Annotated in this window: 96 protein-coding genes, 2 tRNA genes, 5 pseudogenes and 1 riboswitch (2 of these 104 running past the window's edge); of the genes and pseudogenes, 63 read left to right on the top strand and 40 right to left on the bottom strand. The window is 72.6% G+C overall.

Features of this window, described 5'->3' with window-relative positions:
• Positions 1–587 (top strand): annotated as a pseudogene (locus ACH4U7_RS27595) (ABC transporter ATP-binding protein); its annotated part reaches 174 nt to the left of the window's first position; the annotation flags it as partial.
• Positions 575–790 (top strand): annotated as a pseudogene (locus tag ACH4U7_RS27590) (response regulator transcription factor); the annotation flags it as partial. The pseudogenes ACH4U7_RS27595 and ACH4U7_RS27590, both read left to right, overlap by 13 nt.
• Before the next feature lie 118 nt (positions 791–908).
• Here ACH4U7_RS27590 and ACH4U7_RS27585 read toward each other — a convergent pair.
• Positions 909–1,748 (bottom strand): tetratricopeptide repeat protein, encoded by an 840-nt coding sequence (locus ACH4U7_RS27585; RefSeq protein WP_398530503.1) that lies wholly within the window; start codon positions 1,746–1,748, stop codon positions 909–911.
• A 17-nt stretch (positions 1,749–1,765) separates the two neighbouring features.
• On the bottom strand, positions 1,766–2,791 hold the full coding sequence (locus tag ACH4U7_RS27580) for a GNAT family N-acetyltransferase (RefSeq protein WP_398530502.1): 1,026 nt from the start codon (positions 2,789–2,791) through the stop codon (positions 1,766–1,768).
• 113 nt (positions 2,792–2,904) lie between these two features.
• Between ACH4U7_RS27580 and fdxA the strand changes: the two genes are divergently transcribed.
• Together fdxA and dapC are read left to right on the top strand one after the other, a co-directional pair.
• Positions 2,905–3,231 (top strand): ferredoxin, encoded by a 327-nt coding sequence (gene fdxA, locus ACH4U7_RS27575; protein ID WP_014054705.1) that lies wholly within the window; start codon positions 2,905–2,907, stop codon positions 3,229–3,231.
• Positions 3,232–3,346: 115 nt separating this feature from the next.
• A complete protein-coding gene (dapC, locus tag ACH4U7_RS27570; RefSeq protein ID WP_398530501.1) occupies positions 3,347–4,459 on the top strand; it encodes a succinyldiaminopimelate transaminase in 1,113 nt (370 codons plus the stop codon).
• Positions 4,460–4,769: 310 nt separating this feature from the next.
• Here the strand turns inward: dapC and ACH4U7_RS27565 are convergent, their stop codons facing one another.
• Positions 4,770–5,477 carry a hypothetical protein gene (locus ACH4U7_RS27565; protein ID WP_398530500.1) on the bottom strand — a complete coding sequence of 236 codons (708 nt, stop codon included), beginning with the start codon at positions 5,475–5,477 and terminating at the stop codon, positions 4,770–4,772.
• 202 nt (positions 5,478–5,679) lie between these two features.
• Positions 5,680–6,585, bottom strand: coding sequence for a hypothetical protein (locus tag ACH4U7_RS27560; protein ID WP_398530499.1), 906 nt, complete (start codon positions 6,583–6,585; stop codon positions 5,680–5,682).
• A gap of 162 nt (positions 6,586–6,747) precedes the next feature.
• Here ACH4U7_RS27560 and dapE point away from each other — a divergent pair, with 162 nt between their 5' ends.
• Together dapE and ACH4U7_RS27550 are read left to right on the top strand one after the other, a co-directional pair.
• On the top strand, positions 6,748–7,842 hold the full coding sequence (gene dapE / locus ACH4U7_RS27555) for a succinyl-diaminopimelate desuccinylase (protein WP_398530498.1): 1,095 nt from the start codon (positions 6,748–6,750) through the stop codon (positions 7,840–7,842).
• Between the two features lie 123 nt (positions 7,843–7,965).
• Positions 7,966–8,715 (top strand): TIGR00730 family Rossman fold protein, encoded by a 750-nt coding sequence (locus ACH4U7_RS27550; RefSeq protein WP_398530497.1) that lies wholly within the window; start codon positions 7,966–7,968, stop codon positions 8,713–8,715.
• A 67-nt stretch (positions 8,716–8,782) separates the two neighbouring features.
• Here ACH4U7_RS27550 and folP read toward each other — a convergent pair whose 3' ends face one another.
• The gene (gene folP / locus ACH4U7_RS27545; RefSeq protein WP_385620529.1) at positions 8,783–9,643 is read right to left on the bottom strand and encodes a dihydropteroate synthase; all 861 of its coding nucleotides are present in this window, start codon (positions 9,641–9,643) and stop codon (positions 8,783–8,785) included.
• Between the two features lie 119 nt (positions 9,644–9,762).
• Between folP and ACH4U7_RS27540 the strand changes: the two genes are divergently transcribed.
• Together ACH4U7_RS27540 and ACH4U7_RS27535 are read left to right on the top strand one after the other, a co-directional pair.
• The gene (locus ACH4U7_RS27540) at positions 9,763–10,305 is read left to right on the top strand and encodes a cell division protein DivIVA (RefSeq protein WP_398530496.1); all 543 of its coding nucleotides are present in this window, start codon (positions 9,763–9,765) and stop codon (positions 10,303–10,305) included.
• Between the two features lie 189 nt (positions 10,306–10,494).
• Complete coding sequence (locus ACH4U7_RS27535) at positions 10,495–11,091, top strand: DNA-3-methyladenine glycosylase I (protein ID WP_398530495.1); 597 nt, start codon at positions 10,495–10,497, stop codon at positions 11,089–11,091.
• 67 nt (positions 11,092–11,158) lie between these two features.
• On the opposite strand, the gene ACH4U7_RS27530 is transcribed toward ACH4U7_RS27535, so the two are convergent.
• Positions 11,159–11,962: an enoyl-CoA hydratase-related protein gene (locus ACH4U7_RS27530; RefSeq protein WP_398530494.1), complete on the bottom strand. Its 804-nt coding sequence runs from the start codon at positions 11,960–11,962 to the stop codon at positions 11,159–11,161.
• 369 nt (positions 11,963–12,331) lie between these two features.
• On the opposite strand from ACH4U7_RS27530, the gene ACH4U7_RS27525 reads away from it, so the two are divergent.
• On the top strand, positions 12,332–12,499 hold the full coding sequence (locus tag ACH4U7_RS27525; RefSeq protein WP_003966491.1) for a DUF3117 domain-containing protein: 168 nt from the start codon (positions 12,332–12,334) through the stop codon (positions 12,497–12,499).
• A gap of 126 nt (positions 12,500–12,625) precedes the next feature.
• Here ACH4U7_RS27525 and ACH4U7_RS27520 read toward each other — a convergent pair whose 3' ends face one another.
• The gene (locus ACH4U7_RS27520; protein ID WP_089504983.1) at positions 12,626–13,291 is read right to left on the bottom strand and encodes an O-methyltransferase; all 666 of its coding nucleotides are present in this window, start codon (positions 13,289–13,291) and stop codon (positions 12,626–12,628) included.
• A gap of 131 nt (positions 13,292–13,422) precedes the next feature.
• Here ACH4U7_RS27520 and sigE point away from each other — a divergent pair, with 131 nt between their 5' ends.
• From sigE to ACH4U7_RS27495, 5 genes are all read left to right on the top strand, one after another.
• Positions 13,423–14,205, top strand: coding sequence for an RNA polymerase sigma factor SigE (gene sigE, locus ACH4U7_RS27515; RefSeq protein ID WP_078610905.1), 783 nt, complete (start codon positions 13,423–13,425; stop codon positions 14,203–14,205).
• Positions 14,202–15,101, top strand: coding sequence for an anti-sigma factor family protein (locus ACH4U7_RS27510; RefSeq protein ID WP_398530493.1), 900 nt, complete (start codon positions 14,202–14,204; stop codon positions 15,099–15,101). Before sigE ends, ACH4U7_RS27510 begins: the two co-directional genes overlap by 4 nt.
• Positions 15,102–15,400: 299 nt before the next feature.
• Positions 15,401–17,389, top strand: coding sequence for a trypsin-like peptidase domain-containing protein (locus ACH4U7_RS27505; RefSeq protein ID WP_398530492.1), 1,989 nt, complete (start codon positions 15,401–15,403; stop codon positions 17,387–17,389).
• Positions 17,390–17,583: 194 nt separating this feature from the next.
• Entirely contained in the window at positions 17,584–18,066 is a 483-nt protein-coding gene (locus ACH4U7_RS27500) for a sec-independent translocase (RefSeq protein WP_385620544.1), read from the top strand.
• A 117-nt stretch (positions 18,067–18,183) separates the two neighbouring features.
• A complete protein-coding gene (locus ACH4U7_RS27495) occupies positions 18,184–18,873 on the top strand; it encodes a hypothetical protein (RefSeq protein WP_398530491.1) in 690 nt (229 codons plus the stop codon).
• Positions 18,874–19,038: 165 nt separating this feature from the next.
• Here ACH4U7_RS27495 and ACH4U7_RS27490 read toward each other — a convergent pair whose 3' ends face one another.
• The 3 genes from ACH4U7_RS27490 to ACH4U7_RS27480 are packed head-to-tail and all read right to left on the bottom strand — an operon-like array spanning position 19,039 to position 22,106.
• Positions 19,039–20,193, bottom strand: coding sequence for an Mrp/NBP35 family ATP-binding protein (locus ACH4U7_RS27490; protein ID WP_398530490.1), 1,155 nt, complete (start codon positions 20,191–20,193; stop codon positions 19,039–19,041).
• A 43-nt stretch (positions 20,194–20,236) separates the two neighbouring features.
• A complete protein-coding gene (locus tag ACH4U7_RS27485; RefSeq protein WP_398530489.1) occupies positions 20,237–20,773 on the bottom strand; it encodes a DUF1003 domain-containing protein in 537 nt (178 codons plus the stop codon).
• Positions 20,763–22,106 (bottom strand): magnesium transporter MgtE N-terminal domain-containing protein, encoded by a 1,344-nt coding sequence (locus ACH4U7_RS27480; protein ID WP_398530488.1) that lies wholly within the window; start codon positions 22,104–22,106, stop codon positions 20,763–20,765. The genes ACH4U7_RS27485 and ACH4U7_RS27480 overlap by 11 nt, the downstream gene beginning before the upstream one ends.
• A 208-nt stretch (positions 22,107–22,314) precedes the next feature.
• Between ACH4U7_RS27480 and ACH4U7_RS27475 the strand changes: the two genes are divergently transcribed.
• Positions 22,315–23,079, top strand: coding sequence for a hypothetical protein (locus ACH4U7_RS27475; RefSeq protein ID WP_398530487.1), 765 nt, complete (start codon positions 22,315–22,317; stop codon positions 23,077–23,079).
• A 143-nt stretch (positions 23,080–23,222) separates the two neighbouring features.
• Here the strand turns inward: ACH4U7_RS27475 and ACH4U7_RS27470 are convergent, their stop codons facing one another.
• Positions 23,223–23,765 carry a hypothetical protein gene (locus ACH4U7_RS27470; protein WP_398530486.1) on the bottom strand — a complete coding sequence of 181 codons (543 nt, stop codon included), beginning with the start codon at positions 23,763–23,765 and terminating at the stop codon, positions 23,223–23,225.
• Positions 23,766–23,867: 102 nt separating this feature from the next.
• Here ACH4U7_RS27470 and ACH4U7_RS27465 point away from each other — a divergent pair, with 102 nt between their 5' ends.
• A complete protein-coding gene (locus ACH4U7_RS27465; RefSeq protein ID WP_398530485.1) occupies positions 23,868–24,842 on the top strand; it encodes a DMT family transporter in 975 nt (324 codons plus the stop codon).
• A gap of 6 nt (positions 24,843–24,848) precedes the next feature.
• On the opposite strand, the gene corA is transcribed toward ACH4U7_RS27465, so the two are convergent.
• Positions 24,849–25,949, bottom strand: coding sequence for a magnesium/cobalt transporter CorA (gene corA / locus ACH4U7_RS27460; RefSeq protein ID WP_398530484.1), 1,101 nt, complete (start codon positions 25,947–25,949; stop codon positions 24,849–24,851).
• A 453-nt stretch (positions 25,950–26,402) separates the two neighbouring features.
• Between corA and ACH4U7_RS27455 the strand changes: the two genes are divergently transcribed.
• The 3 genes from ACH4U7_RS27455 (at position 26,403) to ACH4U7_RS27445 (ending at position 28,749) form a co-directional block, all read left to right on the top strand.
• Positions 26,403–27,023 (top strand): suppressor of fused domain protein, encoded by a 621-nt coding sequence (locus tag ACH4U7_RS27455; RefSeq protein WP_398530483.1) that lies wholly within the window; start codon positions 26,403–26,405, stop codon positions 27,021–27,023.
• A 93-nt stretch (positions 27,024–27,116) separates the two neighbouring features.
• The gene (locus tag ACH4U7_RS27450; protein WP_043486859.1) at positions 27,117–27,755 is read left to right on the top strand and encodes a DUF6758 family protein; all 639 of its coding nucleotides are present in this window, start codon (positions 27,117–27,119) and stop codon (positions 27,753–27,755) included.
• 70 nt (positions 27,756–27,825) lie between these two features.
• Complete coding sequence (locus ACH4U7_RS27445; RefSeq protein ID WP_398530482.1) at positions 27,826–28,749, top strand: PHP domain-containing protein; 924 nt, start codon at positions 27,826–27,828, stop codon at positions 28,747–28,749.
• Positions 28,750–28,847: 98 nt separating this feature from the next.
• Here ACH4U7_RS27445 and ACH4U7_RS27440 read toward each other — a convergent pair whose 3' ends face one another.
• Positions 28,848–29,000: a hypothetical protein gene (locus ACH4U7_RS27440; RefSeq protein ID WP_014176661.1), complete on the bottom strand. Its 153-nt coding sequence runs from the start codon at positions 28,998–29,000 to the stop codon at positions 28,848–28,850.
• Positions 29,001–29,208: 208 nt separating this feature from the next.
• On the opposite strand from ACH4U7_RS27440, the gene ACH4U7_RS27435 reads away from it, so the two are divergent.
• Positions 29,209–30,141 (top strand): NYN domain-containing protein, encoded by a 933-nt coding sequence (locus ACH4U7_RS27435; protein ID WP_014176660.1) that lies wholly within the window; start codon positions 29,209–29,211, stop codon positions 30,139–30,141.
• 11 nt (positions 30,142–30,152) lie between these two features.
• Here the strand turns inward: ACH4U7_RS27435 and ACH4U7_RS27430 are convergent, their stop codons facing one another.
• Entirely contained in the window at positions 30,153–31,061 is a 909-nt protein-coding gene (locus ACH4U7_RS27430; RefSeq protein ID WP_398530481.1) for an alpha/beta fold hydrolase, read from the bottom strand.
• 665 nt (positions 31,062–31,726) lie between these two features.
• A complete protein-coding gene (locus ACH4U7_RS27425; protein ID WP_398530480.1) occupies positions 31,727–33,490 on the bottom strand; it encodes a DEAD/DEAH box helicase in 1,764 nt (587 codons plus the stop codon).
• A 454-nt stretch (positions 33,491–33,944) separates the two neighbouring features.
• Between ACH4U7_RS27425 and ACH4U7_RS27420 the strand changes: the two genes are divergently transcribed.
• Entirely contained in the window at positions 33,945–34,724 is a 780-nt protein-coding gene (locus ACH4U7_RS27420) for a ferritin-like fold-containing protein (RefSeq protein ID WP_398530479.1), read from the top strand.
• A 119-nt stretch (positions 34,725–34,843) separates the two neighbouring features.
• On the opposite strand, the gene ACH4U7_RS27415 is transcribed toward ACH4U7_RS27420, so the two are convergent.
• From ACH4U7_RS27415 to ACH4U7_RS27400, 4 genes are all read right to left on the bottom strand, one after another.
• Positions 34,844–35,110 (bottom strand): hypothetical protein, encoded by a 267-nt coding sequence (locus tag ACH4U7_RS27415; protein WP_398530478.1) that lies wholly within the window; start codon positions 35,108–35,110, stop codon positions 34,844–34,846.
• 244 nt (positions 35,111–35,354) lie between these two features.
• Positions 35,355–35,582, bottom strand: coding sequence for a DUF3107 domain-containing protein (locus ACH4U7_RS27410; RefSeq protein ID WP_014176655.1), 228 nt, complete (start codon positions 35,580–35,582; stop codon positions 35,355–35,357).
• Positions 35,583–35,756: 174 nt separating this feature from the next.
• The gene (locus ACH4U7_RS27405) at positions 35,757–36,398 is read right to left on the bottom strand and encodes a TetR/AcrR family transcriptional regulator (protein WP_398530477.1); all 642 of its coding nucleotides are present in this window, start codon (positions 36,396–36,398) and stop codon (positions 35,757–35,759) included.
• A 144-nt stretch (positions 36,399–36,542) separates the two neighbouring features.
• The gene (locus ACH4U7_RS27400; RefSeq protein ID WP_398530476.1) at positions 36,543–36,767 is read right to left on the bottom strand and encodes a hypothetical protein; all 225 of its coding nucleotides are present in this window, start codon (positions 36,765–36,767) and stop codon (positions 36,543–36,545) included.
• A 176-nt stretch (positions 36,768–36,943) separates the two neighbouring features.
• Here ACH4U7_RS27400 and ACH4U7_RS27395 point away from each other — a divergent pair, with 176 nt between their 5' ends.
• The 7 genes and pseudogenes from ACH4U7_RS27395 to moeZ all read left to right on the top strand — a co-directional run bounded on the left by ACH4U7_RS27395 (position 36,944) and on the right by moeZ (position 46,091).
• A complete protein-coding gene (locus tag ACH4U7_RS27395; protein WP_398530475.1) occupies positions 36,944–38,011 on the top strand; it encodes an alpha/beta fold hydrolase in 1,068 nt (355 codons plus the stop codon).
• Between the two features lie 616 nt (positions 38,012–38,627).
• Positions 38,628–39,647, top strand: coding sequence for a DUF3152 domain-containing protein (locus ACH4U7_RS27390; protein WP_398530474.1), 1,020 nt, complete (start codon positions 38,628–38,630; stop codon positions 39,645–39,647).
• Positions 39,648–39,849: 202 nt separating this feature from the next.
• The gene (locus ACH4U7_RS27385; RefSeq protein ID WP_398530473.1) at positions 39,850–41,733 is read left to right on the top strand and encodes a DUF3492 domain-containing protein; all 1,884 of its coding nucleotides are present in this window, start codon (positions 39,850–39,852) and stop codon (positions 41,731–41,733) included.
• Positions 41,734–42,554: 821 nt separating this feature from the next.
• A complete protein-coding gene (locus ACH4U7_RS27380; protein WP_398530472.1) occupies positions 42,555–43,715 on the top strand; it encodes a hypothetical protein in 1,161 nt (386 codons plus the stop codon).
• A gap of 45 nt (positions 43,716–43,760) precedes the next feature.
• Positions 43,761–44,525 (top strand): annotated as a pseudogene (locus tag ACH4U7_RS27375) (NAD-dependent epimerase/dehydratase family protein); the annotation flags it as partial.
• Between the two features lie 78 nt (positions 44,526–44,603).
• Positions 44,604–44,744 (top strand): annotated as a pseudogene (locus tag ACH4U7_RS27370) (reductase); the annotation flags it as partial.
• Positions 44,745–44,912: 168 nt separating this feature from the next.
• Positions 44,913–46,091: an adenylyltransferase/sulfurtransferase MoeZ gene (gene moeZ, locus ACH4U7_RS27365; protein WP_089504958.1), complete on the top strand. Its 1,179-nt coding sequence runs from the start codon at positions 44,913–44,915 to the stop codon at positions 46,089–46,091.
• Between the two features lie 83 nt (positions 46,092–46,174).
• Here the strand turns inward: moeZ and ACH4U7_RS27360 are convergent, their stop codons facing one another.
• The 3 genes from ACH4U7_RS27360 to ACH4U7_RS27350 all read right to left on the bottom strand — a co-directional run bounded on the left by ACH4U7_RS27360 (position 46,175) and on the right by ACH4U7_RS27350 (position 52,354).
• Entirely contained in the window at positions 46,175–47,770 is a 1,596-nt protein-coding gene (locus ACH4U7_RS27360; RefSeq protein ID WP_398530471.1) for an alpha/beta hydrolase, read from the bottom strand.
• Positions 47,771–47,884: 114 nt separating this feature from the next.
• Positions 47,885–49,429, bottom strand: coding sequence for an alpha/beta hydrolase (locus tag ACH4U7_RS27355; RefSeq protein WP_398530470.1), 1,545 nt, complete (start codon positions 49,427–49,429; stop codon positions 47,885–47,887).
• A gap of 48 nt (positions 49,430–49,477) precedes the next feature.
• Positions 49,478–52,354, bottom strand: a complete 2,877-nt coding sequence (locus ACH4U7_RS27350; protein ID WP_398530469.1) for a YbhN family protein — start codon at positions 52,352–52,354, stop codon at positions 49,478–49,480.
• A gap of 185 nt (positions 52,355–52,539) precedes the next feature.
• Between ACH4U7_RS27350 and ACH4U7_RS27345 the strand changes: the two genes are divergently transcribed.
• The 5 genes from ACH4U7_RS27345 (at position 52,540) to nudC (ending at position 63,193) form a co-directional block, all read left to right on the top strand.
• On the top strand, positions 52,540–52,959 hold the full coding sequence (locus ACH4U7_RS27345; protein ID WP_398530468.1) for an MGMT family protein: 420 nt from the start codon (positions 52,540–52,542) through the stop codon (positions 52,957–52,959).
• A gap of 156 nt (positions 52,960–53,115) precedes the next feature.
• Positions 53,116–57,006 carry a UvrD-helicase domain-containing protein gene (locus tag ACH4U7_RS27340; protein ID WP_398530467.1) on the top strand — a complete coding sequence of 1,297 codons (3,891 nt, stop codon included), beginning with the start codon at positions 53,116–53,118 and terminating at the stop codon, positions 57,004–57,006.
• Positions 57,007–57,116: 110 nt separating this feature from the next.
• Positions 57,117–60,728 carry a UvrD-helicase domain-containing protein gene (locus tag ACH4U7_RS27335; RefSeq protein ID WP_398530466.1) on the top strand — a complete coding sequence of 1,204 codons (3,612 nt, stop codon included), beginning with the start codon at positions 57,117–57,119 and terminating at the stop codon, positions 60,726–60,728.
• A gap of 76 nt (positions 60,729–60,804) precedes the next feature.
• Positions 60,805–62,208 carry a dipeptidase gene (locus tag ACH4U7_RS27330; protein WP_398530465.1) on the top strand — a complete coding sequence of 468 codons (1,404 nt, stop codon included), beginning with the start codon at positions 60,805–60,807 and terminating at the stop codon, positions 62,206–62,208.
• Positions 62,209–62,257: 49 nt separating this feature from the next.
• Positions 62,258–63,193, top strand: a complete 936-nt coding sequence (gene nudC / locus ACH4U7_RS27325) for an NAD(+) diphosphatase (protein ID WP_398530464.1) — start codon at positions 62,258–62,260, stop codon at positions 63,191–63,193.
• A 39-nt stretch (positions 63,194–63,232) separates the two neighbouring features.
• Here the strand turns inward: nudC and ACH4U7_RS27320 are convergent, their stop codons facing one another.
• A complete protein-coding gene (locus ACH4U7_RS27320; RefSeq protein ID WP_385620619.1) occupies positions 63,233–63,475 on the bottom strand; it encodes a mycoredoxin in 243 nt (80 codons plus the stop codon).
• A gap of 213 nt (positions 63,476–63,688) precedes the next feature.
• On the opposite strand from ACH4U7_RS27320, the gene ACH4U7_RS27315 reads away from it, so the two are divergent.
• The 4 genes from ACH4U7_RS27315 to ACH4U7_RS27300 all read left to right on the top strand — a co-directional run bounded on the left by ACH4U7_RS27315 (position 63,689) and on the right by ACH4U7_RS27300 (position 67,178).
• Positions 63,689–65,980 (top strand): ATP-dependent DNA helicase UvrD2, encoded by a 2,292-nt coding sequence (locus ACH4U7_RS27315; RefSeq protein WP_398530463.1) that lies wholly within the window; start codon positions 63,689–63,691, stop codon positions 65,978–65,980.
• A 141-nt stretch (positions 65,981–66,121) separates the two neighbouring features.
• A complete protein-coding gene (locus tag ACH4U7_RS27310) occupies positions 66,122–66,391 on the top strand; it encodes a hypothetical protein (protein WP_385620625.1) in 270 nt (89 codons plus the stop codon).
• Positions 66,392–66,507: 116 nt separating this feature from the next.
• Positions 66,508–66,870 carry a WhiB family transcriptional regulator gene (locus ACH4U7_RS27305; protein WP_043486847.1) on the top strand — a complete coding sequence of 121 codons (363 nt, stop codon included), beginning with the start codon at positions 66,508–66,510 and terminating at the stop codon, positions 66,868–66,870.
• The gene (locus tag ACH4U7_RS27300) at positions 66,867–67,178 is read left to right on the top strand and encodes a hypothetical protein (RefSeq protein WP_398530462.1); all 312 of its coding nucleotides are present in this window, start codon (positions 66,867–66,869) and stop codon (positions 67,176–67,178) included. The genes ACH4U7_RS27305 and ACH4U7_RS27300 overlap by 4 nt, the downstream gene beginning before the upstream one ends.
• Positions 67,179–67,351: 173 nt before the next feature.
• On the opposite strand, the gene ACH4U7_RS27295 is transcribed toward ACH4U7_RS27300, so the two are convergent.
• Positions 67,352–68,875: an ABC1 kinase family protein gene (locus ACH4U7_RS27295; protein ID WP_398530461.1), complete on the bottom strand. Its 1,524-nt coding sequence runs from the start codon at positions 68,873–68,875 to the stop codon at positions 67,352–67,354.
• 76 nt (positions 68,876–68,951) lie between these two features.
• A complete protein-coding gene (locus ACH4U7_RS27290; RefSeq protein WP_398530460.1) occupies positions 68,952–70,082 on the bottom strand; it encodes a TOMM precursor leader peptide-binding protein in 1,131 nt (376 codons plus the stop codon).
• Between the two features lie 353 nt (positions 70,083–70,435).
• Between ACH4U7_RS27290 and ACH4U7_RS27285 the strand changes: the two genes are divergently transcribed.
• The 4 genes from ACH4U7_RS27285 to ACH4U7_RS27270 all read left to right on the top strand — a co-directional run bounded on the left by ACH4U7_RS27285 (position 70,436) and on the right by ACH4U7_RS27270 (position 74,397).
• Positions 70,436–71,059: a M48 family metallopeptidase gene (locus ACH4U7_RS27285; protein WP_398530459.1), complete on the top strand. Its 624-nt coding sequence runs from the start codon at positions 70,436–70,438 to the stop codon at positions 71,057–71,059.
• A 107-nt stretch (positions 71,060–71,166) separates the two neighbouring features.
• Positions 71,167–72,927, top strand: a complete 1,761-nt coding sequence (locus tag ACH4U7_RS27280) for a TerD family protein (RefSeq protein ID WP_398530458.1) — start codon at positions 71,167–71,169, stop codon at positions 72,925–72,927.
• 10 nt (positions 72,928–72,937) lie between these two features.
• On the top strand, positions 72,938–73,621 hold the full coding sequence (locus tag ACH4U7_RS27275; RefSeq protein WP_089504942.1) for an AIM24 family protein: 684 nt from the start codon (positions 72,938–72,940) through the stop codon (positions 73,619–73,621).
• Between the two features lie 17 nt (positions 73,622–73,638).
• On the top strand, positions 73,639–74,397 hold the full coding sequence (locus ACH4U7_RS27270; RefSeq protein WP_398530457.1) for an AIM24 family protein: 759 nt from the start codon (positions 73,639–73,641) through the stop codon (positions 74,395–74,397).
• Between the two features lie 70 nt (positions 74,398–74,467).
• Here the strand turns inward: ACH4U7_RS27270 and ACH4U7_RS27265 are convergent, their stop codons facing one another.
• A complete protein-coding gene (locus tag ACH4U7_RS27265; protein WP_398530456.1) occupies positions 74,468–74,995 on the bottom strand; it encodes an NUDIX hydrolase in 528 nt (175 codons plus the stop codon).
• Entirely contained in the window at positions 74,992–76,440 is a 1,449-nt protein-coding gene (locus ACH4U7_RS27260) for a zinc-dependent metalloprotease (RefSeq protein WP_398530455.1), read from the bottom strand. Before ACH4U7_RS27260 ends, ACH4U7_RS27265 begins: the two co-directional genes overlap by 4 nt.
• A 190-nt stretch (positions 76,441–76,630) precedes the next feature.
• On the opposite strand from ACH4U7_RS27260, the gene ACH4U7_RS27255 reads away from it, so the two are divergent.
• The 4 genes from ACH4U7_RS27255 to ACH4U7_RS27240 all read left to right on the top strand — a co-directional run bounded on the left by ACH4U7_RS27255 (position 76,631) and on the right by ACH4U7_RS27240 (position 79,844).
• Positions 76,631–77,740: an SDR family oxidoreductase gene (locus ACH4U7_RS27255; RefSeq protein WP_398530454.1), complete on the top strand. Its 1,110-nt coding sequence runs from the start codon at positions 76,631–76,633 to the stop codon at positions 77,738–77,740.
• Positions 77,741–77,803: 63 nt separating this feature from the next.
• Complete coding sequence (locus tag ACH4U7_RS27250; RefSeq protein ID WP_385624695.1) at positions 77,804–78,262, top strand: molybdenum cofactor biosynthesis protein MoaE; 459 nt, start codon at positions 77,804–77,806, stop codon at positions 78,260–78,262.
• A gap of 257 nt (positions 78,263–78,519) precedes the next feature.
• Positions 78,520–78,690 (top strand): hypothetical protein, encoded by a 171-nt coding sequence (locus ACH4U7_RS27245; RefSeq protein WP_014176619.1) that lies wholly within the window; start codon positions 78,520–78,522, stop codon positions 78,688–78,690.
• Positions 78,691–78,755: 65 nt separating this feature from the next.
• Positions 78,756–79,844, top strand: coding sequence for a PDZ domain-containing protein (locus ACH4U7_RS27240; protein ID WP_398530453.1), 1,089 nt, complete (start codon positions 78,756–78,758; stop codon positions 79,842–79,844).
• Positions 79,845–80,050: 206 nt separating this feature from the next.
• Here ACH4U7_RS27240 and ACH4U7_RS27235 read toward each other — a convergent pair whose 3' ends face one another.
• Positions 80,051–80,617 carry a PPA1309 family protein gene (locus tag ACH4U7_RS27235; RefSeq protein WP_398530452.1) on the bottom strand — a complete coding sequence of 189 codons (567 nt, stop codon included), beginning with the start codon at positions 80,615–80,617 and terminating at the stop codon, positions 80,051–80,053.
• Between the two features lie 133 nt (positions 80,618–80,750).
• On the opposite strand from ACH4U7_RS27235, the gene ACH4U7_RS27230 reads away from it, so the two are divergent.
• The 4 genes from ACH4U7_RS27230 to ACH4U7_RS27215 all read left to right on the top strand — a co-directional run bounded on the left by ACH4U7_RS27230 (position 80,751) and on the right by ACH4U7_RS27215 (position 86,131).
• Positions 80,751–83,753, top strand: a complete 3,003-nt coding sequence (locus ACH4U7_RS27230; protein ID WP_398530665.1) for a UPF0182 family protein — start codon at positions 80,751–80,753, stop codon at positions 83,751–83,753.
• 75 nt (positions 83,754–83,828) lie between these two features.
• Positions 83,829–83,902: transfer RNA gene (locus tag ACH4U7_RS27225), tRNA-Met, on the top strand.
• 183 nt (positions 83,903–84,085) lie between these two features.
• The gene (locus ACH4U7_RS27220) at positions 84,086–85,891 is read left to right on the top strand and encodes a tetratricopeptide repeat protein (RefSeq protein WP_398530451.1); all 1,806 of its coding nucleotides are present in this window, start codon (positions 84,086–84,088) and stop codon (positions 85,889–85,891) included.
• 163 nt (positions 85,892–86,054) lie between these two features.
• Positions 86,055–86,131, top strand: a tRNA-Met gene (locus ACH4U7_RS27215).
• Positions 86,132–86,212: 81 nt separating this feature from the next.
• Here the strand turns inward: ACH4U7_RS27215 and ACH4U7_RS27210 are convergent.
• A complete protein-coding gene (locus ACH4U7_RS27210; RefSeq protein ID WP_398530450.1) occupies positions 86,213–86,629 on the bottom strand; it encodes a Fur family transcriptional regulator in 417 nt (138 codons plus the stop codon).
• 200 nt (positions 86,630–86,829) lie between these two features.
• Here ACH4U7_RS27210 and ACH4U7_RS27205 point away from each other — a divergent pair.
• Positions 86,830–87,972, top strand: a pseudogene (locus ACH4U7_RS27205) (catalase); the annotation flags it as partial.
• A 146-nt stretch (positions 87,973–88,118) separates the two neighbouring features.
• Here ACH4U7_RS27205 and ACH4U7_RS27200 read toward each other — a convergent pair.
• Both ACH4U7_RS27200 and hisN read right to left on the bottom strand, forming a co-directional pair.
• Complete coding sequence (locus ACH4U7_RS27200; protein ID WP_398530664.1) at positions 88,119–88,520, bottom strand: cyclic nucleotide-binding/CBS domain-containing protein; 402 nt, start codon at positions 88,518–88,520, stop codon at positions 88,119–88,121.
• A 297-nt stretch (positions 88,521–88,817) separates the two neighbouring features.
• Positions 88,818–89,612, bottom strand: coding sequence for a histidinol-phosphatase (gene hisN, locus ACH4U7_RS27195; RefSeq protein WP_398530449.1), 795 nt, complete (start codon positions 89,610–89,612; stop codon positions 88,818–88,820).
• A 156-nt stretch (positions 89,613–89,768) separates the two neighbouring features.
• On the opposite strand from hisN, the gene ACH4U7_RS27190 reads away from it, so the two are divergent.
• Complete coding sequence (locus ACH4U7_RS27190) at positions 89,769–90,371, top strand: TetR/AcrR family transcriptional regulator (protein ID WP_398530448.1); 603 nt, start codon at positions 89,769–89,771, stop codon at positions 90,369–90,371.
• Between the two features lie 25 nt (positions 90,372–90,396).
• On the opposite strand, the gene ACH4U7_RS27185 is transcribed toward ACH4U7_RS27190, so the two are convergent.
• The 4 genes from ACH4U7_RS27185 to ACH4U7_RS27170 all read right to left on the bottom strand — a co-directional run bounded on the left by ACH4U7_RS27185 (position 90,397) and on the right by ACH4U7_RS27170 (position 94,225).
• On the bottom strand, positions 90,397–90,720 hold the full coding sequence (locus ACH4U7_RS27185) for a DMT family transporter (protein WP_398530447.1): 324 nt from the start codon (positions 90,718–90,720) through the stop codon (positions 90,397–90,399).
• A gap of 264 nt (positions 90,721–90,984) precedes the next feature.
• Positions 90,985–91,992, bottom strand: a complete 1,008-nt coding sequence (gene rsgA / locus ACH4U7_RS27180) for a ribosome small subunit-dependent GTPase A (RefSeq protein ID WP_398530446.1) — start codon at positions 91,990–91,992, stop codon at positions 90,985–90,987.
• A 12-nt stretch (positions 91,993–92,004) separates the two neighbouring features.
• Complete coding sequence (gene aroA, locus ACH4U7_RS27175; protein WP_398530445.1) at positions 92,005–93,390, bottom strand: 3-phosphoshikimate 1-carboxyvinyltransferase; 1,386 nt, start codon at positions 93,388–93,390, stop codon at positions 92,005–92,007.
• Between the two features lie 121 nt (positions 93,391–93,511).
• Entirely contained in the window at positions 93,512–94,225 is a 714-nt protein-coding gene (locus tag ACH4U7_RS27170) for a M50 family metallopeptidase (RefSeq protein ID WP_398530444.1), read from the bottom strand.
• 119 nt (positions 94,226–94,344) lie between these two features.
• Between ACH4U7_RS27170 and ACH4U7_RS27165 the strand changes: the two genes are divergently transcribed.
• From ACH4U7_RS27165 to def, 8 genes are all read left to right on the top strand, one after another.
• The gene (locus tag ACH4U7_RS27165) at positions 94,345–95,178 is read left to right on the top strand and encodes an SOS response-associated peptidase (RefSeq protein WP_398530443.1); all 834 of its coding nucleotides are present in this window, start codon (positions 94,345–94,347) and stop codon (positions 95,176–95,178) included.
• 148 nt (positions 95,179–95,326) lie between these two features.
• Positions 95,327–95,950: an alpha/beta family hydrolase gene (locus ACH4U7_RS27160; protein WP_398530663.1), complete on the top strand. Its 624-nt coding sequence runs from the start codon at positions 95,327–95,329 to the stop codon at positions 95,948–95,950.
• Between the two features lie 307 nt (positions 95,951–96,257).
• Positions 96,258–96,947 (top strand): sigma-70 family RNA polymerase sigma factor, encoded by a 690-nt coding sequence (locus tag ACH4U7_RS27155; protein WP_218830768.1) that lies wholly within the window; start codon positions 96,258–96,260, stop codon positions 96,945–96,947.
• The gene (rsrA, locus tag ACH4U7_RS27150; protein WP_089504922.1) at positions 96,944–97,261 is read left to right on the top strand and encodes a mycothiol system anti-sigma-R factor; all 318 of its coding nucleotides are present in this window, start codon (positions 96,944–96,946) and stop codon (positions 97,259–97,261) included. Before ACH4U7_RS27155 ends, rsrA begins: the two co-directional genes overlap by 4 nt.
• Before the next feature lie 166 nt (positions 97,262–97,427).
• Positions 97,428–98,948, top strand: a complete 1,521-nt coding sequence (locus ACH4U7_RS27145; RefSeq protein WP_398530442.1) for an HD-GYP domain-containing protein — start codon at positions 97,428–97,430, stop codon at positions 98,946–98,948.
• 323 nt (positions 98,949–99,271) lie between these two features.
• Positions 99,272–100,693: an HD-GYP domain-containing protein gene (locus ACH4U7_RS27140; RefSeq protein ID WP_398530441.1), complete on the top strand. Its 1,422-nt coding sequence runs from the start codon at positions 99,272–99,274 to the stop codon at positions 100,691–100,693.
• A gap of 233 nt (positions 100,694–100,926) precedes the next feature.
• On the top strand, positions 100,927–101,913 hold the full coding sequence (locus tag ACH4U7_RS27135) for a tetratricopeptide repeat domain-containing protein (protein WP_043486837.1): 987 nt from the start codon (positions 100,927–100,929) through the stop codon (positions 101,911–101,913).
• A gap of 75 nt (positions 101,914–101,988) precedes the next feature.
• Positions 101,989–102,618 (top strand): peptide deformylase, encoded by a 630-nt coding sequence (gene def, locus ACH4U7_RS27130; RefSeq protein ID WP_089504921.1) that lies wholly within the window; start codon positions 101,989–101,991, stop codon positions 102,616–102,618.
• 87 nt (positions 102,619–102,705) lie between these two features.
• On the opposite strand, the gene ACH4U7_RS27125 is transcribed toward def, so the two are convergent.
• The 4 genes from ACH4U7_RS27125 to ACH4U7_RS27110 all read right to left on the bottom strand — a co-directional run bounded on the left by ACH4U7_RS27125 (position 102,706) and on the right by ACH4U7_RS27110 (position 109,336).
• Positions 102,706–103,662, bottom strand: a complete 957-nt coding sequence (locus tag ACH4U7_RS27125) for a ribonucleotide-diphosphate reductase subunit beta (protein WP_398530662.1) — start codon at positions 103,660–103,662, stop codon at positions 102,706–102,708.
• 62 nt (positions 103,663–103,724) lie between these two features.
• Positions 103,725–106,142, bottom strand: a complete 2,418-nt coding sequence (locus ACH4U7_RS27120; RefSeq protein WP_398530440.1) for a ribonucleoside-diphosphate reductase subunit alpha — start codon at positions 106,140–106,142, stop codon at positions 103,725–103,727.
• A 124-nt stretch (positions 106,143–106,266) separates the two neighbouring features.
• A riboswitch (cobalamin riboswitch) is annotated at positions 106,267–106,397 on the bottom strand.
• Positions 106,398–106,704: 307 nt separating this feature from the next.
• A complete protein-coding gene (locus tag ACH4U7_RS27115; RefSeq protein WP_398530439.1) occupies positions 106,705–108,183 on the bottom strand; it encodes an FGGY family carbohydrate kinase in 1,479 nt (492 codons plus the stop codon).
• Between the two features lie 121 nt (positions 108,184–108,304).
• Positions 108,305–109,336 (bottom strand): 2-hydroxyacid dehydrogenase, encoded by a 1,032-nt coding sequence (locus ACH4U7_RS27110; RefSeq protein WP_398530438.1) that lies wholly within the window; start codon positions 109,334–109,336, stop codon positions 108,305–108,307.
• Positions 109,337–109,446: 110 nt separating this feature from the next.
• Here ACH4U7_RS27110 and ACH4U7_RS27105 point away from each other — a divergent pair, with 110 nt between their 5' ends.
• The 3 genes from ACH4U7_RS27105 (at position 109,447) to ACH4U7_RS27095 (ending at position 112,521) form a co-directional block, all read left to right on the top strand.
• Positions 109,447–110,076 carry a histidine phosphatase family protein gene (locus ACH4U7_RS27105; RefSeq protein ID WP_398530437.1) on the top strand — a complete coding sequence of 210 codons (630 nt, stop codon included), beginning with the start codon at positions 109,447–109,449 and terminating at the stop codon, positions 110,074–110,076.
• Positions 110,073–110,927 (top strand): DeoR/GlpR family DNA-binding transcription regulator, encoded by an 855-nt coding sequence (locus tag ACH4U7_RS27100; protein ID WP_398530436.1) that lies wholly within the window; start codon positions 110,073–110,075, stop codon positions 110,925–110,927. Before ACH4U7_RS27105 ends, ACH4U7_RS27100 begins: the two co-directional genes overlap by 4 nt.
• A gap of 115 nt (positions 110,928–111,042) precedes the next feature.
• Positions 111,043–112,521: an FGGY-family carbohydrate kinase gene (locus ACH4U7_RS27095; RefSeq protein ID WP_398530435.1), complete on the top strand. Its 1,479-nt coding sequence runs from the start codon at positions 111,043–111,045 to the stop codon at positions 112,519–112,521.
• Positions 112,522–112,541: 20 nt separating this feature from the next.
• Here ACH4U7_RS27095 and ACH4U7_RS27090 read toward each other — a convergent pair whose 3' ends face one another.
• Positions 112,542–113,111, bottom strand: a complete 570-nt coding sequence (locus tag ACH4U7_RS27090; protein ID WP_398530434.1) for a hypothetical protein — start codon at positions 113,109–113,111, stop codon at positions 112,542–112,544.
• 190 nt (positions 113,112–113,301) lie between these two features.
• Here ACH4U7_RS27090 and ACH4U7_RS27085 point away from each other — a divergent pair, with 190 nt between their 5' ends.
• On the top strand, positions 113,302–113,480 hold the 5' portion of the coding sequence (locus ACH4U7_RS27085) for an alginate lyase family protein (protein ID WP_398530433.1). The gene runs 1,057 nt beyond the window's last position; 179 of the gene's 1,236 nt are visible here — the first part of the coding sequence; its start codon is at positions 113,302–113,304; its stop codon lies off the right edge, out of view.

Here is a 113,480-nt window from a genome sequence, read left to right as displayed (position 1 = left end):
GGATCTTCGGCACCACCCCACGCCAGGCCATCGAGGGCGGCCGGGTGGGCGCGATGCTCCAGAGCGGCGGGCTGATGGAGGAGGTCACGGTCCAGGAGCTGGTGCGGCTCGCCTGCGATCCGCACCCCCGGGCCCATCCGGTGCGGCAGGTGCTGGAGGAGGCAGGCATCACGGACATCGCCGACCGGAAGGTGAACAAGCTCTCCGGTGGCCAGGAGCAGCGGGTGCGCTTCGCGCTGGCCACCGCGGGCGCCTCCGACCTGATCGTGCTGGACGAGCCGACCACCGGCATGGACGTCTCGTCCCGGCAGACCTTCTGGGCCGCGATGCGGTCACAGGCGCGGCAGGGCCGCACCATCCTCTTCGCCACCCACTACCTCGAAGAGGCCGACGCGATAGCCGACCGCGTGATCGTGCTGCACCGCGGGCGGGTGCTCGCCGACGGTGCGTCCGCGGAGATCAAGGCGATGGCCGGGGCGCGGCGGATCTCCTTCGAGCTCGACGAGCCGGCCGATGAGGCGGCGCTGCGCGCACTGCCGGGCCTGACCGGGATCGAGAGATCGGGGCGTACGGTGCGGCCGCGCTCGTGGACGGGGTGTGCCCGCTGACCGAGCGGGAGCGGGAGGTGCTGCGGTCCTCGGCGGACGGCTCGACCAACGCGGAGCTGGCGCGCAGGCTGAACCTCTCGCAGGGCACGGTCCGCAACTACCTGTCCACGGCCATCCAGAAGACCGCCGCCCGCAACCGCGCCGACGCGGTGCGGATCGCCCGCGAGAAGGGGTGGCTCTGACCGCTGCCGAAGGCCGTCCCGCCGCCCGCGGCGGCGAAGGGCCCGGCCGACCCGGTGCAGTGGCCGTTCCGGTTCGCGGCCGTCCCGGTGCGTTGGCTGACCTGGCGCGGTGCGCTGCTCAGTTCAGCCTCGCCCGGGCGGCCCGCGCCCGGCGCCGTACGGCCTCCGCCGCGTTCGGCTCCATGGCGGCCACGACCTCCGCGTACTCCTCCATCTCCTTGGCGCCGGCCACGAAGTCCCCACGCTCCACAAGCAGTTTGGCCCGCTCGTAGCGGAGCCGGGCCGGGTGGCTGGGCAGCAGCAGGGACAGCTCGACCGCCCACAGCTGGACATCCGTGCGCTCGGGACGGGCGGCGGCCCAGGCGCGGATGTTGTTCAGGATCCGCAGCACGATCTCCAGCGGAGTGGCCGGGGCCGCCACCGTCGCGGCCGACGGGACCCCCAGCGCCCCCGCCACCAGCAGCGCCGCGTCCTCGTCGGACAGCACCCGCCCGCCGTCGAAGGGATCCGCCAGCACATGACGCCCGTACGGATCGCCGAAGCCGACCACGAAGTGGCCCGGCAGCGCCACCCCGTACACCGGTGCGCCCGCCCGCCGCGCCACCTCCAGCCACACCACGGACAGCAGGATCGGCAGTCCGCGCCGCCGCCGCAGCACCTCGTGCAGCAGCGAGGACTCCAGCCGCCGGTAGTCGGCCGCGGAGCCGCGGAAGTCGAGGCGGTCCCCGAGCAGACCGGCCAGCGCCGCGGCCCAGTCGCCGGGCCCGCCGGGGGAGTAGGGCACCAGACCCGCCAGCCGGTCGAGTTCGATCTGTACGGCGTCGATTCCGTCGTCGTCCAGCTCCGGGTCGGCCTCCTGGGCCACCAGCAGGCACAGCAGCGCCAGATCGGGGCGCTCCTCGCGGGCCGCCTCTGCGAAGCGCCGGCGCCGGGCCGGGGTGTCGTCTCTGCGTGGCATAGGTGCCTCGTACCCGATCAGCGGTGGTTCTCGTGGGGTGCGCGCCAGTGGTGGTAGCTGTGGTGTGTGCTGAAGCCCATGCCCTCGTAGAGCGCTCGGGCACCGTCATTGTCCGCCTCGACCTGCAGATACGCAGCCGAGGCGCCCTCGTCCAGGGCCTTGCGGGCGAGCGCCGTCATCACGGCGGTGGCCAGGCCCTGCCGGCGCAGCAGCGGATCGGTCTCCACGGCCGTGAACCCGGCCCAGCGGCCGTCCACCACGCACCGTCCGATCGCGGCCGGGACGCCTGAGGCGTCGTCTGCTGTCGTTATGGTCGCGAACCACACCGACGGGCCGCCCCGGAGCACCCGCAGCACCTCGGGGGAGGGCTCGCCGGAGGAGAAGCGCTGATAGCGGGCCAGCCAGGCATCGTCGATATCGCGGGAGAGGGTGACCCGGGAGACATCGGCGTCCTTGTCCGCGATGGGGGCGAGGGCGGCGATCCGTATGTCCACGGAGACCTCCCGGACCCAGCCGTGCGCCGCGAGCTCCGCGGCCAGCAGCTCCTGTGTCCCCTCGGCGCCGGTGCTGGCCTGGATATAGGCGGGCAGCCCGCGCTCGGCGTACCAGGCGGTCACCCGCCGCAGCGCGTCCTCGACCGGTACGCCCGGATCGCCGAGCGGCAGCGCGGAGTTGGCGCGCCGGGTGAAGCCGCCCGCCGCGCGCAGCTCCCACTCCCCGAGCCGTACGCTCTCCACCGGCGGCCAGGCGCGGGCGGCGGCCCGGTCCAGTTCGGCCGCGGTCGCCGCCGGCCCGCGGCGGCGAGCCGGAGCCGCGGGCACGACCTTGCCCGCCACCAGCGAGGATTCCGCGATGCGGACCTCCTCTCCCGTGCGCCGAGTGACGTACAGCACACCGTGTGTCCACGATGTGAGCACGCCGACCACGTCCGTGAACCGCGCGCCGCTGTCGCCACCCTCGATCGTCAGCCTGACGGACACGCGTCTACCCACGTCAGACGGGGTAATCCGGACCTCAAGTCGTCCGCCAGTGGTGAAATCCACAGCTCTGCTCGCCCCTCACGTGCGTCTGGTGCCCAAGAACGGAGATACTAGGTGCGGGCATCGACGACGCCGCGCTCCCGCGCGATAGCAGCCCTAAGAGGAGGAACGACAGCGTGACCTACGTCATCGCGCAGCCTTGTGTCGACCTGAAAGACAAGGCGTGCATCGAGGAGTGCCCCGTCGACTGCATCTACGAGGGCCAGCGGTCCTTGTACATCCACCCGGACGAGTGCGTCGACTGTGGGGCCTGTGAGCCGGTCTGCCCGGTCGAGGCGATCTTCTACGAGGACGACACTCCCGAGGAGTGGAAGGACTACTACAAGGCCAACGTCGAGTTCTTCGACGAGCTGGGCTCGCCCGGTGGCGCGAGCAAGCTGGGCCTGATCGAGCGTGACCACCCCTTCATCGCCGCCCTGCCCCCGCAGGAGCACGACGAGTGACCTCGCGGCGCGCGGGCGCGTTCTAGAAGACGCCCCAGCACCGCGCAGCCCTCGGTCCCGCATGCCACCACGGCCTGCGGGGCCGGGCTGTTTTTCCCAAGAAAGCGAGCCAGTTGTGCCACCCGTCTCCGCCCGTCTCCCCGTCTTCCCCTGGGACCGGCTCGAACCGTACAAGGCGACCGCCGCGGCGCATCCGGACGGCATCGTCGACCTGTCGGTGGGCACCCCCGTCGACCCGGTCCCCGAGCTGATCCGCACGGCGCTGACCGGCGCCGCCGACAGCCCCGGCTATCCCACCGTATGGGGCACCGCCGCGCTGCGGGACGCGCTGACCGGCTGGGTGGAGCGGCGGCTGGGCGCGACGGGCGTGGACCACACCCAGGTGCTGCCAGTGGTCGGCTCCAAGGAGCTGGTGGCGTCGCTGCCCACCCAGCTCGGCATCGGCCCCGGCGACCGGGTCGCCTTCCCGCGTCTTGCCTACCCGACGTACGAGGTGGGCGCGCGGCTGGCGGGTGCGGAGCCCGTGCCGTACGACGAGCCTACGGAGCTCGACCCCGCGGGGCTGAAGCTGCTGTGGCTCAACTCCCCGTCCAACCCGACCGGCCGGGTGCTGGACAAGGACGAGCTGCGGACCGCGGTGGCCTGGGCGCGCGCGCACGGCGTGCTGCTGGCCAGCGACGAGTGCTACCTGGAGCTCGGCTGGGACGCCGACCCGGTGTCCGTACTGCACCCCGAGGTCTCCGGCGGCAGCTTCGAGGGCCTGGTGGCGGTGCACTCGCTCTCCAAGCGCTCCAATCTGGCGGGCTACCGCGCGGCGTTCCTCGCCGGTGACGCGGCGGTGCTCGGCGAGCTGCTGCAGCTCCGCAAGCACGGCGGGATGATGGTGCCCGCGCCCGTCCAGGCCGCCACCGTCGCCGCGCTGGGCGACGACGCGCACGTGGCCGAGCAGCGCGAGCGCTACGCCCGCCGCCGCGCCGAGCTGCGCGAGGCGCTCGAAGGGTGCGGCTTCCGTATCGAGCACAGCGAGGCGTCGCTGTACCTGTGGGCGACGCGGGACGAGCCGTGCTGGGACACCGTCGGCGCGCTCGCCGAACTGGGCATCCTGGTGGCGCCGGGCGACTTCTACGGCGTGGCGGGGGAGCGGAACGTACGGGTCGCGTTCACCGCCACCGACGAGCGGGTCGCGGCGGCGGTCCAGCGGCTGGGCGGCGGTCTGCCCAGCCGCTGAGCGCGCGGCTACACGGCCATACGGACAGGTGACGGGCCCGGGGAGCGGATGCTCCCCGGGCCCGGGTGTATCGCGCGTGGGCCCGCGAGTGAGCCGAAGGGGCGCGGCCGCCCGCGCCGGAGGCGCTGATGTCACGGTGAAAGGGAGAGCGCGCGGAGGCCCCGAGGCTGCGATCGCCACGCGGCGGAGCCGCATATCGATGGCAGCCGGCTACCGCCGCGTGGTCGACCGTCGACAGGGGCTATAGCGCCCTCCGGGGCACCTCCCAGCGGTAGCTGGGGGAGAGCCGAGCCCTCAAAAAAGGGGGCCCTCAGCCGCCGAGGATCGGCAGGCCCTTGACCGGCAGGCCGTCGGTCAGGGAGCTGGTGGGCAGCGTGCTCGGGGCGGCCGGGATGGCCTGGGCGGGCTCGCTCGCCGCGGCCTTTCCGGCGGCGGCCTTGCCGACCTTCCTGGCCTTGCCGGCCTTGCCGGTGACAGCCTTGCCGACCTTGCTGGCGACGGCCTTGCCGCGGCTCGGGGCGGCGTGGCGGCCCTTGCCACCCTTGGCCTTGGTCTCGGTCATGGACTTGTCGGCCACCGCCTTGCCGTGGTCGCCCTTGTCGGCCTTCGCCGCCCCCACCTTTCCGGTCACCTTTCCGGTCTTGCCGGCGACCGACTTCGCCCCGGAGGCCGCCTTGCCGGAGGCCGCCCTGGCCTCGGAGGTGGCCTTGCCCGCAGCGGCCTTGTCCGCGGGCCGGGCGACCGGAGCGGTCTGCTCCGGGCCCCGGAGGGCACGCGTGACGGTCCCGCCGGCCTTGCCGCCGACCTCGCCCGCCGCGCTTCCGACGTGCTGCGAGGCGGCGTCCGCGAGGCCGCCGACCGCTGCGGTGTCGAGCGCGCTCAGCCCACCCAGCTTGGGGGCCTGCGTCAGGGACAGGTCCGCTGCACTCGCGGCGCCGGCGGCACCGACCACGGGAGCGGCGCCCGCTGCGACCAGCAGCGCGGTCCGGGCGATCCGACGCGTGAGGGGGAGGGACATGATGCTCCTTTGACGGAGGGACATTTGGCGTGGATGTCCGGCAGCCGGACGCAGTGAATACCGCGTGAGAAGCGGGAAGGTTGCGGTGCGTCAAGGTAAAGAATTGGCAATGCGTCGCATAATCCGTTTCGGATGTGAGCGAGCATCTATAAATGTCACCGGACCCGCTCTGACCCGCCGTCACCAGCGGTGATCTGCCGCGTTATCGGGCGATGGCGATACGAACTTCCGGTCCGGAGTCCTCGTCGGTGGTATGCCAGCCGGCCCGCAAATTCCCTGCGGTCCATACATGGTTGCCATAAGAAACGCGTTCGATGCGCAACTCGTCCGAGTGGGCCACCGCCCAATAGGCCAATTCCCAGCCGTTGCGCTCCGCCCCGCCGCGGGCCCGGGTCGCCCCGGTCGACACCCGCACCATATGCGCGGTCGCGGCGCGCCCGCCGCCCTGCCCGGCCGGCCGTACCGCCGCCGCCACCTCGGTGCCGAACTCCCGCTTCAACTCCGCCCGGACCCGCGCCGGGTCGCCCGGAACCCCGTCGTCCGGCGGGCCGGGGCAGGAGAAGGCGGCCGCCGAACGCCCCGTCAGCGCACCGGTCAACACCACGGCCTCGGTTTCGTGCTTCGCGTACGCCTGCGGGTAACCGCTGTACTGCACCCGCTGGGCGGCCACCGTGAGCGGGAGCCGCGAGTAGCCGGGGACCTTCACCAGGTGGTCGTAGAACCGCCCCGTGGCGTAGACCGGATCCTGGATCTGCCGCGCGGTGCCCCAGCCCTGCGAGGGCCGTTGCTGGAAGAGCCCCAGTGAATCCCGGTCGCCGTGGCGGATGTTGCGCAGCCCCGACTCCTGAAGCGCGGTGGCCAGCGCGATGGTGACGGCCCGCTCCGGCAGCCCCCGGGAGGCGGCCACCGCCTCGATCGTGGCCGCGTTCACCGCCTGTTCGGGGGTGAGCGCCAGATACTCGCCCTCCGCCCGTACGAAGCAGCGGGGCGGGCCCCAGCCGCCGGTCGCGATGTGTACCGCCACATATCCGACGAGGGCCAGCAGTACGGCGCAGGCGATCGCGGCGCGTGTCCGACGGGCGCGGCTGGCGAGGACGGGCAGGGGCACGGCGCACACGTTACTTGAGGGCCGCCCGGCCCGGACCGACATGTGTCAAGAGGCACGTCACCGGCCCGGGAGGCCCCGCCGCCACCGCCCTGCCCGGCCGCCGTGGCCACCGCACCGCCACTGCCCGGCCGCCGTCGGCGAGGACGGGCTAGGGTCGGTTCCATGGCACATCCCGCACTTGATCTGTCCCTGGACGCCGCCCGGCTCACCGCCCAGCTCGTCGACTTCCCCTCGGTCAGCGGCGACGAGAAGGCGCTCGCCGACGCCGTCGAGGAGGCGCTGCGCGCCCTGCCGCATCTGACCGTCGACCGCGACGGGGACGCCGTCGTGGCCCGGACGAACCTGGGGCGGGCGGAACGGGTGGTGCTCGCGGGGCACATCGACACCGTGCCGATCGCCGACAACGTCCCGTCCCGGCTTACTGGTGACATCAGTGGCTCCGCCACGGGTCAAGGCGTGCTGTGGGGCTGCGGCACCTCCGATATGAAGTCCGGCGTGGCCGTACAGCTGCGCGTCGCCCAGGCCGTGCCCGCCCCCAACCGCGATCTGACCTTCGTCTTCTACGACCACGAAGAGGTCGCCCTGGAGCTCAACGGGCTGCGCCGGCTCGCCGAGCGGCACCCCGAGTGGCTGGCCGCCGACTTCGCGGTGCTGCTGGAGCCCACCGACGGCAAGGTCGAGGCCGGCTGCCAGGGCACCCTGCGGGTGCGGGTCACCACCAGCGGCAAGCGCGCCCACTCCGCGCGCAGCTGGCTCGGCGAGAACGCCATCCACAAGGCCGCGCCCGTCCTCGACCGGCTGGTCGGCTACCAGCCGCGCCGCGTGGACATCGATGGGCTCACGTACCGTGAAGGGCTCAACGCGGTGCGTATCGAGGGTGGCCACGCGGGCAACGTCATCCCGGACTTCTGCGCCGTGACCGTCAACTACCGGTTCGCCCCCGACCGCTCCGAGGCCGAGGCGCTCGCGCATGTGCGAGAGCTCTTCGACGGGTTCGAGGTGGAGGCCACGGACAGCGCGCCCGGCGCGCTGCCGGGCCTGTCCCACCCGGCCGCGGCCGCCTTCGTCGAGTCGATCGGCACGGAGCCGGCCCCCAAGGACGCCTGGACGGACGTCGCCTTCTTCTCTGCGCTCGGCGTGCCCGCGATCAACTACGGCCCCGGCGATCCGCTCCTCGCACACACCCGCGAGGAGCATGTGAACACCGCGGCGGTGCTGGAGGCCGAGCAGCGGCTGCGGGCCTGGCTGACCGCCTGACCGCCCTTTTAGCGCCCTTTTGAGGGCTCGGTTCGGACTTGGCTGACGCGCCGAATCCAGGGGCCTACGCTGAACGACAGATCTGCGGCTGATCGGAGGCAGATCGTGGCGAAGGGAGCACACATGGGCAACGCCGAGGACGAGCGGACGCTGCAGGAGCAGCGCGAGGGCCCGGTCGTGCGCCGACGCCAGCAGGTGCGGCCCGGCACGACCGACCAGCGGCTGCTGGACAGCCAGGGAGCGACCCACTGGGTGCACGAGGACCCGTTCCGGGTGCTGCGCATCCAGTCGGAGTTCGTCGAGGGCTTCGGCGCGCTCGCCGACCTCGGCCGCGCGGTCAGCGTCTTCGGGTCCGCCCGTACGCCGGAGGGGTCGCCCGAGTACGAGGCGGGGGTGCGGATCGGGCGGGCCCTCGCGGAGGCGGGGTTCGCGGTGATCACGGGCGGCGGCCCGGGGGCGATGGAGGCGGCGAACAAGGGCGCGTGCGAGGCGGGCGGGGTCTCCGTCGGGCTCGGCATCGAGCTGCCGTACGAGCAGGGCCTCAACCCGTACGTCGACATCGGCGTGAACTTCCGCTACTTCTTCGTCCGCAAGACGATGTTCGTGAAGTACGCGCAGGGGTTCGTGGTGCTGCCCGGCGGGGTCGGCACCCTGGACGAGTTCTTCGAGGCGCTGACCCTCGTGCAGACCAAGAAGGTGACCCGCTTCCCGATCGTCCTCTACGGCAGCGCCTACTGGCAGGGCCTGGTGGCCTGGGTGAAGGACACGCTCGTCGCGCAGGGCAAGGCGAGCCCGATGGACCTGGAGCTGTTCCGCCTCACCGACGACGTGGACGAGGTGGTCGAGCTGATGACGAAGGAGTCCGGCGGCTGACCCACCGGCCGATCCGCCGGGTCACCCGTCGGACGGCCCGTCGCCCGTCGCCCGTCGCCCGTCGCCGTCAGGCCACGCCGCGCCGGGCGACCGCCGGGGGCCGGTGACCGGCGATGGAGGACACCATGTCCAGCACCTGGCGGGTCTCGGCCACCTCGTGCACCCGGTAGACCCGCGCGCCGAGCCAGGCCGAGATCGCGGTTGTCGCGAGGGTGCCCAGCAGCCGCTCCTTGACCGGCCGGTCCAGCGTCTCGCCCACGAAGTCCTTGTTGGACAGCGAGACCAGCACGGGCCAGCCGGTCTCCGCCAGCTCGCCGAGCCGCCGGGTGGCCTCCAGCGAGTGCCGGGTGTTCTTGCCGAAGTCGTGGCCCGGGTCGATCAGGATCGACTCGCGCTCCACGCCCAGCTCGACGGCGCGCCGCGCGAGCTCCAGTGTGACCCGCAGGATGTCGGCCACCACATCGTCGTACGCGACCCGGTGCGGCCTGGTGCGCGGCTGGGCGCCGCCCGCGTGGGTGCACACCAGACCGGCGCCGTACCGGGCGGCGACCTCGGCCAGCTTGGGGTCGACCCCGCCCCATGCGTCGTTGAGCAGATCCGCGCCCGCCTCGCAGACCGCCTCCCCGACCTCATGGCGCCAGGTGTCCACGCTGATCACCACGTCCGGGTGGCGTCGGCGCACCTCGGCCACGAAGCCCACCGTGCGGCGCACCTCCTCGGCGGCGCTCACCTCGTCGCCGGGACCGGCCTTCACCCCGCCGATGTCGACGATGGCGGCGCCCTCCGCCACCGCCTGTTCGACACGGTCCAGGGCGGGCCCGTCGTGGAAGGTGGCCCCCCGGTCGTAGAAGGAGTCCGGCGTCCGGTTCACGATCGCCATGATCACTTGTTCGTTCTCGCCGAACTCACGCCGTCCGAGCCGTAGCATCCGCACTTCCTCTCGCTTCCTCCCCAGAGGGGCTGCGAGCGACGATAACTGTCGGTGGGGCATGGCACGATCGAGGCAGACTGGTAGGACGTACGCGCGCACCCGGGGAGACGATCGTCGTGTTTTGGTTCTTGCTGATCGCGCTGGTCGTGGTGGTCGGCGCGGTCACGGTCGCGGTCGTCGGAGGTGGCGACGGCGGCGCGCTGGCCGAGGCGCCCCCCGACCGGCTCGATGACGCGCTGCCCGCCGACCGGCCGCTGGGCCGTGCCGATGTGGAGGCCCTGCGCATCCCGATGACCGTGCGGGGCTATCGCATGGCCGATGTCGACGATGTGCTGGGCCGGCTCGGCGCCGAGCTCGCCGAGCGCGACGCCCGGATCGCCGAGCTGGAGACGGCCCTGGCCGGGGCGCAGGCGTCGGCCCACGGCGGGCCCGGGCTGCTGCAGCAGCCCGGCGGTCTCCCGCCGCACGACATCGCTCCACCAGGTCTCCCGCCGCACGACGTCGCGGCGCCCGGTCTCCCGCGCGACCTGCCGCCGCCCGGGCTGCCTGCTCACGACCTGCCTGCCCACGGCCTGTCCCCGCACTCGTACGACCCGCCCCCGCAGCATCCGCCCGCGCCGGACGTCCCGCCGCGCGGGCCGGAAGGGGACGGCGCATGAGCGAGCGAGCAGTGACGAGGGAAGCTCGCGCGTTGGAGCGCGCCGGGACTGAGCGGGAGGGACCGGTATGAGCGTGTCTTGGGGTGCTGTGCGGGCTGGACTGAGGAGCCGCGCAGCGACGGAGGAGCGAGCGGTGACGAGGGAAGCTCGCGCGTTGGAGCGCGCCGGGACTGAGCGGGAGGGAGGTGCATGAGCGCCGGGGAAGTGGTGCTGGGGCCGGACGGGCTGCTGCGCTGCCCATGGGGCGGGCTGGAGACCGAGAACATGGCCGACTACCGCGTGTACCACGACACCGAGTGGGGACGCCCGGTCCATGGCGACGACGCCCTGTTCGAGCGGATCTCCCTGGAGGCGTTCCAGTCCGGTCTGTCCTGGCTGACGATCCTGCGCCGCCGCGAGGGCTTCCGTGCCGCGTTCGCCGGGTTCAAGATCGCGGCGGTCGCGGAGTTCACGGAAGCGGATGAGCAGCGGCTGCTTGGCGACTCCCGCATCATCCGCAACCGGGCCAAGATCTCGGCCGTCGTGTCGAACGCGCGGGTGGCCGCCGAGCTGGCGCCGGGCGAGCTGGACAAGCTGATCTGGTCCCACGCTCCGAACGCGGTCGGCCGCGCGGCGCCGCGGACCTTCGAGGACATCGCCCCGATCACCCCGGAGTCGACGGCGCTGTCCCGCGACCTCAAGAAGCGCGGCTTCCGTTTTGTCGGACCGACCACGGCCTATGCCCTGATGCAGGCGTGCGGCCTGGTCAACGACCACCTGGCCGACTGCCATGTCCGGGGTGCCTGAGTTCGTTCCGGGCTCGGTTCTCCCTCAGCGGTAGCCGGGGGAGAGCCGAGCCCTCGGGAGAGGAACCTCACCGGCCGGTGAAGGTGGGTTTCTCCTTCTTGACGAACGCGTCCACCGCGGCCAGGTGGTCCTCCGAGGCGCCCGCGCGCCGCTGGAGCTCCTCCTCCTTGGCCAGCGCCTCGGTCAGGCCGTGCCCGGCCGCGTAGGCGAGGGATTCTTTGATCGCCGCATAGGCCGCGGTCGGGCCCTCCGCCAGTTGCCTGGCCACCGCCGCCGCCTCGGCGGCCAGCTCCGCGGCCGGGACGACCTTGTTCGCGATGCCCAGGTCGTAGGCGTCTTGAGCGCTGATCGAGCGCGGGAAGAGCAGAAGGTCGCCGGCGCGGCCGTGGCCGATCAGCCGCTGCAGGGTCCAGGAGACGCCGGAGTCGGCGGTGAGGGCGACCCCGGCGAAAGAGGTGTTGAACGAGGCGGTGTCGGCGACGAGGCGGTAGTCGGCGGCGAACGCGAAGCCCGCGCCCGCGCCCGCCGCGACCCCGTTGACCGCGGCGACGACCGGCTTCGGCATTCCGGCGATCGCGGTCACGATCGGGTTGTAGTGCAGCCCGACGGTGCTCATGGTCGAGCCCTCGCCCTTCCCCGCCCGGTCGGCCGCCAGCAGCTCGATGTGCTCCTTGAGGTCCTGGCCCACGCAGAAGGCGCGGCCGGTGCCGATGAGCAGCACGGCCCGTACGGCCGGGTCCCCGGCGGCCTGTTGCAGGGCGTCGCGCAGGGCGACCTTGGTGGCGATGTTGAGCGCGTTCATGGCGTCGGGACGATTGAGGGTGATCGTCGCGACTCCGTCGGTCAGCTCGTAGAGCACGGTGTCGGCCATGGTGGGTCCTCCGGTGCGGCTGGGGCGCGGCTCGGGTGGCGCCGCATCGGCGGCCCGGTCCGGGCCCCGGCACGGCGGTCAGCGCTCAGCATGCCGAAAGATCGGCGAGACCGACATGTGACCTGCGTCAAAGAATCCGGTGCTTCGTGAACCGCCGCCGGGACGCGCCCCGGGCATCGGCGCCCGTACGGTATCGCGACCCCTCCCCGAATTGGGTGGTTTTGGGCGAGCGCGTTGTGCAGGGGTTGCCGACTGATGTTGGTCATCGGGTCGTGCCATGCGGGATAATGACAAGGAAGCAACGTGTTCGATGCCGGTGACACCTGGGTTGTCGGCTGCGATGAGCTGGTTTCAGGAAGGGGAACGAGCATGGCGGCCATGAAGCCGCGGACGGGCGACGGCCCGCTCGAGGTGACCAAGGAGGGGCGGGGCATCGTCATGCGCGTTCCGCTCGAAGGCGGCGGTCGGCTCGTCGTCGAGCTGACACCGGACGAGGCCGACGCGCTCGGCGACGCCCTGAAGAAGGTTGTCGGCTGAAGCCATCGGTCCCACCACCACCCGTGTGCCGCCCCGGCGGCCGGTATGGACATATACCGGCCGCCGGGGCGGTGCTTTGATACGAGGCCCCGACTGGTCTCTGCCTGTCCCCGCGTCCAGCCGCGGCTAGCCGCGCTTGACCGCGCAGAGCAGCCCGTCGCCCACGGGCAGCAGGGACGACTGGAGCACGGTGGACTCCCGTACGGTGCGCAGCAACTCGCGCAGGCGCAGCACTTCGGCCGGCTGCACCGCGGAGTCCACGGTCCGCCCGTTCGCGAAGACGCCCTCGAAGCAGACCAGTCCGCCGGGCCGCAGCAGGCGCAACGATTCACCGAGGTAGTCAAGGCACTCGGAGCGGTCGCCGTCGCAGAACACCAGGTCGTAGCCGCCATCAGCGAGCCGCGGCAGCACGTCCAGCGCCCGCCCGGGGATGAAGCGCGCCCGGTTCCCGGTGAAGCCGGCGGCGCGGAACGCCTGCCGGGCGAACTGCTGCATCTCCGGTTCGGAGTCCACGGTGGTCAGCACGCCGTCCGGCCGCATGCCGTTCAGCAGGTGGATGCCCGAGACCCCGGTCCCGGTGCCGATCTCGGCGACGGCCTTGGCGTCCGCGGCGGCGGCGAGCAGGCGCAGCGCCGCGCCCGTGCCGGACGACACCGAGCGCATCCCCGCCTCCCGGGCCCGGTCACGGGCCCAGCGCAGGGCTGCGTCCTCGGCGACGAACGCATCGGCGAACGCCCAGCTCGTCTGCCGGTTGGCGGTAATGGCCCTCTCCTGTCCCCGTAGTTGACGCAAGCGTGACTGTAGCCGCTGCGCCGGGGAACCCGCAGATGGGACCGGGCGTTGGAAGGGGAGGGGGGGAGCATATGGATCACGAACAAATGCAGGTCAAAAATGCTTATCCGGAGCTAACGGGCGAGGTGGATATGGTAGGGGCTCTACTGGACACCACCAGAGCCGACAGGGGAGGTGCGGCTGCGGCCGGTGACCGGAGAGTGCTGAGGCGCTTTCGCAGGTCAGCGGGCGAGCCGAAATCCGTGACCGACATTGCTGACCGTCCTCGTTCCGTCGATACCGCTACGACCGCGACCTTCGCCACCGACGCGGACGCTCCGGCGTGGACACCTCCTACCTGGGAGGAGATCGTCAGCACGCACAGTGCACGGGTCTACCGCCTCGCGTATCGCCTCACCGGCAATCAGCACGACGCCGAGGATCTGACCCAAGAGGTCTTCGTCCGGGTCTTCCGCTCGCTGTCCACCTACAGCCCCGGGACCTTCGAGGGGTGGCTGCACCGCATCACCACCAACCTCTTCCTCGACATGGTCCGCCGCCGCCAGCGCATCCGCTTCGACGCGCTCGGTGAGGACGCGGCCGAGCGGCTGCCCAGCCGTGAGCCTTCTCCCCAGCAGCATTTCAACGACACGCACTTCGACGCCGATGTGCAGCAGGCCCTCGACACCCTCGCGCCGGAGTTCCGCGCGGCCGTCGTGCTCTGCGATATCGAGGGGCTGTCGTACGAGGAGATCGCCGCGACCCTCGGTGTGAAGCTCGGCACGGTGCGCAGCCGGATCCACCGTGGTCGCTCGCATCTGCGCAAGGCCCTCAAGCACCGCTCGCCCGAGGCCCGGGCCGAGCAGCGCACGGTGACGGCGGTGCCCCGCCCCGCCACCGCGCCCCGGTTGAGCGGGGAGGTCGGAATCGCGTGACCCGGTCAGGCGGTCAGTCCCCCGCCGAGCAGCATCTCGGCGACCGCCTTGCAGCTCTGGTCGATGGCGAGCTGGGGCACGACGCGCGTGAGCGTGTGCTCGCACACCTCGCGACGTGCTGCAAGTGCAAGGCGGAGGCCGACGCTCAGCGGCGGCTGAAGAATGTATTCGCGCAGACGGCGCCTCCCGCTCCCTCGGAGGGCTTTCTCGCGCGGCTCCAGGGCCTGCCGGGCCTGTCGGCGGATGAGGCCGACGGCGGCGGTGGCGACAGCTCGCCGTTCGGCGGCTCAAGCGTCTTCGGCGTCCCGGACACCCGGGGCGTTCGTGGCGTGCACGAGGCGCGGGAGCAGGCGTTTGCGTTTTTGCCCACAAGCCGGGCGGTGAGCCCGGCCGCCTCGTCCGCCGCCGTCCCGCGTGAGCGCGGGTTCCGGATCCATGAGGTCGGTCGCCCCGCCCCGCGCCGGCGGTTCGCCTTCGCGGCCGCGGGAGCGGTGTCGCTGGCCGCTTTCGCGCTCGGCGCCGCCCTTCCGCTGGACGCGGCGGTCGACTCGCCCGGGAGCCAGGCGGAGGGCTCGGACAGTGCGGTGAGCCCGGTCGGCGTGAGTTCCGCGGTCGCGGAGACCGAGACCATGGGGTTGCGTGAGCGCACCCGCCGTGAGGTGGGGCTGCTGGATGTGGCCGCTCCGGTGGACACGACCTCCCCGAGCACGACGCACTCCCGGACCCTCAGCGAGGCCTCCGGCGGCGTCCCGGACCCGTTGATCCAGCCCATCCTGGCGGCCACCCGGCTGCTGCGCGCCGCCGCGGCCACGCCCGCGCCGACCCAGATGGCGGACCCCTCCCAGCCGGCGACGCGGACCCCGCCGTACCACGGATTCAGCGCGCCCCCGAAGTAAGCCCTGTCTCCCCGATCTCTGTGACGGTGACATCAGCGGCTGACGCCGCGGGGGCCGTGGCGTCAGGTGGCGCGTGCCAGGCGTTGCGGACCCACAGAGCTCGGGGAGACAGGGCCGGGGGGCCGCTGGGCGGCGCGCCCCGGCCCGTGCGGCGGGTGCCGGGCGGCTCGTGGCGTACGCGCTGCGCGGGCGTCGGTGGACCTGATTGAATCGGCTACTGGGCAGCGCCACCCGGTGGCGGTGGCGGCTGTCCCGAGGCGGCGCAGTCCGCGCCGTGTCGCGGGAAACCTGGGGAGATCATGGACGAGGGTAAGGCCACCGGGCCCAAGCCGAAGTGGTGGAGCCGCCCGGTCACACGACCCGGTCGCCGTTCTTCATCCGAGGCCGATGCGCAGCCCGCGGGAGACACCACGGCCGGGGATTCGACGGCGGCGTCGGGCGCGGCCGACGGCGGCGTCGGGCACGCGCCGGGCACAGCTGACGGAGCGTCGGCCGCCGCGGCGGTGGGCGATACGGGGGCGGTTGACTCGGTGCCGGGCGAGGCGATGGCCGCCGGGGCCGAGTCCGGACCGGCGCCCATGGCCCAAGCCCCCATCGACAACCCTGTCGGTGACGGTGTGTCGGACCAGCCGCCGTCACCCGCGGCCGGTGGCCACAGCGGCGAGGGTGAGGGTGGCGGGGACGGAGCCGCGGCGGGAGCCGAGTCCGGTGCGGAAGGCGGGCAGACCGCCCATCCGCTGCACGCCCCCGACCCGTACAGCACACCGCCCTACGGCGGTCCCGGCCCCTGGGCGCCCGCCCCTCCCGTGCAGCGGCCCATGCCGACCCCGGCCCATGGCACCACCCTTCCGCCCGGCATCCACCCCGGCGCGACCCCCGCGCACGGCACCCAGGTGCCGCCCGCGGCGGCCCAGGCCGTGCCGCCACCCGGGATGACCCCGGCCCAGGGCACCCAGATGCCCCCGGCCGCGATGGCCCCGGCCGGGATGACCCCGGCCCACGGCACCCAGCTCCCGCCGGGCACCCAGCTCCCACCGGGCGCGCAGGGGGACCCGGCCGCCGCCACCGCCCAGCTGCCGCAGCAGTCGGGGCAGCCCCTGCAGTCCCAGCCGGGGCAGGCCGCGCAGTGGCAGCACTACGACCCGTGGACCTCGGCGCCGGACGTGCCGCGGAAGCCCTCGCGCCGCCGCGGGCTGGTCGGGGCCGTGCTGATCGCGCTGATCGCGGGCTGCCTCGGCGGCGGCATCGGCGCGTATCTGGAGCATGAGCGGACCACCGAGGACGGCGCGGTGCACCTCCCGCAGGCGTCGGCCGACCAGGGTGCCGTCGACCCGGACAGCGTCTCGGGCATCGCCGCGCGGGCGCTGCCGGGCGTGGTGACCATCCATGTCAGCGGCGGCACGGAGCAGGCCACCGGCACCGGCTTCGTGCTCGACGAGCAGGGCCATATCCTCACCAACAACCATGTCGTGGAGCCCGCCGGTTCGGGCGGCGCCATATCGGTGACGTTCAGCGGCGGCGAGGTGGCGGACGCCAAGGTGATCGGCCGGGACAGCGGCTACGACCTGGCGGTCATCAAGGTCGACGGTGTCTCAGGACTGCATCCGCTGGCCCTCGGCAACTCCGACTCCGTGCGCGTCGGCGACCCCGTCGTGGCGATCGGCGCCCCGTACGACCTGGCGGGCACCGTGACCTCCGGGATCATCAGCGCCAAGGAGCGCCCCATCACCGCGGGCGGTGAGCAGGGGGACGGCAGCGATGTCAGCTATGTCGACGCGCTCCAGACCGACGCCCCGATAAACCCGGGCAACTCCGGCGGCCCGCTGGTGGATTCCAAGGCGCGGGTCATCGGCATCAACAGCGCGATCCGCGCGGCCGACGACGGTTCGGGGCTCGGCGGCAGCCAAGGCGGCAGCATCGGCCTGGGCTTCGCGATCCCGATCAACCAGGGCAAGCGGGTCGCCGAGGAGCTGATCAACACCGGCAAGGCCACCCACCCTGTGATTGGTGTCACGCTCGACATGGAGTACGCGGGGGACGGCGCGCGGGTGCACACCCGGGGCGCCGACGGCCCGCCGGTCAACCCAGGCGGCCCGGGGGACAAGGCCGGGATCAAGGCCGGCGACATCGTCACGGAGGTGGACGGCGTACGGGTGCACAGCGGCCAGGAGTTGATCGTCAAGATCCGCAGCCACCGCCCTGGCGACCGGCTCCGGCTGACGCTGCGCCGGGACGGTCGGGACCGGACGGTGGAGCTGACGCTCGGTTCGGCCAGCGGCAGCGGCTGACACGCCCGGCTGGTGACGCCGGGGGCACCTCCCAGCTAGCTGGGAGGAGGGTGATGTCAGGGGGCACCTCCCAGCGGTAGCTGGGGGAGGGTGACGTCCGATGTTGGTCCGGGCGTCTCCCGCCCTGCCCCTGCCGACAGGTACCGTGTTCAGTGGCCTGGACCGTGGCCACAGACGTCCCTAGGAGCTGCAAGGTGTTCTTCGACATAGGACCCCTCGAGCTGATCGCGCTCGTCATCCTTGCGGTGCTCGTCTTCGGCCCGGAGAAGCTTCCGAAGGTCATCCAGGATGTGTCGCGGTTCATACGCAAGGTGAGGGAGTTCTCCGACAACGCCAAGGAGGACATCCGCTCCGAGCTGGGCCCGGAGTTCAAGGACTTCGAGTTCGAGGACCTGAACCCGAAGAATTTCGTCCGCAAGCATGTGCTCGACTCGGACGACATGGGCCTCAAGGAGATCCGTAACGGCTTCGACCTCCGCAAGGAGATGGCCGAGGTCGCGGACGCGGTGAACGGCCGGGAGAGTGACGCCGCACACGGCTCTTCCGGTTCTTCCCCGACCTCGAAGTCCGGCGGCGGGTCCGGCTCCGACAGCGGCTCCAGCACCCCTGACCTGCTGCGCAAGCGCGAAGAGCCGGGGCGCGAGGAGCGTCCGCCTTTCGACTCCGACGCCACTTGATCCCCCCGTATGCCCGGCCTGGTTGACCCGTATGGCTATCCTCCCTTTGTCCGGGGTGAGGTCGCCTGAGGGGGGCGGGCCGCCCACGACGCAGGGCAACGAGGAGGCTCCGCGCAGATGGAGACGACGAGTCGGCTAGGGGAGCAAGGGGTGGCTGATACAGCGGGCGCGTCCGCCGAGGAGGCCGCGTCGGCCGCTCAAGGGATCCCCGCCGACGCTCGGCGGAGGGTCGACGGCTATCTGATGGCCGCCTTCCCGTGGTACGGCCTTGACGAGGCGTTCACGGGGCGGCGCCGGCTGATGCAGGTGGGCGCGGCCGCGGACGGCACGGTCGAGCACGGCTCCACCGGGCACGGCGACGAGCCGTCGCTGCGCGCCGAGACCGAGCCGGACCAGCAGCGCTTCGCGGTCGTGGTGACCGTGGCCAGCCGCCCGGTGCGGGACAGCGCGGACGGTACGGGCGTGCTGGAGGCCACCTCGGTCTCCTCGGCGGCCTGGCTGGCCGGGTCCGGCCTGCTGTCGTCGACCTGGCCGACGCGTATGGAGCGCGCGCTGCGCCAGGACTGGCTGGACCAGCAGACCGCGATCGCCTGGGAGCTCGCGGACGACCTCGACGGCCCGGGCTGGTCGCAGCTGTCGCTGCCGGTGGACGGGGTGCCGACCGACTTCCACTACCGCGAGTCCGAGTACGGCTGGGTGCTGGCCGGATCGGCCCGCGAGGGCGTGCACATCGGCGCGTACGGGCGCGGGATGAGCGCGTACGGGCTGGGCTTCGCGGTGATCAAGGACATCACCGCGTACGAGTAGCCGACCACCGCGTACGAAGAGCCGAGAGCGGGCAGCCGGCCGAGAGCAGGCAGCTGCCGAGGCAGAACAGCCGGACAGCAGGCAGTACGAAAAGACCGGGCGGCCCCCCTGAGGAGGCCGCCCGCAGCTCTTCTTGCCCGCTCGCTGAGCCCGCTTAAGGCTCGCTCAGAACTTGTTGCGCGGAGTGATGCCCAGCGACATACCCGCCAGCCCGCGCTGCCGCCCCCCGAGCTTGCCTGCGATGGCCCGCAGCGCGCTGCCCGCCGGGGAGTCGGGGTCGGTCAGCACGACCGGCTTCCCCTCGTCGCCGCCCTCGCGCAGCCGCACATCGATCGGGATGGCGCCGAGCACCGGCACCGTGGCACCGGTGGCCCGGGTCAGGCCGTCGGCGACCGTCTGGCCGCCGCCCGTGCCGAAGACGTCGACCATCTCGTCGCAGTGCGGACAGGGCAGTCCGGACATGTTCTCGACCACGCCGACGATCTTCTGATGGGTCTGGACCGCGATCGAGCCCGCCCGCTCGGCGACCTCGGCGGCGGCCTGTTGCGGCGTGGTGACGACCAGGATCTCGGCGTTGGGCACGAGCTGGGCCACGGAGATCGCGATATCGCCGGTGCCCGGCGGCAGGTCGAGCAGCAGTACGTCCAGGTCGCCCCAGTAGACATCGGCGAGGAACTGCTGGAGCGCGCGGTGCAGCATCGGCCCGCGCCACACCACCGGGGCGTTGCCCGGGGTGAACATGCCGATCGAGATGACCTTCACGCCGTTGGCCGACGGCGGCATGATCATGTTCTCCACCTGGGTGGGGCTGCCGTCGGCGCCCAGCATGCGCGGCACCGAGTGGCCGTAGATGTCCGCGTCCACGACGCCGACCTTCAGACCGTCGGCGGCCATCGCCGCGGCCAGGTTGACCGTCACCGACGACTTGCCGACGCCGCCCTTGCCGGACGCCACCGCGTACACCCGGGTCAGCGAGCCCGGCTTGGCGAAGGGCACCTCGCGCTCGGCCTGGCCGCCGCGCAGCGAGGTGGCCAGCTCGCGCCGCTGCTCGTCGCTCATCACATCCAGCTCGACGGTGACGCCCGCCACGCCCGCGACCTTGGACACCGCGTCCTGCACCCGAGCGGTGATCGTCTCGCGCATGGGACAGCCGGCGACCGTGAGGTAGACCGCCACCGCGACCGTGCCGTCCGCCGCGATCTCGACGGATTTGACCATGCCGAGATCCGTGATCGGCTTGTGGATCTCCGGGTCGTTGACCGTCGCGAGCGCGGCGCGCACCGCGTCCTCGGTCGGTGTGGGGGCAGTGTCGGTAGCCATAGGGAGATGGTACGGCGCACCGGGTACCGGGCGGTAAGGGCGGTCAGCGGTCGCGTTCGTCACGCGGGGCCGGGGACGGGGCGGGGGACGGGGCGGCGCGCCCCTTGGCCCCCTCCCGCTCCACCTCCCTGATCAGATCCTGGAACTCGGAGCGGATCCAGTCGCGGGTCGCCACCTCGCCCATGCCCATCCGCAGCGCGGCGATCTCCCGGGCCAGGAACTCGGTGTCGGCGATGGAGCGCTCGTCCCGGGCGCGGTCCTGCTCCAGGGTGACCCGGTCGCGGTCGGCCTGCCGGTACTGGGAGAGCAGGATCAGCGGGGCCGAGTAGGAGGCCTGCAGCGAGAGCATCAGCGTCAGGAAGATGAACGGGAAGGAGTCGAACCGCAGCCGCACCGGTGCCAGGATGTTCCAGCCGAGCCATACGGCGACGAAGACCGTCATCCAGACGATGAAGCGGCCGGTGCCCAGGAAGCGGGCGATCCGCTCCGACGCCTTGCCGAACGCCTCCGGGTCCCACCGCGGCAGCCGGACGCGGCGGCGCTCCCTGGGCCGGTCGAGCCGGGCTCCCTCACCGGCCATCGGGCACCTCCGGCCAGCCGCCACGGACCGCGGGCCGGCTTCCGGGGACCGTCGGCGGGCCTCCGGAGACCGTGGGCGCGGCCATGCCGTACAGCTCCCGCTCCCGCCAGTCGGGCGGCAGCAGGTGGTCGAGCACATCGTCGACGGTCACCGCGCCGAGCAGCGAACCGCTCTCGTCCACGACCGGCGCCGTGACCAGGTTGTACGTGGCCAGATAGCTGGTCACACCGGGCAGCAGGGCCTCGGGCCGCAGCGGCTGGAGATCGGTGTCGACGACCGAGGCGACGAGCGTGTACGGCGGCTCGCGCAGCAGCCGCTGGAAGTGCACCAGGCCCAGATAGCGGCCGGTCGGTGTCTCGTCCGGCGGCCGGCACACATACACCTGCGCGGCGAGCGCGGGGGTCAGATCTTGGTTGCGTACGCGCGCGAGGGCGTCCGCGACCGTCGCGTCGGGGCGCAGCACGATCGGGTCGGGCGTCATCAGCCCGCCCGCCGAGCCCTCCTCGTACGACATCAGCCGCCGCATGTCCGCCGCGTCCCGCGGTCGCATCAGGGCCAGCAGCCGCTCCTTGTCCTCCTCGGGGAGCTCGGAGAGCAGATCGGCCGCGTCGTCCGGGTCCATCGCCTCCAGGACGTCGGCCGCGCGCTCCTCCTGGAGCTTGCCGAGGATTTCGACCTGGTCGTCGTCCGGCAGCTCCTCCAGGACGTCGGCGAGCCGTTCGTCGTCCAGTGCCGCGGCCACTTCGCCGCGGCGCTTCGCCGAGAGGTGGTGCAGCACATTGGCGAGGTCGGCGGGGCGCAGCTGCTCGAAGGTGGCCAGCAGGTTCTCCGCGCCCTGCCCGTGCTCCTCGAGGGAGAAGCCGGTGACCGCGGACCAGTCGACGGTCAGCGTCTCCCCGCGCCGCCGCAGCGCGCCCGACCTGCCGCGCCGTACGAAGACCTTGTCGATCTGCCAGTCCCGGCGCGCGGGCAGCTGTGCCATGGCCACGTCGAGGACCGTGACCTCCTCGCCCGTCTCCACCATCCGTACGGTGCGGTCCAGCAGCTCGCCGAGCACCAGGGTCTCGGTCGGGCGCTGCTCGAAGCGCCGCATGTTGACCACGCCCGTGGTGATGACCTGGCCGGACTCGACGCTGGTCACCCGGGTCATGGGCAGGAAGATCCGGCGGCGGGTGACCACTTCGACCACCAGACCCAGGAGGCGCGGCGGCCGGCCGCCCAGGCGCAGCATGGCCACCAGATCGCGGACCCGGCCCACCTGATCGCCGTTGGGGTCGAAGACGGGAACACCCGCGAGGTGCGAGACGAACACCCTGGGGGCGCCTGCGGGCATGTCATGCGCCTCCCTGTGTCATGGGCTCTGTCATCGGCTCTTCCGCCGATGCAAATATCAGCTTCATTGGCGTATGTGGTCGTATACGGCTATCGGTTTGAATGCCGGGTTCAGGCTAGCGCGCCCGGCCCTGCCCTGCCGCCGGGGCGGCACCCCTGGACGGCACCGGTACGCTGCCCCTGCATCGGCTTCAGGAGGCAGAGCAGACGTGCGCACCCGGAACCCAGCTGTCGTGGCGGCGATGTGCGCGGGGTTGGCCGCAGCGCTCGCCGGATGTGGCGGCGACGGCGGCGGCGAGGACCCCGACGCGGGCACCAACGGCGTGGGCAAGCTCCCCGCCGCGAAGATCGAGGCCAGAGCCCAGAAGGCCGCCGGGGACGCCGAGGCGGTACGTCTGTCCGGCGAGCTCGTCACCAAGGGGCGCACCTACAAGGTCGACATGCGGCTCAAGGGGGACGGCGGCACCGGCCAGGTCTCCACCGAGGGCAGCACCTTTCAGCTGCTGCGCGTCGGCAAGGACCTCTACCTCAAGGCTGACGCGGGCTTTTGGGCGCACAAGAGCGAGAGCGGCGAGGGCGGCGGCAGCGGACAGAGCGCGGGCGACGCCGCCGCCGCGAAAAAGCTCGACGACAAGTACGTGAAGATCCCGGCCGGCGACCCCTCGTACAAACAGCTCAGCGGGCTGACGGACAAGACCCTGCTGCTCGACGGGCTGCTCGGCCTGCACGGAAAGATCTCCACGGGCGACCGCGGCAAGGTCGACGGCGTACGGACCATCCGGATCCGCGGCGGCGAGGGCAGCGGCGGGGCGCTCGACGTGTCCTTGGAGGGCACGCCGTATCCGCTGCGGCTGGAGCGGGCGGGCCGCGCGGGCGTGATCCGGCTCGCCGACTGGGACAAGGACTTCACGCTGGCCGCGCCCGACAAGGGCGATGTCGTGGACTACGGACAGCAGATCCCCAGCGGTACGTAACGCCCCAGCGGTACCCCCAAGCGGTGCGTAACGCCCCAGCGGTACCCCCAAGCGGTGCGTAACGCCTCAGCGGTGCGTAACGCCTCAGCGGTGCGGTACCGCTGAGGCGTTAACGCAGCGAGATCCCCAGCGGTGCGTACCGCTCAGCGGCCCTTGCGTGCGCGGCCCCGGCGGGCGAGCAGCTTGGGGAGCCCGGCGGGCATCGGGCGGCGGGTGGTGGCCGGGCTCGGCGGCGGGGGCGCGGCCAGGGAGCCGGACGGCAGCTCCTCGACCGGGGCCGACGTCGGCTCCAGGCGCAGCACCCGGCACTCACGGGCCCAGCGCTCGGCGATCCGCTCGGAGTCCGGGGCGTTCAACCGCTTGCCCTTCAGCTCGTCGACGGCGGCCGTCCACGCCTCGCCGCCGGGCGCGAGTTCGGCCACCCGGGCGGGCCAGGTGACGAGCCGTCCGCCCTTGTCCTTGCTGCGCACGGTGACGGTGGCGGCGCCGCCGTCCGCCAGGCCGAGGTCGCTCAGGGGCTGCTCCCCGGGGCCGTCCCCGACCAGACAGACCGCACCCTCGTGCCATACGTGCCACAGCGCGCGGTCGCCGACGGCCTGGGCGTCGGCCGTGCCACGGACCCAGACGAGGGCGGACTTCTTGGCCGCTTCCTCGATGAGGGCGCGGTCCAACGGGGTCTGCGTCATGCGGACAGCCTATGGCCAGGTGGGGCGACCGCCGTACGGACGGCCGTCCCACCAGATGGGCGGACAGTTCCGAAGGGTCCTGATGCCTCCTACCCTGAGGCCGTGTCCAATGCCAGTTCCAGCCGCTCCGGGACCTCCGCCGGTGTCGGTCCGGCCGGTCCGGCCGGACCTCTGGCCCCTGTCCCGCAGGCCCCCGCCGGTCACCCCGCCGTCACCCTCGATGTGGCGCTGCTGGCGCTCGCCGTCGCCTCGGTCTCGTTCTCCGCGCCCCTGGTCGCCGCGACGGCGGCCCCGGCCCTGGCCGTCGCGTTCTGGCGCAACGCCATGGCCGTCGGCGCGCTCACCCCCTTCGCGCTGCTGCGCCACCGGCGGGAGCTGCGCGGGATGGGGCGCGGCGGGGTGATGCTGTCCGTCGGGTCGGGGGCGCTGCTCGCGCTGCACTTCGGGGCGTGGCTGCCCAGCCTGCATATGACCTCCGTCGCCTCGTCGACCGCGCTCGTCACCACGACCCCGATCTGGACCGCGCTGCTGCTGCGGCTGCGCGGGCAGCGCCCGTCCGGCCTGGTCTGGGCGGGCATGTCGGTCGCCCTCCTCGGCGTGGTGCTGCTGACCGGCGTCGATCTGTCGCTGTCCACGCGCGCGCTCGCGGGTGATGCGCTCGCGCTGGTGGGCGGTATCGCGGGCGCGGGGTATGTGGTGCTCGGCGCCGAGGTGCGGCGGACGGTGAGCACGACGGCGTACACCTATGTCTGCTACGGCACCACCAGCGTGCTTCTGCTGATCACCTGCCTGGCCTCCGGTACGGCCCTGGGCGGCTACAGCGGCGCGACCTGGCTGAAGCTGGCCGCGCTGACGGTCACCGCGCAGCTGCTGGGCCATTCGCTCATCAACCGCGTGGTCAAGGGCCTGGGGCCGTCCATCACCTCGACCTCGCTGCTGCTCGAGACGCCGGGCGCGGCCCTGATCGCCGCCCTCTGGCTGGGCCAGACGCCGCATGCGGTCGCCTACCCGGCGCTCGGGGTGATCCTCGTCGGTCTGGCGCTGGTGGTGCTGGCGGACCGCAGGAAGCCGAGCTGAAGGCTGTCAGAGCCAGCCGTTGCGCTTGAAGCCGCGGTGGATCACAAAGCAGATCGAGACCGTGACGACGAGCACCGCCGGGTAGCCGAACTTCCAGCGCAGCTCCGGCATGTAGTCGAAGTTCATACCGTAGATCCCGGCGATCATCGTGGGCACGGCGAAGATCGCTGCCCAGGACGTGATCTTGCGCATGTCCTCGTTCTGGGCCACGGTGGCCTGCGCCAGATTGGCCTGGAGGATCGAGTTGAGCAGGTCGTCGAAGGCCAGCACCTGCTCATTGACCCGCGCCAGGTGGTCCGCGACGTCCCGGAAGTACTTCTGGATGTCCGGGTCCACCACCCGCATCGGCCGCTCGCTCAGCAGCTGCATCGGCCGCAGCAGCGGCGAGACGGCCCGCTTGAACTCCAGCACCTCGCGCTTGAGCTGGTAGATCCGCCCCGCGTCGCCGCCCCGCCGGGAGCTGGCCGCCGAGAAGACGTCGATCTCGACCTCGTCGATATCGTCCTGGACCGCGTCGGCGACCGCGAGATAGCCGTCCACGACCTGGTCGGCGATCGCGTGCAGCACCGCCGAGGGGCCCTTGGCCAGCAGCTCGGGGTCCTCCTGGAGACGGTGGCGCAGCGCGCGCAGCGAGCCCTGGCCGCCGTGCCGGACGGTCACGATGAAGTTCCGGCCGGTGAAGCACATGACCTCGCCGGTCTCGACGACCTCGCTGGTGGCGGTGAGCTCCGCGTGCTCGACGTAGTGGATCGTCTTGAAGACGGTGAACAGGGAGTCGTCGTACCGCTCCAGCTTCGGCCGCTGGTGCGCCTGGACCGCGTCCTCCACGGCCAGCGGGTGGAGTCCGAACTCCTGTGCGATTCCGGCGAACTCGCGCTCGGTCGGCTCGTGCAGCCCGATCCAGGCGAAGCCGCCCTCGGCGCGCACCTGCTTCATGGCCTCTGTCGGGCTGCAGTGGTCGCTGACCCGACGCCCGTCGCGGTAGACGGCGCAGTCGATCACCGCGCTGGAGACGGAGGGGTCGCGGGTGGTGTCGTAGTTGCTGGTGGCGCGGGTGCGGCGCAGGGCGGGGCGGACGGCTGCGCGCAGGTCACGGATCATCGACATGACGGGCTCCTTCACGGGCAGGCCGTCAGCGACGGGCGCGCGGCGCAGCGCGGCCCGGAAGGTGGACGTACGGGCTTCGGTGGCCGTACGTCCGCAAAGCGGGCGGCACTCCGTGCGATGGCGCTGACGGAAGTTCGCGGTAGAAAAGAGACAAAGCGTTACGAAGGCGCTCTACCGTCAAGTGCCCTGGATGCGAATCGACTTCACGTGTTTCACCGCGGAGCGGTGGGGTACGGAAGGTTTCAGATCAAGAACAGCCGCATACCGAGGGGAAGGGGACGGGAGAACTGTCGGTACTGCACGGTCGACTAGGATCCACCGCAGCCCCACCTCCTCCAGTCGGTCCCCCTTGAGGGATGACGTATAACTCCCTGGGCAGGCGCCAAGGCTACCAGCCGTCTGAACCGATAAGTCGCCGCTTTGCCTGTTCGATACGCGATCTATGCTCGCCGCATGTCAGACGTTCTTCAGCTGGTCGAGGCCCGATTGCGGACGGCGCTGGGCGAGCCTGACGCCCGCGCCGCCGTGACCTTCGTCGGTACGGACCGCATCGAGGTGCTGCGCTTCCGCGACGCGGACGTCGTGCGTTACGCCACACTCGGCATGGCCGACCGGCCGATGACCGACCCGACCGCCGTCAGCACCAGTGCGGCGCGCAACCCGCTGCGCGGCCCGCGCGCCGAGCTGGTGCTGACGGTGCGGATCGGCGGCGCGGGCGTGGGCCCCGGGCTGCCCGTACTCGACGAGGTGCTGCGCCCGCTCGCCGTCCTCGCCGCGTCCCCCCAGGTGGAGGGCCTGGTGGTGGCGCCGGGCGCCTCGCTGGACCTGGGCGGGCCGCTGTGGCCGGGCGCGCCCTTCACCTCCGTATTGGTGGCCGAACCGGGCGGGCTGGTCGAGGACTTGGAGCTCGCCCAGCCAAGGGACCCGGTCCGGTTTCTGCCGCTGCTGCCCATGACCGGGAACGAGGCGGCGTGGAAGCGGGTGCACGGCGCGGGCGCGCTGCAGGACCGCTGGCTCAGGCACGGCACGGATCTGCGGGACCCGAGCCGCTCCGGGGTGCCGCTGGCGAGCTGAGATGAGGGGGGCGGCTCGTGTGCCGGCCCGAGTCGCATCCGGACGGGTGATCGTCCTTGACGTGGCGACGCCCGGGGAGGACCGTGGGGCCCTATGAGGGGCGAACCCAGTTGCCCGAAGTGCGGTGGCCGGGTGCGGGCGCCCGGTCTCTTCGCAGACTCCTGGCAGTGCGGGGTGCACGGCACGGTGCATCCGCTTCAGCCGGTCGTCCCGCCGAGCGTCGAAGCACTCGTGGTCGTCACCAACCGTGCCCGTGTGCCCGTGTGGATGCCGTGGCCGCTTCCGGTCGGCTGGCTGTTCACCGGCGTCGCATGCGCGGGCGACGACCGCAGCGGCGGCCGGGCCACCGCCGTGGCCTGCTCAGGACCCGGACCGCTGGGCGGGCCCGGGGAGCTGCTGCTGGTCGCCGAGGAGCTGGGGGTCGGGCTCGGTGCGCGATACGCCGGGATCCGCGGCCCCGACCCGGGGCCCGGTATGCGGGTCGACCGGGCGCCGCAGGTCAAGGTGTTGGCCGCCGGGCGGCCCACCCCGCTGTGGCTGGTCGAGGGCACACCGGACGACCGCGCGGTGTTCGCGGGGGAGGCGTGCGGGCTGTGGCTGTGGGCGATCGTCTGGCCCGAGCAGACCGGTCTGATGATGTACGACGAGATGGTGCTCACCGATCTGCGGGACGCCGGGGCCGAGGTGGACCTGGTGCCGTGCGGGGCGCTGTCGCCGCGCATCCTGGGCTGATCATCTCGGTGGCGGCCGGTTATTCTGAAGCGTCCCCTCCGTTCCACCGCCGCAGCTGGGAGCCCGCGTCGTGCGCATCGATCTGCACACCCACTCCACTGCGTCCGACGGTACGGACACCCCCGCCGAGCTGGTGCGCAACGCCGCCGCGGCCGGGCTGGACGTCGTCGCGCTCACCGACCACGACACCGTCGGCGGGTACGAGGAGGCGAAGCGGGAGCTGCGCGGCGGTTCATCGGGGCTGACCCTGGTGACCGGCGCCGAGCTGTCGTGCCGGCTGATGGTCCCGCCGTCGCCGGGCGCCTCAGGTACTGCCTCAGGTACGTCGGAAGACGGCGCGGCGGGCGTGAGCCTGCACATGTTGGCGTATCTCTTCGACCCGGTCGAGCCGGAGCTGGCGCGCGAGCGCGAGCTCGTCCGCGACGACCGGGTGCCGCGCGCCCGCGCGATGGTCGACAAGCTGCGGGAGCTGGGCGTGCCGATCACCTGGGAGCAGGTGGCCCGGATCGCCGGCGACGGGGCCGTGGGGCGGCCGCATGTGGCGACCGCGCTGGTCGAGCTGGGCGTCGTCGACAGCGTCTCGGACGCCTTCACTCCGCAGTGGCTCGCCAATGGCGGCCGGGCCTACGTCGAGAAGCACGAGCTCGACCCGTTCGAGGCGATCCGCCTGGTCAAGGCGGCCGGCGGGGTGACCGTCTTCGCGCATCCGCTGGCCCTCAAGCGCGGGCTGTGCGTGCCCGAGAGCGCGATCGCGGAGCTCGCCGCCGCGGGTCTTGACGGGATCGAGGTGGACCATATGGACCACGACGAGCCCACGCGCAAGCGGCTGCGCGGACTCGCCGCCGAGCTCGGCCTGCTCACCACGGGCTCCAGCGACTACCACGGCAGCCGTAAGACCTGTCGTCTCGGCGAGTACACGACGGATCCCGAGATCTACGGAGAGATCGTCCGCCGGGCGACCGGGGCGTCCCCGGTGCCGGGCGGGGCCGGCTGAGCGGTCCGGCCGGACGCACAAGCGCCCCCGTGCGACGAGGCACAGGGGCGCCGGAAGCTCCGTACTGCGAGCTACTGCTGCGTACTACAAACGGGGCGTTACCGGGCTGAGCTTTCGGCGGGGCGGATGTAGATGCGCTGACCGATTGCGGCGGCCTGCTGCACGATCCGGTTGACGGAGGCGGCGTCTACAACGGTGCTGTCCACGGCGGTCCCGTCGACATCGTCGAGGCGCATGATCTCGAAGCGCATGGCTTCTCCCTTCGTCTGATCCTCCTGAGGAGAACTGTGGTGTGAGACGGATGCGCGCGGCGCCAGTGCCGCGAGCTTCCGTACGGTTCAACAGAGGGTGCCATGGAAAACATTCCCTACGCTAAAGAAAATTTTCGGGAGCCTAATTACCGTCTCGTACCAGGTCCGGTTGTGTCCTGAGCGCGTCGGCCCGGAGAATGAAGCGCGTATGAGTGACGTCACGCCTCCGGGCCAACCAGACCTCGCCTCGGTCGTCGCAGGCATCGAGCGCACCAATGAGCTGCTGCAGCGTGTGCTCGCAGAGGTCGCGACCACGCCCTCCACCCACGCGATATTCGTGGACGCCGGCTATGTCTACGCGGCCGCCGGCCGACTGGTCGCAGGAACCGAGGACCGCAGAACCTTCGAGCTCGACGCCGAGGGGCTCATCGAGGCGTTCATCGACAAGGCCCGCACGATCTTCCCGGACAGCAGGCTGCTGCGCGTCTACTGGTACGACGGCGCCCGGCGCCGTATTCACACCTCCGAGCAGCAGAGCATCGCCGAGCTGCCCGACGTCAAGGTCCGGCTCGGCAACCTCAACGCGAACAACCAGCAGAAGGGCGTCGACTCCCTCATCCGCTCCGACCTCGAATCCCTCGCCCGGCACCGCGCCATCGGCGACGCGGTGCTGATCGGCGGGGACGAGGATCTGGTCTCCGCGGTCGAGGCGGCGCAGGGGTACGGCGCGCGGGTGCACCTCTGGGGCATCGAGGCCGTCGAGGGGCGCAATCAGGCCGAGCCGCTGCTGTGGGAGGTCGACAGCCAGCGCACCTTCGACCTCGACTTCTGCAAGCCGTACGTCACCCGCCGTCCGGCGGGCTTCGAACCGTACGGAGCCGAACCGGGCCCGGGCGCGCCCGCCCCCAGCCGCGACGACGTCCGCTTCGTCGGGGCACAGATCGCCGCGCGATGGCTCTCCTCGCGCGGCCGGGAATCACTCGCCGAGCTGCTGCCCGGCCACCCCTACCTGCCGGGCTCGGTCGACCAGGAGCTGCTGATCGACGCGGAGGCCCTGCTGCGCCTGTCGCTGCGTACCCATGCCGATCTGCGGCGCGCGCTGCGGGACGGCTTCTGGGAGCACCTACAGGCCCAGTACTGACGCGTCTGCTGTCAGCTGTCGCCGTCGACACCGCGCCAGAAGCCGATCAGGGCCTCGGCGGTGGGGAGCGGCCGCTCCGCGTTGGGGGAGTGCCCCGCGCCCTGGATCACGGTGCGGTGGGCGCCGAGGCGTTCGGCCATCTCGTCCATCAGCGGCACCGGCCAGGCGTAGTCCACGATCCCGGACAGCACATGCTTGGGCAGCGCCACCCCGGCCAGCTCCGCGACCCGGTCCGGCTCGCTGTTCAGCTGCCGCCCGGTGGCGATCAGCTGCTCGGGAACGGTGCCCAGCCAGCGCTGGTGGAGGAAGTCCTCGACGCCCGGCGGCGTGGTCTCCTCGGGCGCCTCCGGCGGGTCGAGTTCGCGCATCGCCTGCCAGACGGTCTCCATATCGGTCACGGCCAGCGCGTCGATCAGCAGCTTGGTGCGGGCCTGCTGCGATTCGGAGATGGCGGCCGGGCCGGAGCACATCAGCGTCAGCGAGGCGAAGGCGTCCGGGGCCATCAAGACGGCGGTCCGTACGACCAGCCCGCCGAGCGAATGCCCGAGCACATGCAGCGGCGTGGAGCCCTCGGCGGTGGCGGCGTCGGCGGTGGTGCCGGCGTCGGCGTCCAGCGCGGCCGTCTGCGCCAGGACGTCCCGGGCCAGCTCCTGCTGCGCGTACGCCGCCTCGTCCCGCGGCCCGCCGGTCTCGTGCTGCCCCCGCCCATCGACCGCGACCACCCGGAACCCGGCGCGGGCCAGCGGCTCCAGCAGCGCGATGAAGTCCTCCTTGCTCCCGGTGAACCCGGGCACCAGCAGCACCGTCCCCCGCACCGCCCCCTCAGGGCGCGCGTCATGTACGGCGAACTCTCCGCGGGCGGTACGAAGACGGTGCGCACGGGCGCACCCGGGCAGCGTGATGAACGGCGGCCTGCTCATGCGCCGAGGCTAGCGCGCACACGGAAAATCCCGGCTAACCCGCCATGACGTGTGCCGCCACGTCCCCGCTTCTCCTGCGTCTTAGCGTGCGCGGGCCGCCACCGGGGGCCGCTCCTGGCGGGCCGTGGCCCGTGGCCCGCGGGGCGGGACTCGTATCCGGCAGACGGTGTCCGGCGGGCGCTTTCGGGACGCCGCGCCCGCCGCGGGCGCGGCGTCGGTGGCGGGTCGGCTTCGGCCGGTGGCCGTCGGGGGCCGGGCCGGTGTCTGGGGCCTGCCCTCCGGAGGGTCCGCATTTGCGCACGGTCAGGCCGCCACGTGGGTGACGCTGCGATTGGCCGCTGCCTCCGGCGGCCGGCCGTGGCTGGTGGCGGGTGCCGCACGCCGTCCCGTCGCCGCCGCCCGGGTCGGCGCTGCCGTTCGGCTCGCCACGCGTCGGCGCCGTACCACCCCCAGGCGCGGTGGTGTCGGTGCCGCGTGCGGTGTCGCTTCCGGCGGGTCCGCGGTCTCCGGACGCGGGACGCGTCCCGGACAGCGCGATCGGAGGACGGCCGGGGAAATCGGCCGGTGCGGCCGGACGACTGTTGCCCCGGCTGGGGGCTTCGGGGACGCCGAAGGGCCCGGTCCGGGGGAGCGGATCGGGCCCTTCGGCGGTGGGGCGGGTGGCGTCAGCTTGCCTCTGTGGCCTCGGCCTTTGACGCTGCCGAGCGGGTGCGGCGACGGCGGCGGACCGGCTTGGCCTCGCCGTCCCCGGCCTCGGCCGGTGCCGTCTCGGCCTGCGGTGCCGGTGCCGTTGCTGCCGTCGCTTCCGCGGCCTTGGCGGTTGCCGCGCCGCGGGTGCGGCGGCGGCGCGGCTTGGCCGGGGCCTCGGCGGCATCGGGGGTCGCCTCGGGCTGTGCGGGGTCGGTCACGGCCGTGGTCGGGCCCTCGGCCGTGGTGACCGCCGCCTCGGCGTCGGAGCCGCTGTCGGCTGCCTTGGCCGTGACCCCCGCGCGGGTGCGCCGACGGCGGCGGGGCTGCCTCGGCTCGGCGGTGGCCTCCGGGGCCTCGGCTGTGGCCTCCGCGGTGTCCACGGCCGCCTCGGCCGCCTGCGTCGAGTCGTCGGTCACCCCGTCGACCACGACGCCGCCGCGCAGCCGGCGCCGCTGGCGCGGCGTGCGGGTGCGGGCCGGGCGCTCCTCGGCAGGCGCCGCCGCCGAGGGACGGCGGCCGCCGCGCGCGGACCGGGCGCCGCGGGCGCCGGTCTCGCCGAGGTCTTCGATCTCCTCGGCGTCCAGGCCCGCCCGGGTGCGCTCGGCGCGCGGCAGGACACCGGTGGTGCCCTCCGGGATGTTCAGCAGCTCGTACAGGTGGTCGGAGGTGGAGTAGGTCTCCTCCGGCTCGTTGAATGGCAGGTCCAGCGCCTTGTTGATCAGCTGCCAGCGCGGGATGTCGTCCCAGTCGACGAGGGTGACGGCGGTGCCCGACGCGCCCGCGCGGCCGGTGCGGCCGATGCGGTGCAGATACGTCTTCTCGTCCTCGGGGGACTGGTAGTTGATCACATGCGTGACGCCCTCGACGTCGATGCCGCGCGCGGCGACGTCGGTGGCCACCAGCACATCGACCTTGCCGTTGCGGAAGGCGCGCAGCGCCTGCTCGCGCGCTCCCTGGCCGAGGTCTCCGTGCACCGCGCCGGAGGCGAAGCCACGGTGGGCGAGCTGGTCGGCGATGTCGGCGGCGGTCCGCTTCGTACGGCAGAAGATCATCGCGAGGCCGCGGCCCTCGGCCTGCAGCACCCGCGCCACGACCTCCGGCTTGTCCAGGGAGTGGGCCCGGAAGACATGCTGAGTGATGTTCGCGACGGTCGCGCCCTCGTCGTCCGGCGCGGTGGCGCGGATGTGGGTGGGCTGCGACATATAGCGCCGGGCCAGTGAGATGACCTGGCCCGGCATGGTCGCCGAGAAGAGCATCGTCTGGCGCTTGGCGGGCAGCATCTGGATGATCTTCTCGACGTCGGGCAGGAAGCCCAGGTCGAGCATTTCATCGGCCTCGTCGAGGACGAGGGTCTTGACGGAGGAGAGCCGCAGCTTCTTCTGGCCCGCCAGGTCGAGCAGCCGGCCGGGGGTGCCGACGATCACGTCGACGCCCTTCTTCAGGGCCTCGACCTGCGGTTCGTACGCACGGCCGCCGTAGATCGACACAACGCGCACGGCGCGGACCTTGCCGGCGGTGAGCAGGTCGTTGGTGACCTGCTGGCAGAGCTCGCGGGTGGGGACGACCACGAGCGCCTGCGGGGCGTCGGTCAGCAGCTCGGGCTTGGCCCGCCCCGCCTCGACGTCCGCGGGGACGGTGACGCGCTCCAGCAGCGGGAGGCCGAAGCCCAGCGTCTTGCCGGTGCCGGTCTTGGCCTGTCCGATGACGTCGGAGCCCGAGAGGGCCACGGGGAGCGTCATCTCTTGGATGGGGAACGGGGACGTGATGCCGACGGCCTCAAGGGCCTCGGCCGTCTCGGGGAGGATCCCGAGGTCTCGGAAAGTGGTCAGGATGCTTGCCTCTTCTGTGAGACGCGGCGTGAGGCGGCGAAGGGGTCGCACGGCGCCCCGAGTACAACCGGCCTTGGGGTGGCCGGTCCGGCGCGGGACCACTGCCCTCGCTCGAGCGCTCATACCGCGAGCGGGTCCCTCCTGCCGTGCGCACGATTACATGCGCGCCGCGCGGAGGGCGGTCGGTTTGGAGCCGATCGGGCCACCGACCGGGCATCCGTATGCGTGGAACGACCCGCCGATACTCGACGGGCGCCTCTAGCACTGTACCCCGAGACCGCGCATCTGTGACCGGGATGCCGGATGCGCCCCGTTGCCGGTCCCGGCTGACCAGGGCCTTCCACGGGGCGCTGGGCGGGCTATTGTGCGCAACATGGAGACGTCTGACACACCGGAGAACGCCCCCGCCGACGGGGAGCGCACCGAGGGACACGCCGACGGGGAGCGCACCGGGATCGCCGCCCAGGACTGGGCGCGGGCGGCCGCCCACCCGCAGTACCGCGCGGCCGTGGTGGACCTGCTCGGCGCCCTCGCCTACGGCGAGCTGGCCGCCTTCGAGCGCCTGGCCGAGGACGCCAAGCTGGCGCCCACGCTGGAGGACAAGGCGGAGCTGGCGAAGATGGCGTCCGCCGAGTTCCACCACTTCCAGCAGCTCAGAGACCGGCTGGCGGAGGTGGGCGAGCAGCCGACGGCGGCCATGGAGCCGTTCGCGGCGGCGCTGGACGGCTTCCACCGCCAGACCGCGCCGTCGGACTGGCTGGAGGGTCTGGTCAAGGCGTACGTCGGCGACTCGATCGCCAGCGACTTCTACCGCGAGGTGGCGGCCCGGCTGGACTCGGACACCCGCGGGCTGGTGCTGAGCGTGCTCGACGACACCGGCCACGCCTCGTTCGCGGTGGAGAAGGTACGGGCGGCCATCGAGGCGGACCCGCGGGTCGGCGGGCGGCTGGCGCTGTGGGCGCGGCGGCTGATGGGCGAGGCGCTGTCGCAGGCGCAGCGCGTGGTCGCGGAGCGGGACGCGCTGTCCACGATGCTGGTGGGCGGGGTCGCGGACGGCTTCGACCTGGCGGAGGTCGGCCGGATGTTCTCCCGGATCACCGAGGCGCACACCAAGCGGATGGCGGCGCTGGGCCTGGCGTCCTGAGCCCGGCGCTCTGAGCCTGGTGCTCTGAGCCGTCGGACGGCGCGGTAGCGCGCGGCCCGCGCCCCTGGAGGGGTGCGGGCCGCGGTGCGTATGGGGGGTGGCTCTCAGACAGGTGGCTCTCAGGCCGTGGCGGAGCGGCGGAGCCTGCGGGCCGGGCGGACCAGCAGCGACAGCAGCGCCACCGAGAAGCCGAGCGCGGCGATCAGCACCGTCAGGGTATGTCCCGGGCCCAGCACGGCGTGGGTGAGCAGGGAGCCGAGAAGCGCGGCGCCGGGGCCGGTGGACAGCAGCAGCCGTCGGGAATGGAACCTTCGAGGCTGCCAGCGGCCCGCCCCGTATGCGATGGCGAGACCGATCAGTACGGAGCCGAGCGCTTCCAAGATCATGGTGCGTCCTCCCGTGCGTGCATCGGGACCGGGCCCTCGTGGTACAGCGGTGCCGAGCCCCGGTCGCAGCCGTCCTACCCCCGGCCGGCGGCGGGCAACCCTGCCCGGCCGACCGAACCTGAAGACGGCCTTCCGCACGGGCGCGAAAGCCTTCCGCGAAGCCATCCGTGCGGGCGCGAAAAGGGGCGGGGCCCGGTGAGGGTTCTCACCGGGCCCCGCCGCGTTCCGTTGGCGCGGACGCTGCTCAGAGCGCGCTGAAGCCGACCTTGCGGGCGGCCGGCTCGCCGATCTCGACGTATGCGAGCCGGTCGGACGGGACCAGGACCTTGCGGCCGTGGTCGTCCACCAGGGTCAGCAGCTGCGCCTTGCCGGCGAGCGCGTCGGCCACGGCGCGCTCGACTTCCTCGGCAGACTGTCCGCTCTCCAAAACGATCTCGCGGGGCGCGTGCTGCACGCCGATCTTGACCTCCACGGCTTTGTCCCTCCGACGGTCAGTTGGGGTGCGCGGCCAGCCGCGCCGTACGCAGCACACATTAGCCCGGTGCGGAGACCGGACGGGCCGTACGGGCGCACGCCCGCAGCGAACACGCGGTCGCCGGGGGCGCGGCGGACACCCGCACACCGCCCCGGCCGCCGCGCGCGGCTCTCAGTTGCCGCCGTCGGCGCCGTGCAGCGGGAAGCCCGCGATGCCCCGCCAGGCGAGCGAGGTGAGCAGCTGCACGGCCGTATCGCGCGGCACCTGACTCTCGCTGGAGAGCCAGTAGCGCGCGACGACCTGCGAGACCCCGCCGAGGCCGACCGCCAGCAGCATCGACTCGTCCTTCGGCAGGCCGGTGTCCTCGGCGATCACCTCGCTGATCGCCTCGGCGCACTGCAGCGAGACCCGGTCCACGCGCTCGCGCACGGCCGGCTCGTTGGTCAGGTCCGATTCGAACACCAGCCGGAAGGCGCCGCCCTCGTTCTCGACGTACGCGAAGTAGGCGTCCATGGTGGCGGCGACGCGCTGCTTGTTCTCGGTCGTCGACGCCAGCGCGGTGCGCACCGCGTGCAGCAGCGCCTCGCAGTGCTGGTCCAGCAGGGCCAGATAGAGGTCGAGCTTGCCGGGGAAGTGCTGGTAGAGCACCGGCTTGCTGACCCCGGCGCGCTCGGCGATATCGTCCATGGCCGCCGCGTGATAGCCCTGTGCCACGAAGACCTCCTGGGCCGCCCCCAGGAGCTGATTCCGTCGGGCTCGGCGCGGCAGGCGCGTGCCCCGCGGGCGCGCCTCGGTCTGCTCGATGGCTGTCACGCCGCCTCCCAATGAGTGTTCTGTACACGGTGTCCACCGCGCCCGCCATCGTACTTTTGGGTAACAGGGCGGCGCGCGGTCCGTACGGAGAATTTCACGGGCCGCACTCCGTGGAAAGTCGATAAAGCTGACAAATGTCGCAGTTCACGAGTAGTCGTCCTCGTCCACTTCGACGATCCGGGCCTGCTCCATGCGGTCCGCCTCGTTCGCCTCCGACATTGCGTCCGCGCTCACGGGCTCGTCCCGGGTCGGCAGGAGGTCGTGGTGCTGCTCCGCGGCGTCCACTTCCGGTGCTTCGACGTCCTCCACGGCGAATTCGGCGGCGTCGTCTTCCTCGAAGGTCTCGGGGTCGCTGGGGTCGACGGACATTTCTCCCCTTCCTCAGGCGTTCTCAGGCGCCCGGGTCCGGGCGTTTCTCCCGCCCGCCCCGGCCCGGAGTGATCGTCCCTGTATTTACGAGCCTAGGAGAGCTCACTTTCGGACGCTACGCGGCCTGTGAGGGCGAACACAGGGCTCCGAGTGTGATCGTCTCGTAACATTGCCGCATGTCTTCGACCGAGCAGCCGGTTCCCCGCATCGTCTCCGCGGTCCCGCCCGCCCGGCCCGTGCGCGTCGGAGCGGGGGAGCGGCTGCGTACGGTGCGCCTCTCCGGTCTCACCCTCACCGTACGGTCCCGCCCGCCGGTCCGGGACGGTCTGCCGCCCGCGCTTTATGTGCACGGGCTCGGCGGCTCCTCGCAGAACTGGTCCCTCCTGATGGAGCCGCTTGCCGAGCGAGTGGACGGAGAGGCCCTTGACCTGCCCGGCTTTGGTGACTCCCCGCCGCCGGACGACGGCGACTACTCGATACCGGGCCACGCCCGTGCCGTGATCCGCTATCTCGACGCGAGCGGGCGCGGACCCGTGCACCTGGTCGGCAATTCGCTGGGCGGCGCGGTCTCCACCCGCGTCGCCGCGCTGCGGCCGGACCTGGTGCGCACCCTCACTCTCGTCTCGCCCGCGCTGCCCGAGCTGCCCCCGCAAATGACAGCGGTTCCCACCGGCCTGCTCGCGATCCCCGGCGTCACCCGGCTGTTCACCCGGCTGACCCGGGACTGGGACGCGGAGCGGCGCACCCGCGAGGCGATGGCGCTCACCTATGGCAACCCGTCGCAGGTCAGCCCGGAGAACTTCGCGCTGGCGGTGCAGGAGTTCGAGCGGAAGCTCGCCCTCCCGTACTTCTGGGACGCGCTGACGCGCTCGGCGCGTGGCCTCGTCGATTCGTACACGCTCGGCGGCCAGCACTCGATGTGGCGGCAGGCCGAGCGGGTGCTGGCGCCGACGCTGCTGGTGTACGGGATGCGTGACCAGCTGGTGTCCTACCGAATGGCGCGGCGGGCCGGTGCGGCCTTCCGCGACTCGCGGCTGTTGACGCTGGTGGACGCGGGGCACGTGGCGATGATGGAGTATCCCGAGGCAGTGGCGCAGGGGATGCGTGAACTGCTCGACGACGTGACAGGCCGAGAAGGCAGAGCAGGCCGGGAGGGCCGGGAGGACGGCGGCCGCCGGGGCGACCCGGGGATGCGGACCGCCCCGGTACCCGGCACGGACGGGAGCGGTGCGGCGCGTGGGTAAACACAGCGCACGTGGCAGCCAGAGCCAGGAGGACCGCGACCGCCGGTCCGGGCAGGCGGGCCCAGGCTCCGCCCCCGGCGGCGGCCGTGGCCCCGGTGCCGGTCCCGGCTTTGTGGAGTACACGCCCTCCGGTCCGGCCGGAGGCCCGGGCACCGGCCGCAGGCGGCGGATGGTGCCGGGACCGGGGCCTGGGGCTGGCTCTGAGCCTGGTGTGGATCCTGGTGTGACGCCGCCGCAGGGTGTGCCGCCGATGCGTCCGCAGGGGCCCGGTGTGCCGCGGGCCAGGGGCGGGCACCCGGAGCACCGTGAGCCGGGCGGCGGTTGGGGCGCCGTGGGCGGTCCGGGCGCGCCGGGCGGTCGTATGGTCCCGGGCGGGCCCGGGGGGCCTGGTGGTCCGGCGGGTCCCGGCGGTTTCGGCGGACCGGGACGGCCTGGCGGCCAGCCGCGTCCCGGAGGTCAGGCCGGTTTTGGCGGTCCTGGCGGTCCGATGCGGCGCGGCGGTTTGAGCGGTGTGCCCGGCGGCCCTGGTGGTCCCGGTGGTCCGGGCGGTATGCCTGGCGGGGCGCGGGCAGCGCGGACCGCCGGCCCTGCGCCGGGCGCGACGGTGGGCGGCCTGATGCCAGGCCCGCGCAAGGAGTACGTCGACGCGTTCGACACCTCCGAAGCCCTCGACTGCGACGGCGAGGACGTCTTCGCCGCGGGCGCCCCGGGGGCGCCGCGCCGAGCCGGGGCAGACGGCGCCGATGGCACGGACGCCGACGCCGACGACGCTGAGGGCGAGCCTCAAGAGGCGGACGGCGCGGCCAAGGGCGGCAAAGGGCGGACGTTCACCGGTGTCGCCGCCGCGGCCGTGACCACCGTGCTGGCGGTCGTGGTCGCCGGGCAGGTGGCCAACGGGCCGCAGGACGGCGGCAACAGCGCGCGCGCCCAAGGCGGCTCGGAGCGCACCGAAGCCGCGGGCGACGACGACGGGAACGGCGACGGGAACGGCGAGCGGGCGGCGCGGTCCGCCCCGACCACCCCGGCCCCGAAGGCCACTTCGTACGCCGCGCTGATGACGCAGAAGTTCCCGCTGGACCCGAAGCTGAGCGGATCCGGGGCGTTCACGACGGTCCCCGGGCAGGACAAGGGGACCGGCCGGGGCCGGGTGTGGCGCTATCGCGTGGACGTGGAGAAGGGCCTGCCGCTGGACGGCGAACTGTTCGCGCAGGCCGTGCACAAGACGCTGAACGACGAACGCAGTTGGGGCCACGGCGGGACCAGCTCCTTCGACCGGGTCTCCTCCGGCCGGGCCGACTTCGTGATCACGCTGGCCAGCCCCGGCACCACCGCGAAGTGGTGTCTGAAATCCGGTCTGGACACCACCCAGGACAACGTCTCCTGCGACTCCGCCTCCACCGAGCGCGTCATGATCAACGCCTATCGGTGGGCGCAGGGCGCGAAGACCTTCGGCGACGACAAGATGCATGCCTACCGGCAGATGCTCATCAACCACGAGGTGGGCCACCGGCTCGGGCACAACCACGAGATCTGCTCCCGGCAGGGCGCGCTGGCGCCGGTGATGATGCAGCAGACCAAGTTCCTGACGACCGACGGGGCGACCTGTCGGCCGAACGCCTGGCCGTATCCCAGGTGACGGGCGGCCGCGGGTAGCCGGCGGCCGTACCCGCGTACGGAGCCCCACAACGCCTGAGGTCCGGGAAGGTCACGGGCGTTCACCCCTTCCGGTGGTGCGACGGACAACCGTCCGTCGCACCACCACCCTGCCCGCATAACGTGCTCCCGCTGCCGGACGGCGGCGCGACGGCTTGCCGACATGGGAGATCGGGGGTGCGCTCATGCGCGTGGGACTGCTCACGGAGGGTGGGTATCCGTACGCGGATGGTGAGGCGCGGCTGTGGTGCGACCGGCTGGTGCGGGGGCTGGCCCAGCACGAGTTCGAGGTCTACGCCCTCAGCCGGAGCGCCCGCCAGACGGCGGGGGGCTTCATGGAGCTGCCCGGCGCGGTGCGGCGGATCCGTACCGCACCGCTGTGGGGGGAGGCGGCGCGGGCGCCGCGCCGGGACCGGGGGAGGTACGGGCGGCGCGAGCGGCGGCGGTTCGCGGAGTGCTTCGGGGAGCTGGCGGCGGCGATCAGCGCGCCGGGCGGCCCCGGGAGCCCCGGCGCGCCCGCTGCCGCCGGGCCGGCCGGAACCGCGGGGGCCGCCGGGGCCGCCGGATCGCAGGCGGACCGTTTCGCCAGCGGCCTGTACGGGCTCGCCGAGCTGGCCCGGGAGCACGGCGGGCTGCCCGCCGCGCTGCGCTCCGAGACGGCCGTACGCGCCCTGGAGCGGGCCTGCCACACGCCCGGTGCGCTTCAGGGCGCGCACCGGGCGCGGGTGGCCGATCTGCTGACCGTGACCGGCGCGCTGGAGCGCGCGCTGCGCCCGCTGTCGCTCGACTGGTACGGCGACGGCGAGGGAGTCGGCGAGGGCCCTGGCGGCGAGGGCTCCTCCGGCGAGCCGGGCCTGTCCGGCGTGGACCTGTGCCATGCCTCCTCCGCGGGCCCGGCCGCCCTCCCGGGGCTGCTGGCCCGGCGTTTCTTCGGCACGCCCCTCCTGATCACCGAGTACGGCGTACGGCTGCGCGAGTACTACCTGGCGAGCGCGGCGGGTCCGGGCGGCGCGGTGCTCTCCGCCCCGGTGCGGACGCTGCTCGCCTCGTTCCAGGGCCGGCTGACCGCCGAGGCGTACGCCCGCGCGGCGCTGACCACCCCCGGCAACACCCATGCCCGTCGCTGGCAGGAGCGCTGCGGCGCCGACCCGGAGCGGCTGCGCACCGTCTACCCCGGCATGGACGCGAGCCGCTTCGCGGAGGTCGGCGAGCGCGGCGCGGGCGCGGGCGACGGTGCCGGGGCGCGGGGCGACGACGGCTGGACGCTGGTGTGGCTGGGGCGTCTCGAACCCGCCAAGGACGTCGTGGCCCTGCTGCACGCCTTCGCCCAGGTGCGGCGTGCGGTGCCGCGCGCGCGGCTGCGCCTCGTCGAGACCGGGCGCCCCGCCTCCGCCCCCGCCGCCGACAGCTACCCGGCCCACTGCCGCGCCCTCGCCGCCCACCTCTTCCCGGCCGAGGCCGCTGACAACCCGGTCTCCTTCGAACGCCTCGGCGACCCCGGGCTGCCGTCGGCGGCTGACGCGTACGCGGCGGGGAGCGTGGTGGTGCTGTCCAGCGTGGTCGAGGGCTTCCCGGTCGGGCTGGTGGAGGCGATGTTCTGCGGGCGCGCCACGGTGTCGACGGACGTCGGCGCCGTGTGCGAAGTCATCGGCGGCACGGGCCTGGTGGTCCCGCCGCGCAACCCGCGCGCGCTCGCGGACGCGTGCCTCGAACTCCTCGCCGACCCCGAGCGCCGCGAGCGCCTGGGCGCCGCGGCGCGCGCCCGCGCGCTGGAGCTCTTCACGGCCGAACAGAACGTGGCGGCGTTCCGCGGCATCTATCTGGAGCTCATGTCGCACTGCCCGGTGCGCCGCGGGGAGTACGGCCCGGACGGCGAACCGGTGCCCTTCGCCCGCCCGGCGGAGGCCCACATCCCCGGCCGCTGGGCGGGCGGCGACGGCCCGGCCCCCTCACCCGCCACCCACACCCCCACCTGGGCCACGGCGCGGCCCGGCCCTGAACCCGAACACGAACCGGAACCCCTGGCCGTGGGCCCGTACGCCCCCCAGCCGGAAGAGGCGCGCCCATGACCCGCCGCCCGGGCGCCGCGGGCCCGGAGGACGGTGACGACGCTGGGGCGGCTTCCGGCTCTGCCGGGTCTTCCGGAGGTGGGGTTGGCGACGGTGCACCGTCTGGCGCAGGCGAGCCGGGGGCCGCAGAGCCACCCGGAGGGCGGTCTGCGCGCCCTGCCTTTCTGGGGGGCGCCTTCCGGCCGTCCATCACCGACACCGACGGCGCGCCGCCCCCTGGCGGGCAGCGGGCGGTCGGCGAAATGCCCGCTGGGGGACCCGGCGCGCGGCGGGGGCGTTGGGCGGACGCCCCGCGGACTCCGCGAAGCCCTGGCGGTTGGGACACGCAGTCACGCGCGCTCGTGAGCGGGGCGCCCCAGCCGGAGGCGGGCGGGGCGCCGTGTGAAGGACTTGGGAGCGGCGGTCCCGCGTCGTCGGCCGGGCCGCAGGCGGCTGCCGCCTCCGGCTCCGTTCCGGCCGCCGGCCCGATCCCCAGCCCCAGCCCCAGCTGCGGCTCTGGCTCCGGCCAGCGCCCTCGGCGCGTCGATGACGCCCGACACGCCGAGGGCCGCGGCGACGGGATACCGGGCGGGGGCGAGGTCGCTGGTGGGGGCGGCGGGAGCGGACGCCTCCCGTCGTCGGCCGCACCGGAGGCGGCCGCAGCCTCCGGCGATGGCGCTCGGCCCGTCGGCAGCCGCGGCAAGGGAACGCCCTGCGGGGGCGAGGTCGCTGGTCGGGGTGGCGGGGGCGGGCGCTCTCCGTTGGCGGGGGCGCAGGAGGGGCCCGACGCCGCCGGCGCGGGACCCGTGGGGCGGGGGTCGGCCGATCCCGTGCGGGGGTTGATGCGGCGTCATCGCGAGCTGTGTGCGGGCGCCGTCGATCCGCTGGAGATCGCCGCCGGTCTCGAGGCTCATGGCGTGACGGACCGCACCGCCGCCCGGTTTCGGCATCGTGATGTCTTCTCGCTCGCCGAGGAGCTGTACGCGCGCGTCCCCCGCGACGACGAGGGCCCGGGCGCCCCGGCGGCCCCGCCGCCGCGGGGGCGGGTCGGCGGGCGGCTGGCTGTGGGGGCGCTGCATCTGGTGCCCGGGGCGCTGGGGGTGGCGACCGTCGTCGGGCTGGCCAGGGCGCGGGGCGGGGCGGTGGGGGAGCGGGTGGCTGCCGGGGTGGGTGGGGGCGCGTTGGTGATGGCCGCGTTGTGGCTGTGCCTGGCGCGCGGGCCGCTGAAGGTGCGGGGCGGCGGGTTGGCCGGGCGGCTGGCCGGGGTGCTGCGCGTCGGCTGGCTCATCGCGTACGCCCTGTGCGGCGACTGGCTGCTCCATGGGCTGCGGACCGGCGCGTGGCGGCCTTACGACGTCGCGCCCGCCGCCGAGGCTGCCGTAGTTCTCGCCCTCGCCGTCGCGCCCGCCGCGTGGTGCGCGCGCTGGTTCGCCCGGCGGGCGCGCCGGAGGCTGGTGGGCAGCCGTGGGCTCGCGGAGTTCGCGGCGGGGGTGCGGCCGCTGCTCGCGGGCACGGTGGCCCTGTTCCTCTGCGCCCTGTCACCCCTGGTGCTCGCGGTCCAGCTCGCCGTCCGGTTCGCGTTGCCGCTGCCCGGTCGCCCGCCCGGGGCCGTTCCGGCAGCCGTCGCGTCCGATGTGGTGGCCGTGTGCGTCCTGCTGTTCGTCGCCCGGCTGCTCGCCGTCCACGGCTTCCGCCGGGCCGCCGCCACCGGCACCGCCGCGGCCTGCGCGGCCGAGGCGGCGGTGCTGGGCGGGGCCGTGGTCGGCCGGCTGCCGGGCGGCGGGGCGTTCGCCGAGGCGGCGGCCAGGGCCTCGGCCGTCTGCGGACCTGCCGGCCTCCCGGCCGCGGTCTGCGGCGTCACGGCCCTCGCCCTGCTGGCGTACGCGTTCGCCGCGCTCTCCCGCGCCTCGGCCCACACCCCGGCCACCCCAGGCACCCCAGGCACCCCAGGTACCCCAGGCGCCCGTATCTCACCGCTTTCCATCACCACTAGGAGCACATGACATGAGCGACGACATGACCGACCCACAGCCCCTGGAGCGTGACCGATGAGAGTCCTGCTGCTCGGCTCCGGGGGATATCTCGGCCGCTACGTCGCCGAACACCTGCTCGCCGACCCCGCCGTCCAGCTCACCGCGCTCGGCCGCGGCGACGACGCCGATGTGCGGTTCGACCTGTCCACCGGCAGCCCCGGCGCGCTGACCCGCTTTCTGAACGCCGTCCACCCCGGAGTGGTGATCAACTGCGCGGGCGCGACCCGTGGCGGGGCGCGCGAGCTGACCCGGCACAACACCGTGGCCGTGGCGACGATCTGCGAGTCGCTGCGGCGCAGCGGCTGCGGCGCCAGGCTGGTCCAGGTCGGCTGTTCCTCGGAGTACGGGCCGTCCCAGCCCGGCTCGTCGACGGCGGAGGACGCGGTGCCGCGCCCCGGCGGTCCGTACGGGGTGAGCAAGCTGGCCGCGACCGAGCTGGTGCTGGGGTCGGGCCTGGACGCGGTGGTGCTGCGGGTCTTCTCGCCGGTCGGGCCCGGCACCCCGGCCGGGTCGCCGCTGGGCCGGCTGGCCGAGGCGATGCGCCGGGCCATGCAGGCCGGGGACGGTGAGCTGAAGTTGAGCGGCCTCGGGGTGCAGCGCGACTTCGTGGACGTACGGGACGTGGCGCGGGCGGTGCACGCGGCCTCGCTCTCGGCCGCGCAGGGGGTCGTCAACATCGGCAGCGGTCGGGCCGTCCGGCTGCGCGACGCGGCGGCCGTGCTCGCCCGGGTGGCGGGCTACGGCGGCACGCTGCACGAGATCGACGGCCCGCCGGGGCGCGGGCCGCTGCACCACGCCGCCCCGGGCGGCCTGGGTGGTCCGGCCGGGGCCCAGATCGAGCATGTGGGCGGCGGGGCGGGCTATCCGTACCCGGACGGCTGCGGCAGCTGGCAGCAGGCGGATGTGCGCACCGCGCGCGACCGGCTCGGCTGGCGCTCCAGGATCGTGCTGGAGGAGTCCCTGGCCGATATCTGGATGGAGGCGGCGTGCCGGATCTGAGGGCCGTCGGGAAGGCCGGGCCGACGGTCGGTGTGACGGTCGGCGGCGGGGTTGCCCGGGTGATGGGACGGATCCGTCTCGCGGACCGGACCACCCGTCTCGGAATGAGATGGGCCATGGCAGTGTTACCAGAAGAACAACCCTGCTCCCACCCACTACGGAGTCCCCGTGTCGCTGCCACCCCTGGTCGAGCCGGCCGCCGAGCTCACCGTCGACGAGGTCCGCAGGTACTCACGCCATCTGATCATCCCTGATGTGGGGATGGACGGGCAGAAGCGGCTGAAGAACGCCAAGGTGCTGTGTGTGGGCGCGGGCGGTCTCGGCTCGCCCGCGCTCATGTACCTCGCCGCGGCCGGTGTCGGCACCCTCGGCATCGTGGAGTTCGACGAGGTAGACGAGTCCAACCTGCAGCGCCAGATCATCCACAGCCAGGCGGACATCGGCCGCTCCAAGGCGGAGTCCGCGCGCGACTCGGTGCTCGGCATCAACCCGTATGTGAACGTTGTGCTGCACGAGGAGCGCCTCGAGGCCGACAACGTCATGGAGATCTTCTCCCAGTACGACCTGATCGTGGACGGCACGGACAACTTCGCCACCCGCTATCTGGTCAACGACGCGTGCGTGCTGCTGAACAAGCCGTACGTATGGGGGTCGATCTACCGCTTCGACGGCCAGGCGTCGGTCTTCTGGTCCGAGCACGGTCCCTGCTACCGCTGCCTGTACCCGGAGCCCCCGCCGCCCGGCATGGTCCCCTCCTGCGCCGAGGGAGGCGTGCTCGGCGTGCTGTGCGCCTCCATCGGCTCGATCCAGGTCACCGAGGCCATCAAGGTGCTCACCGGCACCGGTGAGCCGCTGGTCGGCCGTCTGATGATCTACGACGCCCTGGAGATGACCTACCGCCAGGTCAAGGTCCGCAAGGACCCCGACTGCGCGGTCTGCGGTGAGAACCCCACCGTCACCGAGCTGATCGACTACGAGGCCTTCTGCGGCGTCGTGTCGGAGGAGGCCCAGGAGGCGGCGGCCGGTTCGACGATCACTCCCAAGCAGCTCAAGGAGTGGATCGACGACGGTGAGAACATCGACATCATCGACGTCCGCGAGCCGAACGAGTACGAGATCGTCTCGATCCCCGGCGCCCGGCTGATCCCGAAGAACGAGTTCCTGATGGGCAACGCCCTGCAGGACCTTCCGCAGGACAAGAAGATCGTCTTGCATTGCAAGACGGGTGTCCGATCGGCGGAAGTCCTGGCCGTCCTGAAGTCCGCGGGCTTCTCCGACGCGGTCCATGTGGGCGGCGGCGTCATCGGCTGGGTCCACCAGATCGAGCCCGAGAAGCCCGTCTACTGACGCGGCCGTAAGAGGCGCCGTAGAGACGCCGAAGGGCCCCGCACCGAGGATCGGTGCGGGGCCCTTCGTGCGCGGGAAAAGGGTTATGAGCAGACCTTGCCGTCCGCCGGCACCTTCCCGTTCAGCAGGTAGTCGTCCACGACCGCCGTCGTGCACTTGCTGCCGCCGTTGTACGCGCCGTGGCCCTCACCCTTGTTGGTGAGCTCCACGCCGACGCCCTCGCCAAGACCCTTGGCCATCTTCCGCGCGCCCTCGTACGGCGTGGCCGGATCACCGGTGTTGCCGACGACCAGGATCGGCGCCGAGCCCGGGGCGCTGACCTCGGGGTGGTCGGTCTTGCCGGCCACCGGCCAGTCCATGCACGAGAGCATGCCCCAGGCCAGGAACTCGCCGAAGACCGGGGACGCCTTGCGGTACTCGGGCAGCTTCGCCTTCACATCGGCGACCGTGTAGCGCTGCTTGTCGTCCACGCAGTTGATCGCGACGTTGGCGGGCCCGATGTTGCTGTAGTGGCCGTTCTCGTCGCGGCCGGCCATGGAGTCCGCCATCAGGAGCAGTATGTTGCCCTGCTTGGCTTGCAGGGCCTCGGTCAGCCCCATCGTCAGGTACTGCCAGCTGTCCTTGCTGTACAGCGCGGCGGCGATGCCGCCCACGGCCTGGTCCTGGGTGAGCTCGCGGCCGCTCCTGGTGGGCAGCGGGTTCTTGTCGAGCCGCTTCAGCAGCGAGACGATCGTCTGCTCGGCCTTGTCGGGGTCGCTGCCGAGCGGGCAGGTCAGACCCTTGGTGGCGCAGTCCTTGAGGTAGTTGTCCAGGGCGAGCTGGAAGCCCTTCGCCTGGCCGAAGTTGCCCCGCTCGGGGTCCTCGGTCGGGTCGACGACGGCGTCGAAGACGGCGCGCCCCACGTTCTTGGGGTAGAGGTGGGCGTAGACGCCGCCCAGTTCGGTGCCGTACGAGATGCCGAAGTAGTGCAGCTTCTTGTCGCCGAGCACCTCCCGCATCAGGTCCATGTCGCGGGCGGCGCTGACGGTGTCCACGTGGGGGAGCACCTTGGCGGAGTTCTTCTGGCACGCGGCGACGTACTTCTTCTGGTCCGCCGTCGCCGCCGCGAGCTCGGTGGCGTCGTCCGGCGAGCCGTCCACGGCGTCGGACGCGTCGGCTTCCTTGTCGCTCAGGCACTTCACGGCCGCGCTCTCGCCGACCCCGCGCGGGTCGAAGCTGACCAGGTCGTAGCGGGCACGCAGCCGCTGGTAGTCCTTGCCGAAGCCGGGGAGGGTGGAGACGCCGGAGCCGCCGGGGCCGCCGAAGTTGAAGATGAGCGAGCCGATCCGCTTGTTCGGGTTGGTGGCTTCGGAACGGATCAGGGCGAGGTCGATCGTCTCGCCATCCGGTTTGGCGTAGTCCAGCGGAACGCGCATGGTCGAGCACTGCCATTCGCCGCCCGGGGCCTCGCCGGCGCCCTGGAGGGTGGTGGGCGCCGGGCAGGACTTCCAGCTGAGCTTCTGTTCGGTGAGAGAGCTGGGCAGGCCGGAGGCCGACGGCGCCTCTGACGCCTTGTCCTTGCCGCCCTTGCCCTTGTTGGAGCCGCCGTCGTCGTTGCAACCCGCGACGGCGGTGAGCGCGACCACGACGGCCGCGGAGACCAGTGCCCTGGCCCGTATGGTGCGTATGGAACTCGACATAGCCGAGGATCCTATGAGCACGGTATGACCTGGAAGGTTCAGGTCCCTTCTCAGTTCGGTCACAGATTACGGAACGTAAGGGTGCCTGCTCAACGCAGGCCCCACTGGACGCGTCTAGCCGCAGACCTTTCCGCTCGGCGGCACCTTGCCCCGCAGCAGATAGTCGTTGACCGTACGGCGCACACAGGCGTTGCCGCTGTCGTACGCGCCGTGCCCCTCGCCCCGGTACGTCAGCTCCACGCCGACGCCGGGGCCCAGCTCCTCCACCATCTTCCGGGCGCCCGCGTACGGGGTGGCCGGGTCACCGGTGTTGCCGACGACCAGGATCGGCGCGGCGCCCGGGGCGCTGACGTCCGGGGTGCGCCAGGCGCCGTGCACCGGCCAGCCGGTGCACTGGGTGAGGCTCCAGGCCAGGTACGGGCCGAAGACCGGGGACGCCTCGCGGAACTCGGGCAGCTTCGCCTTGATGTCGTCGACCGTGTAGCGCTGTTTGAAGTCGGCGCAGGAGACAGCGGTGAGGGAGGACTGCAGGGTGCTGTAGTTGCCGTCCGGGTTGCGGCCGTTCATGGCGTCGCCGAGGGCCAGCAGGATTTTGCCGTCGCCCTTTTGGACGTCCGCGATGCCCTGGGTGAGGTACTGCCAGAAGTCCTGCGAGTAGAGGGATTGCGCGATGCCCCCGTTGGCCAGGGACTCGGTCAGATTGCGGTTGCCGATGCCGGGCACCGGGCGCCGGTCGAGCCTCTTCTGCAGCGCGCGGATCTCCGTCTGTGTGGGGCAGCTGTAGCCGTTGCCAGTGGCGTCGCACGCCTTCATGTAGTCGTTGAGCGCCAGCTGAAAGCCCTTCGCCTGGCCGAGGGAGCCCTGCGCGGGGTCCTGTGCCGGGTCGACGACGCCGTCGAAGAGCGCGCGCCCCACCTTCTTGGGGAACAGGTGGGCGTAGACGCCGCCCAGTTCGGTGCCGTAGGAGACGCCGAAGTAGTGGAGCTTGTCGTCGCCCAGGACGCTGCGCATGAGATCCATGTCACGGGCGGCGTTGGCGGTGCCGACATACGGAAGCACTTTCCCGGAGTTCTTCTCACAGGCGGCGGCGTACCGCTTGACGCGGCTTACAAGGGACTTCACTTCCGCGGAGTCGTCCGGGGTCGAGTCGGCCGCGTAGAAGGCGTCGAGCTGCCTGTTCCCCAGGCATCTCACCCCGCTGCTGCGGCCGACCCCGCGCGGATCGAAGCTGACCAGGTCATAGCGGGTGCGCAGCTCCTTGTAGCCGCTCGCGAGGGCGGGCAGGGTGGAGACGCCGGAGCCGCCGGGGCCGCCGAAGTTGAAGATGAGCGAGCCGATCCGCTTGTTCGGCTGGGTGGCCTTGGCACGGATCAGGGCGATGCCGATGGTGTCCCCGTGCGGCTTGCCGTAGTCCAGCGGGACGTGGAGCGTCGCGCACTCCCACTGCTTGCCGGGGGCCTTGGTCGCCCCGTCCTCGCTGTCGTCGGGGGCGGGGCAGGTGGACCACTTCAGCTTCTGGTGAGCCGAGGTGTCCGGCCGTCCGCCACCGCTTCCCCCGCAGCCGACGGCGGCGGTCAGCAGCAGGGCGACGGCGGCCGACGCACCGGCGCGTACGGATCGGGACACGGCGGCTCTCCGGGAGTGGGGGCGTGCCGCCATCCTCGGGCCTGCGCGGGCCCGGCGCGCGCTGTGCGGGCGTACGGGTGACTACAGGGCCTCTTTGCGGGTGAGGTGGGTGAAGGCCAGCCAGCCCGGCAGCACCGGCAGCCAGAAGACCATCAGCCGGAACAGCAGCACCGCGGGCGCGGCCGTCTCGTACGGCAGCCCGGCCAGCGTCAGACCCGCGATCAGCGCCGCCTCGACGGCTCCGACGCCGCCCGGGGTGGGCGCGGCCGACCCCAGGGCGTTGCCCGCGAGGAAGACCACGGCGATGCTCGCGTAGCTCATGTCGCCGCCGAACGCCCGGATCGAGGCATCGAGGCACAGCACGTTGGCCGCCGTCAGCAGCAGCATCCCGCCGATGCCGGTGAGCAGCTTCTTGGGCCGCTGCAGCACGTCCAGCATCCGCGGGACGACGCCCGCGAACAGGGACCGCACCCGCGTGGACACGAACTTCCGCAGCACCGGGATCGCGGCCACCACGAGCGCGAGCACCGCGGCCGTCAGCAGCCCGGCGATCACCGTGCGGGACGGCGAGAGGGTCGGGGTGCGCTCGGTCCCGGTGATATAGCCGAAGGTCAGCAGCAGCAGGATATGGCTGGCGAGGCCGAACAGCTGGGACGCGCCGACGCTGGCCACCGCCAGCCCGGGGCGCACCCCCTGGCGCTGCAGGAAGCGGGCGTTGAGCGCGACCCCGCCGACCGCGGCGGGCGCCACCAGCTTCACGAACGACGCGGCGACCTGCGCCAGCACGGTGCGCCCGAACGGCACCTTCTCCGGTACGAACCCCAGCAGGCTCAGCGCCGCCGCGACGTACGTCAGCGCCGAGAACAGCAGCGCGGCCACCACCCAGATCCAGTTGGCCTCGCCGACCACCGTGCCCAGCTGGATGTGGGTGAACTGGGACAGCAGGAAGTACGCGGCGAAGGCGCCCGCGCAGAAGCTGACCAGCGTGCGCGGCTTGATGCGCTCCAGCCGCACCGGCTCTATCGGCGCCTGCGGCCTGATCAGCAGCACCTGCTGACGGATCTGGGAGAGCAGGTCCTCCTCCCGGGCCCCCTCCAAAGCCTCGTCGATCGCCCGCTTCTCCGCCTGTTTCTCGGCCTTGAGCACCTTGCGGTCGACCGCGGCCGCAGCCGCTGTCGGCCGATGCCTGGACTTCTCCGCGGTCTCGTCCGCGGCCTCGGCCCGCTCCGCCGCCTCCCCGGCTTCCTCGGCCTCTTTGGCGGCCTTGGCCTCCCGGGCTTCCTTGGCGGCGCGCGAGGCCTCCAGGACGGCTTCCCGCTGCCGCTGCGCGCGCTCGCGCGCCAGCTGGCGCAGCGTCGCGCGGGTGCTGCGGTTGAGGGCGAGCGGCTGGAGCAGCGGGAGGCTGTCGGCGACCGCGTCGGGGCCGAGGACCCGGGCCGCGGCGGCGACGGACCGCTCCGCGCCGACCCGCAGCCCGAGCGTGGTGAGCAGCTGCGCCACATCCATCCGCAGCACCACGTCGCCGGCCGCGATCTCACCGCCGCGCAGATCGGTCAGCACGACCTTGCCGGAGCGGTCCACCAGCAGCGCGTCGCCGTCGAGGCGGCGGTGGGCGATACGCCGGGACTGCAGCGCCTGGACCTGCTGCCAGGCCTCGGCCAGCAGCTCGTCGGTGATCGCCTCGTCGGGCAGCGCGTTGAGCGGGCGGCCGCCGAGGTGTTCGTAGACCAGCATCACGGCGTCCGGGCCGAGCTCGGAGGTGGCGATCAGCTTCGGCGCGTTGGCGCCGGCCGCGATGGCCGCGTACGACAGCAGCGCCTCCTGTTCGAGGGCCTGGCGCAGCGACTGGAGGCTGCGCGGCGGGGTGATGGTGCGCAGCGTCAGCCGCTGCCAGACGCGGTAGAAGAACCCCTGGGCCTGCTGTTCGCGGTCCACGACGGTGACGTCCAGGGGCGGGCCGTCCTCGAGCGTGACCAGATAGCGGCGGCCGCGGTCGTTGTGGTTCCCGTGCTCGCCGTCCGCGGAGTCCTCGTACCGCAGCGCGCTGACCGGAGCGAAACCGACGCGGCGCAGCCCGGCGAGCAGATGCTGTCCGGTGGGCCGTACGTTCGGCGAGCCGACGGCGTACAGCGTGCCGTAGGCCACGGTCCAGCCGATCAGCACGGTGATGATGATCGAGAACGGTGTGGTGTAGCCGCCCACCAGCACCGCGAAGGCGTCGAGCAGCAGCACGAACCACATGGCCACCCGCCAGCGCGGGCGGCGGGCCATGCCGACGGCCGTCATATAGGCGATGACGGGCGCCAGATAGCCGTGTACGGGGTCGCTGAAGGTGCCGCCGGGCGCCGGCTGGGTGAGCGCCTCCCGGATCGATTCGGGGGCGCCACGGGCCACCCACAGGTCGGTGGCCAGGGACACGCCATGGGCGAGGACGGCGGCCAGCACGCCGTCGGCGATCCGCAGCCCGTCGCGTTTGATCAGCCGCTCGATGGCGAACGCCATCGGGAGCAGCAGCACCGCGACGCTGGCCGCCAGGCCCGCGAAGTCGATCAGCAGCGTCGGCGCCTGGTCGGCGCCTTGGCCGATGTCCTTCTCCAGACCGGCGGTGGTGCCGTGCGCGAAGGCCGCGATGGCCAGCACGGTGCCGATGCCCAGGATGCCGAGCAGCAGCCGCAGCAGGTCGAAGGGGCGGTGGACGCGGGCGGGGAGCAGCGGCTCGTCGCCGGAGACGCGGTCGACGTGCGGATGGGGGTCGTCGCAGTCGGGTGAAGCGGGAGAAGCGGGAGAACCGGAAGAACCGGAAGAAGCGGGGGAATCCGGGGTGGCGGGGGACGGATCCGGGGTGACGGCGGACGGCTCCGGCTCTTTGGCGCGGGGCAGCGCCTTGGGGGCGCGGGCCTCCCCTTCAGGAGGCTGCGCACCCTGCTGCTCGGCCGTCTCTTCTTGATCTCGTATCACCAGTCACCGCCCGGAAGATGGTGGCATGCCCGGGCTGGGGAGGTGGGCATCAGGGTGCATTTCGGGGGCGTGAAATTGGGATCGTACGTCGTGTATGGGCTCGGTGCACCCTTGGTGAGGGGATCGGGGGAGGGCCCTGTGGAGGGCCGGCGGGGCTGTCGGTGGGATGCGGCAGGATGTGCCGGATGAGCCGGATTCCCGATCACAGCGGTGAGCGCGCCGAGGGCGAGCGGACGGGGGCCGCGCATGAGCTGCCCGAGTACGCGGAGCGAGTGCTGGAGGTCGCCGAGCTGATTCCGCCCGGCCGGGTGATGACGTATGGCGATGTTGCCGAATGGCTGGGCGAGGGCGGCCCGCGGCAGGTGGGCCGCGTCATGGCGCTCTACGGGGGTGCCGTGCCCTGGTGGCGCGTGGTGCGCGCGGACGGCGTGCTGCTGTCCGGCCATGAGCTGCGGGCGCTGGACCACTACCGGGAGGAGGGCACGCCGCTGCGCGAGGCGGCGCGCTCGGCCGAGGGCCATTTGCCGCGGCTCGACCTGGCCCGGGCCCGCTGGGACGGCGAAGACGGCGGTGAGGGCGAGGCCGGTGGGGCCGGTGGGGACTGACGAGGGGCGGCACGCCCGCCGGTTCCCCGGCCGGCCGGAGCCATGCCTGAGCGCCGCGGCGCGCCCGCGGCCGTATCCACAGCCATTCGGGTGACGCCCGGCGTCACATGAGAGGCTGTGCCGCACCCAGCACACCCACCAGGACCGGCGATCCACGTGAGCTCCTCCTCCTCGTCCCTTCCGCGCCAGCGGCAGGCTCGACAGCCGTCCTCGCGGCAGCCGTCCCCGGGTACGTACCGGCTGGTCCGCACCCGGCCGGACCCGGTGGCTCCGCCTGCCCTGGACGCACGGCAGCGCGCCGTGGTCGACCACCCGGGCGGGCCGCTGCTGGTGCTCGCGGGTCCGGGCACGGGTAAGACGACGACACTCGTGGAGGCGGTGACCCAGCGGGTGCGGGGCGGTGCGGACCCCGAGCGGATCCTCGTGCTCACCTTCAGCCGCAAGGCGGCGGTCGAGCTGCGCGATCGGATGGCGGCGCGCCTGGGGGGCGCCCGCGGCCCGCAGGCCACGACCTTCCACTCATTCTGTTATGCCCTGGTCCGCGCACACCAGGACATGGACATTTTCGCCGATCCGGTGCGTTTGCTGTCGGGCCCCGAGCAGGACGTCGTCGTCCGTGACCTGCTGGCCGGGCAGACGGAGCTGGAGCGCGAGGGGCGCGCCGCGGTCCGCTGGCCGGACGAGCTGCGCGCCTGCCTGACCACCCGCGGCTTCGCCGACGAGGTGCGCGCGGTGCTCGCGCGCAGCCGGGAGCTGGGGCTCGACCCCCGCGCGCTGGGAGACTTCGCGGCGCGCCAGGGCCGGCCGGACTGGCGCGCGGCGGCGGCCTTCCTCGCGGAGTACCTGGACGTGCTGGACGCCCAGGGGGTGCTGGACTACGCGGAGCTGGTGCACCGGGCGGTGCTGCTCGCCGAGCAGTCCGACACGGCGGCGGAGCTGGCGGCGCGCTATGACGCCGTCTTCGTCGACGAGTACCAGGACACGGACGTGGCCCAGCTGCGGCTGCTGCGGGCGCTGGCGGGCGGCGGCAGGACACTGGTCGCCTTCGGCGACCCGGACCAGTCGATCTACGCCTTCCGCGGCGCCGACGTGGGCGGCATCCTCGAATTCCCGTACAGCTTCCCGCGCCGGGACGGCAGACCGGCGCCCGTCCAGGTCCTGACCACCTCCCGCCGCTCCGGCGCCGCGCTCCTCGCGGCCACCCGCCTGCTCACCCACCGGATGCCGCTCACCCGCCTCCCGGCGGACGCGGTGCGCGCCCACCGGGAGCTGTCGGCCGTCCGCGGCGGTGGGCGCGTCGAGGCGTACACCTACCCGACGGCGGGCTCCGAGCTCGACAACATCGCCGACATCCTGCGCCGCGCCCACCTGGAGGACGGCGTTCCATGGCGTGAGATGGCCGTGCTGGTGCGCGCGGGAGGCCGTTCGCTCCCCGGCGTGCGCCGCGCGCTGACCTCGGCGGGCGTGCCCGTGGAGGTCGACGGCGACGACATCCCCCTGCGCCATGAGCCCGCTGTGGCCCCCCTCCTGACCGCCCTGCGCGCCGCCGCGACGGCCGCGCTGCGAGACCCCACGGGCCGGGCCGCGCCCACGGCGGCCCCCGGCCAGGCGCCCGCCGAGCCCGCAGGGCTCGCCGAGGCGCCGGGCGCGGCTTCCCCGGCCCCGGGCGAGGCGCCGGCCGCCGCCTCCGCCGACGCCGCCCCGGCAGAAGCCGTGGGCGGGCGTGGCGAGGCCGCCGGTGCGGCCGGGGCCGCTGGACCCGCGCCTGCCGGGGAGGCCGGGTCCGGCACTGGCGCGGACGCGCGGCCCGCCGATGGGGGCCCGCGCGCTGGCGGCTTCGCGCCTGGCGACGCCGCGGTGGTTGACCTCGCCTCCTCGGAGGCCGCCCCGGCAGAAGCCGCAGGAGGCGTGCGCGCAGCCGTCGAGGGCGTGTCCGAGTCCGGCCCGTCGCCCGAGCCGACGGCTCGCGGTCGGGCGCCCGGCGAGCCCGCCGAGCCCGCCGAGCCCGCCGTGGCGCCGGGCGCGGCTTCCCTCGGCGAGGCCGAGGCCGCCGACGCGGGCGCGCCGCCGGTTGGGGAGCCGGGGGGCGAGCCCGCCGGGCCCGGCGCCGACGCGGGCGCGTCGCCGGTTGGGGGGCCGGGGGGGCGCCCAGGGGCCAACGCCGCCGGGCTCGACGTTGAGACCGCGCTGACGCTGCTCGCCTCGCCCCTCGGGGGCATGGACACTGCTGATCTGCGGCGGTTGGGGCGGGCGCTGCGGGAGGAGGAGCGGGCGGCGGGGCGGGCCGTGCCGCGCCCCTCCGACGTACTGCTCGCCGAAGCGCTCGCCGAGCCCGAGCGCCTGGTCGCGCACGACCCGGCGTACGCGCGCGGCGCGCAGCGCCTCGGCCTGCTGCTGCGCAAGGCGCGCGAACTGCTCGCGGGCGGCGGCACGGCGGAGCAGGCGCTGTGGGAGCTGTGGGATGGCACGTCCTGGCCGCAGCGGCTGGAGCGGGCCGCCCACCGCGGCGGGGCCGCCGGGCGTAACGCGGATCGCGACCTGGACGCGGTGTGCGCGCTGTTCGAGACCGCCGCGCGCGCGGAGGAGCGCGTGGGCGGCCGGGGGGCGCTCAACTTTCTCGACGAGATCGACGCGCAGGACATCGCGGCCGACACCCTCTCGCGCCGCATGGTCAGCCCCGACGCCGTACGGCTGATGACCGCGCACCGCTCCAAGGGGCTCGAGTGGCGGCTCGTCGTGGTGGCGGGGGTGCAGGAGGGGCTGTGGCCCGATCTGCGGCGCCGTGGCTCGCTGCTGGAGGCGGACCGGATCGGCCGGGACGGGCTGGCCGAGCCGCTGTCCCCGGGGGCGTTGCTGGCCGAGGAGCGGCGGCTGTTCTACGTCGCGGTGACGCGGGCCGAGGAGCGGCTTGTGGTCACCGCCGTCAAGGCCGCCGCGGACGACGGGGACCAGCCCTCCCGCTTCCTGGCCGAGCTGGGCGTCGAGCCGGTGGACGTCACCCAGCGCCCGCGCCGCCCGCTGTCGGTCGCGGCGCTGGTCGCCGAGTTGCGCGCCACGACCGTCGACCCGGCGGCCTCCGACGACCTGCGGGACGCCGCCGCGCGCCGTCTGGCGCGGCTCGCGGCGCTGCGCGACGACGACGGCCAGCCGCTCGTCCCGGCGGCGCACCCGTACCGCTGGTGGGGCCTGTACGAGCCGACGCACAGCGCGGTCCCGCTGCGCGACCGCGACCGCCCCGTGGCGCTCTCCGGAAGCGCGCTCGACCAACTCGTCAACACCTGCTCGCTGCAGTGGTTCCTGGGGCGGGAGGTGAAGGCCGATACGCCGTCGACGGCCGCCCAGGGCTTCGGCAATGTCGTCCACGTCCTGGCCGACGAGGTGGCCTCGGGCCGTACCCCGGCCGATCTCGCGGTCCTTATGGAGCGGCTGGACTCCGTATGGGACGCCCTGTCCTTCGACGCGCCCTGGAAGTCGCGGCAGGAGAAGGAGCACGCACGAGCCGCGCTCGAACGCTTTCTGCGCTGGCATGTGATGGAGCGCGGCGGCCGCGCCCCGGTGGCCACCGAGCACGAATTCGACGTCACCTTGGAGGCGGACGCCTACCAGGTGCGGATCCGCGGCAGCATGGACCGGGTCGAGGCGGACGGGGAAGGCCGCGCCTATGTTGTCGACTTCAAGACCGGCAAGCAGTCGGTGACGCGGGACGCCGTCGCCCACCACCCCCAGCTGGCCGTGTACCAGCTCGCGGTGCGGGAGGGCGCGGTGGACGGCCTCTTCGCGGACGGCCACCCCGAGCCGGGCGGCGCGGAGCTCGTACAGCTGCGCCAGGGCGCCGCCCGCAAGGACGGCGGGGACGCCGTCCCCAAGGTGCAGGCGCAGGAGCCGCTGCAGCCGCCACAGGGAGAGTGGGTGGGCGAGCTGTTGGCCACGGCGGCCGGGCGCGTCCTCGACGAGCGCTTCTCCCCGAGCGTGGGCGAGCACTGCAACCGCTGTTCGTTCCGCGGGGCGTGCAGCGCGCGGGCGGAGGGGCGGCACGTCGTGGAGTGAGTGAGCGATGTGGCGTTCGCGACACCGGCCTCGTCTGAGGGCCGGTGGGGACCGGCGCCACGACCTCGGTGTTGACGGCGGTGTCAGCGGGCCCCGATAGCCTCACTGGAATGTCCGCCCGCATCACCGACCCCGAGCAGCTCAAGGAGCTCCTCGGCATTCCGTTCACCCCGGAGCAGATCGCGTGCATCACCGCGCCGCCCTCCCCGCAGGTGATCGTGGCCGGAGCGGGTTCGGGCAAGACCACGGTGATGGCGGCGCGGGTGGTGTGGCTGGTGGGCACCGGCCAGGTCGCCCCCGAGCAGGTGCTCGGCCTCACCTTCACCAACAAGGCGGCCGGGGAGCTGTCGGAGCGGGTACGGAAGGCCCTGGTCAAGGCGGGGGTCACGGACCCTGACCCGACACCGGTGCCGCCGCCGGCCGGAGCGGGGGCCGCGCAGGCCCCGGAGACCGCCGCGGGTGAGCCGAACATCTCCACGTACCACGCCTTCGCCGGGCAGCTGCTCAAGGAGCACGGCCTGCGCATCGGCCTTGAGCCGGGCGCCCGGCTGCTCGCCGACGCCACCCGCTTCCAGCTCGCCGCGCGCGTGCTGCGCACCGCCCCCGGGCCGTTCCCGGCGCTCATCCGCCCCTTCGCCGACCTGGTCACCGATCTGCTCGCGCTCGACGCCGAACTGGCCGAGCACCTGGTCCCCGTCGAGCGGCTGCGCGCGTACGACGGCGAGCTGCTGCACACCCTCGACGGGGTGAAACTGACCAACGCCGAGCTGCGCAAGGTGCCCGAGGCCGCCCACGCCCGCCTGGAACTCCTGGGCCTCGTCGAGGCGTACCGCGCGGACAAGCGCGGCCGCGATCTGCTCGACTTCGGCGACCAGATCGCGCTCTCCGCCACCTTGGCCCGCACCCGGCCGGAGGTCGGCCGGATTCTGCGCGAGCAGTTCGCGGTGGTCCTCCTGGACGAGTACCAGGACACCTCGGTCGCCCAGCGGCTGCTGCTCTCCGGCCTCTTCGGCGGCGGCACGGGCCATGCCGTCACCGCCGTCGGCGACCCCTGCCAGGCCATCTACGGCTGGCGCGGCGCCTCGGTGGCCAACCTCGACGACTTCCCCGAGCACTTTCCGCACGCCGACGGCAGCCCGGCGCGCCGCTTCGCGCTCAGCGAGAACCGGCGCAGCGGCGGCCGCCTCCTGGACCTCGCCAACGGGCTCGCCGCGCCCCTGCGCGCCATGCACGAGGGTGTCGAGGCGCTGCGTCCCGCCCCGGGGGCGGAGCGGGACGGTGTGGTGCGCTGCGCGCTGCTGCCCACCCACGCCGAGGAGCTGGCCTGGCTCGCCGACTCCATCGCCCATCTGGTGCGCACCGGCACCCCGCCCGGCGAGATCGCGGTGCTGTGCCGTACGGCCGGCGACTTCGCCCGGATCCAGGGCGTGCTGGTGGAGCGGGAGGTCCCGGTGGAGGTCGTCGGCCTCTCCGGGCTGCTGCACCTGCCGGAGGTCGCCGATCTGGTGGCCGTCTGCGAGGTGCTGCAGGACCCGGGCGCCAACGCCGCCCTGGTGCGGCTGCTGACCGGCCCGCGCTGGCGGATCGGCCCCCGTGACCTGGCGCTGCTCGGCCGCCGCGCCCGGGCCCTCGTACGGTACGAGGCGGCAGGGCCTGCGGCAGATGGGGCCGAGGACGAGGACCCTGACCGGCGCCTCGCCGAGGCCGTCGAGGGCGTCGATCCGGCCGAGATCGTCTCGCTCGCCGACGCCCTGGACACCTTCCTCACCCCCGACGGCCCGGACGACGGGCTGCCGTTCTCGGCCGAGGCCCGGGTCCGTTTCGCCCGCCTCGCCGCCGAACTGCGCGAGCTGCGCCGCTCGCTGGCCGACCCGCTCATGGACGTGCTCCACCGGGTGCTGGCCACCACCGGCCTGGAGGTCGAGCTGTCCGCCTCGCCCCAGGCCCTGGCCGCCCGCCGCCGGGAGACGCTCGGCAACTTCCTCGACGTCGCCGCGGGCTTCGCGGCCCTGGACGGCGAGGCCACACTGCTGGCGTTCCTCGGCTTCCTGCGTACGGCCGCGCAGTACGAGAAGGGGCTCGACAACTCCCTCCCCGGCGGGGAGAACACGGTCAAGGTGCTCACCGCGCACAAGTCCAAGGGTCTCGAGTGGGACGTGGTGGCGGTGCCGGGCCTTGTCGACAAGCAGTTCCCCAGCGACCAGGCCCGCGAGTCCTGGACGGCGAACGCGCGGGTCCTGCCGCACGCGCTGCGCGGCGACGCGGAGACGCTTCCGGACGTCGCCGCCTGGAACGCCAAGGGGCTGACTGCCTTCAAGGAGTCCATGAAGGCGCATCAGAGGACCGAGGAACTGCGGCTCGGCTATGTGACCTTCACCCGCCCCCGCTCCCTGCTGCTCGGCTCCGGCCACTGGTGGGGGCCCACGCAGAAGAAGCCGCGCGGCCCTTCGGCCTTTCTGGAGGCTCTGCGCGAGCACTGTGAGGCGGGCCACGGCGAGGTCGAGGCGTGGGCGCCGCCCCCGGAGGAGGACGAGGAGAATCCGGCCCTCAAGGCCGCGGCCGCCGACCGCGCCTGGCCGCTGCCCCTCGACCCGCAGGGCCTGGCCCGCCGCCGCCACGCCGCGGACGTGGTCCTCGCCCACCTGGACCGCCTCGCGGCGGCGGACAGCGAGCCGACGGCGGCGGACGGCCCGTCGGCACACGACACGCAGCACCCGTCGACGGGTGGGCCCCCGTCCGGCCCGCCCGAGGACGCGTACGACGGCGCGTACGACGATCCGTACGCGCCGGAGACGTACGCCGACGACGACCCGTACGCCGACGACATCGCGGAGCAAGAGCCCGAGCCCGAGCCCGAGGACAGCGACTTGTGGGCAGGCTGGCCCACCCCGGAGGAGAGGGCCGCCCCGGACGAGGGGGCCACCGCAGCGCCCGGCGGCAGCCTGCCGCCCGAGGAGGCGCGGCTGGTCGCCTCCTGGGACCGGGACCTGGACGCGCTCGCGGGCGAGCTGCGGCGGGCCCGCGCCACGGTGCGGGACGTGCCGATGCCGTACACGCTCAGCGCCTCGCAGCTGCTGCGCCTGGCCGCCGACCCCGACGGTTTCGCGCGGGAGCTGGCCCGCCCCATGCCGCGCCCGCCGCGCCCCGCCGCGCGCCGCGGCACCCGTTTCCACGCGTGGGTGGAGTCGCGCTTCGAGGCGCTGCCGCTTCCGTTCCTGGGCCCGGACGAACTGCCGGGCGGCGAGGACGACGAGCCGGAGATCGCGAACGAGCGGGACCTGGCCGAGCTCAAAGAGGCGTTCGCGCGCACCCCGTACGCGCATCGCACCCCCTATCGCGTCGAGGCGCCGTTCCAGCTGGCGCTGGCGGGCCGGACGATCCGGGGCCGGATCGACGCGGTGTACCGCGCGCCGCGGGCCGTGGGGGGCGGGCCGGGGGTGCGGTACGAGATCGTCGACTGGAAGACCGGCCGGTCGCAGAACGCCGACCCGCTCCAGCTGGCGGTCTACCGCCTGGCCTGGGCGGAGCAGCAGGGTCTGCCCCTGTCGGCGGTCTCCGCGGCGTTCGTCTACGTACGCGGCGGCGAGATCGTCCGCCCGGCGGCCCTGCCGGGCCGGGCGGAGCTGGAGCGCATCCTGCTCGGCGAGCCACAGGAGACGCATGAGCCCGCCGAGCCGCATGAACCCATGAGGCACCGCATGAACCCCACGATGAACACGTGACGGAGAACACATAGCGGCAGCGGCCGTGCGCGGACCCCGGCCCTGGCACCCTCCCGGGCCGGATAGGCTCAAGTGCATGAGTAATACCCCGGACACGGACATCGCCGTCCGCGCCTACGTGGACGCTCACCGCGCCGCGTTCCTCGACGACCTCGCCGAGTGGCTGCGCATCCCGTCCGTGTCGGCCGACCCCGCCCGCGCCGACGACGTCCGGCGCAGCGCGGAGTGGCTGGCGGCGAGCCTGACCGCGACGGGGTTTCCGGTGGTCGAGACATGGCCGACGGCCGGGGCGCCGGCCGTTTTCGCCGAGTGGCCGTCCGGCGACCCCGACGCCCCGACCGTGCTGGTCTACGGGCACCACGACGTCCAGCCCGCCGCCCGCGAGGACGGCTGGCACACCGAGCCCTTCGAACCGACGGTCAAGGACGGCAGGCTGTACGCGCGCGGTGCGGCCGACGACAAGGGGCAGGTGTTCTTCCACACCCTGGGCGTACGGGCCCACCTCGCGGCGACCGGCCGTACCGCCCCCGCGGTCAACCTCAAGCTGATCGTCGAAGGCGAGGAGGAGTCCGGCTCGCCGCACTTCGCCGAGCTGATCCGAGCGCACGCCGACCGGCTCGCCTGCGACACCGTGATCGTCTCCGACACCGGCATGTGGTCCGAGGACACCCCGACCGTCTGCACCGGTATGCGCGGGCTCACGGACTGCCAGATCGATCTGCACGGGCCGGACCAGGACATCCACTCCGGCTCGTTCGGCGGCGCGGTCCCGAACCCGGCCACCGAGGCCGCCCGGCTGGCCGCCGCCCTGCACGACGCGGACCGCCGGGTGGCGATCCCCGGCTTCTACGACGGGGTCGTGGAGCTGACCGACCGCGAGCGCGAGCTGTTCGCCGAGCTGCCCTTCGACGAGGGCGCCTGGCTGCGCTCCGCGCATTCGCACGCCACGCTGGGTGAGGCGGGCCACACCACCCTGGAGCGGATCTGGGCCCGCCCGACCGCGGAGGTCAACGGGATCGGCGGGGGCTACCAGGGGCCGGGCGGCAAGACGATCGTGCCGTCGTACGCCCAGCTGAAGCTGTCGTTCCGGCTGGTGGCGGGCCAGGACGCGGACAAGGTCGAGCTGGCGGTGCGGGAGTGGGTCGCGGCCCGGATCCCGGACGGAATCCGCCATGAGATCACCTTCGGGAACGCGACCCGCCCCTGTCTGACCCCGCTGGACCACCCCGCGCTCCAGTCGCTGGCGCGGGCCATGGGACGGGCCTTCGGTACGAAGATCCGCTTCACCCGGGAGGGCGGCTCGGGCCCGGCCGCCGATCTGCAGGACGTGCTCGGCGCGCCGGTGCTGTTCCTGGGCATCTCGGTGCCCTCCGACGGCTGGCACGCGCCTAACGAGAAGGTCGAACTCGACCTGCTCCTGAAGGGCGCCGAGACGGCCGCGTACCTGTGGGGCGAATTCGCGGACAACCGGCCCGTGTAGCGCGTATGTATGTAAAGCACCCGTTTCTCAGGGGGAGTTGGAAGCAGCCGTGACCACCTGGACCGATCGCACCGCCGCCCAGCCGATCACGCTCAGCGGCGCGAGCGGTATCGACCGTGCCGCCCACCACCGCCTGGACGAGGCGTGGCTGGCCGCGGCGTGGAGCCACCCGACGACGCGGGTCTTCGTGGTCTCCGGCGGTCAGGCGCTGGTCGACGACACGCCCGACGGGCGCACCGAACTCGTGATGACCCCGTCCTTCGAGGCCCCGCCCACCGAGACCCACCGCTATTTCCTGGGCACCGACGACGACGGGGTGCGCTATTTCGCGCTCCAGAAGGACGCGCTGCCGGGCCGGATGGACCAGTCGGCGCGCCCCGCGGGGCTGCGGGAGGCGGGCGCCCTGCTGTCGCCGCGGGACGCCGGGCTGCTGGTGCACGCGGTGGCGCTGGAGAACTGGCAGCGGCTGCACCGCTTCTGCTCGCGCTGCGGCGAGCGCACGGTGATCGCGGCGGCGGGACACATCCGCCGCTGCCCGGCCTGCGGGGCCGAGCACTACCCGCGGACCGACCCGGCCGTGATCATGCTGGTGACCGACGATCAGGACCGGGCGCTGCTGGGCCGCCAGATGCACTGGCCCGAGGGGCGCTTCTCGACGCTCGCGGGCTTTGTCGAGCCGGGCGAGTCGATCGAGCAGGCCGTGGTCCGCGAGGTGGCGGAGGAGGCGGGCGTCACGGTCGGCGAGGTCGAGTATGTGGCCAGCCAGCCGTGGCCGTTCCCCTCCAGCCTGATGCTGGGCTTCATGGCGCGCGCGACCTCCTCCCGGATCCAGGTGGACGGGGAGGAGATCCACGAGGCGCGCTGGTTCTCGCGGGACGAGCTGCGGGCCGCGTTCAAGTCCGGCGAGGTGCTTCCGCCCTCGGGGATCTCGATCGCGGCCCGTCTGATCGAACTCTGGTACGGGGAGCCCCTGCCCCGGGCCTGAGCCCGGGGGCGGCTGGTGGGGCTGGTCCCTGGTGGGGGCTCAGCCCCCGATCTTCGCCTTGACCTGGGCGAGGGATGGGTTGGTGAGGGTCGAACCGTCGGGGAAGAGGACGGTCGGCACGGTCTGGTTACCGCCGTTCGCCTTCTCGACGAAGGCTGCCGACTCCGGGTCCTGCTCGATGTTGACCTCGGTGTACGCGATTCCCTCGCGGTCCATCTGGCCCTTCAGCCGGCGGCAGTAGCCGCACCAGGTGGTGCTGTACATCGTCACAGTGCCGGACATCGGTCTTGTCTCTCCTCGAGGTTCGGCCTCTCCGTGAGGCTCGGCGTGTTGGCAGTGGGAACGTCCGGGGTCCTTGCCGCATTCCCGCGGCGCGCATTCCCGCGACCGGCACTCCCGCGACCCCATTGATCCGACAAGCGGATGAGATGACCAAAAGGGCACGGCTGTGGACAACCGTCCCGGCGGTCTCAGCGGACCTGGCAGCATGGCGGGGTGACAGCAGCAACGCCCTCCCCTCTCTTCCCGCGGGTCTCCACGCCGGCCGAGTACGCGGCGGTTCCGCGCGACGCCGACGCGGTGCTCGAAGGGCTCGACCCGGAGCAGCGCGAGGTGGCCACAGCCCTGCACGGCCCGGTGTGTGTGCTGGCCGGGGCCGGGACGGGCAAGACCCGTGCCATCACCCACCGGATCGCCTATGGGGTGCGGGCGGGCGTCTTCCAGCCCGCGAGTGTGCTCGCCGTCACCTTCACCAACCGCGCGGCGGGGGAGATGCGCGGGCGGCTGCGACAGCTGGGCGCGGGCGGGGTGCAGGCGCGCACCTTCCACTCGGCCGCGCTGCGCCAGCTGCAGTATTTCTGGCCCAAGGCGGTGGGCGGCGAGGTGCCGCGTCTGCTCGAGCGCAAGGTGCAGCTGGTCGCGGAGGCCGCGGCGCGCTGCCGGGTCCGGCTGGACCGCAATGAGCTGCGGGATGTGACGGGGGAGATCGAGTGGTCGAAGGTCACCCAGACCGTGCCCGAGGACTATCCGGCCACGGCCGCCAAGTCCGGTCGGGAGGCCCCGCGTGACGCCGCCGAAATCGCCCGGATCTACGCCATGTACGAGCAGCTCAAGCGCGAGCGCGGGGTGATCGACTTCGAGGATGTGCTGCTGCTGACGGTCGGGGTGCTCCAGGAGCGGCATGACATCGCCGACCAGGTGCGCCGCCAGTACCAGCACTTCGTGGTCGACGAATACCAGGACGTCAGCCCGCTGCAGCAGCGGCTGCTCGAGCTGTGGCTCGGCGACCGGGAGAGCCTGTGCGTGGTCGGCGACGCCAGCCAGACCATTTACTCCTTCACCGGCGCCACCCCCGACCATCTGTTGAACTTCCGCACCCGGCACCCGGGTGCGACGGTCGTCAAGCTGGTTCGCGACTACCGCTCGACCCCCCAGGTCGTCCACTTGGCCAACGGGGTGCTGGCCCAGGCCCGGGGCCGGGCGGCCGATCACCGCCTGGAGCTGGTCTCACAGCGCGAGCCGGGGCCCGACCCGGTCTATACGGCCTACGCGGACGAGCCGGCCGAGGCCGAGGGGGTGGCCCGCCGGATCCGTGAGCTGATCACCCCCGTGGAGCAGGGCGGCGGTGGGGTCCCGGCGAGCGAGGTCGCGATCCTCTACCGGGTCAACGCGCAGTCGGAGGTCTATGAGCAGGCGCTGGCCGACGCCCAGGTGCCCTACCAGCTGCGCGGCGCCGAGCGGTTCTTCGAGCGCCCCGAGGTGCGCGAGGCCGGGCTGCTGCTGCGCGGCGCGGCCCGCGCGGGAAGCGCCGACCCCGCGCTGACGGACGCGGATATCCCCTCCCAGGTGCGGGCCGTGCTGGGCACCCGCGGCTGGACGCCGGAGCCCCCGGCCGGGTCGGGCGCGGTCCGTGACCGCTGGGAGTCCCTGGCGGCGCTGGTGCGGCTCGCCGAGCAGTTCTGCGCGAGCCAGTTGGCGGCGGGCCGGCAGGTCACGCTGGCCGATCTGGTGGCGGAGCTCGACGAGCGGGCGGCGGCCCAGCACGCCCCGACCGTCGAGGGTGTGACGCTTGCCTCACTGCACGCCGCCAAGGGCCTGGAGTGGGACGCGGTCTTTCTGGTCGGGCTCACCGAAGGCATGGTGCCCATCACCTATGCCAAGACCGATCCGCAGGTGGAGGAGGAGCGTCGGCTGCTCTATGTGGGGGTCACCCGTGCCCGCCGCCATCTGGCCCTCTCCTGGGCCCTCTCGCGCTCTCCCGGAGGCCGTGCGAACCGCCGCCCCAGCCGTTTTCTCAACGGGCTGCGTCCCGGCTCCGCGGCCCCCGCCCCCCGCACGCCGGGCGGGGCCGGCGGTATCGAGCGCGGCAGCGGCGGAGCGATCGCCCCGGTCCGTAAGCGGCGCGGCCCGGTGCACTGCCGGGTGTGCGGCAGGACGCTGACGGACGCGGGCGAGATGAAGCTGAGGCGCTGTGAGGACTGCCCCTCGGAGCTGGACGAGGCGCTGTACGAGCGGCTGCGGGACTGGCGGGCCGAGCAGGCCGGGCAGCTGGGCCAGCCCGCCTACTGCGTCTTCACCGACAAGACCCTGCTGGCGATTGCCGAGGCCGTACCGGGAACCGAAGGGGAGCTGTCGGGCATCCCTGGAGTGGGGAGGCGGAAGCTCGACAAGTTCGGCGCCGACGTCCTCGCGCTCTGCTCCGGGCGGGAACTCGCCCGGGCGGAGGGGGTCGACGGGATCAGTGGAAACGGTTCCGAAGAACCCGCGCGAAACTCGACGGAAAAATAGTTTGCGCGCGCGGAGCGCATACCCATAGCCTTCCGAGCACGGAGACAAGGGCCCTTCCGGGATCCGAGGAATCCGTGTTGTACTGAACAAGCCGGACCGGTTTCGAGTCGGTCCCTGAGACGCCGAGAGGAGGCGAGCCCAATGATCAGCTTCATGAACACCATCAAAATGACCGATCGTTCGGTCGTCGCCACCTGCCTGCTCGGCTTCGAGCTGCCTGGCACCGGTGTGTCCGCCGGCGCCAGTGAAGCACGTCTCAGCGAGCGACCGATCCAGGCACCTGCGGTAGCAGCAACGGCACGGGCAATTGCCTATGCCTTTGCGGCCAATGGTGCCGGATCCCGGAAGACGCAGCAGCACCACCAGAAGTGGGCCCTCCGCGGGCTTGGACCCTGGAGTTATCCAGCCTGATCCACGATCAGGTCGGCACCTTCCAGGGCCGCGGAACCCACACCGGGATCCGCGGCCCTTTTGATTTGCCAGCGTCCGGCCACCAGCCGGACCGAAAAGACGAGGAACTGACGACCGTGCAACTCAAGGCACACACGCCGTCCGTAGCTACCGACCTGATCCCCCCGCCTGACCCTTCGGAGGACTCCTTGACGCCGCTCACCGCCCTCACCGAGTTGGATGAGGCCATCGAGAACCTCGGTGTCGCCGTTCCGTGCCGCTCCTACGACCCGGAGGTCTTCTTCGCCGAGTCGCCGGCCGACGTCGAGTACGCCAAGTCGCTCTGCCAGACCTGTCCGCTGCGGGAGGCCTGCCTCGCCGGGGCCAAGGACCGCCGTGAGCCCTGGGGCGTGTGGGGTGGCGAGCTCTTCGTCCAGGGGGTCGTCGTCGCCCGGAAGCGGCCGCGTGGTCGCCCGCGCAAGAACCCGGTCATGGCATGAACACCACCGGAACGATCGATCGCCCCGCGACGCACGACCCGATGAAACAGGTCCCGACGATGACCCCGTCCGTCTCCGACACCCCAGCCCGTAACACCCCGGGTGCGACCGAGTCGCGCCAGAACAGGACCCGTGAAATGCAACTCATCCCAGAAGCCCTGGCCCGTGCGCATATGCGTGAACGACTGCACGAGGCCGAGTCTCAACGCAGCGCCGTCAGGCTGGCCGCCGCCCGGCGGATGCAGCGCCGTGCGGAGCGCGCCTCGCTCCGCGCCCGCCGCGCTCTGGCCATGGCGGTCATGCAGTAAGCGGCAACAGCAAGCGGCTGCAGGGGGACAGCCGCAATAGCGGGGAGATGCCGCAATAACAGGGGGGACGCCAGGGGCCGGTCCGATCGGACCGGCCCCTTCGGCTGCCCGCTCACGCTTGAATCCGGCCCACCCTTGAAAGGGGCAGGGCCCCGCCGAAGCGGGCGAGCGCGTCAGGCAGAAGCCTCGGCCGTCTTCTCGGGCGCCTTTTTGACGGCTTCCACGCCTTCCACGCCTTCCACGACCTCCGCTGCCGCCCCGTCCGCCCCGTCCGCCTCTTCGGTCCCTTCGGCATCGGCTTCGGTTTCTGCTTCCGGCGCTTCTTCTGCTTCGTCTGCTTCTTCTGCTTCGTCCTCGTATCGCTCGGCGAAGCCGGGCACCCAGTCCTCGAGCTCATTGCGCAGCCGCACCTCCGCGCCCAGCTGGCACAGCACCCCTATCGTGCTCAGGCAGACCCGGTGTATCAGCAGATAGGAGGGCGGCAGATTGAGCTGGTTGCCCAGCTCGTAGACCGGCGAGCGGCGATCCGCCACCCGCGCCGCCTGGCGGCGCAGCCACTGCCGGTCGAAGGTGAACTCGTCCACCTGGGCCGGCTCCAGCATCGGCAGCAGGAAGTCCAGCAGCGCGTCCGGGTCGAGCTCGATGGTCGGCTTGACGAACCCCTCGCCTCGCAACAGCTCATATACCCCCTGGGCGTCGCCTTCCAGCGCCATCCGCAGCGCGATGCCGATCGGCTCGGGAAGCCCCTCCGGGAGCCGGTCCATCGAACCGAAGTCCAAGACCCCCAGCTTCCACTTCTCCGCCGGTCCCTCCGGGGCGTCACCGGTCAGCAGCCGGAAGTTGCCCGGGTGCGGGTCGGCGTGGAGCAGCCCGGTGCGGAAGGCGCCCGAGAACAGGAAGCGCGCGAGCAGCTGTCCGGCCCGGTCCCGCTGCTCGGGGGTGCCGTCCGCTATCACCTCGGAGAGTGGTATTCCCTCCATCCACTCCGTGATCAGCACCTGATCGCCGTGGTGCACCACCTGCGGGACCAGCACATCCGGATCGTCGGCGTACTCCTCCGCATGGATGCGCTGGGCCTCGGCCTCCAGTTCGTAGTCCAGCTCCTCCGACACCCGGTCGCGCAGCTCGGCGATGAGCGGCTTGATGTCCAGGCCCGGCACCAGTGGCCCCAATACTCGGGCAAATCGGCTCAATTGGTTCAGATCGGAGAGCAGTGCCTCGCCTGCCCCGGGATACTGCACCTTGACCGCGACCGCGCGCCCGTCGTGCCACACCGCCCGGTGCACCTGCCCGATCGAGGCCGCTGCCGCGGGCTTGTCGTCGAACTCGGCGAACAGCTCGCGCCACTCAGGCCCCAGCCGCTGCTCCAGCGCCGTGTGGACCGTGCGGGTCGGCATGGGCGGCGCCGCCTCCTGGAGCTTGGTCAGCGCCGCCCGGTAAGGCCGGGCGATCTCCTCCGGCAGCGCCGACTCGAAGACCGACATCGCCTGGCCGAGCTTCATCGCCCCGCCCTTGAGCTCCCCGAGCACCTTGAACATCTGCTCGGCCGTGCGCTGCTGCACCTCGCGCGCGACGATCTCCGCCGGTCGTCCCCCTATCCGCTTTCCGAGCCCCCACGTGGCGCGCCCGGCGAATCCCAAGGGCAGCGCCGCCAGTTTGGCGGTACGGGTGATCGCCTTGCGCGGCAGATCTGACATGCGCCCCTCCAACTACAGCTGAGCCATTCCCGGGGGTGGCCCCCCGGACCCCCGTCGCCCACTTGGCGGACGTCGGTCACCCGGACATTGTCGCGTGCGGCGGTTCGACAACCGAGGCATATACCGCATCAGTCCGTCCGGCCGCACCACAGCCGCACTCCGCATGCGGCTCGATCCGCCGGGTGTCCCAGGTGAGAGTCGGCAGTGCCGCCTCCAGTCGGGCTCCGGCACTGGCCGGCAGCCGCCCGTCCAGAAACCCCAGCGCATGCACGGCAGTGACCCCCGCGACCACTGTGGCCAACGCGGTGTCGCAGGCCCAGGTGGGCCGGCGGCGGCCGGACCGCCACTGCGCGAGCATCCTCGGCCAGACCGGCTCCCGCTCGGTGCGCCTCATGGCGGCACACCCGGCGCACGGTGTGATCCCCGGCAATACGAGTGGCCCCACCACCCCCGTCGCCTCCAGGACTCCCGCATACAGATGAGGCGTCCCTGACGCCAACAGCGGCTCGGCCTCCGCCGGATCCGGTGCGTATGCCGCGAGCCCGTCGCGCGGGGCGATCACCACAAGGGTCAGCCCTGGCTCACCGGAGGCCGCCCCCGCCGCCGACCGGCGCGGTCGCGGACCCGGCGCCGCCTGCCGCACCAGGCCCCGTGCGGCCGCGTCCCGCCGCTCCCCGATCCGCTCGGCCGGCAGCCCACCGGGCGTCACATCCCATGGCTCGACACAGCCGCCGTCCACCACATCGACCTGCCCGACCCCTGAGGCCGACAACAGCGCCGCCACGGCCGCCCCGACCCGGCCCGCACCCCTCACCTGCACCCGCATCGCGCCCCGCGCCGCCAACAGCCGCGCCGCGGCCCCAGGCGCGGGACACAGCACCGACAGCGCCGCCAGATCGGGCCGCAGCCGGTCGAGCGCGGCGCCGCGGCGCCAAGCCGTGGCCGCCCACTCGCCGCCCTCCACCGGATCGTCCAGCAGACCGGCCGCCGTCAGCCGCTCCACCAGCGCGTCGGCCCGCCCCTCCGGCAGCCCCAAGGCCCTGGCCTCCTGCCGGAGCAGCGGCAGCCCGCGCGTCCCGTCCAGCAGCTCCAGAAAGCTGCCCGTCGCCGTGTCCACCGGCCCCAGCACCACCGCATGGGCCCGGGCCACCCCGAACTGCACGGTGTCCCGGCTCCGCCAGCCGCGCCGCAGCGCGGGCTTGAGCATCGGATGCGCCGTGCTCGCCGCCGCCCCCGTCGCCCCTGCCCTGGCCGTCCCCGCCCTGGCCGTCCCCGTCCTCGTCGTCTCCGCCCCAGTCGTCTCCGCCCCCGTCGTCTCCGTCCCCGTCCTCGTCGTCCCCGTCCTCGTCGTCCCCGTCCTCGTCATCTCCGCCCCCGTCATCGGATCCCCCTCGTCGTCGCCGAACTGCCCCCAGCATGCGCGGCCCCGTCACACCGCCGCCGAAAGTTATCCACAGCCCCGGGCGATAGTCGTACAAGCGGTGAACACCGTGGAGTGGTTCGCCCCGCAACCCGGTGCGCGGCGGGACTTCCCCGGCTGCCAGCGGGTAACGTCAAGGGGTGTCCGCCGACCGTTCCCCCCGCTTCGCCGGGGAGACCCCATCGCACAGCGCCGCCAGAACCTCACGCGGCGCCCAGGGCCCACAGAGCCGGGGCCCGGGCGCGGCCGATGTCGAGGTCCGCCGGAGCACACGGCGGCGCAGAACGGTCTCGGCCTACCGCGAGGGGGACCGCACCGTCGTCCTGATCCCCGCCCGTATGTCCGAGGCGGAGGAGCGGCGCTGGGTGGGGGTCATGCTCGACAAGCTCGCCGCGCAGGAGAGCAAGCGGATGCTCGGCGACGCGGAGCTCGCGGATCGCGCCGAGTGGCTGTCCGAGCAGTATCTGGGCGGGCGGGCGCGCCCCGCCAGCGTCCGCTGGGTCACCAACCAGAACACCCGCTGGGGGTCGTGCACCCCGTCCGAGGGCAGCATCCGCCTCTCGCACCGCCTCCAGGGCATGCCGGAGTACGTAGTGGACTATGTCCTCGTCCACGAACTCGCCCATCTGCTGGTGCCCGGCCATGGCGAGCGCTTCTGGCGGCTGTTGGAGTCGTATCCGCGGACCGAGCGGGCGCGCGGGTACCTGGAGGGCGTGGTGGCCGCGGGAAGGCTGCCGCACCTCCCCTCGGCCCCGCCGGAGTAGTCACTGGAACCACACCTCGCTCCCCGGCGTCGCTCCTTCTCAGCGGCAGCGGTTAGCCTGGCGCGCAATGCAATCTCCGCTATCGGGATGGGGGACGGTCGTTACGTATGGCCAGGGAATTCCAACGCGGCCACAAGGCCAAGCTCAGTGATCTGACAGCGGGGAGGGACCTGTACGTCGGCGTGCAGATCGCCGGGCCCGGTCTGACCTTCGACATCAGCTGCTTCGGCCTCGACGCGGACGAGCGGCTCTCGGACGACCGCTACTTCATCTTCTTCAACCAGCCCAAGTCCCCCGAGGAAGCGATTCAGCAGCTCGGGCCGCAGGCCGGGGACGCCGAGTCGTTCCGCGTCACCCTCGACAGCATCCCGTCGCATATCCACAAGCTCGCCTTCACCGCCACCATCGACGGCGCGGGCCAGATGTCCCAGGTCGGCCCCGGCTACATCCGGGTCGTCGCGGGCGGCGAGGAGGTGGTCCGGTACTCCTTCACCGGGGCGGAGTTCAGCACCGAGCGCGCCGTGATGCTGGGCGACTTCTACCTCAAGGACGTATGGCGGTTCGCCGCGGTCGGCCAGGGCTTCGACGGCGGCCTTGACGCGCTGCTGAAGAACTTCGGCGGTGAGGTCGCGGAGGAGGAGCCCGCCCCCGCCCCGGCCCAGGGCGCGGCCCCCGGCTTCGCGCCGCCCAGCCAGGGGGCCCCCGCCCCGGGCTTCGCGCCCCCGGCGGGCGCTGCCCCCGCCGCGCCGCAGCCCGCCCCGGACTTCGGCCCGCCGCAGCCCGCACCGCAGGCCCCGCAGCCCGCGCCCGCGCAGGGCTTCGCGCCGCCGCCCGGCAGTACGCCCCCTCCGTCGGCCCCCACCGCGCCCCAGGTGCACGCGGCGCCGACCATCGCCGCGCCGATCATGCCCCCCGGACAGGTGCCGCCCCCAGGCCAGGCGCCGCCGCCCGGACAGGTGCCGCCTCCGGGCCAGCCCGCCCAGTTCCCCGGCCAGCAGCCGCAGTTCGGCCAGACCCCGGGCCAGGCGCCTCCCGCCCCGGCCCCGTACGGCCAGCCGGGCCAGCCCGCCCCGTATCCCGGCGGCCAGCCGGGCCAGCCGCCGGTGAGCCCGTACGGCCAGCCGGGCCAGCCCGCCCCGTACCCCGGCGCCCAGCCCGGTCAGCCGGGCCAGCCCGGTCCGTACGGCCAGCCGCAAGGCGCCGCCGCCCCCGGTGTCCAGGCCGCGCTCGCCAAGTACCGCGAGGCGCCCACCGGCCAGCGCTGGACGCCGCAGAACCCGCGGCTCATCCGGGCCGACCTCGGCGTCGGCGGTCAGCCGATCCTGGCCCGCCAGGGCACGATGGTGCTCTACCAGGGCAAGGTCGACTTCAGCTACAAGGGCGCCGGTTTCCGCGGCCGGATCGTCGGCAACGCGACCGGCCAGGAGATGCAGCTGATGCGCTGCTCCGGCCAGGGCCAGGTCTTCCTCGCGGAGAACGCCGCCGAACTTCACCCGATCGAGCTCCAGGGCGACGCCATCTGTGTGTCCGCCGAGAGCGTGCTCGCCTTCGACGAGGGGCTGCACCACGAGGTGCGCCGGATCGAGGGCCACGGAATCCCCGGCGGCGCGCTGTTCACCATGCAGTTCCAGGGCACCGGGACCGTCATCGTGAAGACCCTGGGCACGCCCGTCGTACTGCCGGTCACCCCCACGACCTTCGCCGACGCCAATGCCATCGTCGCCTGGTCCGCCGCCTCGCAGGTGATCATCTCCAGCCAGGTGCGGCTGCGCCGCAACGCCTACCCCGGCCACAGCGGCGAGACCGTGAACCTCCAGTTCCGCGGTGCGCCCGGCAACTTCATCGTCGTCCAGCCCTACGAGGTCTAAAGGGACCGCCATGGACCAGCAACTGATCACCGGTTACGCGCCGGCCCCGGTCTCCGCCCGGATGGAGAACCACGGCAGCAGCATGCTCAAGGTCGCCATGCAGAGCGGCCAGGACCTCTTCGCCCGCACCGGCTCGATGGTCGCCTACGAGGGCTTCGTCCAGTACGAGCCCAACCCGCCCGCGGTGCGCCAGATGGCCTCCCAGTGGCTCACCGGGGAGGGCGCCCCGCTCATGAAGTGCAGCGGCGACGGCCTGCTCTACCTCGCCGACTACGGCGCGGACGTCGTCTGCGTCAACCTCAACGGCGACTCGCTGTCGGTCAACGGGACCAATCTGCTCGCCTTCGACGCCCACCTCCAGTGGGGCGTCGAGCGGGTCAAGGGCATCGCCAAGTTCGCCGGGCAGGGCCTGTTCAACGTGGGCGTCTCCGGCACCGGCTGGGTCGCCCTGACCTCCCGGGGCACCCCCATCGTCGTCGACTGCGGCCGCGGCGAGGACGAGACGTACGTGGACCCGGACGCGCTCGTGGCCTGGTCCACCAACCTCAAGGTGAAGGGGAAGCGCAGCTTCAAGGCGTCGTCCCTGATCGGCCGTGGCAGCGGCGAGGCCTATCAGCTCGGCTTCTCCGGGCAGGGCTTCGTCGTCGTCCAGCCCAGCGAGGACAGCACTGACCGGCTCCGGGCGCGGGGCTGAGGGGGAGCGAAGACATCATGCAGAGCCCGCTTTTCGGCCTCACCGAGGCCCAGACCCAGGACCGCTACGCGCTGCAGAACCCGCAGCTGCTGCGGGTCGCCCTCAGCGGCCACGAGGACGTACTGGCCCGCAAGGGCACCATGGTCGCCTACCAAGGGCTGATCGAGTTCGACGGCGAATACCAGACGCAGGGGCAGCAGCGCGCCCGGGCCCGCACCGGGGAGGCGCTGGACCTGATGCGCTGCTCCGGGCAGGGCACGGTCTACCTGGCCAACCTGGCCCAGCACGTCCATGTCGTGGATGTGGACCACGAGGGGCTGACCGTCGACAGCTCCTATGTGCTCGCGCTCGACTCCACCCTGCACTGGGAGTCGATCGCGGTGGACAGCCAGTACGGCATCTCCGGCTCGGGGAAGTACAACCTCAACATCTCCGGCCGGGGCAAGGTGGCCCTGATGACCTCGGGTCAGCCGCTGATGATGCAGGTCACCCCCGACAAGTACGTCAACGTGGACGCGGACGCCATCGTCGCCTGGTCCACCTCGCTGCGGGTTCAGATGCAGGCGCAGACGCACTCCAGCGGGGTGTGGCGGCGCCGCGGCAACACGGGCGAGGGCTGGGAGCTCAGCTTCCTCGGCCAGGGCTATGCGCTGGTGCAGCCCAGCGAGCTGCTGCCGCCGCAGAACGCGGTGATCGGCGGCGGGGCGGCCGCTCAGTTCGGCATGGGCCAGAACGGCGCCCGCGGGCAGAACCAGGGCAACATCTTCAGCAACTGACGGCGGCAGCCGGCGCCCCGGGCACGACGGCCCGGGGCGGTCCCGGGCGTACCGTACCCGCGCGCCTCCCTCACACCAGCGCGCGGGTACGAGTCACCAGGCGGCGCACCGACTCGTCGGCCACGCCCGCCACCTCGTCATAGCCGAACCAGCGCAGGTCCAGCGACTCCTCGCTGATCGCCGCCACCGCGTCCCGCGGGGCCAGCGCCGCGTACTGCACATCGAGGTGCCAGGCGCACGGCGTCAGATGGCGGTCGAGGTTCACCGGACCGGCCGGCAGCAGCGTCAGCCCCTCGATGCCCGATTCCTCGGTGGCCTCGCGCAGTGCCGCGTCCGCCAAGGTGGCGTCCCCGGGCTCGCAGTGGCCGCCCATCTGGAGCCACATCTTCAGCTTGCGGTGGAGCGTCAGCAGAACGCGCCCCTTGGACGGGTCGATCACCAGCGCACTGGCGGTGATGTGCCCGTCCTGGCACGCCTTCCACATCCCGTCCGGATACGCGGCCAGATGGTCGCCGTATGCCAGCCGCAGCCGCTCCTGCCCGTCGTCCGGCGCGGACCACTCGCGCAGCACCCGCGCCGCGTCCTCGTGCAGGCTCACCGGCCGCTCTCGCCCTTCCCGCCGTCTTCCTTGCTGTCCTTGTCGCTGTCCTCGTCGTCGTCCTTACGGTCGCTCTTGGCGTCCTTCTCGCCGCCCGCGGCCTCGCCGAGCATCTTGTCCAGCTCGGAGAAGTCCAGCTGCTCGCGGTGAACGAAGCCGTCCGGGTCGTCCAGGTCCTCGGCCGTCGGCAGCATGTCGGGGTGGGCCCACAGCCCGTCGCGCCCGTCCAGGCCGCGGGCGTCGGTCAGCGAGGCCCACAGCCGCGAGGCGTCGCGCAGCCGACGCGGCCGCAGCTCCAAGCCGATCAGCGTGGCGAAGGTCTGCTCGGCGGGGCCGCCGCTCGCCCGGCGCCGCCGCAGCGTCTCGCGCAGGGCGTCGGCCGACGGCAGATGGGGGGCAGCGGCGGCGTGCACCACCGCGTCCACCCAGCCCTCCACCAGCGCCAGAGCGGTCTCCAGACGGGCCAGCGCGGCCTTCTGGGCCGGGGTGTCCTCCGGCTGGAACATGCCCTGCTGCAGGGCCTCCTGCAGCTGCTCGGGGTGGGTCGGGTCGAGCTGGCCGACCGCGTCTTCCAGCTTCGCGGTGTCGACCTTGATGCCCCGGGCGTACCCCTCGACCGCGCCGAACAGATGCGAGCGCAGCCACGGCACATGCGAGAACAGCCGCTGATGGGCGGCCTCGCGCAGCGCCAGATACAGCCGGACCTCGTCCTCGGGGACGCCGAGCCCGGAGCCGAACGCCGCGATGTTGATCGGGAGCAGCGCCGCCTTGCCCACGGGCCCCAGCGGCAGCCCGATGTCCGTGGAGCCGACGACCTCGCCGGCCAGCACGCCCACGGCCTGCCCGATCTGGGTGCCGAACATCGCGCCGCCCATGGAGCGCATCATCCCGAGCAGCGGGCCCGCCATGGCCTGCATCTCCTCGGGGAGCACATCGCCCATGGCCGCGCCGACCCGCTCGGCGACCGGGTCCACCAGGTCCTTCCACACCGGCAGCGTGGCCTCGACCCACTCGGCGCGGCTCCAGGCCACCGCGGAGCCCGAGCCCGAGGGCAGCGAGGTGACGCCGTCCAGCCACAGGTCGGCCAGGCGCAGGGCCTCCTGGACCGCCGCGCGCTCGGCCGGGCCGACGCTCGCGTCCTTGGTGCCGTCCGCGGTGCCGCGCGCCACCGTCTGCCGGGCGATGTCCTTGGCCATGTCCCAGTTCACCGGGCCGCCCTCATAGGAGAGCATCTGGCCCAGCTGCTGGAAGGCCGCGCCCAGGTCGCCCGGGTTCAGCGACCCGAACATCGCGGCGAACGGGTTCTCCCCGCCGCCACCGCCCGCGCCGAACCCGAACGGATTCGCGGGGCCCTGACTGCCGCCGTGGCCGCCCTTCTGCTTGCCGTCGTCGCCGTCCTCCGGCTCCTCCGGCGGGAGGCCGAATCCGAATGGGGTGTCACTCACGGGTTCCCTCGGCTCGTAGGGCCGCCGGCCTGGCCGGCGGCGAATGCCCTTGCATCACCACCCAGCCTAGACACCTCGCCGGTTTGCGGGCTCAGTGCTTCGCTGATAGCGGGCCTGCGGCAGGATGGACGTCACCTGGTACGTATGCGTCAGTGCGCTGCGTACTGAAGACAACCGCTGGAGACGCCCGGTGAGTTCCCCAGACCGAGAAGTTCGCGCAGCGCGAAACGATCCGCCGCGCACCGCACGACGCCCTGTCGTCGCGGTCACCGGCGCCGCGTCGGGCGCCGGAGCCCTGCTCACGCAGCGGCTCGCCGAATCCGACGAGACCAAGCACGTCCTGGCCATCGACGAGCGCCGCGGCGATGTGACCGAGGCGCAGTGGCACGTCCTGGACGTGCGCGACCCGGCCATCGCCGACAAGCTGCGGGGTGTCGACGTCGTCGTCCACCTCGCCGTCGACCTCGACCTGGGCACCGACCCGGCCGCCCGTACGGCCTACAACGTGCGCGGCACCCAGACCGTCCTGACCGCCGCCGCGGCCGCCGGGGTGCGCCGCGTGGTGCTGTGCACCTCCGCGATGGTCTACGGGGCGCTGCCCGACAACGACGTGCCGCTCGCCGAGGACGCGGAGCTGCGCGCCACGGCGGAGGCCACCGGCGTCGGCGACCTGCTGGAGATCGAACGGCTCGCCCAGCGCGCCCCCAGGGCCCACCCCGGCCTGAACGTCACCGTCGTACGCCCCGCCATCCTGGTCGGCGGCACGGACACCGCGCTCACCCGCTACTTCGAGTCGCCGCGCCTCCTGGTGGTCGCCGGCTCCCGCCCCACCTGGCAGTTCTGTCATATCGAGGACCTGGTCGGCGCGCTGGAGTACGCCGCCCTGGAGAAGGTCGAGGGCGAGCTGTCGGTCGGCTGCGACGGGTGGCTCGAACAGGAGGAGGTCGAGGAGCTGTCCGGCATCCGGCGGATGGAACTGCCCTCGGCGGTCGCCCTGGGCGCGGCCTCCCGGCTGCACCGGCTGGGCCTGACCCCGTCCCCGGCGGGCGACCTGGCGTACACCATGCACCCCTGGGCGGTCAGCGGCAGCAGGCTGCACGAGGCGGGCTGGCGCCCGCGCTGGACGAACGAGGAGGTCCTTGCCGAGCTGCTGGAGGAGGTCTCCGGCCGCCGTACGGTCGCGGGGCGGCGGCTCGGCCGTAAGGACGCCACAACGCTGGGCGCCGCGGGGGCGACGGTGGCCCTGGTGGGCACCGCGGCGATCGTCCGCCGCGCCCGTAAGGCGCGCCGTAGGGCCTGAGCGGAAACGGGGTTCCGCCATCCGGCATTCCACGGAGTGAGCGCGTGGGGCACGATGGGGCGCATGGGACGTAGATACGACCATCCGGGTGAGCTGGCGGCCGCCGATCCGATCCGCCTGCTCGCCATCCGTGACACCCCCCTGTCCGTCGACGAGGTGTTCGGGGCCGTCGGCGACCCCGCCGCGGGGGGCACCGCGCTGTTCGTCGGCACCGTGCGCGACCACGACGGAGGCACCGACGTGGGTGCCCTCGGCTATTCGGCCCACCCCACCGCCGAGGCGGAGCTGCGCCGGGTGGCCGAGAAGGTCGCGGCGGACTTCCCGGTGCGGGCGCTCGCCGCGGTGCACCGGGTCGGGGACCTCGCGGTCGGGGACCTGGCCGTGGTCGTGGCCGTGGCCTGCCCGCACCGCGCCGAGGCGTTCGCGGCCTGCCGCCGCCTGATCGACGACCTCAAGAGCGAGGTCCCCATCTGGAAGCACCAGACCTTCGCGGACGGTACCGAGGAATGGGTGGGCGCGTAGCGCCTCGTTGAGGGGTGGTGGTCGGGTGACGGGAGGGCGGGTGGGCGCGTAGCGCCTCGTTGAGGGGTGGTGGTCGGGTGGGCGCATAGCACCTCGCGCGCCTGGCGCAAGGTGAGCGAGGCACGCCGAGGGGGAGATGTCATGCGGACGGGTGTCCTCCGATTGCGTAACCCGTACCCTGCCCTGAGCGTTGAGCTGGCGGAGGATTAATCTGCTCATCTGTCAGTCGCGGTTGTGTCAGGGGACGGGAGGCCGCCGTGGGTGTGCTTCTGTGGTTGCTTATTCCGGTTCTCGCCGCGTTGGCCGCCGTGCTCTATACAGCATGGGCCTCGCGCACTCGTAAGACCGGGGATGTCGCCGAGCTCGCCGGGTACGCACGGTTCCGTGCGGCGATGGAGCGCGCGCATTCCGATTCGGATGCCGCCTAGCGGTCGTCGGCTCGTACGGACGGCCCGGGCGGTGGACTTACGGGCGTGTCCCGTACTGTCGTTCCATGCCACGCCGCACTGCGACGATGCTCGCTTCCCTTCTGATGCTGATCGCGCTGCTGTGCGCCGGGGCGCTGCTCCCGGTGCCGTACGCGGAGATGTCGCCGGGCCCGACGTACAACACCCTGGGCTCGCACGAGGGCGAGTGCGTGCTGCAGATCTCCGGGCAGAAGGGGTGTGCGACCACCGGCGGGCACCTGAACATGACGACGGTGCGGGTCACCGGCTCCGAGTACAAGATGAACCTCATCGAGGCCGTCTACGGCTGGCTGGCCCACGACGACGTGGTGGTGCCGCACAGCACCCTCTACCCGGACGACAAGACCCCGGACGAGGTCAACCAGGAGAACGCCGAGGAGTTCACCCAGTCCCAGGAGAGCGCCAAGGTGGCGGCGCTCAGGCAGCTGGGCAAGCGGATCACCTCCCACGTCATCGTGGGCGTCGTGCAGCGCGACAAGCCGGCCCAGGGCCGGCTGCACGCGGGCGATGTGATCAAGGAGGTGGACGGCTCGGCGGTGCGCGCCCCGGAGGACGTCGCCAAGCTGATCACGAAGCACAAGCCCGGTGAGAAGGTGACCTTCTCGATCATCCCGGCCAAGGACGCGGCCGCCGCGGAGAAGAAGAACCAGGAGGCCACGGCCCGGAAGTCGGTCACCGTCACCACCGAGAAGGCGGAGGACGGCCGGGCGATCGTCGGCATCCAGGCCGGGGTCGACTACACCTTCCCGCTGAAGATCGACATCAAGCTGGCCGATGTGGGCGGGCCGAGCGCCGGGCTGATGTTCGCGCTGGGGATCGTGGACAAGCTGTCGGCGGGCGATCTGACCGGCGGGAAGTTCATCGCCGGCACCGGCACCATCGACGACAAGGGCACCGTCGGCCCGATCGGCGGGATCCAGATGAAGACCATCGGGGCGCGGAAGGCGGGCGCGGAGTACTTCCTCACGCCCCAGGAGAACTGCGCGGCGGCCGCGTCGGACAAGCCCGACGGCCTCACCCTGGTCAAGGTGCACACCCTCAAGGGCGCGGTGAAGGCCCTGAAGCAGATCCGCGAGGGGGACAGCGCCGCGCTGCCCAAGTGCACCAAGAGCTGAACCGCACCAAGAGCTGAACCGCACGAAAAGCTGAACCGCACGAAGAGCTGAACCGCACGAAGAGCTGAGCGGCGGCCCCCGCCCCGGCCACCCCGCGGAGGCGGGCCGGGGGCCGCCCCCCACAACGGTCACCCGCCGGATGCGCAGGTCACCCGGCGGGCCCAGCGGTCACCCGACAAACGGCGGTCACCCGGCAAACACAGCCATCACTCGGCGAAGGTGGCGGACAGCGCCTCGGCCAGCCCCGGCACCAGGCCGGCGCCGGTGAGCACCTCGGTGGGCGAGTCCTTCTCGCGCAGCCGCACCGCCGCCTCGCGCCCCCCGTCCCGCAGCACCGCGACCGTCATACGGACCTCCTGGCGCTCCGGGTGCTTCGAGACCCATGCCGCCAGCTGCTGCTCGGTCAGGCCCTCGGGCATGGAGCCCTCGGCGGACGGCGGCAGCATGAGCCGCTCGACGGTCAGCGCGCAGCCGGCCACCGCGTCGGGCCAGGCGATGGTGGCCAGGAACTCGTCCAGGGGGGTGTCGGCAGGCAGCTCGTCCTGCTCGATGGGGGTGAGCGAGGCGGTGGGGGCGCTTTCGGCCTCCTCGTCGAGCCCGAGCTGGGCGGCGAGGCCCGGCTCCTGGGTGCGCAGCCGCGCGGTGTCGACGAGGGCGAAGAGGCGGGCCGGGCGGTCCCAGCCGAGCCCGGCGGCGTACTCGTCGATTTCGAGGACGGCACGGGTCAGCGGATTGGCGGACAGCGGCCCGGAGGCGGGGGGAACGTTCGACATGGGTCATATCGTGCCCTGATCGGACCCGGAAACGGGAACTGAGTAAAGCCTGAGTAAGTTGCTCCATTGGGTCCTACTGCCCGGACCCGCTCAGTCGACAGCGAACTTCGAGGTGCGCACCTTGGCTTTCCAGATGCCGGACCGCGGCGGAGGCCCGACAGGGCCGCGGATCAGAGTCGGCCGACCGTCCCGGCGAGTCCGGACCCTGCTCATGACCCTGGGTGTGCTGGCCGTGCTGGCCATGCTCTTCGTCATGTTCGCGGGGTACTGGACCGACTGGCTCTGGTATCGCTCGGTCCATTACTCCTCGGTCTTCACCACCACCCTGTGGACCAAGATCGGGCTGTTCTTCGTCTTCGGCTTCCTGATGGCCCTGGCCGTCGGGATCAACATCTGGCTGGCGCACCGGCTACGGCCGCCGCTGAGCGCGATGTCGCTGGAGCAGCAGAGCCTGGACCGCTACCGCATGGGTATCGCCCCCTACAAGAAGTGGGTGCTGCTGGCGGTCACCGTGCTGGTCGGGCTGATCGCGGGCGCGTCCGCGTCCGGTCAGTGGCGGACCTGGCTGCTGTGGGTCAACGGGGTGCCGTTCCACCAGTACGATCCGCAGTTCCACAAGGACGTGTCGTTCTACGCCTTCGATCTGCCCTGGTACCGCTTCCTGCTGAGCTTCGGCTTCGCGGCGACGGTGCTCTCGCTGGTCGCCGCCGCGCTGGTGCACTACCTCTACGGGGGGCTGCGCGTCACCAGCCCGGGCGCGCGCGCGACGGGCGCGGCCACCGGCCATCTGTCGGTGCTGCTGGGCATTTTCGTCTCCCTCAAGGCCGTGGCGTACTGGCTCGACCGGTACGGCCTGGCGGTGAAGTCGAGCGACTTCAAGGCGACGAGCAACTGGACGGGCCTGCGCTATGTGGACGCCCACGCCTATTTGCCCGCGAAGACGATCCTCTTCTGCATCGCGGCGATCTGCGCGGTGCTTTTCTTCGCGACGCTGTGGCGGCGCACCTGGCAGCTGCCGGTCATCGGCTTCGGCCTGATGGTGCTGTCGGCGATCCTGATCGGCGGGCTCTACCCGGCGATCGTGCAGAAGTTCCAGGTCCAGCCCAACGAGCAGGCCAAGGAAGCGCCGTACATCGAGAAGAACATCGAGGCCACGCGCAAGGCGTACGGCCTCGACGAATCCGAGGTGTCGCCCTACGAGGGCGAGGCGTCCAAGGACGCGGACCGCAAGCAGCTGCGTGCCGAGGCCGACAACACGGCGAGCCTGCGGCTGCTCGACCCGAATGTGGTGTCCCCGACCTTCCAGCAGCTTCAGAAGGTCAAGGACTACTACAGCTTCCCCCACACCTTGGACGTGGACCGCTACAAGACCCCGGACGGCAAGGAGCAGGACACCGTCATCGGTCTGCGCGAGCTGAACGCGGACGGCATCCCCGAGCACAACTGGATCAACGACCACTTCAAGTACACCCATGGGTACGGTGCGGTCGCGGCCAAGGGCACCACGACGTCCACGACACGGCGCGGCGCCCCGGACTTCATCGAGGACGACCTGCCCGCCAGGGGCCAGCTCCCGGATTACGAGCAGCGGATCTATTACGGCGAGAAGACCACCCAGTACTCGATCGTCGGCGGTCCGCAGAAGGAGCTGGACTACTCCAGCCGCGATGGTGAGAAGACCTACCGGTACCAGGGCGACAGCGGCGTCAAGCTGTCCAACCCGATCACCCGTGCCGCGTACGCGCTGACCTTCAGCGAGCCCCAGATCCTCTACTCCGGGGCCATAGGGGACGGTTCGCGGATCCTCTACAACCGCACGCCCAAGGAGCGCGTCGAGGCGGTCGCCCCGTGGCTGACCATCGACGGCGACGCCTATCCGGCGGTGGTCGACGGCCGGATCAAGTGGATAGTCGACGCCTACACGACGACGGACGGCTATCCGTACGCGTCCCGTACGACATTGGGCGACACGACCGCGGACTCGCTCAACGACCAGGACGGCGAGCGTTCGGTCGTCGCCCAGCAGAACAACGTCAACTACATCCGGAACTCGGTCAAGGCGACCGTCGACGCCTACGACGGCAAGGTCACGCTGTACGAGTGGGACACCAAGGACCCGGTGCTGAAGACCTGGAAGAAGGCGTTTCCGGGGACGGTCAAGCCGAAGAGCGCGATCAGCGACAGCCTGATGGAGCATCTGCGCTATCCGCAGGACCTGTTCAAGGTGCAGCGCGAACTGCTCACCCGCTACCACGTCACCAACCCGGTGACGTTCTACAGCGGCAGTGAGGTGTGGCAGGTGCCGGACGACCCGACCAACAAGGGCAACTCGGTTCCGCCGTACTACCTGAGCATGAAGATGCCGGACCAGAAGAAGCAGACCTTCTCCCTGACGACGACGCTCACGCCCAAGGGCCGGGACAACCTCGGCGCGTTCGTGGCGGTGGACGCGGACTCGGAGAGCGACAGCTACGGCAAGATCAGAATCCTGAAGCTGCCATCCGATACCGGTGTGCCAGGTCCACAGTTGGTGCAGGCCAACTTCAACTCCGATGACAAGATCGCCAATACGCTCAACACCCTCAAGCTCAGAGGGGGCGATTCGGAGATCGAGTACGGCAATCTGCTGACGGTCCCACTCGGGGGCGGCCTGCTGTACGTAGAGCCGGTCTATCTGCGCGGCGCCGGTACCGACCTTCCGCTGCTGCGGCAGGTGCTGGTCAGCTACGGGAACAAGACCGCCCTCGAGAGCTCGCTCAACAAGGCGCTGGACGTGGTCTTCGGCCAGAGCGAACCATCGGACTCCACGGACGACGGCCAGGACAACGGCGGCGGTGGCGGAGGCGGTGACGACACGACCAAGCCACCGACAGGTGACGCCACGGTCGCGCAGGCCCTGAAGGACGCCGCGGAGGCCTATCAGGACGCCCAGGACGCGCTCAAGAAGGACCCGCAGGACTGGACGGCCTACGGCAAGGCCCAGAAGGCCCTGAAGGACGCGCTGGACCGGGCCGCCAAGGCCGAGGCGGAGGCCGCCAAGAAGAAGGGCCAGAGCCAGGGCGTCGGGCAGCAGGACCAGAAGCAGAGTCAATCCGCCGATAAGGCCGACGACAAGGCCAGAAGAGAAGACACCTGAGGAAGCCCAGGCACCGCTCGGGCGAACACCCGAGCGGTGGCCACTCCGCGCCGTGGTAACGTAGAGGCACAACGGCGCGGGGTGGAGCAGCTCGGTAGCTCGCTGGGCTCATAACCCAGAGGTCGCAGGTTCAAATCCTGTCCCCGCTACTGACAGACGAGGCCCGGATCCGAAAGGATCCGGGCCTCGTCGTGCGTCCACCGGGATGTCCACTCAAAGAATCGCGATACAAGCGTTTGGGTTGTCTCTCTGTGGGCATGTCGACAAAACGCTGAAGTGACCTCACCGGCTGCGGTATACCAAGGTGTACCCGGGTTGCAGGTGATGCCACGATGGAATTTATGGGGGACAGGGTCAGTCTGTTGGAGACAGGGCGTTTTGCGCATCAGCACGACGGTGCCGAGGACGAGGAGGAGACCCGGCACCGCCGGGCCGCCGAGTCCGGCGACATCGCGTCGATGAGCGCCCTGGGCTCGCTGCTGCTGCGCCGCGGCGACGTCGACGGCGCCGAGCCGCAGCTGCGCGCGGCCACCGCGGCGGGCGACCGCGCCGCGGCCAACAACCTCGGCGTCCTCCTGTACCAGCGCGGCTACGCCGACGAGGCGGCCGGCTGGTGGCGCATCGCCGCCGTCGCCGGATCCGCCGCCGCGGCCCACGCCCTCGGCCGCCACCACCGCGAGCGCGGGGACGAGCCCGCCGCCGAGTACTGGCTGCGCCAGTCCGCCGAGTCCGGGCACGCCCTGGGCGCGTACGCCCTCGCCGACCTGCTCGAGCACCGCAGCGACATCGGCGCCGAGCGCTGGTTCCGGTCCGCCGCCGAGCGCGGCCACCGCGAGGCCTCCTACCGGCTCGCCCGCATCCTCGACAAGCGCGAGGACGAGGCCGCCAGAGGGCGCGCCGGTCCCGGCGCCGAGTCGGAGGCCGAGAAGTGGTACCGGCAGGCCGCCGCGCGCGGCCACCGCCGGGCTGCCCTCCACCTCGGCACGCTCCTGGAGAAGCGCGGCGAGATCAAAGAGGCCGGCCGCTGGTATCTGACGGCCGCCAAGGACGGCGAGGCCCGCGCCGCCTGCGCGCTCGGCTTCCTGCTGCGCGACGCGGGCGATACCGACAGCGCCGCCGTCTGGTGGCACCGCGCCGCCCAGGACGGCGACGGCAACGCGGCCAACGCGCTGGGCGCCCTGCACGCCGACCGCGGCGAGACCCAGACCGCCGAGCGCTGGTACCGCACCGCCCTCGACGCCGGGGACATCAACGGCGCGTACAACCTGGGGCTGCTCTGCGCCGAGCAGGGTCGCACCGCGCAGGCCGAGCAGTGGTACCGCCGCGCCGCCTACGCCGGGCACCGCGAGGCCGCCAACGCCGTGGCCGTCATGCTGCTGCAGCGCGGGGACGCGGCCGGCGCCGAGCCGTGGTTCTCCAAGGCCGCCGAGGCCGGCAGCGTGGACGCCGCGTTCAACCTGGGCATCCTGCACGCCGGGCGGGGCGAGGAGCGGGCAGCCCAGCAGTGGTACGAGCGGGCCGCCGCCGCCGGGCACACCGACGCCGCGCTCCAGGTCGGCATCGCGCTGCTGCGGGACGGCGACGGCCGCGAGGCCGAGCGCCATCTGCGCTGCGCCGCCGGGGGCGGCAGCGCGGAGGCCGCCTTCCGGCTGGGCGCGCTGCTGGACCGGCCGTCCGCCGACGGGGACGCGCCGCGCGGGTCCCTGGGGCGCGCCGAGCGTCCCGAGATGGAGTCGGCCGTGCCCGAGTACGAGGAGTGGTACGAGCGCGCCGCCCGCCAGGGTCACCGGCGCGCCCAGGTGCGCATGGGCATGCTCGCGGCGGCCCGGGGCGATGTGGTGGAGGCCGCCCGCTGGTACCGCGAGGCCGCCGAGGCGGGCAGCAGCAACGGCGCCTTCAACCTGGGTCTGCTGCTCGCCCGCGAGGGCAGCGAGCCGGAGGCCGCCCTGTGGTGGACCCGCGCCGCCGAGGCCGGCCACGGACGCGCCGCGCTGCGCCTGGCCCTGCTCTCGGCCCGCCGTGGCGCCCTGTCCGAGGGCCAGCGCTGGTGTGCCCGCGCGGTCGAGCTGGGCCCGGCGGAGGTGGCCGAGCGCGCGGCCCGGCTGCGGGACGCCCTGCAACAGGAGCTCACGGCGTAGCTCCGGCGCATACGCGTAGCTCCGGCGCATACGCGTAGCTCCGGCGCATACGCGATACGCGCAGCTCCGCCGCGGAGACATGGGCGGCGTCGCCCTCCCCGCGGCCCCTCTCCTCTCGATTTGCCCCAGCCGTCGCCGTGCGGTTAGCATTGCGTCACATCGACGCGGGGTGGAGCAGCTCGGTAGCTCGCTGGGCTCATAACCCAGAGGTCGCAGGTTCAAATCCTGTCCCCGCTACCAAGGCGAAGGGCCCGGATCCACAAGGATCCGGGCCCTTCGTGTTGTGCCCGTGCGCCCCGGACGGGGCGGCCGCCCGAGGGCTCAGGCGGCCGCGCAGTCGGGGCAGAGTCCGCGGTAGGTGACCTCGACCTCCGAGACCGCGAAGCCGAAGCGCTCCTCCGCCGGGAGGTCGGCCAGCGGATTGCCGGAGGGGTGGACATCGCGGATGGTGCCGCACCGCGCGCAGATCAGGTGCTGATGCGCGTGGTGGGCGTTCGGGTCGTAGCGCTTGGCCCGGCCGTCCGTGCTGACCTCGAGCACCTCGCCGAGCGAGACCAGCTCCCCGAGGGTGTTGTACACGGTCGCGCGCGAGATCTCCGGGAGACGGGCGGTCGCGAGGGCGTGTACCTCATCGGCGGTGTAGTGCACATGGTCCCCGTCGAGGACCTCGGCGACGACACGTCGCTGGGCCGTCAGTCGCCAGCCGCGTCCCCGGAGCCGTTCCAGCAGGTCACTCATGCCATTCACCTATCAGTCAGATAAGGCAAGGGTAGCAGCGGACCGGTCCATGACCAGATCTCGTATCACTCTCCAGTGGTTCTTGACTTAGACATTGTCCAATGTAGGATCCGTTATCGAAAGAAGCAGACAAATAGCGCAGGAGGAGGTGTGACGGTCCAGGGCGAGACTGCGGGCCCGCTGACGACGGAGTCCGGCGCCTGACCGAGTACACCCGGGCGACGTTCCTCTCGGAGGCCGGCAAGCAGACCGAGACCTTCCTGCGCTTCTCGACGGTGGCCGGCGGCCTCGGCTTGGCGGACGCGGTGCGCGACCCGCGCGGCTTCGCGCTCAAGTTCTATACCGAGGACGGCAATTACGATCTGGTCGGCAACAACACCCCGGTGTTCTTCATCAAGGACGCCATCAAGTTCCCCGACTTCATCCACACCCAGAAGCGCGCCCCGTACACCGGCTCCCAGGAGGCTGACAACGTCTGGGACTTCTGGAGTCCGTCGCCGGAGTCGACCCACCAGGTGACCTGGCTGTTCGGGGACCGCGGCATCCCCGCCTCCCACCGCCGTCTGAACGGCTACGCCAACCGGCTCGCCGGCGAGGACCCGGACAGCCACCAGCGCGATCTGCGCGAGGCGATCGAGCGCGGCGACTTCCCGGCCTGGACCGTGCAGGTCCAGATCATGCCCGCGGCGGAGGCGGCCAACTACCGCTTCAACCCGTTCGACCTCACCAAGGTGTGGCCGTACGAGGACTATCCGCCGATCGAGATCGGCAAGCTGGAGCTGAACCGCAACCCGCGGAACATCTCCGCCGAGGTCGAGCAGTCGATCTTCTCGCGGGCGCACTTCGTGCCGGGCAGCGGCCCGTCCCCGGACAAGATGCTCCAGGGCAGGCTGTTCGCGTACGGCGACGCCCACCGCTACCGCGTCGGCATCAACGCCGACCACCTGCCGGTGAACCGCCCGCACGCCACCGAGGCGCGCACCTACGGCCGGGACGGCTTCCTGTACGAGGGGCGTCACGCGGGCGCCAAGAACTACGAGCCGAACGGTTTCGGCGGCCCGGCGCAGACCGACAGGCCGCTGTGGCAGCCGCTGTCGGTCTCCGGCGTCACCGGTGACCGCGAGGCTCCCTCGCGCGCCGAGGACAACGACTTCGTCCAGACGGGCAACCTCTGCCGGCTGATGTCGGAGGACGAGAAGGAGCGCCTGCTCGGCAACCTGGCGGGCTTTGTCGCCAAGGTGTCGCGGGACGACATCGCCGAGCGGGCGATCGACAACTTCCGCCAGGCGGACGCGGACTACGGCAAGCGGCTGGAGGCCGCGGTCCAGGCCCTGCGCGGCTGACGGACGCTTGCCGTACTGGCCCGAAGAGGCCGGATGCCGATAGGTTCCGGCCTCCTCGCGCGCCCCGGAGCGGAGGGCTTGCGGCCTCTTCGCGCGCTCGGGGCCGAGGGCATCTCAGCCTCTTCGCGCGCCCCGTTGCCCGGCCCTTACCCGGTCAGCGCGGGCGCCGGCTGACGTGCGCCGGTCCAGCAGCGGATGATGTCGCGTACCGACACCACACCCACCGGATCGCCCGCGTCCAGGACGATCAGATGTCGGAAGCCGCCGTGGGACATCGCGCGCGCCGCCTCGTCGAGCGTCCACTGAGGGGCGGCGAAGACGACGTCGGAGGTGGTGTGGGCATGGGCCCGCTCACGGTCCGGGTCCTGGCCCGCGCCCAGTGAGTTGAGGACATCGCGCTCGGTCAGGATGCCGAGCCCGCTGGTATCGGGGTCCAGCACTATCGCCGAGCCGACGCGTCGGGCGGACATCAGCCGGGCGGCCTGGCGCAGGGTGTGGGCGGGGCCGATGGTGAGGACCACCGAACTCATGGCGTCGCGGACGAGCATGGGCGGGGACATGGTCGTGCCACCTCCTTGGCGAATCCTTACTGCGGGGGCCGCGCGCACTGCGGAACCGCGTGCGCCGCGGAAACTGCGTGCAATGCGGGACTGCGTGCACTGCGAACACCGCGGCGCTGCGCTGCGCCGCGCGACAGTACACGGCTGCACAAGTTCACAAGCGCGCGGATTCACATGTTCACATGGGGGCGCGGACGTCTACAAGAGGCGTGCGGAAGCCGATCTACCGCCTTACGCGCCCCCGTACCCCCTGATGCATGAGCCGGTCCGGGGCCCGGACGGGCCCTAGCCGCCCAGGTAGTTCAGCAGTTCGCCGTGCAGCAGCCCGTTCGATGCCGCCGCGTTCCCGCTGAGCGGCCCCGGCACCCCGTCGAGCCCGGTGAAGCGGCCGCCCGCCTCCTGGACGATGATCGCGTTCGCCGCCATGTCCCAGAGCGACAGCTCGGGCTCGGCACAGATGTCCACCGACCCCTCGGCGACCATCATGTACGGCCAGAAGTCGCCGTAGCCGCGCGTCCGCCAGCAGGCCCGGGTCAGATCGAGGAAACGGTTCAGCCTGCCGCGCTCCTCCCAGCCGCTGAGCGAGGAGTACGCGAACGACGCGTCCTCCAGCCGCGCCACCTGCGACACCGCCAGCCGGCTCGCGGACGACAGGCTCCGGCCGGTGTACGCCCCCAGTCCCTCGGCCGCCCACCAGCGGCGGCCGAGCGCCGGTGCCGACACCACCCCGACGACCGGCCGGTCGCCGCCCTTGCCGCGCTCCATGAGCGCGATCAGCGTGGCCCAGACCGGCACCCCGCGCACATAGTTCTTGGTGCCGTCGATCGGATCCACGACCCAGCGGCGCGGACCGCTGCCCTCGCTGCCGAACTCCTCGCCCAGGACGGCGTCCCGCGGCCGGGCGCGCTGGAGCGAGGTGCGGATCAGTTCCTCGGCCGCCTTGTCGGCCTCGCTGACCGGCGTCATATCGGGTTTCGTCTCGACCTTGAGGTCGAGCGCCTTGAATCGCTCCATGGTGGTGGCGTCGGCCGCATCGGCGAGTACATGGGCGAGACGCAGGTCATCGTGGTAGTCGGGCATGGCCGAACAGTATCGACACGGAATCGGCCGATCCACACGACCACGGCCGGACGGGGGCGCCGGGGGCGCACGCCGTGGCTATTGACACTACCTGGCGGTGCGTCAATTCTGTCCGCACGTGCCGCCGAATAGGGACGCATGGCCTGGGAGGCGACGATGCCCGCAGCACGTGAATCCTTACTCGACGCGGCCTTCACCGCGCTCGCCGACCGCCCCTGGGCGGTGGTCCGCATGGTCGATGTGGCCGTGGCGGCCGGGGTCTCGCGGCAGACGCTCTACAACGAGTTCGGCAGCAAGGATGGTCTCGCACGCGCTCTGGTGCGCCGCGAGGCCGAGGCGTATCTGATCGGCGTGGAGCGGGCGCTGTCCGGAGCGACCGGCGCCGCCGGCCCGAACGAGCGGCTGGTGGCCGCGGCGGGCTGGACCGTACGGGCGGCGGCCGCGAACCCCCTGGTGCGGGCGGTGCTCACCGGCTGCTGGAGCGAACGGCTGCCCTCGCCCGTACGCCCGGAAAGCCCAGGAACCCTTTCGCGGCGCCCGGGCATCCCGGATCCGCTGCCCTCACCTGTCGATCTCCTGGCGCAGATCCGGGACCGCGCGGTGCGCCTGCTGGCCGGGGACTGGCCGCGGGGCGGGGCGAGCGGGGCGGCGGATCTGGGTCAGGCGTGCGAGACGGCCGCGCGCCTGGCGCTGTCGTACGTGGTCGCGCCCGTGTCGGAGGAGGAGGTGGAGAGCCTGGTGCGCGGGGCGTTGGCCTAGCCGGGGCCCAGCCGCAGCCCTCGTCTCAGTGCGCCGAGCCGGAGAGCTGGAGCCCGATCACGCCTACGATCACCAGCGTGATGGAGATGATCTTGAGCGTGGAGACCAGGTCGCCGAGGAAGATCATGCCGTAGATCGCGGTTCCGGCCGCTCCGATGCCCGTCCACACCGCGTACGCCGGGCCCACGTCCAGCTTCTTCAGAGAGAGCGTCAGCAGGCCGAAGCTGCCGAGCGCGAAGGCGCAGAAGGCGACGGTGGGCCAGATTCTGGTGAAGCCGTGCGAGAGCTTGAGACAGACGGCGAAGCCCGTTTCGAGAAGCCCGGCGACCACGACGAGCAGCCACGCCATACAGAGTCCTCCTGTGTGGATGTGGTCTGGATCAGCCCGGTGCGATTATCCAGTTACCTCCCATGTGATGGGGGGTCGCAAACGTCCGGCTCGGCAGAGCCGAAGGGGCGCGCCGCTGTCGAAAGGGAGAGCGCGCGGAGGCCGCGAGGTACGAGTGGCCGAGCACGGTCGACCGTCGACAGGGGGCACCTCCCAGCGGTAGCTGGGGGAGGCTGAGGCGCCCCGGAGGTGAACCGAGCCTTGGACAGCGGGCCGGCGGGCGGATCAGTCGCCCTCTCGCCGCTCCCGCGTGGCCAGCAGTCGCCGCAGGGAGTAGAGCCGGGCCGGATCGGCGTGGCCGTCGGCGACCCACTGGTCCAGCGCGCAGTCCGGCTCGTCGTGGCTGCAGGCGCGCGGACAGCCCTCGGTGCCCGGCTCCAGGTCCGGGAAGGCGTGGATGACCCGCGCGGGGTCCACATGGTGCAGCCCGAAGGACCGTACGCCCGGGGTGTCGATCACCCAGCCGTCGCCGTCGGGCAGCGGCAGCGCGAGCGCGGAGGTGGTGGTGTGGCGGCCGCGGCCGGTGACCGCGTTGACCCGGCCGGTGGCCCGTTTGCGCTCCGGCACCAGGGCGTTGACCAGGGTCGTCTTGCCGACGCCCGAGTGCCCGAAGAAGACCGTGACCTTGTCCGTGAGCAGCTCGCGCACCCGGTCGGCCACGTCGCCGTCGGCCAGTTCCTCGCGGTTGGTGACGACATAGGGGACGCCGAGCGGCCCGTAGGCCTCCAGGAGGGGGGCCGCCGGGGCGAGGTCGGACTTGGTGAGGACCAGCAGCGGGGAGAGACCGGCGTCGAAGGCGGCGACCAGACAGCGGTCGATCAGCCGCGGGCGCGGCTCGGGGTCGGCGAGCGCGGTGACGATGGCCAGCTGGTCGGCGTTGGCGACGACCACCCGCTCGAACGGGTCGTCGTCATCCGCGGTACGGCGCAGCACCGACGAGCGCTCCTCGACCCGTACGATCCGCGCGAGGGTGTCCTTGGCGCCCGACAGATCCCCGACCACCGCGACCCGGTCCCCGACCACCACGCCCTTGCGGCCCAGTTCGCGGGCCTTCATGGCGATGATCGTGCGGTCCTCGACCAGGACCGTCAGCCTGCCGCGGTCGACGGTCAGCACAAAGCCCTCGGCGGCGTCCTCGTGCTTGGGGCGGATGCTGGTGCGGGGGCGGTTGCCCTTGCGGTTGGGGCGGACCCGGACGTCGTCCTCGTCGGTGTGCTTGCCGTAGCGGCGCATGGCGGCGGCGCCTCAGGCTCTCCGCGCGGGGGCCGTCGCCGCGTCGAGCATGCCGGTCCACAGCCCGGGGAAGTCGGGCAGGGTCTTGGCCGTGGTGGCCACGTTCTCGATCTGTACGCCTTCGACGACCAGGCCGATGACCGCGCCCGCGGTGGCCAGCCGGTGGTCCTCGTAGGTGTGGAAGACCCCGCCGTGCAGCGGGCGCGGGCGGATCCGCAGCCCGTCGGCGGTCTCGGTGACATCGCCGCCGAGCTCGTTGATCTCCTTGGCCAGGGCCGCGAGCCGGTCGGTCTCGTGCAGCCGCAGATGCGCGATGCCGTGCAGCGAGGACTCGGAGTCGGCCAGCGCCGCCACGGCCGCGATCACCGGGGTGAGCTCGCCCACCTCGTGCAGATCGGCGTCGATGCCGGTGATCCGGCCGGTGCCGGTGAAGGTCAGACCGGCGTCGGTGAGCTCGCAGGTCCCGCCCATGTCGGTGAAGATCCGGCGCAGCGAGTCGCCGGGCTGGGTGGTGCGCTCCGGCCAGTCCGGGATCGTCACCCGGCCCCCGGTGACCAGGGCGGCCGCCAGGAACGGCGCCGCGTTGGACAGGTCGGGCTCGACCACCAGGTCGCGGCCCAGCAGGGCGCTGGGCGACACCCGCCATACGTTCGGCTCGCCGCCCGCCTCCGGGGCGTCCACGGCCGCGCCCGCGGCCCGCAGCATGTCGACGGTCATCCGGATGTGCGGCAGCGAGGGCAGCGCGGCGCCCACATGGCGCACCTCGACGCCCTGGTTGAAGCGCGGCGCGGACAGCAGCAGCGCGCTGACGAACTGCGACGAGGACGAGGCGTCGATGCGCACCGGGCCGCCGTCCAGCGCCCCGCCGCCGTGCACGGTCATCGGCAGTGAACCGCGGCCGTCGTCGTCGATGCGGGCGCCGAGCGCGCGCAGCGCGTCGATCACGCCGTGCAGCGGGCGCTCGTGCGAGCGCTTGTCGCCGTCGAACCGCACCGGGCCGTCGGCCAGCGCCGCGACGGGCGGCAGGAAGCGCATGACCGTGCCGGCGTTGCCGACGTCGACCGTGGCCGGGCCGTGCAGGCCCGCCGGGATGACCCGCCATGCCTCGCCGCCGCCCTCGGAGCCCGGCGCGCCATGGGAGCCGGGGGAGCCGTCGGACACGGTCTCCTCGATGCCCACGCCCAGGGCGCGCAGCGCCTCGGCCATCAGAAGGGTGTCGCGGGAGCGCAGCGGGCGGCGCAGCCAGCCCGGCTCGGCGGCGAGCGCGGCCAGGATCAGGCCGCGGTTGGTGACCGACTTCGATCCGGGCACGGTGACGGTCGCGTCGACCGCTCCGTCGGCGAGCGGAGCGGGCCAGAGGGCGGTGTGCGCGCCCGAGGGGGTCTCAATGCCGGTCATGGCTCTCACTTTAGTGGCTCGCCGAGAGTGAGATTCTTGATCAAAAACGGCGAAACCCAGTCGAAACACGCCGCTGGTATGGACACCTCACGGGTGGCTCGTGGCCCGATGGCGCCGTGGGTCACAGCCCCAGCAGCCAGCGACCGCCGCCGATCAGCGAGCTCAGCGAGACCACGTGGAAGAGCAGCAGCCAGATCGTGGCCGGGACGTTGGTCAGGCGCGCGAGTTGGTCCGGGTCGGAGTCGTGCGCCCCCGAGTAGCGGCGCTTGCGCTGGAGCTCGAACGGGGGGCGTACGCCGCCCAGGAGCAGAAACCACACCACGACGTACGCGAAGGCCGCCTGCACGTCCGGCTTGGTCAGCCAGGAGACGAGGAAGAAGGCGGCCCCGGAGACGACCACGGTGAGCACGCCGTACGCATTGCGGATCATGACGAGCATCAGCGCCAGCAGCGCCGTCGTCCCCCACAGCAGCGCGGTGATATGGCCCGCGGCCAGCAGCCACGCGCCCGCCAGCCCGAGCAGGGACGGCGCGGTGTAGCCGGCGGCCGCGGTGAGGATCATGCCGAGGCCGGTGGGCTTGCCGCGCGAGACGGTCAGCCCCGAGGTGTCCGAGTGCAGCCGTATGCCCTCCAGCCGCCGGCCGCTGAGCAGGGCCACCAGGCCGTGGCCGCCCTCGTGGGCGATCGTGATGGCGTTACGGGCGATCCGCCAGGCGATCTGGGAGACGACCACCGAGAGCGCGACCAGCCCGGTGGCGGCGACCAGCCAGGTGGTGGGGTCCGGCTGGGTGCCGACGACGCGGTCCCACAGATCGGCGGCGTTCGTGCTGTCCATGTGCGGGAGACTCCTCGCGTCCGTCTTCGGTGCTTCTGCTCTTCAGTACGTTGTTCGTGGCCGCTCGGTTTCGACGGCCCGGCGTCACCGGCCGTGGGCGTCGTGGCAGTGTGGCACCTATGTGCGGTCGATACGCAGCGAGCCGGAAGCCCGAGGACCTCGTCGGCATCTTCGGGGTGCAGCAGTGGGAGCCGGAGGAGACGCTGGCCCCGGACTGGAACGTCGCGCCCACCAAGGGCGTGTACGCGGTGCTCGAACGCCCCATCAAGGACGCCGACGATCCGAGCCCGGTCCGCCAGCTGAGGGCGCTCAAGTGGGGACTGGTGCCGTCCTGGGCCAAGTCACCGGACACCGGCGTGAAGATGATCAACGCACGGGCGGAGACGGTGCACGAGAAGCCCTCCTACCGCCGCCCCTTCGTCTCGCGCCGCTGTCTGCTGCCCGCCGACGGCTACTACGAGTGGGTCACCGGCTCGGGGGAGCGGCAGCTGGAGGAGCAGGGGAAGCGGAAGCGGCCGCGTAAGCAGCCCTATTTCGTGACCCCGGTGGACGGCTCGGTGATGGCCATGGCCGGGCTGTACGAGTTCTGGCGCGACCGGACGCTGCCGGACGACCACCCGCGGGCCTGGTGGGTGACCTGCACCGTCATCACGACCGAGGCGGAGAAGGAGCCGTTTCCCCTGCTGGGCAAGGGCGGGGAGGAGGGTGGCGCGGGGCCGCGGTCGCTGGCCGACATCCATCCGCGGATGCCGCTGGTGCTCACCGAGGACCGCTGGGCGGACTGGCTCGACCCCTCCCACACCGACCCCGACGAGCTGCGCCCGCTGCTCGCCCCGCCGCCCGCGGGGCTGCTGCGCGCCTACCCGGTCGCCACGGCCGTCAGTGACGTACGCAACAACGGCCCGGAGCTGGTGACCGAGCTGGAGGCACCCGAGACGAGCACGCTCTTCTGAGCGGCTTCCGGGCGTGGTCGCCTGCAGGCGGCAGGATGGGCATGTGAGCGCCGAGCAGACCGAGCAATCAGCCAAGAGCGAAACGACCGAGAGCGAAACGACCGAGAGCGAAACGACCGGGACCGGCACGACCGGGACCGGGGAGACCGTGCCGACCCCCGCCGGGGACGCCAGGATCACCTGGCACCGCGCCCCCCGAGCCCGCGCCGTGCTGGCCGTGAGCCACGGCGCCGGGGGCGGGATCGAGGCACGGGACCTACAGGCGCTGGCTGCCGCGCTGCCGCCGCTGGGCGTCAGCGTCGCGCTGGTCGAGCAGCCGTGGCGGGTGGCGGGCAAGAAGGTCGCGCCCGCGCCGAAGACCCTGGACATCGGGTGGCGCGCGCTGTGGCCCGCGCTGGAGAAGCCCGGGCTGCCGGTCGTCGCGGGCGGCCGCAGCGCCGGGGCGCGGGTGGCCTGCCGTACGGCGCGCGAGCTGGGCGCGAGCGCCGTGCTGGCGCTGTCCTTCCCGCTGCATCCGCCGGGCAAGCCGGAGCGGTCCCGGGCCGACGAGCTGCTGGGCGCTGGTCTGCCGACGCTGGTGGTCCAGGGCGGCCGCGATCCGTTCGGCCGCCCCGAGGAGTTCCCCGAGCTGCCCGCCGGGACGGAACTGGTCGGGATCCCGCACGGCGACCACAGCTTCGTCGTGCCCAAGAAGGCGGACATCGGCCAGCAGGAGGCGCTGGCGCGGATCACCGGCGCCGTGGCCGAATGGCTGGCCCGCGTACCGCTCTGAGCTGCGCTGATGCGCCGTATAGGGGTAGCGGGGACGCTCGGGAATGCGGCGGGGCCGCGATCTGTTGTAGCGGGCGTATATGGATCAGGAACACCAGGAACAGGCTCAGGTACCCGCACCAGCAGAAGGAGTCCCCAGTATGGGTTCGCTCGCTTGCCCGGCCCGTCCGCGCGCCGCTGACCTGGACTGGTCGCAGCCGCAGACGGGGTGGACTGCCCGGAACGAAGCGGCGGGCGGACCGGATCGTCGTCTATTCTCCGATTCGAGCGGGTCCGCATTCGGCGGCCTCGCCACGAAGGCGGAGGAGGTGGGTCAGGTCACTGGCACCGACGCGGGGACCGACGGCGTGACCGAGGGCCGGCCGGTCGGGCAGCCGCAGGAGACGGACGTCGAGCGCAATGCGCGCTTCGAACGGGATGCCCTTACCTTCCTCGACCAGATGTACTCCGCCGCGTTGCGTATGACGCGCAATCCGGCCGACGCCGAGGACCTGGTGCAGGAGACGTACGCGAAGGCGTACGGGTCCTTCCACCAGTTCCGTGAGGGCACCAACCTCAAGGCGTGGCTGTACCGCATCCTGACCAACACCTTCATCAACTCGTACCGCAAGAAGCAGCGGGAGCCCCAGCGCAGCGCGGCCGAGGAGATCGAGGACTGGCAGCTGGCGCGCGCCGAGTCGCATATGTCGACCGGTCTGCGCTCCGCGGAGTCGCAGGCGCTCGACCACCTTCCCGACTCGGACGTCAAGGAAGCGCTCCAGGCCATTCCCGAGGAGTTCCGCATCGCGGTCTATCTCGCGGACGTCGAGGGGTTTGCCTACAAGGAGATCGCAGACATCATGGGGACACCCATCGGTACCGTGATGTCGCGGCTGCACCGTGGGCGCCGCCAGCTGCGCGGTCTGCTCGAGGACTACGCCCGTGGGCGCGGACTGGTCCCGGCCGGCGCGTCCGCCGCGGCGGACGAGTCGAACGATCGGAAAGGCGCGGACTCATGAGCTGCGGAGAGCCGCACGAGACGGATTGCTCCGAGGTCCTCGACCACCTCTACGAGTTCCTCGACCGCGAGATGCCCGACGTCGACCGCGCCAAGCTCGAGGTGCACTTCCACGAGTGCTCCCCCTGCCTGGAGAAGTACGGCCTGGAGCAGGCCGTGAAGAAGCTGGTCAAGCGGTGCTGCGGCCATGACGACGTGCCCAGCGACCTGCGCTCGAAGGTCATGAACCGCATCGAGCTGATCCGCTCCGGCGAGGTCGCGCCGGAGCGGGAGGTCGTCGCGGAGGCGAACGCGCCGACGCCCGCGCAGGACTGACCCCTCGCCTCGTGCAGGACCGGCGCCGCTCGTCGTAACCCGCCCGATCATCACCCGAAGGTGTGGAATCGGGCGGAGCATACGGACGAACCCCGCGTGCCCGGCTCTATCCTCCCCAATCTGACGGCCCCGACCGGGGCCGTTCGACGGACGGGGAGGAGGGGGCATGCGGGCGGTTCCTCTTGCGGCGCGCGTCTACGTGGTGAGCGCCGCGCTCCTGGCCGCGGTGTGCGCCGCCCCGGCCCTGACGCCTGCGGCGGACGTCCCATGGGCCACGGCCGCGCTGCTCGCCGCGCTCTACGCGGCGGGGGCCCGCAGGCCCCCTTCCCACGCCTGTCCACCCCTGTCACCCCCGCCGCCCGCCGTCGCGCCTGCGGTGACGGTGTCGCCGGACTGGTGCGGCCCCGCGCTTCTGGCCGGGGCTTTTCTGCTGCCCGCGCCCGCCGCCGCGCTCGTCGCGGTGCCCGGCGCGCTGCTCGGCGCCGTGGAGCGGCGCCCCGCCGGGGTGCGGCGGCTGTGGCGCGCCGCGCGGCTCGCCCTCGCCGCGTACGCCGCCTCGCTCGTCTTCGGGCTCTGCGGCGGCAGGGAGGCCCTTGCCGCCACCCTCGCCGACCCCGCCACCGCCGGTGAGCCGGGCTTCTTTCCGTACGCCCTGGTGGCCGCGGCCGTCGCCGCGCTCGCCCTCGGCCTGACCGCCGCCGTCCTGGAAGGCGGCGTGCTGATGACGGCCGAGGGCCGCTCGCCCCGCGCCGCCTGGCGCGGCCGGGTGCTCTGCTCGCTCGTGCCCCACCTGGTGCACGGCCTGGCCGGGCTGACCATGGCGGTGCTGTGGCGCAGCCCGTACGGGCCGCCCGCCGCGCTGCTCGTGCTGCCGCCGATGTACGTCTGCGCCCGCGTCTTCGTGCTGTGCCACCGGGAGCGCGCCGCCCATCAGGCCACCGTGCACGCCCTCGTCCAGGCCGTCGACATCAAGGACCGGTACACCCGCGGCCACAGCGAGCGCGTCGGCCGCGCCTCCGCCATGATCGCCCGCGAGCTGGGGATGAACGGCGACCGGCTCGAGGCGCTGCGTATCGCGGGCGTCCTGCACGACGTCGGCAAGCTCGGCGTCCCCACCCGGCTGCTGCGCAAAAACGGTCCGCTGACCCCCGAGGAGCGCCGCGCCATCGAGCTCCACCCCGAGTACGGGCACGAGATGGTGCGCGGCATCGGCTTCCTGGGCGAGGCGCGGGAGGCCGTCCTCCACCACCACGAGCGGCTGGACGGGAGCGGCTATCCCTATGGGCTCGCGGGGGCGGACATCCCGGAGGCGGCGAGGGTGGTGGCGGTCGCCGACGCCTTCGACGCGATGACCTCGACCCGGACCTACCGACGGGCCCGGCCGGTGCCCGCGGCGGTGGAAGAGCTCAAACGGTGCGCGGGGGCGCAGTTCGACCCACGGATGGTGGTCGCCCTGGCCCGCGCCCTGGACCGCCACGGCTGGCCCGCCGCGCCCCCGGAGGAGGCCCGCCCCGTCCGGGACCATGTACTGGGCCGTACAGCGGGCCATGCACCAGACCGAGTGCCTGCCTGCGCACCGGACAGCGGCCCGGACCGCGCAGCGGACCAGCGCGGAAACGTCCCGTCTGGGCGGGCTTCCGCGCGACCGCCGGAGGCCGCGCGGCCCGGCCGGGGTGGTGGCGCATGAGCCAGTGGCGGTGCGCCGTGCCGTGGCCCGGCGCGGGCGCGCGTAAGACGGCCGTCGGCGTACGTGGCCTCGCGGCCCGAGGCCGGGCAGGGCGTCGGAGCGGAGGCGAGGCCGTGCGCCAGCCGCGGGCAAACCGCCGGCCGCGGGCGAACCGTCAGCCGAAGGCAGAGCGCTGGGCGAAGGCAGAGCGCTGGGCGAAGGCAGAGCGCTGGGCGCGGGCAAGGCGCTGGCCTGGGGTGAAGCGCCGGGCGCGCTCTGGTGCGCCCAGAGGGCGGGGAGGGTTCACCTTTGTCGCGGTGTACGGGGCGGCGGGAGCGCTGGTCGTGGCCGCTCTCGTATGGACGCAGCGGGTGGGCGTGCGCCAGTCGGGGGCGGCGCTTGCGTTTGGGGCGCTGGTCGCGCTGGGGGAGGCATTGCGGTGGGACGGGCGCCCGGCCGTGCGTGCGGGCGCGGGCGCGGACAGGGGCGCGGCCGGGGCGCACGGGCGGCCCGGCGAGCCGGAGGCCGGGGAGCGCGAGCCCGCGCCCGTCGCTGCCGCGGCGGCCCTCGGCTATGCCGCGCTGGGACCGCTGGACGGTGCGCCGACGACGTACGGCGTCCTCCAGACCGTCGCCGTCGTCGGGGCGGCATCCCTCCTCGCCCTGGTGGTGCGCGCGGCCCTCGGACGTCGGGCCGACCTCGACCGCGCCGCGCGCCGGGTGCTCACCGTCGCCTTCGTCGCGATCTGCTGCCAACCGCTTCACCACACCGGCCGGTTGTCCTCCTGGTTCGGCCGGCCCGGTCACGGTCCGTGCCTCGTCGCGGCCTTGCTGCTCGTCCTGGCGCTGGCCGCGCTCGGCGACGCCGCCCTGGCCGCGGCGCTGGCCCGGGCGCGTACGGGCCGCCCCTACGCGCCCCTGCTGCGCGACGAGCTGCGCGCGCTGCCCGGCGTCGGGGCCGCGGTCTGTGCGACGGCGGCGGTGACGGCCCCGGCGGTCGCCGTGGCCGGGCTGTGGGTGCTGCCGGCGCTCTGTGTGCCGCTGCTGCTCGTCCAGTGCTCCTTCCGCCGCTGCGCCGGGATACGGGCGACCTGCCGCCAGACCGTCGCCTCGCTGGCGAGGACGACGGAGACAGCGGGCTACACCCCCGCAGGCCACGCCCGCCAGGTCGCCGGCCTCAGCCGCGCCGTCGGCCGTGAGCTGCGGCTGTCCGCTCCGTCGCTGACCGTGCTGGAGTACGCGGCGCTGATGCACGACGTCGGGCAGCTGTCGCTGCTCGACCCGGTGCCGGCCGGGGCCACCGAGCCGCTGCCGGAGGCCGAGCAGCGGCGGATAGCGCTGCTGGGCGGCGCTGTCGTACGGCAGACCGGAGTGCCGGACGAGGTCGCGGAGATCGTGGAGCGGCAGGCGGACCCGTATCGGGAACAGCCGCTTCCGGCCCGTATCGTGCGGGCGGTGAACGCCTACACCGAACTGGTGGGAGGTTCCTCGGGCACCTCACTGGGAAACCCTCAGAAGGGCCGGGGCGCGGTCGGGCCCGGGGCTCTGGAGCGGTTGCGGCGGGGCACGGCCCGTGACTTCGACCCGGCGGTGGTGGAGGCCCTGGCCACGGTCGTGTCGCGGCCGGAGCACGACCCGGAGTATGACCCGGAGTACGACCCAGAGCGTGATCTGGAGCGTGATCCGGAGCACCACCCCGAGTACGACCCGGAGCACGATCCGGCGCATGACCTGGTGCACGACGAGGTCCGTGGTCACCCGAAGTGAGAACTCGCGGGTAATGAGCGGCTGCCCCGAGGGGCATGGTTGGATGCGAAGAGAGGGGGTGTCGGGCCTATGGCCGGCGGCAAGGAGGAGTGGTGGGCATCGTCCCCGGGCCGAACGTTGAGGGGCCGGGCTGAGATGTCCGCGAATGTGTGGCAGGTTGTCGTCGAGGGAGGGCCAGGCCGTCCGCGAAGGCATCTGGTGCGGTACTACTTCGATACCGGCAGGCGGGAATCGTGAAGATCTTCGGCAAGGTGCGGCACCGGCCGTCCGCGTCATGGCGGCAGGCCACGGACCGCGCGTTCACGCTCATCGGAGACGGCCGGTACGAGGACGCGGGCGCGTTGCTGACCCGCGCCGCCGACCTGGAGCCGTGGCTGTCGGAGTCCTGGTTCAACCTGGCGCTGCTGCACAAGTTCCGGCACGACTGGGAGCAGGCGCGGGCGGCCGGGCTGCGTGCGGTCGCGCTGCTTGACCGCGAGACCGGCGCCCCTGACTGGTGGAACGTGGGGATCGCCGCGACCGCCCTGCAGGACTGGCCGCTGGCGCGCCGCGCCTGGCAGGCGTACGGCCTGAAGGTGCCCGGTGAGGCGTCCGCGTCCGGTGAGCCGTTGGGCATGGAGCTGGGCAGCGCGGCGGTGCGGCTGTCGCCGGAGGGCGAGTCGGAGGTCGTCTGGGGCCGCCGCCTGGACCCGGCCCGGATCGAGGTGCTGTCCATCCCGCTGCCGTCCTCCGGGCGGCGCTGGGGCGAGGTGGTGCTGCACGACGGCGTTCCGCACGGCGAGCGCGTCACCTCCGCCGGCCCTGCCTACCCGGTCTTCGACGAGATCGAGCTGTGGGCGCCGTCCCCGGTGCCGACCTGGGTGGTGCTGCTGGAGGCCGCGACGGAGGCCGACCGGGACGCGCTGGAGCGGCTGGCGGCGGACGCGGGCTTCGCCGCCGAGGACTGGTCGTCCTCGGTGCGGCTGCTGTGCCGCTCCTGTTCGGAGAGCCGGATGCCCAGCGACGAGGGCGAGGGCGAGCACCTGGACCCGCACGACCACAGCGAGCCCGGCCAGCCCGGCCCGCTGGGGCACCGGATGGCGGGCTCGGGGTCGCTGTGGGTGGCGGAGCGGGAGTGCGGGATCGCCGCGCCGAGCGGGCTCGTGCGCGGGCTGCTGGACGGCTGGGTCGCGGACAGCCCGGACACCCGCGAGTGGCGGGACCTGGAAGAGGTCTGCTGACATACCCGCCCATCCCGCGCGGGCCTTACCCTGTAGGGCGACGAGTCTGGTTTTGAGGAAGGCGTGCGGCGGACGATGGCGCAGCAAGGGACTGAGCAGCGGGTGGACGACGAGTTCATCGTGGACACGGAGGACTGTGAGGAGCGCGAGCGTGCGTACCGCGAGCGCGGCACGGCCCGTCCGATCACGGTCGTCGGCAATCCGGTGCTGCACAAGGAGTGCCAGGACGTCACGGAGTTCGACGACAAGCTCGCCGCGCTGATCGACGACATGTTCGCCAGCCAGAAGGCGGCCGAGGGCGTGGGCCTGGCCGCCAACCAGATCGGCGTGGGCCTGAAGGTCTTCGTCTACGACTGCCCGGACGACGACGGCGTCCGCCACGTCGGCGTGGTCTGCAATCCGGTGCTGGACGAGCTGCCGGCCGACCGCCGCGTCCTGGACGACTCCAATGAGGGCTGTCTGTCGGTGCCCACCGCGTACGCCTCGCTGGCCCGCCCCGACTACGCGGTGGTGCGCGGCCAGGACGCCGAGGGCAAGCCGATCGCGGTCCAGGGCACCGGCTACTTCGCCCGCTGCCTGCAGCACGAGACCGACCACCTCTACGGCCGTCTCTACATCGACCGCCTCTCCAAGCGCGACCGTAAGGACGCGCTGCGGCAGATGGCGGAGGGCACGCCGCGCTACGAGACGGTGCCCAACGACTGACACCCGACAGCGCGTACATACGGCGCGGCGCCCCCGGGAGATCCCAGGGGCGCCGCGTGCGCATTTCGGGTTTGAATCAGAAACGGCTCAGAAGTCGTCGTCGAAGGAGACCGAGCCCTCGACCGCCACCTGGTACGCGGAGGCGCGCCGCTCGAAGAAGTTGGTCAGCTCCTGGACGTTCTGCAGCTCCATAAAGGAGAACGGGTTCTCCGAGCCGTAGACCGGGGCGAAGCCCAGGCGGGCGAGCCGCTGGTCGGCGACGCATTCCAGGTACTGGCGCATCGACTCGGTGTTCATACCCGGCAGCCCGTCGCCGCACAGGTCGCGGGCGAACTGCAGCTCGGCCTCGACGGCCTCCCGCAGCATGTCGGTGACCTGCTGCTGGAGTTCGTCGTCGAAGAGCTCGGGCTCCTCCTCGCGGACCGTGTCCACCACCTGGAACGCGAAGTTCATATGCATGGTCTCGTCGCGGAACACCCAGTTGGTGCCCGTCGCCAGGCCGTGCAGCAGGCCGCGGGAGCGGAACCAGTAGACGTAGGCGAAGGCGCCGTAGAAGAACAGGCCCTCGATGCACGCCGCGAAGCAGATCAGGTTGAGGAGGAAGCGGCGGCGGTCCGCCTTGGTCTCCAGCCGGTCGATCTTGTCGACCGAGTCGATCCAGCGGAAGCAGAATTCCGCCTTCTCCCGGATGGACGGGATGTTCTCCACCGCGGCGAACGCGGCGGCCCGGTCGTCCGGGTCGGGGAGGTAGGTGTCCAGCAGCGTCAGATAGAACTGGACGTGCACGGCCTCCTCGAAGAGCTGCCGGGACAGATACAGCCGCGCCTCGGGCGAGTTGATGTGCTTGTAGAGGGTGAGCACCAGGTTGTTCGCGACGATCGAGTCGCCGGTCGCGAAGAAGGCGACCAGGCGGCCGATCAGGTGCTGCTCGCCGGGGGAGAGCTTGGCGAGGTCGGCGACGTCCGAGTGGAGGTCGACCTCCTCCACGGTCCAGGTGTTCTTGATCGCGTCGCGGTAACGGTCGTAGAAGTCCGGGTACCGCATCGGCCGCAGGGTCAGCTCGAACCCGGGGTCCAGGAGGTTCTTGACGCGTTCGGGGGCGGTGGTCACTGGCAGGCCTCGCAGGACTCGGGGTTTTCCAGGGAGCAGGCGATGACCTCGGGGTCGGCGGGCACCTGCTGTACGGGGATCGTGGCGGGGGCGGCCGCGCGCGCGACGGTGACATGAGCGGCTGACGCCGCGGGGGCGATCCGGGTCGCCGGGCGCGAGCGCAGGTAGTACGTGGTCTTGATGCCGCGCTTCCAGGCGTACGCGTACATCGAGCTGAGCTTGCCGATGGTCGGCGAGGCCATGAAGAGGTTCAGCGACTGGCTCTGGTCGAGGTACGGGGTGCGGGCGGCGGCCATGTCGATCAGGGCGCGCTGCGGGACCTCCCACGCGGTCCGGTACAGCTGCCGTACGTCCTCGGGCACCCAGGAGAAGTCCTGGACCGAGCCGTTGGACTCGCGCAGCGCCTCGCGGCTCTGGGCGTCCCAGACGCCGAGCTTCTTCAGGTCGTTCACCAGGTAGGAGTTGACCTGAAGGAACTCACCGCTGAGCGTTTCGCGCTTGAAGAGGTTGGAGACCTGCGGCTCGATGCACTCGTACACGCCCGCGATCGAGGCGATCGTCGCGGTCGGGGCGATGGCCAGGAGGAGCGAGTTCCGCATGCCGGACTTGGCCATCCGCTCGCGCAGCGCCGCCCACCGCTCGGGCCAGGTCGCCACCGCGTCCGTGTAGTGGTCCGGGTGCAGCACACCGCGCGCGGTGCGGGTGGCGGACCAGGCCGGGTGCGGGCCGTGGCGCTCGGCGAGCGCGCAGGACGCCTCGTACGCCGCGAGCATGATGCGCTCGGAGATCCGGGTGGACAGCGCTTGCGCCTCGGGCGAGTCGAAGGGCAGCCGCAGCCGGAAGAAGACGTCCTGGAGGCCCATCAGGCCCAGACCCACCGGCCGCCAGCGGGAGTTGGACGCCCCGGCTTCCTGGGTGGGGTAGAAGTTGATGTCCACCACACGGTCGAGGAAGGTGACGGCGGTACGGACGGTCGCGTCCAGCCGCTCCCAGTCCATCTGACCGTCCTCGCCCAGGTGCGCGGCCAGGTTGACCGACCCCAGGTTGCAGACGGCCGTCTCGCCGTCGTCCGTGACCTCCAGGATCTCGGTGCACAGGTTGGAGGAGTGCACGACCCGGCCGGGCTCGGCGGTCTGGTTGGCGGTGCGGTTGGCGGCGTCCTTGAAGGTCATCCAGCCGTTGCCGGTCTGCGCGAGGGTGCGCATCATCCGGGCGTACAGCTGGCGCGCCGGGACGGTCTTGACGGCAAGACCCTCCGCCTCGGCCTTCCGGTACGCGGCGTCGAACTCCTCGCCCCACAGGTCGACCAGCGCGGGCGCGTCGACCGGCGAGAACAGCGACCAGTCGGCGTCGGCCTCGACCCGGCGCATGAACTCGTCCGGGATCCAGTGCGCGATGTTGAGGTTGTGGGTGCGGCGGGCCTCTTCGCCCGTGTTGTCCCGCAGCTCCAGGAACTCCTCGATGTCCGCGTGCCAGGTCTCCAGGTACACACAGGCCGCGCCCTTGCGCCGGCCGCCCTGGTTGACGGCGGCGACGGAGGCGTCGAGCGTGCGCAGGAACGGCACGATGCCGTTGGAGTGCCCGTTGGTGCCGCGGATCAGCGAACCGCGGGCGCGGATGCGCGAGTACGACAGGCCGATGCCGCCCGCGTGCTTGGAGAGCCGCGCGACCTGGTGGTAGCGGTTGTAGATCGAGTCCAGTTCGTCCAGCGGCGAGTCCAGCAGATAGCAGGACGACATCTGCGGGTGCCGGGTGCCGGAGTTGAACAGGGTGGGGGAGCTGGGCAGGTAGGACAGCGTGCTGGTGAGCCGGTAGAGCTCGGCGACGTCGTCGAGCGCCCGCTCCGAGTGGTCCTCGGCCAGCCCGCAGGCCACTCGCAGCAGGAAGTGCTGCGGGGTCTCGATCACCTGGCGGGTGATCGGGTGGCGGAGCAGATAGCGGCTGTGCAGCGTGCGCAGCCCGAAGTAGCCGAAGCGGTCGTCGGCGCCGTCGGCCAGCGCCTTGTCTACCAGGGCGTCCAGGCGGGCGGCGTGGGCGGTCACGAACTCGGCCGTGCCGTCCGCGATCAGGCCCTCGCGGTGCCCCACGGCCACCGAGGCGGAGAAGGAGACCGCGCCCTGCCCGGCCGCCTCCTCGGCGATGGCGAGGGTCAGCAGCCGCGCGGCGAGCTTCGAGTACTCCGGCTCCTCGGCGATCAGCCCGGCCGCCGCTTCGGTCGCGAGAGTGCGCAACTCCGCCTCGTCCGAACCGGGATGGCGGCCGCGCAGGGCGGCGGCCGCGACCTTGCCGGGGTCGGTGGCGGGCAGGTCGGCGGTGAGCTCCGTCAGGGTCCGCAGCAGGGCGGTCCCGGGCGCGTCGTCCGCTCCCTGAATAGCCGCTGCCTCTGAAACCGGATCGGCTGGCGCGATGGTCACTGAAGTGCTCTCCCTCGCTCGGCTAGGGGCCTTGCGGGGCGGTGAGCGATGGGCGCGTACGGGCATGCCGAAACAGCGGACGGCATACCGCGCAGCGTCCACCGGCCCAACCCGCGAGGCCCGGACGTATGAGACGGCTGTCGGCAGGTCCTCGGACTTGCGGGTACGCAAAAGCGTACGCGTACACCGTTGCGGGACAGTTCCGGATTCCCACCGGATTCCCCTGCGGCGACAGCGAGCATGAGCATACATCTTGTGGTGGCGAGCGCACGCGCCCCCACATGTTGTGTCGCGAGGTGGAGTGTTTCGTACGAATGTGCTATTCAGTGCCGGACTTGGCGCGGTCTTGACGCGCACTTGGCACGAGCCGGACACGGGCCCGAGGCAGGCCTTGCGCGGGCCTGAGACCGGCCTGACGCGGGCCCTGAGGCGGGCCCGACACGGGCCCTGGGGCGGTCCTGGCGAGGGTCCGGCGCGGGCGGCCGGGCGCGAGCCTGACACGGCCCGGCAAGGGCTCGTCATCGGGTCCGGCGCGGCGCCGGGTCGAACTCCGGGTCGAACTCTAAGCGGGCGTCGTTGCCCGCCACTCCGCGAGGGTACGGGCCAGCCTGGCCCGGTAGTCCGCGTAGCCGCGCTCGTATGCCTCGGCGCGGTCCGCGTCCGGTACGACAGTACGCGAATCGGCTCGCCATTGTGACGCGTCCACCGGGTCGCCGAGCGCCCGCCAGGCGACCGCGACCGCGCCGCGCGCGCCCACCTCGGGCTCGTCGGGGATGCGCACCGGCCGGCCGAGGACGTCCGCGAACAGCTGGGTCCAGGCGGCGGATCGGGTGCCGCCTCCGCACGCCGCCAGGCTCGCCGTCAGCCCCGCGGCCTCCAGGCAGTGCCGGGCCGCGTACGCCACGGCCTCGCAGACGGCCCGTACGGCGTCCGCGCGTGTCGTGGCGAGGGTCAGCCCGTCCAACCGGCCCCGCGCGGCGGGCTCCACGAACGGGGCCCGCTCGCCCGCGTCGGACAGGAAGGGCAGCGCGGTCACCCCGCGCGCCCCTGGCGGGCTCGCGGCGAGCAGCGCGTCCAGGTCGGCGGTGGTGGCCCCGGCGAACTCCAGGACCCACTCCAGGGCCGCCGTGCCCACCATGGCGGGCATACCGCGCAGCCAGCGGTCCCGGTCGGGTACGCACAGCCACATGCCCGCCGGGTCGGCGGCCGGGTCGATCCGCGCGCTGTCGGTGAGGACTTGGCTGGCCAGCGTGGTGCCGACGATCAGCAGGCCGTCGCCCACCTCCTCGACCCCGCTGCCGATCGCGCAGGCCGGAAGGTCGTACGGGCCCGCCGTGACGGGCAGTCCGGCCGGCAGCCCGAGCAGCTTCGCGCCCGCCTCGTCCAGCCGCCGTACGGTGCCGGGCGCGGCGGGTGGCGGCAACAGCCGGGCGTATTCGGCGATTCCACACGCTTCCAGGGCTTTGGGGACATACTCGCGCGTGGTCACGTCCAGGAAGGGCATGGACGCGTCCGAGGCGTCCACGCCGATGACGCCGGTGAGCCGCTGCGCCACCGCGTCCACGCAGTAGCCCGCGACCTCCGCGCGCGCCAGCGCCTCCGGCTCGTGGTCGGCCAGCCAGCGCAGCAGCGGCGCGTGGCAGCCGGGGAACACCCCGGAGCCGGTGAGCCGGTAGAGCTCGCGGATGGTGCCGTCCTCGCCCCACCGGGTCACGGTGTCGTTCGCCCGGCCGTCCATCCACGAGATCGGCGGGCGCACCGCCCGGCCCGCCGCGTCGCGCAGCCACAGCCCGTCGCCCTGCCCGGTGAGCGCGAGCGCGACCGGAGCCGCCAGGCCGTTGGCGGCCAGGGCGGCGGTCACCTCGCGGACCACCTCGGCGACCGTGCGCAGCACGTCCTCCAGGTCCTGCTCGACCCGCCCGCCGGGCAGGCGGTCGAGCCGGCTGGGGCGGCTCGCGGCGGCCAGGGACCGGCCGTCGCGGCCGAAGGCGACGGCCTTGGTGACGGAGGTGCCGACGTCGACTCCGAGGACGATGCTCATGCGTACGGCCCTCCTTGGGGGCATCGGCTGCGGGACGGGACTGCGGGGCGGGGGTTGGTTCGCGGGGCGGGGGCTGTGCTGGTGGGCGCCGGTGTGCGGAGTGGCTGGGCTGATGATGGCGCTAGTTCGCGGGGTGGGCGAGCTTTTCGCCGCGCGCGTAGCGGCCGACCTCGGCGGCGGTGATGGCGGCAGCGCGGTGGGCGGTCTGCCGGGTGGCACCGGCGAGGTGCGGGGTGGTGACGACATTGGGCGCGGAGTGCAGCGGCCAGTCGGCGGGCGGGGGTTCGAGGTCGTACACGTCGAGGGCGAGGGCCGCGAGGCGGCCGGTGCGCAGCGCCTCCGGCAGCGGCGCGTAGTCCAGCAGGCCGCCGCGCGCGGTGTTCACCAGGACCGCGCCGGGCCGCATCCGGGCGATCCGGTCGGCGTCGATGAGCCCCTTGGTCTCGGGGGTGAGGCGGGCGTGCAGGCTCACCACGGAGCTGCCGGCGAGGAGTTCGTCCAGCTCGACCGGTTCGACGCCGTCCGCGCGGGCGGTCTCGGGGTCGGTGTACGGGTCGGCGATCAGCACCCGGGCGCCGAAGGCGCGCAGCACCCGGGCGACGATCCGGCCGATGGCCCCGTAGCCGACCAGGCCGACGGTCGCGCCGTCCAGCTCGATGCCGCCCTCCTCGTACGCGTAGAAGTCCCCGCGCCAGCGGCCCGCGCGCAGCTCGGCGTCGGCGGTCGGGATGCGGCGCATCGCGGCGAGCATCATGCCGATCGCGAACTCGGCGGCGGCGGTGGCGTTACGGCCGGGCGCGAAGCTGACGGCGACGCCCGCGCGGGTGGCGGCGGGCAGGTCGACGTTGACCGGGCCGCCGCGGGAGACCGCGACCATGCGCAGCTCGGGGCGGGCGGCGAAGACCCCGGCGGTGAACGGCGCCATCTGCGTCACGCACACCTCGGCCCCCGCCAGCGCCTCGATCAGCTGCTCCTCGGTGCCACTGGCCTCGATCACCCGGCTCTCCGGGCCGCCCACGGGGCCGAACGGCTCGTGTGGCCACGGCAGCGTCAGCTCGGCGACATCGACGTCCGCCAGCCCCGGCTCGTCGCGGAGCGCGGCGATGATGAGGTCGGGGCGTACGAAGTGGTCTCCGGCGGCGAGGACGCGCATGGGTGGCCTTTCTTCGGCGTTCCATCACAGAGGCGACGCTAGATTTAACATCGTTGACGTGACAAAGCAATGGTCCGCGCGTCATACAGGCTGAGGAGAGGAAGCGTCCTGTGACGGCTCGTCTACTGCTCGTTCGCCACGGCGAGACGGTGTGGCACGCGGAGAACCGGTACGCGGGGATCTCCGACGTGGCCCTGACGGAACGAGGATTCCGGCAAGCGGAAGCGCTCGCCCATTGGGTGAGCGGACGCGACGTACACGCGGTCGCCTGCTCCCCGCTGAGCCGGGCCCGGCTGACCGCGCGCCCGGCAGCCGACGCGCTCGGGCTCGTCCCCGAGGTCGTCGAGGATCTGCGCGAGATCGACTTCGGGTGGGGCGAGGGCCGCACCATCGCCGAGATGGAGGCGGAGGACCCGGCGGCCGTACGGGCCTTCCGGGCGGACGCGGAAGCGGGCGCCTTCCCCGGCTCGGAGCCGCCCGCCACCGCGGCGGCCCGCGCCGCGGCCGCCCTGCGCGGCCTGGCCGCCGCGCACCCGGGGTGCACGGTGCTCGTCGTGGCGCACAACTCCCTGCTCCGGATGGCGCTGTGCGTGCTGCTGGGCATCCCCGTCGGCCGCTACCGGCAGGTGTTCCCACGGCTGGACAACGCGGCGGTGAGCGAGATCGAGGTGGCGGGGGAGCGGACGGCGCTGCGTTCGCTGAACGTGCCGACGACCCGTGGGGGAGAATCCGGCTCATGACCACGACCGGCGCGTCCGACGTCCCGCCCCGCTCCCAGTCCGCACGCAGGCAGACCATCACCGAGTACGTGCTCGAGCACTCCACCGCCACCGCGGCCGAGCTCGCCGAGCTGACCGGCGTCAGCCTGATGACCGTGCACCGGGACCTGGACGAGCTGGCCAGGCTCGGTGTGGTGCGCAAGTTCCGGGGCGGGGTCTCCGCGCTGCCGTCCTCGGTCTTCGAGTCCAGCCTGGACTACCGGATGGGCGTGAACCGGGCCGAGAAGGAGGCGGTGGCCGTGGCCGCCGCGGAGCTGGTCGAGCCCGGCATGTCGATCATGCTGGACGACTCCACGACAGCCCTCGCCCTGGCCCGGCTCCTGGTCGACGCCGCCCCGCTGACCGTGGTGACCAACGCCCGGCGCGTGGAGGAGGTCTTCGCCGGCGTGCCGCAGACCCGGCTGATCGGCCTGGGCGGGGAGTACTCGCACACCCATGACTCCTTCCTCGGCGTGCCCTGCGTGGCGGCGATCGAGGCGCTGTCGGTGGACATGGTGCTGGTCTCCACTTCGGCGGTGGACGCGCACACCACCTACCACCAGGAGCAGGACGTGGTCCTCGTGAAGCGCGCCATGCTCGCGGCCGGCAGCCGCAAAGTGCTCCTCATGGACGCGTCGAAGACCCGGCGCACGGCCCTGCACCGGCTGTGCCCGGTCGACGAGTTCGACCATCTGGTGGTCGACGACGGCGTGGACGCGGGGCTGCTGGCGGAGCTGCGGGAGCGTACGGATGTGAGGTCGGCGAAGGTGACGGGGGCTACGGGGGCGACGCGGGCTACGGGGGCGACGCGGGCTACGGGGGCGCACTCTTAACGTCATCCGTGTTAACTTCACTTCGCATATGGGGCTGGTGGGCCTTGGGCGTGCCGGGGAGCCCCCAAGGCCCACCGTTGTACGGCCGCGCTGCGCACCGAAGGAGCCGACCCCTATGAGCACAACGTCGTCCTCCCAGGAGGTCGTGGCGGGCATCGACATCGCCACGGCGGCGGTCCGTGTGGTCTGCGTCGACGCGCGGGGACAGGTCCGCGCGGAGGCCCGCGAGCCGCTGCCTCCGCCGCGTCGCGGCGCGGGCGGCCACAGCGAGCAGGACGCCCGAGCCTGGTGGCCCGCCGTCGCCACCGCCCTGCGGCAGGCGACCGCGGCGCTCCCGGCGGGCGGCCGGGAGGTCGTGGCCGTCGCCACGTCGGCGACCTCCGGCACGGTCGTCCTGGCCGACAGCGCGGGTGAACCGGTCGGCCCCGCCCTGATGTACGACGACCGCCGAGCGGCCGAACTCAACGCCCAGGCCCAGCGCATCGGCGCCCCCCGCTGGCAGGCCCTCGGCCTCTCGGTCGGCCCGACGGCGGCCCTCGGCCGCATCGCGTGGCTGGCGGGGGAGGACACCCCCGACCGCGCGCGGACCCGCCACCTTCTCCACACCCCCGACCTCATCGCCTGGCGGCTCACTGGAGGCCCGGTCGCCACCGACTGGAGCCACGCCCTCAAGAGCGGCTACGACGCCCGCGTCGGCGAATGGCCCGCCGAGGTCCTGGACGCGCTGGGCGTACCGCCCGAGTGGCTGCCGCCCGTACAGGCGCCCGCCACCGAGGTGGGTACGGTGTGCGCGGTCGCCGCGGACGAGACGGGGCTGCCGGTCGGCTGCTCGGTCCGGCTCGCGATGACGGACGGATGCGCCGGGCAGATCGCCACCGGGGCGGTCCGGCCGGGCCAGTTCGTGGGCGTCCTCGGCACCACGTACGTCCTCAAGGGTGTGACCCGCGAGCTGGTCACCGACCCGACCGGCGCGCTCTACAGCCATCGTCACCCCGACGGCTGGTGGCTGCCGGGCGGCGCCTCCAACACCGGCGGCGAAGCCCTCGCACACGTCCCCGCCAGCCAACTCCCCGCCCTCGACCGCGCCGCGGCCGGCCGCGGACCCGCGTCCGTGGTCGCCTACCCCCTGCGCCGTGAGGGCGAGCGCTTCCCCTTCGTCAGCGGCGAGGCCCGCGGCTTCCTCCTCGGCACCCCGGCCGACGAGGCCGACCGCCACCGCGCCGAGCTGGAGGGCGTTGCCTTCCTGGAACGCCTGGCCATCGAGCGCGTGCGGGAGTTGGGCGTACCCGTCGAGGGACCCCTATGGGCCGCGGGCGGCGGCAGCCGCAGCGCCCTGTGGACCCGCATCCGCGCCACCGTCCTCGGCATGCCCCTACGCGTCGCCGACCACGCCGAAACCGCCTTCGGTGCCGCGCTTCTCGCCGCCTCCGGGACGCTCCACCCCGACCTCGCGGCGAGCGCCGCGGCGATGGTCCGTACGGGCCGGGACATCGAGCCTGACGAAACGGAACGCGCGGCGCTCGACGAGTCGTACGCGGCCTTCACCGCCGCCCTGCGCGAACGCGGCTGGCTCGTCCGGCGCGCGTCTCTTTGACGCACTGAGCGGTTGAAACCTCAGAGCGATATCCGGAGCATGTCCTCGACCACGCCTTCGCCCGTGAACCGCCCCAGCCATGTGCCGAACTGCGGGGCGAATGCCTCCATGGCCGCCTTGAACAGGGCTTCTTCCTCGTCTTCGTCGGGCGGGGCGAGGCCGAAGTTCCGGTTCAGCCAGGCGAGGTATTCCTGACGCGCGGGGAAGAGCTCGTCCAGGTCCTCGTCCTCGTACGCCATGTCGCGTTCGATGGGAAGCAGCCGGAACAGCTCTCGTAGATTGCTCGCGTGGACCCAGACGTCGCCCTCGTCGCCGAGGAACACGACGGGGAGGTCGGCGAGGTCGGACCGGTCGTCGCACCGCCACAGCGCGTAGACCGAACCACTGCCGGTGGCATCCGCGAAGGGGATCAGACCGTCGAAGAACTCGGCATGGTCGGGGTTCTCCGGATCGCGCAGCCAGCCATCGAGCCACTTCTTGTCGTCGTAGTCGCGCAGTTCGAAGCCGTCGGCGTAGCCCTCCGCCCCGAACTTGTCGTCGAACTCCTTGAGGAGGTTGAGCTCGGGGATGGGCGAGTACGCGTTGCTCATGGACGCCGCCGTGAGGGAGAGGTGTGGTCGGGTGAACGCATCGTATGGCCACCGGCGGCGGGTGTCAGGTCTCTTGACGGCGGCTTGGTCTATACCTATCTTCTCCCCCGCGCCCACTCATCACATATGTGATCGGTATTCGGGTCCACAAACAGATGCCCGGGCATCTGCCGCCGGAAGGGAACCCCCCATGCCTGCAACTCCTGACCGATCGACCCACCCGCGAACCCCCCACAACCGAAAGGTCCTCACGCTCACCGCCGCCGCCCTGTCAGCCGCCTGCCTGGCCGGGGCCCTCGTCGGCCCGGCGCAGGCCCAGACCCGGGCCCAGACCCGGGCCCAGGCCGCGTTCACCCACCCCGGCGTCCT

Origin of the sequence: Streptomyces sp. NPDC020845 (assembly GCF_044334165.1) — a bacterium.
Lineage (GTDB): Bacteria > Actinomycetota > Actinomycetes > Streptomycetales > Streptomycetaceae > Streptomyces.
The sequence above is the reverse complement of the archived record's forward strand: the minus strand, read 5'-3'. Positions and strand labels throughout refer to the sequence as shown.

Coding starts and splice junctions, on each gene's coding strand:
- ACH4U7_RS27455 (WP_398530483.1), top strand. CDS start 26,403: ATGTCAGACGTTCTTCAGCTGGTCGAGGCCCGATTGCGGACGGCGCTG.
- ACH4U7_RS27290 (WP_398530460.1), bottom strand. CDS start 70,082: ATGCTCAAGCCCGCGCTGCGGCGCGGCTGGCGGAGCCGGGACACCGTG.
- rsrA (WP_089504922.1), top strand. CDS start 96,944: ATGAGCTGCGGAGAGCCGCACGAGACGGATTGCTCCGAGGTCCTCGAC.
- ACH4U7_RS27505 (WP_398530492.1), top strand. CDS start 15,401: ATGGACGAGGGTAAGGCCACCGGGCCCAAGCCGAAGTGGTGGAGCCGC.
- ACH4U7_RS27450 (WP_043486859.1), top strand. CDS start 27,117: ATGAGGGGCGAACCCAGTTGCCCGAAGTGCGGTGGCCGGGTGCGGGCG.
- ACH4U7_RS27390 (WP_398530474.1), top strand. CDS start 38,628: ATGCCAGGCCCGCGCAAGGAGTACGTCGACGCGTTCGACACCTCCGAA.
- ACH4U7_RS27100 (WP_398530436.1), top strand. CDS start 110,073: ATGACCACGACCGGCGCGTCCGACGTCCCGCCCCGCTCCCAGTCCGCA.
- ACH4U7_RS27425 (WP_398530480.1), bottom strand. CDS start 33,490: ATGACGCTCCCCGTGGCCCTCTCGGGCTCCGACGTCATCGGACAGGCC.
- ACH4U7_RS27170 (WP_398530444.1), bottom strand. CDS start 94,225: ATGGACAGCACGAACGCCGCCGATCTGTGGGACCGCGTCGTCGGCACC.
- ACH4U7_RS27385 (WP_398530473.1), top strand. CDS start 39,850: ATGCGCGTGGGACTGCTCACGGAGGGTGGGTATCCGTACGCGGATGGT.
- ACH4U7_RS27585 (WP_398530503.1), bottom strand. CDS start 1,748: ATGCCACGCAGAGACGACACCCCGGCCCGGCGCCGGCGCTTCGCAGAG.
- ACH4U7_RS27095 (WP_398530435.1), top strand. CDS start 111,043: ATGAGCACAACGTCGTCCTCCCAGGAGGTCGTGGCGGGCATCGACATC.
- ACH4U7_RS27270 (WP_398530457.1), top strand. CDS start 73,639: ATGCAGAGCCCGCTTTTCGGCCTCACCGAGGCCCAGACCCAGGACCGC.
- ACH4U7_RS27530 (WP_398530494.1), bottom strand. CDS start 11,962: ATGGCCGACACCGTGCTCTACGAGCTGACCGACGGAGTCGCGACGATC.
- ACH4U7_RS27400 (WP_398530476.1), bottom strand. CDS start 36,767: ATGTCCGTCGACCCCAGCGACCCCGAGACCTTCGAGGAAGACGACGCC.
- ACH4U7_RS27335 (WP_398530466.1), top strand. CDS start 57,117: ATGTCCGCCCGCATCACCGACCCCGAGCAGCTCAAGGAGCTCCTCGGC.
- aroA (WP_398530445.1), bottom strand. CDS start 93,390: ATGACCGGCATTGAGACCCCCTCGGGCGCGCACACCGCCCTCTGGCCC.
- ACH4U7_RS27525 (WP_003966491.1), top strand. CDS start 12,332: ATGGCGGCCATGAAGCCGCGGACGGGCGACGGCCCGCTCGAGGTGACC.
- ACH4U7_RS27535 (WP_398530495.1), top strand. CDS start 10,495: ATGAGCGCCGGGGAAGTGGTGCTGGGGCCGGACGGGCTGCTGCGCTGC.
- ACH4U7_RS27415 (WP_398530478.1), bottom strand. CDS start 35,110: ATGATCTTGGAAGCGCTCGGCTCCGTACTGATCGGTCTCGCCATCGCA.
- sigE (WP_078610905.1), top strand. CDS start 13,423: ATGGTAGGGGCTCTACTGGACACCACCAGAGCCGACAGGGGAGGTGCG.
- ACH4U7_RS27295 (WP_398530461.1), bottom strand. CDS start 68,875: ATGTCAGATCTGCCGCGCAAGGCGATCACCCGTACCGCCAAACTGGCG.
- ACH4U7_RS27125 (WP_398530662.1), bottom strand. CDS start 103,662: ATGCGGTACCCGGACTTCTACGACCGTTACCGCGACGCGATCAAGAAC.
- ACH4U7_RS27300 (WP_398530462.1), top strand. CDS start 66,867: ATGAACACCACCGGAACGATCGATCGCCCCGCGACGCACGACCCGATG.
- ACH4U7_RS27250 (WP_385624695.1), top strand. CDS start 77,804: ATGGGACGTAGATACGACCATCCGGGTGAGCTGGCGGCCGCCGATCCG.
- ACH4U7_RS27190 (WP_398530448.1), top strand. CDS start 89,769: ATGCCCGCAGCACGTGAATCCTTACTCGACGCGGCCTTCACCGCGCTC.
- ACH4U7_RS27380 (WP_398530472.1), top strand. CDS start 42,555: ATGCGGCGTCATCGCGAGCTGTGTGCGGGCGCCGTCGATCCGCTGGAG.
- ACH4U7_RS27200 (WP_398530664.1), bottom strand. CDS start 88,520: ATGCTCGTCCGCGACGCCATGAGTTCGGTGGTCCTCACCATCGGCCCC.
- ACH4U7_RS27485 (WP_398530489.1), bottom strand. CDS start 20,773: ATGGCCGGTGAGGGAGCCCGGCTCGACCGGCCCAGGGAGCGCCGCCGC.
- ACH4U7_RS27490 (WP_398530490.1), bottom strand. CDS start 20,193: ATGGCTACCGACACTGCCCCCACACCGACCGAGGACGCGGTGCGCGCC.
- rsgA (WP_398530446.1), bottom strand. CDS start 91,992: ATGCGCCGCTACGGCAAGCACACCGACGAGGACGACGTCCGGGTCCGC.
- ACH4U7_RS27310 (WP_385620625.1), top strand. CDS start 66,122: ATGATCAGCTTCATGAACACCATCAAAATGACCGATCGTTCGGTCGTC.
- ACH4U7_RS27320 (WP_385620619.1), bottom strand. CDS start 63,475: ATGTCCGGCACTGTGACGATGTACAGCACCACCTGGTGCGGCTACTGC.
- ACH4U7_RS27395 (WP_398530475.1), top strand. CDS start 36,944: ATGTCTTCGACCGAGCAGCCGGTTCCCCGCATCGTCTCCGCGGTCCCG.
- ACH4U7_RS27145 (WP_398530442.1), top strand. CDS start 97,428: ATGCGGGCGGTTCCTCTTGCGGCGCGCGTCTACGTGGTGAGCGCCGCG.
- corA (WP_398530484.1), bottom strand. CDS start 25,949: ATGTCGATGATCCGTGACCTGCGCGCAGCCGTCCGCCCCGCCCTGCGC.
- ACH4U7_RS27345 (WP_398530468.1), top strand. CDS start 52,540: ATGAGCCGGATTCCCGATCACAGCGGTGAGCGCGCCGAGGGCGAGCGG.
- hisN (WP_398530449.1), bottom strand. CDS start 89,612: ATGCCCGACTACCACGATGACCTGCGTCTCGCCCATGTACTCGCCGAT.
- ACH4U7_RS27185 (WP_398530447.1), bottom strand. CDS start 90,720: ATGGCGTGGCTGCTCGTCGTGGTCGCCGGGCTTCTCGAAACGGGCTTC.
- dapE (WP_398530498.1), top strand. CDS start 6,748: ATGGCACATCCCGCACTTGATCTGTCCCTGGACGCCGCCCGGCTCACC.
- ACH4U7_RS27360 (WP_398530471.1), bottom strand. CDS start 47,770: ATGTCGAGTTCCATACGCACCATACGGGCCAGGGCACTGGTCTCCGCG.
- ACH4U7_RS27210 (WP_398530450.1), bottom strand. CDS start 86,629: ATGAGTGACCTGCTGGAACGGCTCCGGGGACGCGGCTGGCGACTGACG.
- ACH4U7_RS27330 (WP_398530465.1), top strand. CDS start 60,805: ATGAGTAATACCCCGGACACGGACATCGCCGTCCGCGCCTACGTGGAC.
- ACH4U7_RS27565 (WP_398530500.1), bottom strand. CDS start 5,477: ATGTCCCTCCCCCTCACGCGTCGGATCGCCCGGACCGCGCTGCTGGTC.
- ACH4U7_RS27235 (WP_398530452.1), bottom strand. CDS start 80,617: ATGTCGAACGTTCCCCCCGCCTCCGGGCCGCTGTCCGCCAATCCGCTG.
- ACH4U7_RS27230 (WP_398530665.1), top strand. CDS start 80,751: ATGCCGGACCGCGGCGGAGGCCCGACAGGGCCGCGGATCAGAGTCGGC.
- ACH4U7_RS27090 (WP_398530434.1), bottom strand. CDS start 113,111: ATGAGCAACGCGTACTCGCCCATCCCCGAGCTCAACCTCCTCAAGGAG.
- folP (WP_385620529.1), bottom strand. CDS start 9,643: ATGCTACGGCTCGGACGGCGTGAGTTCGGCGAGAACGAACAAGTGATC.
- ACH4U7_RS27240 (WP_398530453.1), top strand. CDS start 78,756: ATGCCACGCCGCACTGCGACGATGCTCGCTTCCCTTCTGATGCTGATC.
- ACH4U7_RS27440 (WP_014176661.1), bottom strand. CDS start 29,000: ATGCGCTTCGAGATCATGCGCCTCGACGATGTCGACGGGACCGCCGTG.
- ACH4U7_RS27280 (WP_398530458.1), top strand. CDS start 71,167: ATGGCCAGGGAATTCCAACGCGGCCACAAGGCCAAGCTCAGTGATCTG.
- def (WP_089504921.1), top strand. CDS start 101,989: ATGGCGCAGCAAGGGACTGAGCAGCGGGTGGACGACGAGTTCATCGTG.
- ACH4U7_RS27470 (WP_398530486.1), bottom strand. CDS start 23,765: ATGACGCAGACCCCGTTGGACCGCGCCCTCATCGAGGAAGCGGCCAAG.
- ACH4U7_RS27550 (WP_398530497.1), top strand. CDS start 7,966: ATGGGCAACGCCGAGGACGAGCGGACGCTGCAGGAGCAGCGCGAGGGC.
- ACH4U7_RS27275 (WP_089504942.1), top strand. CDS start 72,938: ATGGACCAGCAACTGATCACCGGTTACGCGCCGGCCCCGGTCTCCGCC.
- ACH4U7_RS27165 (WP_398530443.1), top strand. CDS start 94,345: ATGTGCGGTCGATACGCAGCGAGCCGGAAGCCCGAGGACCTCGTCGGC.
- ACH4U7_RS27495 (WP_398530491.1), top strand. CDS start 18,184: ATGGAGACGACGAGTCGGCTAGGGGAGCAAGGGGTGGCTGATACAGCG.
- ACH4U7_RS27480 (WP_398530488.1), bottom strand. CDS start 22,106: ATGCCCGCAGGCGCCCCCAGGGTGTTCGTCTCGCACCTCGCGGGTGTT.
- ACH4U7_RS27355 (WP_398530470.1), bottom strand. CDS start 49,429: ATGGCGGCACGCCCCCACTCCCGGAGAGCCGCCGTGTCCCGATCCGTA.
- ACH4U7_RS27435 (WP_014176660.1), top strand. CDS start 29,209: ATGAGTGACGTCACGCCTCCGGGCCAACCAGACCTCGCCTCGGTCGTC.
- ACH4U7_RS27220 (WP_398530451.1), top strand. CDS start 84,086: ATGGAATTTATGGGGGACAGGGTCAGTCTGTTGGAGACAGGGCGTTTT.
- ACH4U7_RS27430 (WP_398530481.1), bottom strand. CDS start 31,061: ATGAGCAGGCCGCCGTTCATCACGCTGCCCGGGTGCGCCCGTGCGCAC.
- ACH4U7_RS27115 (WP_398530439.1), bottom strand. CDS start 108,183: ATGAGCATCGTCCTCGGAGTCGACGTCGGCACCTCCGTCACCAAGGCC.
- ACH4U7_RS27110 (WP_398530438.1), bottom strand. CDS start 109,336: ATGCGCGTCCTCGCCGCCGGAGACCACTTCGTACGCCCCGACCTCATC.